At 69.0% G+C, this 99,821-nt stretch carries 91 protein-coding genes, 1 tRNA gene, 4 pseudogenes and 1 riboswitch; of the genes and pseudogenes, 64 read left to right on the top strand and 32 right to left on the bottom strand.

Annotated elements, in window-relative coordinates:
• Positions 1 to 527: 527 nt before the first annotated feature.
• From rpsT to mutM, 3 genes are all read right to left on the bottom strand, one after another.
• Entirely contained in the window at positions 528 to 797 is a 270-nt protein-coding gene (gene rpsT / locus JHW48_RS15620; RefSeq protein WP_119885684.1) for a 30S ribosomal protein S20, read from the bottom strand.
• A 151-nt stretch (positions 798 to 948) separates the two neighbouring features.
• Positions 949 to 1,725, bottom strand: a complete 777-nt coding sequence (locus JHW48_RS15615) for an enoyl-CoA hydratase (RefSeq protein WP_119885683.1) — start codon at positions 1,723 to 1,725, stop codon at positions 949 to 951.
• Positions 1,726 to 1,794: 69 nt separating this feature from the next.
• Positions 1,795 to 2,640: a bifunctional DNA-formamidopyrimidine glycosylase/DNA-(apurinic or apyrimidinic site) lyase gene (gene mutM, locus JHW48_RS15610; RefSeq protein ID WP_119885682.1), complete on the bottom strand. Its 846-nt coding sequence runs from the start codon at positions 2,638 to 2,640 to the stop codon at positions 1,795 to 1,797.
• A gap of 75 nt (positions 2,641 to 2,715) precedes the next feature.
• Between mutM and ubiE the strand changes: the two genes are divergently transcribed.
• Both ubiE and ubiB read left to right on the top strand, forming a co-directional pair.
• Positions 2,716 to 3,462 carry a bifunctional demethylmenaquinone methyltransferase/2-methoxy-6-polyprenyl-1,4-benzoquinol methylase UbiE gene (ubiE, locus tag JHW48_RS15605; RefSeq protein WP_119885692.1) on the top strand — a complete coding sequence of 249 codons (747 nt, stop codon included), beginning with the start codon at positions 2,716 to 2,718 and terminating at the stop codon, positions 3,460 to 3,462.
• Between the two features lie 4 nt (positions 3,463 to 3,466).
• Positions 3,467 to 4,999, top strand: a complete 1,533-nt coding sequence (ubiB, locus tag JHW48_RS15600; RefSeq protein ID WP_119885681.1) for a 2-polyprenylphenol 6-hydroxylase — start codon at positions 3,467 to 3,469, stop codon at positions 4,997 to 4,999.
• Position 5,000: 1 nt separating this feature from the next.
• Here the strand turns inward: ubiB and JHW48_RS15595 are convergent, their stop codons facing one another.
• The 11 genes from JHW48_RS15595 to pqqA all read right to left on the bottom strand — a co-directional run bounded on the left by JHW48_RS15595 (position 5,001) and on the right by pqqA (position 13,372).
• Positions 5,001 to 5,339 (bottom strand): hypothetical protein, encoded by a 339-nt coding sequence (locus JHW48_RS15595; protein ID WP_119885680.1) that lies wholly within the window; start codon positions 5,337 to 5,339, stop codon positions 5,001 to 5,003.
• Positions 5,336 to 5,947: a hypothetical protein gene (locus JHW48_RS15590; RefSeq protein WP_119885679.1), complete on the bottom strand. Its 612-nt coding sequence runs from the start codon at positions 5,945 to 5,947 to the stop codon at positions 5,336 to 5,338. The genes JHW48_RS15595 and JHW48_RS15590 overlap by 4 nt, the downstream gene beginning before the upstream one ends.
• Positions 5,948 to 6,033: 86 nt before the next feature.
• Positions 6,034 to 7,356, bottom strand: coding sequence for an ATP-binding response regulator (locus JHW48_RS15585; RefSeq protein ID WP_240637788.1), 1,323 nt, complete (start codon positions 7,354 to 7,356; stop codon positions 6,034 to 6,036).
• A complete protein-coding gene (locus JHW48_RS15580) occupies positions 7,346 to 8,506 on the bottom strand; it encodes an FIST N-terminal domain-containing protein (RefSeq protein WP_119885677.1) in 1,161 nt (386 codons plus the stop codon). The genes JHW48_RS15585 and JHW48_RS15580 overlap by 11 nt, the downstream gene beginning before the upstream one ends.
• The gene (locus JHW48_RS15575) at positions 8,506 to 9,213 is read right to left on the bottom strand and encodes a response regulator transcription factor (RefSeq protein ID WP_119885676.1); all 708 of its coding nucleotides are present in this window, start codon (positions 9,211 to 9,213) and stop codon (positions 8,506 to 8,508) included. The genes JHW48_RS15580 and JHW48_RS15575 overlap by 1 nt, the downstream gene beginning before the upstream one ends.
• A gap of 113 nt (positions 9,214 to 9,326) precedes the next feature.
• Positions 9,327 to 10,115, bottom strand: a complete 789-nt coding sequence (locus JHW48_RS15570; protein WP_119885675.1) for a quinoprotein dehydrogenase-associated SoxYZ-like carrier — start codon at positions 10,113 to 10,115, stop codon at positions 9,327 to 9,329.
• 3 nt (positions 10,116 to 10,118) lie between these two features.
• Positions 10,119 to 11,255 carry a pyrroloquinoline quinone biosynthesis protein PqqE gene (gene pqqE / locus JHW48_RS15565; RefSeq protein ID WP_119885674.1) on the bottom strand — a complete coding sequence of 379 codons (1,137 nt, stop codon included), beginning with the start codon at positions 11,253 to 11,255 and terminating at the stop codon, positions 10,119 to 10,121.
• Complete coding sequence (gene pqqD, locus JHW48_RS15560) at positions 11,252 to 11,545, bottom strand: pyrroloquinoline quinone biosynthesis peptide chaperone PqqD (protein ID WP_119885673.1); 294 nt, start codon at positions 11,543 to 11,545, stop codon at positions 11,252 to 11,254. Before pqqD ends, pqqE begins: the two co-directional genes overlap by 4 nt.
• On the bottom strand, positions 11,542 to 12,294 hold the full coding sequence (gene pqqC, locus JHW48_RS15555; protein WP_240637787.1) for a pyrroloquinoline-quinone synthase PqqC: 753 nt from the start codon (positions 12,292 to 12,294) through the stop codon (positions 11,542 to 11,544). Before pqqC ends, pqqD begins: the two co-directional genes overlap by 4 nt.
• The gene (gene pqqB, locus JHW48_RS15550) at positions 12,291 to 13,178 is read right to left on the bottom strand and encodes a pyrroloquinoline quinone biosynthesis protein PqqB (RefSeq protein WP_419182397.1); all 888 of its coding nucleotides are present in this window, start codon (positions 13,176 to 13,178) and stop codon (positions 12,291 to 12,293) included. The genes pqqC and pqqB overlap by 4 nt, the downstream gene beginning before the upstream one ends.
• A 101-nt stretch (positions 13,179 to 13,279) precedes the next feature.
• On the bottom strand, positions 13,280 to 13,372 hold the full coding sequence (gene pqqA, locus JHW48_RS15545) for a pyrroloquinoline quinone precursor peptide PqqA (protein WP_111299049.1): 93 nt from the start codon (positions 13,370 to 13,372) through the stop codon (positions 13,280 to 13,282).
• Positions 13,373 to 13,524: 152 nt separating this feature from the next.
• On the opposite strand from pqqA, the gene JHW48_RS15540 reads away from it, so the two are divergent.
• The 22 genes from JHW48_RS15540 (at position 13,525) to JHW48_RS15435 (ending at position 39,431) form a co-directional block, all read left to right on the top strand.
• Positions 13,525 to 14,583 (top strand): quinoprotein relay system zinc metallohydrolase 2, encoded by a 1,059-nt coding sequence (locus JHW48_RS15540; protein WP_119885671.1) that lies wholly within the window; start codon positions 13,525 to 13,527, stop codon positions 14,581 to 14,583.
• Positions 14,584 to 14,669: 86 nt separating this feature from the next.
• On the top strand, positions 14,670 to 16,025 hold the full coding sequence (locus JHW48_RS15535; protein WP_119885670.1) for an ABC transporter substrate-binding protein: 1,356 nt from the start codon (positions 14,670 to 14,672) through the stop codon (positions 16,023 to 16,025).
• A 56-nt stretch (positions 16,026 to 16,081) separates the two neighbouring features.
• Positions 16,082 to 17,077, top strand: a complete 996-nt coding sequence (locus JHW48_RS15530; RefSeq protein WP_119885669.1) for a carbohydrate ABC transporter permease — start codon at positions 16,082 to 16,084, stop codon at positions 17,075 to 17,077.
• Positions 17,077 to 18,210: a carbohydrate ABC transporter permease gene (locus JHW48_RS15525; protein WP_119885668.1), complete on the top strand. Its 1,134-nt coding sequence runs from the start codon at positions 17,077 to 17,079 to the stop codon at positions 18,208 to 18,210. The genes JHW48_RS15530 and JHW48_RS15525 overlap by 1 nt, the downstream gene beginning before the upstream one ends.
• Entirely contained in the window at positions 18,207 to 19,748 is a 1,542-nt protein-coding gene (locus JHW48_RS15520) for an alpha-amylase family glycosyl hydrolase (protein WP_119885667.1), read from the top strand. The genes JHW48_RS15525 and JHW48_RS15520 overlap by 4 nt, the downstream gene beginning before the upstream one ends.
• Before the next feature lie 11 nt (positions 19,749 to 19,759).
• Entirely contained in the window at positions 19,760 to 20,983 is a 1,224-nt protein-coding gene (locus JHW48_RS15515; RefSeq protein ID WP_119885666.1) for an ABC transporter ATP-binding protein, read from the top strand.
• An 85-nt stretch (positions 20,984 to 21,068) separates the two neighbouring features.
• Entirely contained in the window at positions 21,069 to 22,046 is a 978-nt protein-coding gene (locus JHW48_RS15510) for a GAF domain-containing protein (protein WP_205961875.1), read from the top strand.
• Between the two features lie 114 nt (positions 22,047 to 22,160).
• Positions 22,161 to 23,687, top strand: a complete 1,527-nt coding sequence (gene adh, locus JHW48_RS15505; protein ID WP_119885665.1) for an aldehyde dehydrogenase — start codon at positions 22,161 to 22,163, stop codon at positions 23,685 to 23,687.
• A 63-nt stretch (positions 23,688 to 23,750) separates the two neighbouring features.
• A complete protein-coding gene (locus tag JHW48_RS15500; protein ID WP_119885664.1) occupies positions 23,751 to 24,809 on the top strand; it encodes a DNA topoisomerase IB in 1,059 nt (352 codons plus the stop codon).
• Complete coding sequence (locus JHW48_RS15495) at positions 24,806 to 25,135, top strand: DUF779 domain-containing protein (protein ID WP_119885663.1); 330 nt, start codon at positions 24,806 to 24,808, stop codon at positions 25,133 to 25,135. The genes JHW48_RS15500 and JHW48_RS15495 overlap by 4 nt, the downstream gene beginning before the upstream one ends.
• Positions 25,136 to 25,196: 61 nt before the next feature.
• Complete coding sequence (gene argC / locus JHW48_RS15490; protein ID WP_119885662.1) at positions 25,197 to 26,114, top strand: N-acetyl-gamma-glutamyl-phosphate reductase; 918 nt, start codon at positions 25,197 to 25,199, stop codon at positions 26,112 to 26,114.
• A 103-nt stretch (positions 26,115 to 26,217) separates the two neighbouring features.
• Positions 26,218 to 26,799: an ANTAR domain-containing response regulator gene (locus JHW48_RS15485; protein WP_119885661.1), complete on the top strand. Its 582-nt coding sequence runs from the start codon at positions 26,218 to 26,220 to the stop codon at positions 26,797 to 26,799.
• Positions 26,796 to 27,968, top strand: a complete 1,173-nt coding sequence (locus JHW48_RS15480; protein WP_119885660.1) for an ABC transporter substrate-binding protein — start codon at positions 26,796 to 26,798, stop codon at positions 27,966 to 27,968. Before JHW48_RS15485 ends, JHW48_RS15480 begins: the two co-directional genes overlap by 4 nt.
• A 231-nt stretch (positions 27,969 to 28,199) precedes the next feature.
• A complete protein-coding gene (locus tag JHW48_RS15475) occupies positions 28,200 to 29,543 on the top strand; it encodes a CmpA/NrtA family ABC transporter substrate-binding protein (protein ID WP_240637786.1) in 1,344 nt (447 codons plus the stop codon).
• 4 nt (positions 29,544 to 29,547) lie between these two features.
• Positions 29,548 to 30,435, top strand: a complete 888-nt coding sequence (gene ntrB, locus JHW48_RS15470) for a nitrate ABC transporter permease (RefSeq protein WP_119885659.1) — start codon at positions 29,548 to 29,550, stop codon at positions 30,433 to 30,435.
• Positions 30,436 to 30,446: 11 nt separating this feature from the next.
• Positions 30,447 to 31,241, top strand: a complete 795-nt coding sequence (locus tag JHW48_RS15465) for an ABC transporter ATP-binding protein (RefSeq protein WP_119885658.1) — start codon at positions 30,447 to 30,449, stop codon at positions 31,239 to 31,241.
• Positions 31,242 to 31,245: 4 nt separating this feature from the next.
• On the top strand, positions 31,246 to 33,675 hold the full coding sequence (gene nirB, locus JHW48_RS15460) for a nitrite reductase large subunit NirB (protein WP_119885657.1): 2,430 nt from the start codon (positions 31,246 to 31,248) through the stop codon (positions 33,673 to 33,675).
• Positions 33,672 to 34,001 (top strand): nitrite reductase small subunit NirD, encoded by a 330-nt coding sequence (nirD, locus tag JHW48_RS15455; protein ID WP_119885656.1) that lies wholly within the window; start codon positions 33,672 to 33,674, stop codon positions 33,999 to 34,001. The genes nirB and nirD overlap by 4 nt, the downstream gene beginning before the upstream one ends.
• Positions 33,998 to 36,583, top strand: a complete 2,586-nt coding sequence (locus tag JHW48_RS15450) for a nitrate reductase (protein ID WP_272835654.1) — start codon at positions 33,998 to 34,000, stop codon at positions 36,581 to 36,583. The genes nirD and JHW48_RS15450 overlap by 4 nt, the downstream gene beginning before the upstream one ends.
• Positions 36,584 to 36,659: 76 nt before the next feature.
• Positions 36,660 to 37,340 carry a ribulose-phosphate 3-epimerase gene (gene rpe, locus JHW48_RS15445; protein WP_119885999.1) on the top strand — a complete coding sequence of 227 codons (681 nt, stop codon included), beginning with the start codon at positions 36,660 to 36,662 and terminating at the stop codon, positions 37,338 to 37,340.
• 145 nt (positions 37,341 to 37,485) lie between these two features.
• Positions 37,486 to 38,265, top strand: a complete 780-nt coding sequence (locus JHW48_RS15440) for an SDR family oxidoreductase (RefSeq protein WP_119886000.1) — start codon at positions 37,486 to 37,488, stop codon at positions 38,263 to 38,265.
• Positions 38,266 to 38,360: 95 nt separating this feature from the next.
• Positions 38,361 to 39,431, top strand: coding sequence for an ABC transporter ATP-binding protein (locus JHW48_RS15435; RefSeq protein ID WP_119886021.1), 1,071 nt, complete (start codon positions 38,361 to 38,363; stop codon positions 39,429 to 39,431).
• Here JHW48_RS15435 and JHW48_RS15430 read toward each other — a convergent pair whose 3' ends face one another.
• Complete coding sequence (locus JHW48_RS15430) at positions 39,432 to 41,201, bottom strand: glycosyltransferase family protein (protein WP_147388084.1); 1,770 nt, start codon at positions 41,199 to 41,201, stop codon at positions 39,432 to 39,434.
• Positions 41,202 to 41,259: 58 nt separating this feature from the next.
• Positions 41,260 to 41,351, top strand: a riboswitch (glycine riboswitch).
• A gap of 148 nt (positions 41,352 to 41,499) precedes the next feature.
• Here JHW48_RS15430 and gcvT point away from each other — a divergent pair.
• The 23 genes and pseudogenes from gcvT to JHW48_RS15315 all read left to right on the top strand — a co-directional run bounded on the left by gcvT (position 41,500) and on the right by JHW48_RS15315 (position 66,895).
• Positions 41,500 to 42,615, top strand: coding sequence for a glycine cleavage system aminomethyltransferase GcvT (gene gcvT, locus JHW48_RS15425; RefSeq protein ID WP_119886002.1), 1,116 nt, complete (start codon positions 41,500 to 41,502; stop codon positions 42,613 to 42,615).
• 10 nt (positions 42,616 to 42,625) lie between these two features.
• Positions 42,626 to 42,982 carry a glycine cleavage system protein GcvH gene (gene gcvH, locus JHW48_RS15420; protein WP_205961895.1) on the top strand — a complete coding sequence of 119 codons (357 nt, stop codon included), beginning with the start codon at positions 42,626 to 42,628 and terminating at the stop codon, positions 42,980 to 42,982.
• Between the two features lie 135 nt (positions 42,983 to 43,117).
• Entirely contained in the window at positions 43,118 to 45,952 is a 2,835-nt protein-coding gene (gcvP, locus tag JHW48_RS15415; protein ID WP_119886004.1) for an aminomethyl-transferring glycine dehydrogenase, read from the top strand.
• A gap of 58 nt (positions 45,953 to 46,010) precedes the next feature.
• Positions 46,011 to 46,086: transfer RNA gene (locus JHW48_RS15410), tRNA-Ala, on the top strand.
• Between the two features lie 175 nt (positions 46,087 to 46,261).
• Entirely contained in the window at positions 46,262 to 46,558 is a 297-nt protein-coding gene (locus JHW48_RS15405; protein WP_272835653.1) for a hypothetical protein, read from the top strand.
• 26 nt (positions 46,559 to 46,584) lie between these two features.
• Positions 46,585 to 47,811, top strand: a pseudogene (locus tag JHW48_RS15400) (IS3 family transposase).
• Positions 47,812 to 47,986: 175 nt separating this feature from the next.
• Positions 47,987 to 48,098: pseudogene (locus JHW48_RS15395) on the top strand (transposase); the annotation flags it as partial.
• 344 nt (positions 48,099 to 48,442) lie between these two features.
• Positions 48,443 to 48,966: pseudogene (locus JHW48_RS15390) on the top strand (IS5-like element ISPaes2 family transposase); the annotation flags it as partial.
• Positions 48,967 to 49,075: 109 nt separating this feature from the next.
• Complete coding sequence (locus JHW48_RS15385; protein ID WP_119886006.1) at positions 49,076 to 49,822, top strand: FadR/GntR family transcriptional regulator; 747 nt, start codon at positions 49,076 to 49,078, stop codon at positions 49,820 to 49,822.
• Positions 49,812 to 50,819, top strand: a complete 1,008-nt coding sequence (locus JHW48_RS15380; RefSeq protein ID WP_119886007.1) for an ABC transporter ATP-binding protein — start codon at positions 49,812 to 49,814, stop codon at positions 50,817 to 50,819. Before JHW48_RS15385 ends, JHW48_RS15380 begins: the two co-directional genes overlap by 11 nt.
• Positions 50,816 to 51,868, top strand: a complete 1,053-nt coding sequence (locus JHW48_RS15375) for an ABC transporter ATP-binding protein (RefSeq protein WP_119886008.1) — start codon at positions 50,816 to 50,818, stop codon at positions 51,866 to 51,868. The genes JHW48_RS15380 and JHW48_RS15375 overlap by 4 nt, the downstream gene beginning before the upstream one ends.
• A gap of 29 nt (positions 51,869 to 51,897) precedes the next feature.
• Positions 51,898 to 53,403: an ABC transporter substrate-binding protein gene (locus tag JHW48_RS15370; RefSeq protein WP_119886009.1), complete on the top strand. Its 1,506-nt coding sequence runs from the start codon at positions 51,898 to 51,900 to the stop codon at positions 53,401 to 53,403.
• 69 nt (positions 53,404 to 53,472) lie between these two features.
• The gene (locus tag JHW48_RS15365) at positions 53,473 to 54,420 is read left to right on the top strand and encodes an ABC transporter permease (protein WP_119886010.1); all 948 of its coding nucleotides are present in this window, start codon (positions 53,473 to 53,475) and stop codon (positions 54,418 to 54,420) included.
• Positions 54,417 to 55,298, top strand: coding sequence for an ABC transporter permease (locus JHW48_RS15360; RefSeq protein WP_119886011.1), 882 nt, complete (start codon positions 54,417 to 54,419; stop codon positions 55,296 to 55,298). The genes JHW48_RS15365 and JHW48_RS15360 overlap by 4 nt, the downstream gene beginning before the upstream one ends.
• On the top strand, positions 55,298 to 57,043 hold the full coding sequence (locus tag JHW48_RS15355; protein WP_170152276.1) for a gamma-glutamyltransferase family protein: 1,746 nt from the start codon (positions 55,298 to 55,300) through the stop codon (positions 57,041 to 57,043). The genes JHW48_RS15360 and JHW48_RS15355 overlap by 1 nt, the downstream gene beginning before the upstream one ends.
• Positions 57,044 to 57,129: 86 nt before the next feature.
• Positions 57,130 to 57,816, top strand: a complete 687-nt coding sequence (locus JHW48_RS15350; RefSeq protein WP_119886012.1) for a superoxide dismutase — start codon at positions 57,130 to 57,132, stop codon at positions 57,814 to 57,816.
• Between the two features lie 139 nt (positions 57,817 to 57,955).
• Positions 57,956 to 59,464 carry a M81 family metallopeptidase gene (locus tag JHW48_RS15345; RefSeq protein WP_119886013.1) on the top strand — a complete coding sequence of 503 codons (1,509 nt, stop codon included), beginning with the start codon at positions 57,956 to 57,958 and terminating at the stop codon, positions 59,462 to 59,464.
• Between the two features lie 42 nt (positions 59,465 to 59,506).
• Positions 59,507 to 61,072, top strand: a complete 1,566-nt coding sequence (locus JHW48_RS15340; protein ID WP_119886014.1) for an ABC transporter substrate-binding protein — start codon at positions 59,507 to 59,509, stop codon at positions 61,070 to 61,072.
• Positions 61,073 to 61,125: 53 nt separating this feature from the next.
• On the top strand, positions 61,126 to 62,067 hold the full coding sequence (locus JHW48_RS15335) for an ABC transporter permease (protein ID WP_119886015.1): 942 nt from the start codon (positions 61,126 to 61,128) through the stop codon (positions 62,065 to 62,067).
• Complete coding sequence (locus tag JHW48_RS15330) at positions 62,067 to 62,942, top strand: ABC transporter permease (protein WP_119886016.1); 876 nt, start codon at positions 62,067 to 62,069, stop codon at positions 62,940 to 62,942. Before JHW48_RS15335 ends, JHW48_RS15330 begins: the two co-directional genes overlap by 1 nt.
• On the top strand, positions 62,942 to 64,615 hold the full coding sequence (locus JHW48_RS15325; RefSeq protein ID WP_119886017.1) for an ABC transporter ATP-binding protein: 1,674 nt from the start codon (positions 62,942 to 62,944) through the stop codon (positions 64,613 to 64,615). Before JHW48_RS15330 ends, JHW48_RS15325 begins: the two co-directional genes overlap by 1 nt.
• The gene (locus tag JHW48_RS15320; protein ID WP_119886018.1) at positions 64,599 to 65,768 is read left to right on the top strand and encodes a M20 aminoacylase family protein; all 1,170 of its coding nucleotides are present in this window, start codon (positions 64,599 to 64,601) and stop codon (positions 65,766 to 65,768) included. The genes JHW48_RS15325 and JHW48_RS15320 overlap by 17 nt, the downstream gene beginning before the upstream one ends.
• Positions 65,765 to 66,895: a M20/M25/M40 family metallo-hydrolase gene (locus JHW48_RS15315; RefSeq protein WP_119886019.1), complete on the top strand. Its 1,131-nt coding sequence runs from the start codon at positions 65,765 to 65,767 to the stop codon at positions 66,893 to 66,895. Before JHW48_RS15320 ends, JHW48_RS15315 begins: the two co-directional genes overlap by 4 nt.
• A 3-nt stretch (positions 66,896 to 66,898) precedes the next feature.
• On the opposite strand, the gene JHW48_RS15310 is transcribed toward JHW48_RS15315, so the two are convergent.
• A complete protein-coding gene (locus tag JHW48_RS15310; RefSeq protein WP_119886020.1) occupies positions 66,899 to 67,705 on the bottom strand; it encodes an IclR family transcriptional regulator in 807 nt (268 codons plus the stop codon).
• Positions 67,706 to 67,797: 92 nt separating this feature from the next.
• Between JHW48_RS15310 and JHW48_RS15305 the strand changes: the two are divergent.
• The 4 genes and pseudogenes from JHW48_RS15305 to JHW48_RS15290 all read left to right on the top strand — a co-directional run.
• Positions 67,798 to 68,232, top strand: a pseudogene (locus JHW48_RS15305) (amidase family protein); the annotation flags it as partial.
• A 106-nt stretch (positions 68,233 to 68,338) separates the two neighbouring features.
• On the top strand, positions 68,339 to 69,235 hold the full coding sequence (locus JHW48_RS15300; protein WP_336390907.1) for an amidase family protein: 897 nt from the start codon (positions 68,339 to 68,341) through the stop codon (positions 69,233 to 69,235).
• The gene (locus tag JHW48_RS15295; RefSeq protein ID WP_119885966.1) at positions 69,232 to 70,719 is read left to right on the top strand and encodes an aldehyde dehydrogenase family protein; all 1,488 of its coding nucleotides are present in this window, start codon (positions 69,232 to 69,234) and stop codon (positions 70,717 to 70,719) included. Before JHW48_RS15300 ends, JHW48_RS15295 begins: the two co-directional genes overlap by 4 nt.
• A gap of 15 nt (positions 70,720 to 70,734) precedes the next feature.
• Positions 70,735 to 71,679 carry an NAD(P)-dependent oxidoreductase gene (locus JHW48_RS15290; RefSeq protein WP_119885967.1) on the top strand — a complete coding sequence of 315 codons (945 nt, stop codon included), beginning with the start codon at positions 70,735 to 70,737 and terminating at the stop codon, positions 71,677 to 71,679.
• On the opposite strand, the gene JHW48_RS15285 is transcribed toward JHW48_RS15290, so the two are convergent.
• From JHW48_RS15285 to JHW48_RS15265, 5 genes are all read right to left on the bottom strand, one after another.
• On the bottom strand, positions 71,599 to 72,258 hold the full coding sequence (locus tag JHW48_RS15285; RefSeq protein WP_147388083.1) for a rhomboid family intramembrane serine protease: 660 nt from the start codon (positions 72,256 to 72,258) through the stop codon (positions 71,599 to 71,601). The two genes, JHW48_RS15290 and JHW48_RS15285, sit on opposite strands and share 81 nt — an antisense overlap.
• Positions 72,259 to 72,267: 9 nt before the next feature.
• Complete coding sequence (locus JHW48_RS15280) at positions 72,268 to 72,456, bottom strand: Trm112 family protein (RefSeq protein WP_119885969.1); 189 nt, start codon at positions 72,454 to 72,456, stop codon at positions 72,268 to 72,270.
• A complete protein-coding gene (locus tag JHW48_RS15275) occupies positions 72,453 to 73,079 on the bottom strand; it encodes an LON peptidase substrate-binding domain-containing protein (RefSeq protein ID WP_119885970.1) in 627 nt (208 codons plus the stop codon). The genes JHW48_RS15280 and JHW48_RS15275 overlap by 4 nt, the downstream gene beginning before the upstream one ends.
• A gap of 5 nt (positions 73,080 to 73,084) precedes the next feature.
• Complete coding sequence (gene trxA, locus JHW48_RS15270; RefSeq protein WP_119885995.1) at positions 73,085 to 73,993, bottom strand: thioredoxin; 909 nt, start codon at positions 73,991 to 73,993, stop codon at positions 73,085 to 73,087.
• An 81-nt stretch (positions 73,994 to 74,074) separates the two neighbouring features.
• Positions 74,075 to 74,860 (bottom strand): exodeoxyribonuclease III, encoded by a 786-nt coding sequence (locus JHW48_RS15265; RefSeq protein WP_119885971.1) that lies wholly within the window; start codon positions 74,858 to 74,860, stop codon positions 74,075 to 74,077.
• A 127-nt stretch (positions 74,861 to 74,987) separates the two neighbouring features.
• Between JHW48_RS15265 and JHW48_RS15260 the strand changes: the two genes are divergently transcribed.
• Positions 74,988 to 76,304: an MFS transporter gene (locus JHW48_RS15260; protein ID WP_119885972.1), complete on the top strand. Its 1,317-nt coding sequence runs from the start codon at positions 74,988 to 74,990 to the stop codon at positions 76,302 to 76,304.
• Between the two features lie 82 nt (positions 76,305 to 76,386).
• Positions 76,387 to 77,361 (top strand): glutathione S-transferase family protein, encoded by a 975-nt coding sequence (locus JHW48_RS15255; protein WP_119885973.1) that lies wholly within the window; start codon positions 76,387 to 76,389, stop codon positions 77,359 to 77,361.
• A 129-nt stretch (positions 77,362 to 77,490) separates the two neighbouring features.
• Here the strand turns inward: JHW48_RS15255 and JHW48_RS15250 are convergent, their stop codons facing one another.
• Positions 77,491 to 78,177, bottom strand: a complete 687-nt coding sequence (locus tag JHW48_RS15250) for a response regulator transcription factor (RefSeq protein ID WP_119885974.1) — start codon at positions 78,175 to 78,177, stop codon at positions 77,491 to 77,493.
• 136 nt (positions 78,178 to 78,313) lie between these two features.
• Between JHW48_RS15250 and ribA the strand changes: the two genes are divergently transcribed.
• Complete coding sequence (gene ribA, locus JHW48_RS15245) at positions 78,314 to 79,372, top strand: GTP cyclohydrolase II (protein WP_119885975.1); 1,059 nt, start codon at positions 78,314 to 78,316, stop codon at positions 79,370 to 79,372.
• 8 nt (positions 79,373 to 79,380) lie between these two features.
• The gene (locus tag JHW48_RS15240) at positions 79,381 to 79,866 is read left to right on the top strand and encodes a L,D-transpeptidase family protein (RefSeq protein WP_119885976.1); all 486 of its coding nucleotides are present in this window, start codon (positions 79,381 to 79,383) and stop codon (positions 79,864 to 79,866) included.
• Here JHW48_RS15240 and JHW48_RS15235 read toward each other — a convergent pair.
• Positions 79,857 to 80,510: a YggS family pyridoxal phosphate-dependent enzyme gene (locus tag JHW48_RS15235; RefSeq protein WP_119885977.1), complete on the bottom strand. Its 654-nt coding sequence runs from the start codon at positions 80,508 to 80,510 to the stop codon at positions 79,857 to 79,859. The two genes, JHW48_RS15240 and JHW48_RS15235, sit on opposite strands and share 10 nt — an antisense overlap.
• Before the next feature lie 71 nt (positions 80,511 to 80,581).
• Positions 80,582 to 81,553, bottom strand: coding sequence for a porin (locus JHW48_RS15230; protein ID WP_119885978.1), 972 nt, complete (start codon positions 81,551 to 81,553; stop codon positions 80,582 to 80,584).
• 300 nt (positions 81,554 to 81,853) lie between these two features.
• Here JHW48_RS15230 and JHW48_RS15225 point away from each other — a divergent pair, with 300 nt between their 5' ends.
• The 5 genes from JHW48_RS15225 to JHW48_RS15205 all read left to right on the top strand — a co-directional run bounded on the left by JHW48_RS15225 (position 81,854) and on the right by JHW48_RS15205 (position 87,652).
• Positions 81,854 to 82,351: a DUF3576 domain-containing protein gene (locus JHW48_RS15225; protein WP_119885979.1), complete on the top strand. Its 498-nt coding sequence runs from the start codon at positions 81,854 to 81,856 to the stop codon at positions 82,349 to 82,351.
• Positions 82,352 to 82,429: 78 nt separating this feature from the next.
• Positions 82,430 to 84,967: a leucine--tRNA ligase gene (gene leuS / locus JHW48_RS15220; RefSeq protein WP_119885980.1), complete on the top strand. Its 2,538-nt coding sequence runs from the start codon at positions 82,430 to 82,432 to the stop codon at positions 84,965 to 84,967.
• Positions 84,954 to 85,439 (top strand): LPS assembly lipoprotein LptE, encoded by a 486-nt coding sequence (lptE, locus tag JHW48_RS15215; RefSeq protein ID WP_119885981.1) that lies wholly within the window; start codon positions 84,954 to 84,956, stop codon positions 85,437 to 85,439. Before leuS ends, lptE begins: the two co-directional genes overlap by 14 nt.
• 3 nt (positions 85,440 to 85,442) lie before the next feature.
• Positions 85,443 to 86,471 (top strand): DNA polymerase III subunit delta, encoded by a 1,029-nt coding sequence (holA, locus tag JHW48_RS15210; protein ID WP_119885982.1) that lies wholly within the window; start codon positions 85,443 to 85,445, stop codon positions 86,469 to 86,471.
• Positions 86,468 to 87,652: a BaiN/RdsA family NAD(P)/FAD-dependent oxidoreductase gene (locus tag JHW48_RS15205; RefSeq protein WP_272835652.1), complete on the top strand. Its 1,185-nt coding sequence runs from the start codon at positions 86,468 to 86,470 to the stop codon at positions 87,650 to 87,652. The genes holA and JHW48_RS15205 overlap by 4 nt, the downstream gene beginning before the upstream one ends.
• Here JHW48_RS15205 and JHW48_RS15200 read toward each other — a convergent pair.
• The 3 genes from JHW48_RS15200 to JHW48_RS15190 all read right to left on the bottom strand — a co-directional run bounded on the left by JHW48_RS15200 (position 87,649) and on the right by JHW48_RS15190 (position 89,356).
• Positions 87,649 to 88,236 carry a glutathione S-transferase family protein gene (locus JHW48_RS15200; protein ID WP_119885984.1) on the bottom strand — a complete coding sequence of 196 codons (588 nt, stop codon included), beginning with the start codon at positions 88,234 to 88,236 and terminating at the stop codon, positions 87,649 to 87,651. The genes JHW48_RS15205 and JHW48_RS15200 overlap by 4 nt on opposite strands.
• A 50-nt stretch (positions 88,237 to 88,286) precedes the next feature.
• Positions 88,287 to 88,871 (bottom strand): transglycosylase SLT domain-containing protein, encoded by a 585-nt coding sequence (locus tag JHW48_RS15195; protein ID WP_119885985.1) that lies wholly within the window; start codon positions 88,869 to 88,871, stop codon positions 88,287 to 88,289.
• Between the two features lie 116 nt (positions 88,872 to 88,987).
• Entirely contained in the window at positions 88,988 to 89,356 is a 369-nt protein-coding gene (locus tag JHW48_RS15190; RefSeq protein ID WP_119885986.1) for a winged helix-turn-helix domain-containing protein, read from the bottom strand.
• A gap of 130 nt (positions 89,357 to 89,486) precedes the next feature.
• Between JHW48_RS15190 and bktB the strand changes: the two genes are divergently transcribed.
• Positions 89,487 to 90,662, top strand: a complete 1,176-nt coding sequence (gene bktB / locus JHW48_RS15185) for a beta-ketothiolase BktB (RefSeq protein WP_119885987.1) — start codon at positions 89,487 to 89,489, stop codon at positions 90,660 to 90,662.
• A gap of 113 nt (positions 90,663 to 90,775) precedes the next feature.
• Complete coding sequence (locus tag JHW48_RS15180) at positions 90,776 to 92,542, top strand: L-lactate permease (protein WP_240637815.1); 1,767 nt, start codon at positions 90,776 to 90,778, stop codon at positions 92,540 to 92,542.
• Between the two features lie 235 nt (positions 92,543 to 92,777).
• Here JHW48_RS15180 and JHW48_RS15175 read toward each other — a convergent pair whose 3' ends face one another.
• From JHW48_RS15175 to JHW48_RS15155, 5 genes are all read right to left on the bottom strand, one after another.
• The gene (locus JHW48_RS15175) at positions 92,778 to 93,380 is read right to left on the bottom strand and encodes a queuosine precursor transporter (RefSeq protein ID WP_119885988.1); all 603 of its coding nucleotides are present in this window, start codon (positions 93,378 to 93,380) and stop codon (positions 92,778 to 92,780) included.
• Positions 93,381 to 93,478: 98 nt separating this feature from the next.
• Positions 93,479 to 94,396, bottom strand: a complete 918-nt coding sequence (locus tag JHW48_RS15170; RefSeq protein ID WP_240637816.1) for an esterase-like activity of phytase family protein — start codon at positions 94,394 to 94,396, stop codon at positions 93,479 to 93,481.
• Positions 94,369 to 95,229 carry a penicillin-insensitive murein endopeptidase gene (gene mepA, locus JHW48_RS15165; RefSeq protein ID WP_119885989.1) on the bottom strand — a complete coding sequence of 287 codons (861 nt, stop codon included), beginning with the start codon at positions 95,227 to 95,229 and terminating at the stop codon, positions 94,369 to 94,371. The genes JHW48_RS15170 and mepA overlap by 28 nt, the downstream gene beginning before the upstream one ends.
• On the bottom strand, positions 95,226 to 96,623 hold the full coding sequence (locus JHW48_RS15160) for an MFS transporter (protein WP_419182396.1): 1,398 nt from the start codon (positions 96,621 to 96,623) through the stop codon (positions 95,226 to 95,228). The genes mepA and JHW48_RS15160 overlap by 4 nt, the downstream gene beginning before the upstream one ends.
• Before the next feature lie 42 nt (positions 96,624 to 96,665).
• Positions 96,666 to 97,226, bottom strand: a complete 561-nt coding sequence (locus JHW48_RS15155) for an acyl-CoA thioesterase (RefSeq protein ID WP_119885991.1) — start codon at positions 97,224 to 97,226, stop codon at positions 96,666 to 96,668.
• Between the two features lie 145 nt (positions 97,227 to 97,371).
• Here JHW48_RS15155 and JHW48_RS15150 point away from each other — a divergent pair, with 145 nt between their 5' ends.
• Together JHW48_RS15150 and recQ are read left to right on the top strand one after the other, a co-directional pair.
• Positions 97,372 to 97,665, top strand: a complete 294-nt coding sequence (locus tag JHW48_RS15150; RefSeq protein ID WP_119885998.1) for a YggT family protein — start codon at positions 97,372 to 97,374, stop codon at positions 97,663 to 97,665.
• On the top strand, positions 97,665 to 99,716 hold the full coding sequence (gene recQ, locus JHW48_RS15145; protein WP_119885992.1) for a DNA helicase RecQ: 2,052 nt from the start codon (positions 97,665 to 97,667) through the stop codon (positions 99,714 to 99,716). The genes JHW48_RS15150 and recQ overlap by 1 nt, the downstream gene beginning before the upstream one ends.
• Positions 99,717 to 99,821 lie beyond the last annotated feature (105 nt).

Here is a 99,821-nt window from a genome sequence, read left to right as displayed (position 1 = left end):
CGTCCCGTTTCCCGTGCCTGTCCCCGATCCCCGCCGGTTCATCCGGCGGGCCAGCATCACGTCGCCCGCGGGGGGCCATGGGCGGAAAACAGAAGTCCCGGCGCCCGGAAGCCGGGCGCATGGCGGGCGTCAGCCCCGTTTTCCTTTCCAGACACAGATCCGCCGGGCCGGTGGCAGCCGACCGCCTCAGATCCGAGGGCCATGAAGATCGCCTTCGTCGCCCGGCCGTTTTTTGCATCGGGATCCGAAGATCCCCCGCAAGGTCCGGCCCGTCCCCGCAGCGACGTGAATCGCAGGACCGAAATTGCCCCGTGTCGGGGGGCGCTGCAACCGAACTATGCGCTTGACACGAGCTTGGCCCAATCGAATCTGCGAGGCCTTTGACTCCGCAAACAAAAATCTGAACGGCCTGAAAATGAAGGGTTTTTTCGGATGTGGCTTTCCGGCAACGCAAAACGGGCGCAGGGCTTTCGCCCGCACCCGTTGCATGTCGTGCAGCGGCCCGGGGGCCGCGAATGCGTGTGAAATCAGGCCGCCGACAGCGCCTTCACGCGGGCCGCCAGGCGCGAGATCTTGCGCGATGCGGTGTTCTTGTGGACGACGCCCTTGGTCACGCCGCGCATCAGTTCGGGCTGGGCGGTCTTCAGCGCCAGCTGGGCCGCTTCGGCATTGCCCGAGGCGATGGCCTCTTCGACCTTGCGGATATAGGTGCGGATGCGCGAGCGGCGGGCCTTGTTGATGTCGGTGCGGGCCTCGATCTGGCGGGCGCGCTTCTTGGACTGGGGCGTATTGGCCATGGGTGGGATCCTATCGGGTCAGTTGCATTTCGAGAACGTGCAAAAGCCCCATGACGCCGTCCCGATCCGGGACGGACATGATTCTTGCCAAAGCGGGCCCACACGCATGTAAGCCCGGGCCTATAGGCCAAGGCGGGGGAAAAGGAAACCCTTATCTGTCGCGGAACTGCGCTTCGCGCTTTTCCAGAAAGGCGGCCATGCCCTCCTTCTGGTCCTCGGTCGCGAAGAGCGCGTGGAAGGCGCGGCGTTCGAACAGCAGGCCTTCGCGCAGCGTCGTCTCATAGGCGCGGTTCACGGCCTCCTTGACGGTCTTGGTGGCGATCTGGGATTTCTCGGCGATCTTGCGGGCGGCGGCCATCGCCTCGGGGACCAGCTTGGGCGTGGGGACCACGCGGCTGACCAGGCCCGAGCGTTCGGCTTCGGCCGCATCCATGAAGCGGCCGGTCAGGTTCATGTCCATCGCCTTGGACTTGCCGACGAATCGGGTCAGGCGCTGCGTGCCGCCGATGCCGGCGACGACGCCCAGGTTGATCTCGGGCTGGCCGAATTTCGCGTTTTCGGCGCAGATGATGAAATCGCAGACCATGGCCAGTTCGCAGCCGCCGCCCAAGGCGTATCCGCTGACGGCGGCGATGATCGGCTTGCGGATGCGGGTGATCGCCTCGATCTGGGCTCCGAACAGGTCCTCGTCATAGACGTCGACATAGGATTTCGTCGACATTTCCTTGATGTCGGCGCCGGCGGCGAAGGCCTTTTCGCTGCCGGTCAGAACGATGGCGCGGACCTTGTCGTTGCGGTCGGCTTCCGTCAGCGCGGCCGACAGCTCGTCCAGAAGCGTGGCGTTCAGCGCGTTCAGCGCCTCGGGGCGGTTCAGCCGGATCAGGGCGACCTCGTCCTCGATCTCCACGATGATGGTTTCGTAAGCCATAGGCTTGGACCTCGTTGGCAGATTGCGTGGCCCCCGTCCTAGCAGAGGGCCGCGCGGGCGTCCAACGCTTCACCGCTGGCAGGCGGGGCACCAGAAGGTCGACCGTCCCAATTGCACGATCCGCGCGATGGTGCCGCCGCATCCGTCCCGCAGGCAGGGCTGGCCCGCGCGGTCATAGGCGCGGAAGCTGTGCTGGAAATAGCCCAGCTCTCCGCTGGCCTGACGGTGGTCGCGCAGGGACGATCCGCCCGCCGCGATCGCGTCGGTCAGCACGTCGCGGATATGTCCGACCAGCGCCGCGATGCGCGCAAGGCCAATGCGCCCCGCCGCCCGGCGCGGATCGATGCCCGCGCGCCACAGCGATTCGCTGACATAGATGTTGCCCAGACCCGCCACGATGCGCTGATCCAGCAGCGCCTGTTTCACCGGCACGCGCCGCCCGGCGAAGGCCGCGCGCAGGTAATCCGCGTCAAAGCCCGGATCGAAGGGCTCCGGCCCCAGATGGTCCAGCAGCGGATGGGCCGCGCCCTCGCGGATCAGGTCCACCATGCCGAAGCGGCGCGCATCGTTGAAGGTGATGGTCGTGCCCGCATCGGTCGTCAGCACGACATGATCGTGGCGCGCATGAATGCCGGGATCGCGGTGGAACCCGGCCAGGCCCGCGCCCTCGACCAGCATCCGCCCCGACATGCCCAGATGCCACAGCACCGTGCCGCCGCGGTCCAGATCGGCCAGCAGGTATTTCGACCGCCGCCGCAGCGCCGTCACCCGCGCGCCCGTCAGCACCTGCACCAGATCGACGGGCAGCGGCCAGCGCAGGTCGGGGCGGCGCGCCTCGGCCCGGGCGATGCGCGCGCCCTCCAGATGGGGCAGCAGGCCGCGGCGGACGGTCTCGACTTCGGGCAGTTCTGGCAATCCTGTTCCTTTCGTCGCATTGTGCGCGCGGCATGCCGGACCTATCTGGCAATGGAACAGGCAAACGGCAAGCGCATGACGGACAGCAGGACGACCCATTTCGGCTTTCAGACCGTGGACGAGGATCGCAAGGCCGGAATGGTCCACGAGGTCTTTTCCTCGGTCGCGTCGAAATACGACGTGATGAACGATCTGATGAGCGTCGGCATCCACCGCATCTGGAAGACGGCGATGATGGACTGGCTGGCGCCACGCGCGGGCCAGCACCTGCTGGATGTGGCGGGGGGTACGGGCGATGTGGCCTTCCGGTTCCTGGACCGGGCGCCGGATGCGCGCGTCACCGTCTGCGACATGACCGAATCCATGCTGGTCGAGGGGCGCAAGCGCGCCGAGGCCGTGGACCGCGCCGAACGCCTGGCCTGGGTCACGGGCGATGCGATGGCGCTGCCCTTTTCCGACAACAGCTTTGACCGCTACACGATCAGCTTCGGCATCCGCAACGTGACGCGCATCCCCGATGCGCTGGCCGAGGCATGGCGCGTGCTGAAGCCCGGCGGCCGCCTGATGGTGCTGGAATTCAGCCAGATCCCCGTGCCCGCGATGCAATGGGCCTATGACCGCTACAGCTTCAATGTGATCCCGGCCATAGGACAGGCGGTGACGGGCGATCGCGACAGCTATCAGTATCTGGTCGAATCGATCCGCAAGTTTCCCGACCAGGACGCCTTCGCCCAGATGATCCGCGACGCGGGCTTCGACCGGGTGCAATGGCGCAACCTGTCCATGGGCATCGCCGCGCTGCATTCCGGCTGGAAGCTCTAAGCCCATGCGCGGACCCCACAACATCTGGCGCCTGATCCGCACCGGCGCGACCTTCGAACGCACCGGCGCGATGGAGGCCGTGCTGAACGCGGTCGATGCGCCGATGCGCCTGCGGGTGGCGGCGCGGGTGATGGGCTGGCCCTTCCGCTGGCTGGGCTACAAGGGCGATCCGACCCTGCCGCCGATCACCCGCGCCATCACCGCATTGGGGCCCGCCTATATCAAGTTCGGCCAGATCCTGTCGACGCGCGCCGATGTGGTCGGGCCGGAGATGGCGGGCCAGCTGCGCATGCTGCAGGACCGCCTGCCGCCCTTTCCCACCGACATCGCCAAGGCCGCCATCGAGGCCGAGCTGCGCGCCCCGGTGGACGAACTGTTCAGCGAGTTTTCCGAGCCCGTGGCCGCGGCGTCCATCGCCCAGGTCCATCGCGCCCGCGTGCGCGAGACCGGCCGCGAGGTCGCCGTCAAGGTCGTCCGCCCCGGCATCGGCCCGGCCTTTCAGCGCGACATCGACGCCTTCCATTTCGGCGCCCGCTTCATCGAGCTGCTGTCGCCGGGCGCGCGCCGCCTGCGCCCGCGCGACGTGGTGCGCCATTTCGAACAGACCGTCACCGGCGAACAGGACCTGCGGCTGGAGGCCGCCGCCGCATCCGAATTCGCGGAAAACACCGCCGGGGATGCGGGGTTCCAGGTGCCCATGCCGCATTGGGGCCTATCCGCGCGCCGCGTGATGACCGCCGATTGGGCCGAGGGCCTGCCCATGGGCGACCGCGACGCGCTGATCGCGGCGGGCCATGACACACAGGCCCTGGCGCGGCGCGTGATCCAGCTGTTCCTGTCCCATGCGCTGCGCGACGGGTTCTTCCATGCCGACATGCATCACGGCAACCTGAAGGTCGCGCCGAACGGCGACATCATCGCCTATGATTTTGGCATCATGGGCGAGATCGACGATTATACCCGCCGGGTCTATGCCCAGATCCTCTATGGTTTCATCCAGCGCGACTACCGCATGGTGGCGCGGGTGCATTTCGAGGCCGGCTACGTCCCCCGCGACCGCGACGAGGCCGCGTTCGCCCGCGCGCTGCGTGCGGTGGGCGAGCCGATCTTCGGTGCCGACGCGACCCGGATCAGCATGGGCAACCTGCTGTCCTACCTGTTCGAGGTGACCGAGCGGTTCGGCATGCCCACCCGAACCGAGCTGATCCTGCTGCAGCGCACCATGGTCGTGGTCGAGGGCGTGGCCCGGTCCATCGACCCGAACCTGAACATCTGGAACGCGGCCAAGCCCGTTGTGTCGGATTACATCAAGGCCAGCGTCGGGCCCAAGGCCGCGGTCAGCGACCTGACCCAGGTGGTCCAGACCGTCAGCCGCTATGGCCCGCTGCTGCCGCGCATCGTGGAACGCGCGCTGTGGGAACGCGCCCATCCCGACGAGGTGCCCGACCGCCGCCCCGCCAAGCGCCCGGACTGGCAGCTGTGGCTGATGGGGGCATCGACCCTGGCCCTGGGCCTGGGCATCGGTCTGGCGATCTAGGTCAGAAGCACAGGATCTCGGCCTCGGCCTCGGCGCGGCGCAGGTTGGCGACGGTCTCGGTCATCTGGGGCATGCCGCGGAACATGCCGGAGCGTTCGCCGGTGGTCTGGCGCATCCGCAGCACCGTCTCGGCGCTGACATAGTCGCGCCAGGACAGCACATCCGCGATCCGGTCGATGGCGCAGGAACAGCGGTCCAGCATGTCGCGCGTCTGCCCGTTCGTGGCCATGCAGGCAAAGACATATTCCGCCCGCGCATTGGTCGGATAGTCGTTGACCGCCTGCGCCTGCGCCAAAGGCGCGGCCAGCAGCGCTGCGGCCAGCACCGCCCGCCCGATCATTCCATCACCAGCCGGCTGAGATAGCCCGGCCCGCCTTCGGTCCGGGCGGTGAATTCGCGGATCGGATCGGCGGGATCGGCCATCACGAAGGTCAGGGTCAGCGTGTCGAAGCCGTTCATCCGCCCCGCATTCGGATCATCGGCAAAGGGGCGGAAGCGGGCCGTCACCGCGTCATCGGTCCGGTCCAGCTCCCCCCCGCGGAACAGGGCGTCCTTCATGCGGTTGCGGATGTAATGCGGGCTGCCGCCGGACAGGGCGGCCATGTCGCGCGCGGTCTGTTCCAGAAAGAAGGTCAGCACCGGATCCCCGGAGGAGATCGGGAAGGGCCCGATCCGCCGGTCGCGTTCGGGCAGCTTCTGGGTCACCTGCAGGACCGGCTGCTGGTCGGACGGGTCGATCACCTGGTCCAGCAGCACGCGGCCGTCGGCCACGGGGCGAAAGCCCTCGGCCTGGGGGCCCTCGATGGTCATGCGCCATTCCAGCGTGCCGTCCAGCGACCAGGGGCCGCGTTCGGCAAAGACGGCATCCCCCGCCTCGGCGGCCAGGGGCGCGCGGGGCGCCAAGGCGGCAAGCCCCAGGATCAGGGCGATGGCTGCGATGCGGGTCATGGTCGGTCCTCCCAAACGTCCGGGGTCATGTTGACAGCCGGGACCCCGCGCGCAAGCCCCGGCGGGGGGCCTGTCCACCCTAGGTCTTAGGCCAGCAGGCGGGTCAGGATCTCGGCCAGCTCGGGCGGGCGGACCGGCTTTTCCAGCAGATGCACGTCGGCCGCGGCGCAATGGCGCGCGATGGCGGCGTCGCGATGGGCGGTGATCATCAGCGCGGGGATCGGGCGCGGCGAGCGGGCCCGCAGCGCCTCGATCGCGGCAAAGCCGGTATCGCCGTTCTCCAGCTGGTAATCGGCCAGGATCACGTCGGGCGGCTCCTCGCCCATGGTGGCCAAGGCCTCGGCCGTGCCGCCCGCCAGGCGCGGCACCATGCCAAGCCGGTTCTGCAGCATGATCTCGTAGCCGCGGCGCATCTCCAGGTCGTTCTCGACGACCAGGGCGACGCGGCCGCGCAGGGCCGGCAGGGCCGCGGCCGGGGGCCGGGCGCGGCCCTCGGGCAGGGCGCAGACCTGGGGCAGGCCCACGCGGAAGACGGTGCCGCGCATCGCCTCGGATGACAGGGCGATGGGGTGGCCCAGCTTGGCGCAGGCGCGGCGCACGATCGACAGGCCCAGCCCCATGCCCGGGGTCGCCGTGTCATGGGTCAAGCGCTGGAATTCGTCGAAGATGCGGTTGCGGTCCACCGCCGGGATGCCCAGCCCCGTATCCACGACCCACAGCCAGCACAGCCCGTCGCGCCGCCGCGCGCCCACCGCCACGCCGCCGCGATGGGTGTACTTGATCGCGTTCGACACCAGGTTCTGGGCGATGCGGCGCAGAAAGACCGGGTCGCTGTCCACCACCGCCGTGGTCGGCACGAAGGTCAGCCGCAGCCCCTTGGCATGGGCCGAGGGCGCGAATTCCGCGGCCAGCCTGCGAAACAGCTCGCCCAGGGGGACGGGCTGGCGGTTGAACTCGATCCGCTGGCTGTCCAGCCGCGAGATGTCCAGCACCGCATGCATCAGCTGTTCGACCGATTCGAAGGCCCCGCCCAGCCTGTCGGCCAGCTCGCGCTGGTTGGGGTCCAGGTCGGTATCGGCCAGGGCGGACAGGAACAGCCGCGCCGCCGAGAGGGGCTGCAGCAGGTCATGGCTGGCGGCGCGCAGAAAGCGGGTCTTGGACCGGTTCGCCTCCTCGGCCGAGGCGCGGGCGACGGCCAGTTCGCGGTTGCGCTGCGACAGGTCGTCCAGCGCGCGTTCCAGGTCGCGGGTGCGGGCCGCGACCTCCTGTTCCAGGGCGACGGCGGCCTGGAACATCGACCAGGCGGAACCGCGGGATTCCTCCAGCCGGTCGATGCGGTCGATCAGCGCGCCGGTGATGCGGGTCAGCTTGTCGACCTGCCGGGCGGGCGGGTCGTCGTCACGCAGCATGATGCCCCCCCGCCGCGGGGTCCAGGAAGGCCAGCCCCACGAAGGTCTGGTTCACATGCATGCCGCTGTGCTGTTCGCCATAGGTGTTGAACCCCGCGACCGCATGGCGCCGGAACAGGGCCGACATCCGGTCCGACAGGCCGGCACGCTCGACCGCCAGCCGGCGCAGGATGCAGTCGAAGGCCAGCACCATCAGGGGCGGCTGCGGCAGCGCGTCCAGCGCGTCGGCCAGGCCCTGGATCATGTCGTCCGGGCGGCCCAGGGTCAGCACCGTGCCCGTGTCGATCGAGGACATCAGCGCCAGCCCGTCATCGGCGGTCACCGCGCTGATGGCGCGCACGTGATGGCGCCCCCCCATCCGCAGCAGCAGCGGGTGGCGGGCGAATTCCACCGGCGTCAGCGCGTCGCGCGACAGGCCCGTCAGGCGGGCATATTCCTGGGCGGCGGGTTCGGCGTTCAGCTCCAGGATGTGGCGGCGTTCGGGGATGGCGGCGGTGACCACGGCGCGGGTCGCGGTGGGGCTGAAATGCGCGAAGGTCACCTGATGGATCGCCAGGTCCGTGTCCAGCAGCAGCAGGACCGCCGCATCGCCCAGCAGCGCGCCATCCGCCAGCAGGGTCGTGCGTCGGAAATCCAGCCCGTCGCCGGCCGAGCCGCCCAGCACCGGCACCGCGGGCAGCGCCGCGTCCAGCGCCGCGACCAGCATGTCCTCGCGCGCGGAAAGCCCGTCCACCAGCAAGAGGCCGAAGGCCGTGCGCCCAGGCGCGGGGGCGACCTCGCGGCCCAGGCCGCGCAGCCGCCCCATCCAATCCGCGACATGCAGCGCATGCAGGTCCTGCAGCACCATGGACCGTGCCCGGAAATGCCGCGCGGGAAAGCCGATCGCCACGACGCTGTCGCTGGCATAGCCCCGCGGCCCGATCTCGCCCGCCGAGGTGCAGCCGGCGATGATGCAGCCGGGCAAGGCGTCGGACAGGGCCCGGCCGATATCGGCCAGCGCGCGGTCGGACGGGGCGAACAGCAGGACCAGCGCGGGATGGGTGCCGCGCAGGCCGTCCAGCAAGGTCGGGACGGCATCCGTCCCGCCGTGGTCGGCCTGCACAGCGACCGGCCCGGTTGCGCCCTCCTTCGCAGCCGGGTCGGTGTTCATCAACCGGCCTCGAACAGCCGGATCGAATTGGCCAGCAGCACGGCCTGGGTCCGGCGGCGGGCGTTGATCTTGGACATGATGGCGGTGATATGCGTCTTGACCGTCGCCTCGGCGATGGACAGCTCGTAGCTGATCTCCTTGTTCGCCTTGCCTTGGCAGATCAGGCGCAGGATCTTCATCTGCTGGGGCGTCAGGGACGAAAAGCGCCGGGCCAGTTCGGCGCGCGCCTCGTCATCGGCATTGCCCGCATCGGCGCTGTAGCCCTCCGGAGTGACCAGCTCGCCGTCCCACATGCGGCGCAGGCTGTCGACCAGCGCCTCGCGCGACAGGGACTTGCTGATATAGCCCTGGGCCCCCGCCGCCATCGCGGCCGAGATCATCGCCCCTTCCAGATCGGCCGAGATCATCGTGATCGGCACCCCCGGCAGCTGGCGGCGCAGGGTCACGATCCCCTCGGCGCCGCGGGCATCGGGCAGGTTCAGGTCCAGGATCACCGCATCCGGCGCCCCCTGCGCGCGGATCTGGTCCACGGCGCCTGCCAGGCTGCGGGCGGTGCGGACGTTCTTCAGGCCGAAGCTGATCTTCAGCGTCAGCGCCAGCGCGTCGCACATCAGCGGGTGGTCGTCGACGATCAGGATCTCGCGCACCTGGTCGGCATTGGGGCGGGGTGTCGGTGCGGAACGCGCCTGAATGGCGGCGGCTGTCATGGCATTCCTCCCAGAATGGGGGCGGAGCCTCCTCCAAGGCGCGGCCCTGCCATCAGTCTACGATGGTATGCCCATAAAGCAAGCCCCCCGCTGCGACCAAAGTCGCAGGGGGGTCAGCTGGCGCTGGACGCGACCGGATCGAAGGTCTCGGTCCAGACATTGCCGTTCGTATCCTCGACCCGGACATGGATGTCCTGCCCGTCGGGGCGATAGGCGAACCGGAAGACCGGGTCCTCGCTGACCGAGATGCCGGCGGACATGGTGAACAGCACCTCGTCGCCCTGCCGCACGTCCAGCCGGTCGATGAAATGGGCCGGGATGCTCAGCAGCGTCAGTTGATCGCGCTGCAGCCCCGAGAAATTCGGATGGCGGATCATCAGCGTGCCGACATGGCGGCCATCCTCCTGCGCGCTGCGCCAGCGCATCTGGCCCATGGTGGCGCGCACGGCGGCCATGTCCTTGCCCGCCGGGGCCGAACAGCCGCCCGCCGCCTTGACGAATCGCCCGGCCATGACCTGCGCCCCGTCTTGGGTCGTGGCGATGGCGCGCAGGTCGGAATAGCTGTCCACCCGGACCCGGACCTCGAAATCCAGGGGCATCAGCGCCGGACCGAAGGCGTATTCGGCGGCCACGGGGGCGGGGTTCTCATCCACGACCAGGGTCAGGGCGGTCAGGGGCGGCGCATCGGCGGGCTGGGTCAGGTGCACCGGCACCGTGGCCGCGTCATGGGCGCGGGGCGGGGCGTCCAGGTCCAGGACGGCGGCATCCAGCGGCGGCTCCTCATCCACCCCCAGAACCGAGATGCGCAGATCCTCCCATGTGGGGGATGGCTGCAGCGGATTGTCCTGCGCGAAGGCGGGGCCGGCCAGCAGTGCTGCGGCCAGGATCGTCCAGGGCCTCATGATCTATCCTCCCTTGTTCATCCTCCGATAGGCGAGATCGGTGGAATCGGCTGCGGCATCCTCCTCGGCCCGGGCCACGACGTATGCCCGCAGGGGCGATTTGGAACAGACCGGATCGGTGGCCCGCGCATCGCCGGCCAAGGCCATGGCCTGGCAGCGGCAGCCGCCGAAATCCACGGTCCGGCGGTCGCAGCTGGCGCAGGGCTCGGGCATCCAGGCGGTGCCGCGAAAGGCGTTGAAGCTGTCCGAGAGGTGCCAGATATCGGACAGGGACCGGTCCTGCACGTTCTCGAACCGCATCCAGTCGATGGTCTGGGCGGCATGGCAGGGCAGGACGGTGCCGTCCGGCCCGACATTCAGCCCGATCGAGCCCCAGCCCCCCATGCAGGCCTTGGGAAAGGCCGCGTGGTGATCGGCGGGGACATAGTCGATGACCATCCGCCCGCGCAACCGCGCCCGCCCCTCGTTCACGATCTGACGGGCAAGGACCGCCTGTTCGCGCGTGGGCATCAGCGCCTTGCGGTTCAGATCGGCCCAACCGTGGAACTGGACGGTCGCGACCTCGATCCGGCGGGCGCCCAAGGTCTCGGCCAGGTCCAGCATGTCGGGCAGGCGTTCCATGTTCTGGCGATGGACGACCGCGTTGATGGTCAGGGGAAAGCCGATTTCCGTCACCCATTCGGCGAAGGCCATCTTCTTGTCCCAGGAGCCCGGATGGCCGCTGATGCGGTCGGCCATGTCGGGGCGGATGCCCTGCAGCGACAGTTGCACGTGATCGACGCCCGCGCGGTCCAGCTCCTGCAACCGCTCGCGCGTGATGCCGATCCCCGAGGTGATCAGGTTGACATAGAGGCCGGCATCCCGCGCATGGGCCACGATCTGCGCCAGATCGCGCCGTGCGCCGGGTTCCCCGCCCGAGATATGGACCTGCAGCACGCCCAGATCGGCGGCCTGGCGAAAGACGCGGCCCCAGTCATCGGCGCTGATTTCCCTGGCGGCCCGGACCAGGTCGACGGGATTGCTGCAATAGGGGCATGCCAGCGGGCAGCGATGCGTGACCTCGGCCAGCATCGCCATGGGCAGGCCGGGGGTGACGGGGTTGCCGTCCAGGTCGCGGGGCTGGTGCTGCTGGTCCTTCATGCCGGATCCTTGACGAAGACCATGCGGCGTTCGATCAGCCCGGTCAGGAAGTCGCGCACATCGCCCGCGATCTGATCCACCGGCGCGTTGTAGCGCGCGGCCAGGTCGCGCACGATGCGGTCCATGCTGCGGGTGCCGTCCAGCTCGGCCAGGATCGCCTCGCCGATCTGGTCCAGCTGCATGGCGCGTTCGGGGGCCTGCAGCACGCGGATGCCGCGCACCCGGTCGCCCTGCAGCCGCACGCCGCGGGGCAGATAGGGCACGTCATCGGGCTGGATCAGCGGGGTCATGCGCGCATCCCCTCGCCCGGGCGCCAGGCGCCGGGGGGAATGTTACCCTCGACATAGCCGTGCCACAGCGCGTCCAGCTGCGCCCAGAGGACATCGGTCTTGAAGGTCAGCGCCGCCGCCGCCGCATCCTGCTTTTCGCGCGTGTCGGCATGGGTCAACACATAGTCCAGGCCGAAGGCCACATCCTCGGGCGCCTCGGTCAGGCGCTTTTTGAAATAGGACAGGCTGCTGTCATCGGCAAAATCGTAATGGGCCAGCAGGCCCTCGATCCGCTGCGCGTGGATCCTGGGCGCGAACAGCTCGGTCAGGCTGGCGGCCACTGCGTCCAGCAGGGGCATGTCGCGCACGAAGCGGACATAGGCATCGACCGCAAAGCGCGTGGCCGGTATGATGCCCACGCCCGAGGCGACGTAATCGGGCTCCAGCCCCACGGCCTGGGCCAAGGCCAGCCAGCGGCGGATGCCGCCGCCCTCGGCCGTGCCGCCGTCGTGATCCTCGATCCGCTTGCGCCAGGCGCGGCGCAGGTCGGGATCCTCGACCCGGGACATAAAGGCCGCGTCCTTCATCGGGATGCGGGATTGGTACATCCAGCGGTTCACCACCCAGGCCCGGACCTCGTCGGGGGTGCAGTCGCCGCCATGCAGCCGGGCATGGAAGGGGTGGCGGTCGTGATAGCGTTCGGCCCCGATGGCGCGCAGCCGGGCCTCGAAATCCTCGCGCGACTGCGCGGCGTCCTGGATGTCCTTCACAGCGTCACCTCCATGCCGTCCTGCGCGACCTGCCAGCCCGCCGCGACGGCCTGGGCCGTCTGGCTGCTGCGCGGATCGGTCAGCGGGTTCGAATTGTTCATGTGCACGAAGACCCGGCGGCCCAAGCGGATGCCGGCCAGCGTCTCCAGGCTTTCGCGGGCGGGCATGTGGCCCATGCGGCGCCCGGTCTTCTGGCCCAGCTTCATGCGGATCATCTCGTCATCGTCCCAGAGCGTGCCGTCGAAGAACAGCGCATCCGCCCCGTCGATGCGCCGCGCCAGCCAGTCGGGCATCTCGGCGCAGCCGGGGATGTAGAAGGCGCGCCGCCCGCCGGCGGTCAGTTCCACCCCCACGGTCGTCTCGCCCATGAGGCCGGTCTCGACCACCGCGCCCTCCTGATAGAGCGGCACCTTGCCCGGCACCGCGAAGAGCACCGCCCGCAGCCCCGGCAGCAGGTCGAACCCCTGGTCCAGCCGGATCGTCCGGCGCGGCACCAGATCCCCGCGCAGCGCGCCCAGCATCGGGTTCTGGGCCAGCGCGTCATGGATCGCCGCCGTCGCGAACAGATCGAAGGGTTGGCTTTCGCGCAGCGTCAGCAGGCCCGCGACATGGTCGATATCGCCATTGGTCAGCAGCACCGATCGCAGCGGCATGTCGCGCGGGCCGGTCGGGTGCAGGGCGGGGGTCATGGACAGCTGGTGGCGGATGTCGGGGGATGCGTTCAGCACGGCCCAGTCCCGCCCGTCGGCGCTGACCGCGACCGAGCTTTGCGTCAGGGCGGGAATATGCCCGGCGCGGGCGGCGTCGCAATTGGCGCAGCCGCAGTTCCACTGGGGCAGGCCGCCGCCCGCCGCCGCGCCAAGAATGATGATCCGCATCGTCACGTCCCGATTGAGGTCACGGCCCGATCAGGGCGATGGCCCGATTGAAAAGGCCCCGTCCGAACGAATCGGACAGGGCCATTGTTCCTGCCTGACGTTCAGGATCAGAACAGGACGGGCTCGTCCTCGGCGGGGGCGTACATGTTGATTTCCATGCCGCAGGCGATTTCGGTCAGGGTCGGTTTGGTCCAGGCCATGTTATGATCCTCCTACATGCCGGTGCTGCCGCTCAGAGAAGGCGACTGGATTCAAATGTAGATCAGGGGCAGGATGAATCAACCCGACAAAGGTCGTAAAAAGGTCATCAGCCCGTGATCGACGCCCCGATCGACACCCCCGAGACGCGATGATGTATCATCTGGTTTTCCAGGCCTGCCTGGCCGCGGCGCCCGCCCAATGCGGCCAGATCCTGCTGCCCGCCGCCGATTCGCCAGACCGCGCGGAATGCCTGGCCGGGGCGGGGGCGCGGGTCCGCGACTGGCTGGCCGCGCGGCCCGACCTGTCCGGCGGCGATCCCGATTGCCGCGCCAATGCCGACCTGCCCGCCCTCCCGCTGGAGGAGATCGCCCCCGGCATCTGGGTCACCTGGGGCGCCGAGGCGCAGATGGAGGAGGTGGCCGACGGCCATATCGCCAATCTGGGCGTGGTCCTGGGCCGCGACGGGGTGGCGGTGATCGATGCGGGCGTGTCGCGCGCCCAAGGCCAGGCGCTGCATGTGGCCATCCGCCGCATCACCGACCTGCCCGTGGCGCATCTGGTCCTGACCCACATGCATCCCGATCACGCCCTGGGCGCCGAGGTCATGGCCGAGGCCGGGGCCCGGATCCACGCCCATCACGCCCTGCCCGACGCGCTGGCGGCCCGGGCCGAGGGCTATCTGGACGCGCTGGCGCGGCTCTATGATCCGGGGGAATGGATCGGCACGCGGGTGGTGATGCCCGACGCGCTGGTGCGCGACCGGGCGCGGATCGGGCTGGGCGACCGGGACCTGACGCTGCGCGCCTGGCCCACCGCCCATACCGACAACGACCTGACCGTGATGGTCGAGGATGCCCGCGTGTTCTTTGCCGGGGACCTGCTGTTTTCCGGACTGACGCCGGTGGTGGACGGATCGCTGCTGGGCTGGCTGGACTGGCTGAGGGGCGATCCCGCGGCGGGGGCCGCGCTGATCGTGCCGGGGCATGGCCGGGCCGATGCCGACTGGACGCGCCTTTCGGACCCGCAGCGCAGGCTTTTGAAAGCGCTTGCGGAGGCGGCGCGGGATGCGGTGGCCCAAGGCCTGCCCCTGTCGCGTGCCGTGCCCGTCATCGTGGACCGGCTGAACCCCCTCAAGGACGGCTGGCACGCCTTCGGCGAGACCATGGCCCGCAACGCGACCGCCGCCTATACCGAGCTGGAATGGGAATGAGAAGCGTTTGACAGGGCGCCCATCCTGACGGATGGTCGCGTTAACGAAGGGGGCGCAAGGCGGCCCCGGACCAAAGGGAGGACGACGTGAAGACCACTTTCTGCAGCACCCTCGCCATTCTGGCGCTGACCACCGGCATCGCGCATGCGCAGCTGGTCATCGAGCCGGGCAGCGACGACCGCATCAACTGGGCCAGCCTGGACGAATTCGCCGCCGCCCATCCCGACCTGGAAGGTCAGAGCTTCAACATCCTGGGCCCTTGGCTGGGCGGCGACCAGGAACTGTTCCAGTCGGTCATCGCCTATTTCAACGAGGTGACGGGCGCGCGGGCGAACTATTCCGGCTCGGACAGCTTCGAACAGCAGATCGTCATCGACAGCGAGGCCGGATCGCCCCCCGACATGGCCGTGTTCCCCCAGCCCGGCCTGGCATCCGACCTGGCGGCGCGCGGCTTCCTGCGCCCCCTGGGCCAGGAGACCGCCGACTGGCTGGTCGAGAACTATGCCGCCGGCGAAAGCTGGGCCGCGCTCGGCACCTATGCCGACCAGGATGGGACCGAGCAGCTCTTTGCCTTCCCCTACAAGGCGGACGTCAAGTCTCTGGTCTGGTATGTCCCCGAGAATTTCGAGGATGCGGGCTATGACGTCCCCGAGACCTATGAGGATCTCAAGGCGCTGACCGAACAGATCGCCGCCGATGGCGAGACGCCCTGGTGCATCGGCCTGGGATCGGGGGGCGCCACCGGCTGGCCCGCCACCGATTGGGTCGAGGACCTGATGCTGCGCACCGCCACCCCTGAGCAGTACGACGCCTGGACCACCAACGAAATGCCCTTCAACGACCCGGTCGTGGTGAACGCGATCGAGGAATTCGGCTGGTTCGCCAAGAACCCCGATTTCGTCGCGGGCGGCACCGGATCGGTCGCGGCCACCGATTTCCGCGAAAGCCCCGGCGGCCTCTTTGCCAGCCCGCCGGCCTGCTATCTGCACCGTCAGGCCAGCTTCATCACCACCTTCTTCCCCGAAGGCACCGTGGTGGGCGAGGATGCGGATTTCTTCTACATGCCCGCCCCCGCCTCGGGCGATCTGGGCCAGCCCGTGCTGGGCGGCGGCACCATGTTCGCGGTCCTGTCCGACAACCCCGCCGCGATGGCCTTCGTCGAGTTCCTGAAGACCCCCGCCGCGCATGAGGTCTGGATGGCCCAGCAGGGCTTCGTCACGCCCTTCAGCGGTGCCAATCCCGAGGCCTATGACGATCCGACCGTGCGCCGCATGGGCGAGATCCTGCTGGATGCGACGGTCTTCCGCTTCGACGGGTCGGACCTGATGCCCGGCGCGATCGGCGCGGGCGCCTTCTGGACCGGCATGGTCGATTTCGTCGGCGGCGCATCCGCGCAGGACGTGGCCGACCGCATCCAGTCGACCTGGTCGTCACTGGATTGATGACGACGGCGCGGCGGCCCGGTCCGCCGCGCCCACTGCCATAGGGGGGCGAGGGCATGGAGTTGCTGTGGCTGGCGGTCAGCACGATCGCGATCGGCGTTTTCGGATGCGTGGCCTGGTTTTGGGGGTCGAACTGGATCCTGGACCGGATCTTTCCGCCGCGGGGCCCCAATGCGGGCGACAACATCCGCCGCGCGGGCCAGATCCGGCCCTGGCTGTTCCTGGGGCCGGCGATCCTGTTCCTGGGGACCTATCTGGTCTATCCGGTGCTGGACAGCTTCTGGCGGTCGCTGTTCAACGCGAACGGCACCCGCTTAGTGGGCGCGTCGAACTATACCTGGCTGGCCCAGGACGCCAAGTTCCGCGAATCCATGGTCAACAACATGCTGTGGCTGCTGGTCGTGCCGGCTCTGTCTACTCTGTTCGGTCTGCTGGCGGCGCAGCTGACCGACCGGCTGAAATGGGGCAATATCGGCAAGTCGCTGATCTTCATGCCCATGGCCATCAGCTTTGTCGGCGCAGGCGTGATCTGGAAATTCATCTATGAATACCGCGCATCGGGGGAAACCCAGATCGGCCTGTTGAACTGGATCGTCACCACGATGGGCGGCCAGCCGCAGCTGTGGCTGACCCTGCCGGGCTGGAACAACTTCTTTCTGATGATCGTGCTGGTCTGGATCCAGACGGGCTTTGCGATGGTCATCCTGTCCGCCGCCCTGCGCGGCATCCCCGAGGAGACGATCGAGGCCGCGATCCTGGACGGCGCATCGCCGCTGCAGGTCTTCTTCAAGATCAAGGTGCCCCAGATCATGGGCACGATCGCCGTCGTCTGGACCACCATCACCATCGTCGTGCTGAAGGTCTTCGACATCGTCTTTGTCATGACCAACGGGCAATGGGGCACGCAGGTGCTGGCCAACCTGATGTATGACTGGATGTTCCGCGGCACGCCCGATTACGGGCGCGGATCGGCCATCGCCATCGTCCTGATGATCCTGGTCACGCCGATCATGGTCTGGAACATCTACAACGCGCGCAAGGAGGTCCGCTGATGGAGGGCATGGCCGGACAGAAATCCTCGCTGGCCTGGGCGGTCAACATCTCGGCCTTCCTGCTGGTGCTGATCTGGACGATCCCCACCCTGGGGCTGTTCGTGTCGTCCTTCCGCGACCGCGACCAGATCGCGGCATCGGGCTGGTGGCAGTCCTTTTCGGGATCCGAACAGACGGGCTTCGTGCGTTCCGGCACGGCGGCGGACCAGGTGCAGCAGGGCGATCTCTATGTCATCGAGGGCACCGCACTGGAGGGCAGCCAGGCCCTGCGCGCATGGGGCACCGGGCCGCGCAACCCTGCCCAGTATCAGCCGGGCGAGACCGCCGATCTGGGCGACGGCGTCAGTCTGACCGTGGAGGATGACGGCGCCTATCGCCTGACCGCCCCCCAGCCCTTCGAGATGACGCGGGGCGAACGGATCTTCACCACCACCGTCAGCCCGCCCAGCTTCACGACCCAGAACTACAACCGCGTCCTGTCGGCGGGGGGGCTGGGCCGGGCCTTCATGAACACCATGACGGTGACCATCCCCGCGACGGTGATCCCGATCCTGATCGCGGCCTTCGCGGCCTATGCGCTGGCCTGGATGCAGTTTCCGGGCCGCGCGCTGCTGACGGCGGCGGTGGTGGGCTTGCTGGTGGTGCCCTTGCAGGTGGCGCTGATCCCGCTTCTGCGTCTGCATAACGAATTGGGGATCGGCAAGGGCTATCTGGGGATCTGGCTGGCCCATACCGGCTTCGGGCTGCCCTTGGCGATCTATCTGCTGCGCAACTACATGGTCGGCCTGCCGCGCGAGGTGATCGAGAGCGCCCGCGTCGACGGGGCCAGCGAATTCCAGATCTTCCGCCGGATCATCCTGCCCCTGTCCTTTCCGGCGCTGGCCAGCTTCGCGATCTTTCAGTTCCTGTGGGTCTGGAACGACCTGCTGGTGGCGACGGTCTTTCTGGGCAATACCCGCGAACAGCTGGTCATGACCGGCCTGCTGCGCGAGCTGATGGGATCGCGCGGAGGTGAATGGGAGATCCTTGCAACCTCCGCCTTCATCTCGATAGCGGTGCCCTTGCTGGTCTTCTTTGCCATGCAGAAATACCTGGTCCGCGGTTTGCTGGCCGGATCCGTGAAAGGTGGATGAACTTGACTGAACAGACGACGGATTGGTGGAAGGGCGGGATCATCTATCAGATCTATCCGCGCAGCTTTCAGGACACGACCGGCAGCGGCACGGGCGATCTGGCCGGGATCGCGCAGCGCCTGCCCTATGTCGCGTCCCTGGGCGTGGATGCGGTCTGGATCTCGCCCTTCTTCACCTCGCCGATGCGCGATTTCGGCTATGACGTCAGCGATTACTGCGGCATCGACCCGATCTTCGGGACGATGGAGGATTTCGACTGGCTGATCCAGAGCGCGCATGAGCTGGGGCTGAAGGTCATGATCGACCTGGTCATGTCGCATACCTCGGACCAGCATCCCTGGTTCAAGGAAAGCCGCGCCAGCCGCGACAACCCCAAGGCCGACTGGTATGTCTGGGCCGATCCCAAGCCCGACGGGACCGCGCCGAACAACTGGCTGTCGATCTTCGGCGGCAGCGCCTGGCATTGGGACGCCCGGCGCGAACAGTATTACCTGCACAACTTCCTGACCCAGCAGCCGGATCTGAACTTTCACAACCCGGCGGTTCAGGACGCGCTGATCCAGATGGCGCGGTTCTGGCTGGAAAAGGGCGTGGACGGCTTCCGGCTGGACACGATCAACTTCTATTTCCACGACGCCCAGCTGCGCGACAACCCGCCCCTGGCGCCGGAGCTGCGCAAGTCCGACACCGCGCCCGCCGTGAACCCCTACAACCACCAGAGCCACCAGTTCAGCAAATCCCAGCCCGAGAACCTGGCCTTCCTGGAACGCTTCCACCAGGCGCTGGTCCCTTACGGCGCCGCCGTCGTGGGCGAGATCGGCGACAGCGAGCGCGGGCTGGAAATCTTGGAGGAATATACCGGCGTGCCGGGCCGGGTGCAGATGTCCTATGTCTTCGACTTCCTGTCCGGCGACGACCTGCCCGCCGGGCGCATCGTCGAGGTCTTCGACCGCCTGCACGAGATCGCGCCCAATGCCTGGCCCTGCTGGGCGATGTCGAACCATGACGTGGTCCGCCATGTCACCCGCTGGAACCTGCCCGACCAGGCGGCCAAGGCCTATGCGACGGTGCTTCTGTGCCTGCGCGGCTCGGTCTGCCTCTATCAGGGCGAGGAGCTGGGCCTGCCCGAGGCCGAGCTGAAATTCGAGGACCTGCGCGATCCCTATGGGATCGAGTTCTGGCCCGAGTTCAAGGGCCGCGACGGCTGCCGCACGCCGATGGTCTGGGACATGGGGGTGAATGGCGGGTTCTCGACCAGCCCGCCCTGGCTGCCCGTGCCCCATACCCATCTGCAGCGCACCGTGGTGGCCCAGGAGGCCGACGCCCAATCCATGCTGCATCATTACCGGTGGGCGATCGGGCTGCGGCGCAAGCACAGCGCGCTGCGCGGCGGGACCATGACCGACATCAGGGCCGAAGGCCCGGTCCTGTCCTTCCGCCGCCGCGACGACAAGCAAACCCTGCTGATCCGCGCGAACCTGTCCGATGACGAGACGGGCGGGCTGATGCCGTGGCAGGTCCAGATCATCGAAGGCTGAGGGGGGAACGAATGGCCGACCTGAAACTGACCGATGTCGCCAAGTCCTATGGCGACGTGCAGGTGCTGCGCGACATCAACCTGGATATCAGGTCGGGTGAATTCATCGTCTTCGTGGGGCCTTCGGGCTGCGGGAAATCGACCCTGCTGCGGATGATCGCGGGGCTGGAACAGATCACCGGCGGCACGCTGCAGATCGGGGGGCAGGTGATGAACGACATCCCCCCCAGCCAGCGCGGCATCGCGATGGTGTTCCAGTCCTACGCGCTCTACCCGCATATGACGGTGCGCGACAACATGGCCTTCGCGCTGAAGATCGCGGGGCAAAGCAAGGACCAGATCCGCGAGGCGACCGACCGGGCGGGCAAGATGCTGCAGCTGACGCCCTATCTGGACCGCCTGCCCAAGGCGCTGTCGGGCGGCCAGCGCCAGCGCGTGGCCATCGGGCGGGCCATCGTGCGTGATCCGCAGGTCTATCTGTTCGACGAGCCGCTGTCGAACCTGGACGCCGCGCTGCGGGTGGCGACGCGGATCGAGATCGCGCAGCTGAAGGCCTCGATGCCCGACCGCACGATGATCTACGTCACCCATGACCAGACCGAGGCGATGACCTTGGCCGACCGCATCGTGGTGCTGGCCGGCGGCGGCATCGCCCAGGTCGGCGCGCCGCTGGAGCTGTACGAGCGGCCGGTGAACGAGTTCGTGGCGCAGTTCATCGGCAGCCCGGCGATGAACCTGCTGCCCGGCCGCGTCAAGACCACGGGCGCGATGACCACCGTGGCGCTGGATGGCGGGCTGGAGGCGCAGGTCGCCATCCCCACCCGCGCGGGCGACGAGGACATGCCCGTGAACCTGGGCGTGCGCCCCGAGGACATGCGCGAGACCGAGGGCACCCCGGTCTTCGAGGGCACGGTCGATCTGACCGAGGCCTTGGGCGAGGTCACGCTGCTCTATTTCGGGACCAATGCCGAGACGGCGCCGATCACCGCCAAGCTGACCGGCATCCATCCCGACCTGAAGGGCCGCCGGGTGCGGCTGACCGCGGATCCCCATGCGCTGCACCTGTTCCACAAGGGTCAGTCGCTGCTTTATCGCGACGGGGCGGACCGGCTGCCGCCCTATCAGCCCCGGGCCGCCGCGCCCTCGGGCAGCCCCGGCGGCACGCCCGCCGCGCCCGAGGATCGCCCCGACCGGATCGAGGACGGGCTGATCAAGCCGCAGGGCCCCGTCCGCTGAGGCCCGATCACGCCCCTGCGACCAAAGTTGCGCTTCGCGGGGGCCGAAACCTGCTATGATCCCCCCAACCTTGGGAGGGGGGATCATGACCAGCCGACAGAACCACGCCGCCTTGGTCGAGGCGCAGTCGCAATCGCCGCGCGCCACATCGGCCCTGGCCGCGTCCTGGCGCCGGTCGCTGCTGAAGCACGGGCTGGACCCCGCCGACCGCCGCCATCCCGACCGCCTGACCCAGGCCCAGATCGCCGAACGCCAGCAGGCGATGCGCCCCTTTCTGACGGTCGCGGGACCACAGCTGGACCAGCTCTACAACCTCGTCGGGCTGTCGGGCTGCAACGTGCTGCTGACCGATGCGCAGGGGGTGGTGCTGGATCAGCGCGTGTCCGATGGCGATGCCGACCAGTTCCGCGAATGGGGCCTGTGGACCGGCGCCGACTGGTCCGAGGCCGCCCAGGGCACCAACGGCATCGGCACCTGCCTGGCCGAGGGGCGCCAGGTCACCATCCATCGCGACGAACATTTCCGCACGCTGAACACCGCCATGTCCTGCATGGACGCGCCGATCTGGGGGCCGGACGGGCGGCTGCTGGCGGCGCTGGATGTCAGCTCGGCCCGGGCGGACCAGACGGAGCGCTACAACCGGTTGATCTCGGCCCAGGTGGCGCAGACGGCCCGCGCGATCGAGGCGCTGTTCTTCCGCCTGTCCTTTCCCAAGGCGCGGATCGTGGTCGCCTCCAGCGATCCGGGCACGGATCAGGCGATGCTGCTGGCGGTGGATGCCGACGACCTGGCCATCGGCGCGACGCGGGCGGCCCGCCGCGCCCTGGGCCTGGAGCGCGAGGGCGCGCTGCGCCCGCGTCCCGCCGCCGACCTGCTGGGTCGCCCGGAGGGGCCGCAGGGGCTGGAACGGGGCGAACATGCCGCGGTGATGCGGGCCTTGGCGCGGGCCGAGGGCAATGTCTCGGCCGCGGCGCGGGCCTTGGGGATCGGGCGCGCGACCCTTTACCGGCGCATGGCGCGGTTGGGGATCGGCGAAAATGCCGGGCAGGTGTCTCAGGGCTGAGACAGTCGGCCGGGACCGGCACCAAAGGACGGTTGCCCCGAATCGCCCGCCGACGGAACCTGATCCCATACCCGGATGGGGAGAGATCCGGGACCACACCGAGAGGAGGAACCGATGCCGAACGACCAGACGCATGAATTCAAGGGCGTGGGCGTGATGCCCTTTGCCCGCCGCTATGACAACTTCATCGGCGGCGAATGGACCGCGCCCAAATCGGGCAAGTACTTCACCAACACCACCCCCATCACCGGCGCCGAGATCGGCGAGATCGCCCGGTCCAACGCCGATGACATCGAGGCCGCGCTGGACGCCGCCCACAAGGCCAAGGGGGCTTGGGGCCGCACCTCGACCACCGACCGTTCCAACGCGCTGCTGAAGATCGCCGACCGGATGGAGCAGAACCTGGAGCTGCTGGCCACCGCCGAGACCTGGGACAACGGCAAGCCCATCCGCGAGACCATGGCCGCCGACCTGCCGCTGGCCATCGACCATTTCCGCTACTTCGCGGGCGTGCTGCGCGCGCAGGAGGGCGGCATCAGCGAAATCGACAACGACACCATTGCCTATCACTTCCACGAGCCCCTGGGCGTCGTGGGCCAGATCATCCCGTGGAACTTTCCGCTGCTGATGGCCTGCTGGAAGCTGGCGCCCGCCTTGGCCGCCGGCAATTGCGTGGTGCTGAAGCCCGCGGAACAGACCCCCGCCACGATCATGGTCTTTGCCGAGCTGATCGCCGACATCCTGCCGCCGGGCGTGCTGAACATCGTGAACGGCTTCGGCCTGGAGGCGGGCAAGCCGCTGGCGTCGAACCCGCGCATCTCCAAGATCGCCTTCACCGGCGAGACGACCACCGGCCGCCTCATCATGCAATACGCGTCCGAGAACCTGATCCCGGTCACGCTGGAGCTGGGCGGCAAGTCGCCCAACATCTTCATGGAGGATGTCTGCCGCGAGGATGACGACTTCTTCGACAAGGCGATCGAGGGCTTCGTGATGTTCGCGCTGAACCAGGGCGAGGTCTGCACCTGCCCGTCGCGCGCCCTGATCCACGAGAAGATCTATGACCAGTTCATGGAAAAGGCCCTGAAACGCGTCGAGGCCATCGTGCAGGGCGACCCGCGCGACAGCGCCACGATGATCGGCGCGCAGGCCAGCAGCGAGCAGAAGGAGAAGATCCTCAGCTATTTCGACATCGGCCGCAAGGAAGGGGCCGAGGTGCTGACCGGGGGCGAGGCCGCCGATCATGGCGGAGAGCTGTCGGGCGGCTTCTACATCAAGCCGACGGTCTTCAAGGGCCACAACAAGATGCGGGTCTTCCAGGAGGAGATCTTTGGCCCGGTCGTGTCGGTGACCACCTTCAAGGACCATGACGAGGCGCTGTCGATCGCCAATGACACGCTCTATGGTCTGGGCGCGGGGCTGTGGTCGCGCGATGCGAACACCTGCTACCGCTTCGGCCGCGCGATCCAGGCGGGCCGGGTCTGGACCAACTGCTATCACGCCTATCCGGCCCATGCGGCCTTCGGCGGCTACAAGCAGTCGGGCATCGGGCGCGAAAACCACCGCATGATGCTGGACCATTACCAGCAGACCAAGAACATGCTGGTCAGCTACAGCCCCAAGAAGCTGGGCTTCTTCTGATGCCATCGCGGGCGGCCTTCGGGTCGCCCGCAACCCGCCCCGCCCTTGCTGCGTTCCGGGGACATGAACAGCCACAGCCCCATCATCGACCCGCAGGATGCCGCCGAAAGCGCGGGCCTGACCTATGTGAACGACGACATGGCCGGCATCACCCGCCGCCGTGCGGGCAAGGGCTTCAGCTATCGCGACGCGGAGGGCCACACCATCACCGACCGGGCGGAACGCAGGCGGCTGGCCGCGCTGGCCGTGCCCCCCGCCTATGAGGATGTCTGGATCTGCCCCGATCCGCGCGGCCATATCCAGGCCACCGGCCGCGACGCCAAGGGGCGCAAGCAATACCGCTATCACCCCGAGTTCCGCGCGCTGCGCGACAGCGCCAAATACGAACACATGCTGGACTTCGCCCGCGCCCTGCCCGGGATCCGGGCCGCGGTGGATCGCGACATGCGCAAGCGCGGCCTGCCCTTGGACAAGGTCGCGGCCAGCATCGTCCATCTGCTGGAACACAGCATGATCCGGGTGGGCAACGACCGCTACGCGCGCGAGAACAAGTCCCACGGGTTGACCACGCTGCGCGCCCGCCATGTGGACCTGGAGGGCAGCCGCCTGCGGTTCCGCTTCAAGGGCAAGTCGGGCAAGGAATGGGACCTGCGCCTGACCGACCGCCGCATCGCCCGCGTGGTGCGCGCGTTGCAGGACATTCCCGGCCAGCACCTGTTCCAGTATCTGGACGATGACGGCGCCCGCCAGCGCGTCACCTCGGCCGAGGTGAACGACTATTTGCGCCGCGTCTCGGGGCGCGAGGTGACGGCCAAGGATTTCCGCACCTGGACCGGCACCGTCCTTGCGGCCCTGGCCCTGGCCGAATGCGACAAGGCCGACAGCGAGACGGCGGCCAAACGCCAGCTGCGCGAGGTGATCGAGGAGGTCGCGGCGCGCCTTGGCAACACGCCCACGATCTGTCGGCAATGCTATGTCCATCCGCAGGTGATCGAAGCGCATCTGTCGGGCAGCCTGACGCTGGATCTGCGCCAGCGGATCGACGACAATCTGAAGCATGACGACCTGCGACCCGAGGAGAAACAGGTCCTGCGATTCCTGAGGAGGAGGCTGAAGCCATGAGCACCGTCACCGCGACCCCCGAGGCGCTGAAGCTGATCGAGGAGATCACCGCCGATCACGGCCCGGTCCTGTTCCACCAATCGGGGGGCTGTTGCGACGGGTCCTCGCCCATGTGCTATCCGCAGGGCGATTTCCGGGTGGGGGACCGCGACGTGAAACTGGGCGAGATCGGCGGCGCGCCCTTCTACATCTCGGCCAGCCAGGCCGAGGCCTGGGCGCATACCGACCTGATCATCGACGTGGTGGCCGGGCGCGGCGGCATGTTCAGCCTGGATAACGGGCGCGAGAAGCGGTTCCTGACCCGGTCCGAGATCTGCGCGCGCTGACATTGTGACGCGCGGCGTTCCGGGCTAAGGAGGATCCGTCCGAAAACCCGAAGGGGGTCCCATGACCTACAGCGTCTTCATCGATGGCGAAGCCGGCACGACCGGGCTTCAGATCCGCGACCGCCTGGCGGGCCGCGACGACATCCGCCTGGTGCAGCTGGACCCCGCCCGCCGCAAGGACCCCGCCGCGCGGGCCGAATGCTTTGCCCAGGCCGATGTGGCGATCCTGTGCCTGCCCGACGACGCGGCGCGCGAGGCCGTGGCCTTGGCGGCCGACATGGATGTGCGGATCATCGACGCCTCGACGGCGCATCGGATCGATCCGGACTGGGTCTTCGGCTTTCCCGAACTGGCCGCCGAGATGCCCGAACGCATCGCCAGCGCGCGGCGGGTCAGCAATCCGGGCTGCTATTCCACCGGGGCCATCGCGATCATCGCGCCCCTGGTCGCGGCCGGGCTGATCGACGAATCGCAGGCCCTGTCGATCAATGCGGTCAGCGGCTATACCGGCGGCGGCAAGGCCTTGGTCGCGGAATACGAATCCGGCCAAGCGCCGGCGCATTTCATCTATGGCCTGAACCAGCGCCACAAGCACATCCCCGAGATCATGACCCATGGCGGGCTGCTGGTGCAGCCGGTCTTCGCGCCCTCGGTCGGCAATTTCGCGCAAGGCATGGCGGTGCAGCTGCCGCTGCATCTGGATGACGACCGCAGCATGTCAGCGCTGCACCAAGCGCTGGCCGATCACTATGCCGGGGCCCGCCATGTCCAGGTCGCCCCGGCCGAGACCTGGGGCGCGCGGATCGACCCGACCGCGATGAACGGCACCAACGGCCTGCGCATCACCGTGCAGGGCGATGACGAGGCGGGCTGCGCCACCATCGTCGCGGTGCTGGACAATCTGGGCAAGGGCGCATCGGGCGCCGCGGTCCAGAACCTGGACATCATGCTGGGCCTGGACGACAGCCAGTCGCGCTGACGCCCGCGCGCGCCTGCCCGCAAAACGGGCAGGCGCGCCACAGCCCTGCCCGCCGGGGGCCGCGGCCCTTGCCAAGTGCCGCGCGGGCATCGTCACTGGCGGCATGGACAGGCTTTCAATCATCGTCGTCGAACGCGACCGGGACCGTGCGATGCGCATCGTGGACGGGCTGCGCGCCTCGGGCGACCACCAGATCACCGTCATCGCCGAGGAGACGGGCTTGGCCCGCCGCATCGCCGAGGGTCAGCCCGACATAGTCCTGATCGACGTGGCCGACCCGTCCCGCGACGTGCTGGAGGAGCTGGCGCTGGTCTCCGGCCCGCTGGAACGGCCGGTGGCGATCTTCGTGGACCGGTCCGATGCCGGGCTGACCCGTGCCGCGATCGAGGCGGGGGTGTCGGCCTATGTCGTGGATGGCCTCCAACCCGACCGCATCCGCCCGATCCTGGATGCCGCCATCGCCCGGTTCCACATGTTCCGCAAGATGCGCGCCGAACTGGCCGCGACCCGCGCCGCGCTGGAGGAACGCAAGATCATCGACCGCGCCAAGGCCATCCTGATGAAGGCGCGCGGCATCGACGAGGAGGCCGCCTACGCCCTGCTGCGCCGCACCGCGATGGACCAGAAGCGCCGCGTGGCCGACATCGCCCAGCAGCTGGTCATGGCGGCGGGGCTGCTGACATGAGCGATCCGCTGCGCCTCGGCTGGCTGCCCCTGAACGACGCCGCCCCCCTGATCGTCGCGCGCGAGCTGGGATTCGCCGCCGAGGAGGGGCTGGCGCTGGATCTGGTCCGCGTGCGCAGCTGGGCCCAGAGCCGCGACTGCCTAGGCAGCGGCGCCATCGACGCGGCGCATATGCTGGTGCCCATGCCCATCGCCCAGACCCTGTGTCTGGGGCCGGATTACCCGGCCTTCGATCTGCTGATGGTCCTGGCGCAGGGCGGCCAGGCCATCGCCGTGTCCCGCGCACTGGAGGCGCGGCTGCGCGATCTGGGCCACCCGTTCGATTTCCGCGACCCGGTGGCCGCGCGCGACGCGCTGGCCCGCGCCCATCCCGGCGCGCTGCGGGTGGGGGTGCCGTTCCCCTTCTCGACCCAGGCCGAGCTGGTCCATCACTGGCTGGCGGGCACGCCCTTGGCCGCGCGGCTGGCGGTGCGCACCGTGCCGCCCCCGCAGATGGCCGATGCCTTGGCCGCGGACGAGGTCGACGCCTATTGCGTGGGCGATCCCTGGGCCTCGGTCGCGGTCGAACGGGGCGTGGGTGCGCTGCTGCTGGCGGGGCGGTCAATCTGGGCCGCGCCGCCTGAAAAGGGGCTGGTGATGACCCGCGCGCGGGCCCAGGGCGATCCCGACCGCACGGGGCGGCTGATGCGCGCGCTGTGGCGGGCCGGCCGCTGGCTGGACCGGCCCGACAATCGCGGCACCGCGGCCGAGATCCTGGCCCGGCCGGAATACCTGAACCTGGCCCCCGAGCTGTGCGAGCGCGGCCTTCTGGGCCGGCTGCATGTCACCGCCGCGGGCGATCTGCGCGATTTCCCCGACTTCATCCGCTTTCACGACCAAGGCGCGACCTTTCCCTGGCGCAGCATCGCGGCAATGCTGGGCGGGCGGCTGGCCGCGCGCCACGGGCTGGAGACAGGCCCCGCGATGGCGCGTGCGGCGGGCTGTTTCCGCACCGACCTCTATCGTCAGCACCTGCGGGGGACGGGGGCGGACCTGCCCGGCGCCTCCTCCAAGGTCGAGGGGGCGATGGTCGCGCCGACCACGGTGGCCGCCGAACAGGGGCGGATGATTCTGGGCGCGGATGCGTTCTTTGACGGGCATCGATTCGATCCGGCCTTCGCGGACCGCTGAAACGGCGGGCAGTCTGGCGCATCCGGAGGCGTTTCGCCGCGCCGCGGCGGCGCCGATCCCGCCCGCGCTTGACGCGGCCCCGGCCCATGCGGAACCATGAAGTCAAGGCGGATGCAACGGCGCATCCGCACGCCCCGCCGCGAGGACGCGGCACACAATCCGGTCGCGAGGATGCGGCCCCCATCCGGCAATGACGCCATCTGATCGTGCCCCTTTGCAGGGCTGCGGCAGGTGGCCTTTTTCATTCGCGCCATGCCGCGCCAGTCCGAGGACCAGCCCATGACCCTGCCCAACCCCCCCTCCCGCCGCGCCTTCCTGAAAACCGCTGCGGGCACGCTTGCCACCGTCGCCGCCGCCCGCCTTGCCCTGCCGGGCGGGGCCTGGGCCGCGACCCCCGGCACGCCCGAGGTGACGGGCGCCAAGCTGGGTTATATCGCGCTGACCGACAGCGCGCCCTTGGTGATCGCCGCGGAAAAGGGGCTGTTCGCCAAATACGGCATGCCCGACGTGCTGGTGGAAAAGCAGGCAAGCTGGGGCGCCACGCGCGACAACATGGCCTTGGGATCGGGGGGCGGCGGGATCGACGGCGGGCATATCCTGCGGCCCAAGGTGCATCTCTATTCCACCGGCAGCGTGATGCAGGGCGGCCAGGGCCTGCCGATGTACACGCTGTTGAACCTGAACGAGGACGGGCAGGGCCTGTCCGTGCGCCAGGATTATGCCGATAGCGGCGTGGGCCTGGACAGCGCGCCCCTGCGCGAGATCTTCGCCGCCCGCCGCGCCGCGGGGCAGGAGATCCCGGTCGCCATGACCTTTCCCGGCGGCACGCATGATCTGTGGATGCGCTACTGGCTGGCGGCGGGGGGGATCGACCCCACCACCGATGTGGACCTGATCGTGGTCCCGCCCCCGCAGATGGTCGCCAACATGAAGGTCGGCAACATGGAGGCCTTCTGCGTGGGCGAGCCGTGGAACGAACAGCTGGTCAACCAGCGCATCGGCTTCACCGCCGCCACCACGGGCGAATTGTGGTCGCGCCACCCCGAAAAGGTGCTGGGCATGCGCGCCGATTGGGTGGACGCGAACCCCAACGCCACCATCGCCATCATGATGGCCGTGATGGAGGCGCAGATCTGGTGCGACGCCCCCGAAAACAAGCAGGAGATGGCCGAGATCGTCGGCCGCCGCCAATGGTATAACGTCCCCGTGGCCGACATCGTGGGCCGCATCCAGGGACGCATCAATTACGGCCGCGACCGCATCGAGGACCGCCCTGACCTCGCGATGAAGTTCTGGGGCGAGGCGGGCGAGACCTCCTATCCGTGGAAATCGCTGGATGCCTGGTTCATCACCGAGAACAAGCGATGGGGATACCTGCCCGGCGATCTGGACACGGCAGCCCTGGTCGACCGCACCAATCGCAGCGACCTGTGGCTGGCGGCGGCGGCCGGTCTGGGCCTGAACCCCGGCTTCGGCGACAGCCGCGGGGTCGAGACCTTCTTCGACGGCGCGACCTTCGATCCCGCCGATCCGGGCGCCTATCTGGATGCCCAATCCATCAAGGCCATGGTGTGATCCGATGACCGTCACCGCATTGAAGCGCAAGTCCGACCTGACCCCCAAACCCGCAGCCCCCGTCCTGGCGCTGCCCCATCGCGCGCCCGGCCGCTTGGCCCCCTGGCGCAAGCGCGGCGCCGCGCTGGCCGGCGCCGTCCTGCCGCCCTTGGCCGTGCTGGCCCTTCTGCTGACCATCTGGCAGGTCGGCGCATCGGGCGACGCATCCGGCCTGCCCACCCCCGCCCAGGTCTGGGCCGACAGCGCCGAGCTGATCCTGGACCCGTTCTATGTCTATGGCACCCAGGATATCGGGTTGGGATGGCGGGTGCTGACCTCGCTGGAGCGGGTGGCCTATGGCTTCGGCCTGGCCGCCGTGGTGGGGGTGCTGACCGGCGCGGTCATCGGCCAATCGGCGCTGATGATGCGCGGCTTCGATCCGATCTTCCAGATCCTGCGCACGGTGCCGCCGCTGGCCTGGCTGCCCATCAGCCTGGCCGCCTTCATGGACAGCGGGCCGTCGGCGATCTTCGTGATCTTCATCACCGCGATCTGGCCGGTGATCATCAACACCGCCGCGGGCGTGCGCGCCATCCCGCAGGATTACCGCAACGTCGCCGCCGTCCTGCGCCTGAACCAGGTCGAGTTCTTCTGGAAGATCATGGTCCCCGCCGCCGCCCCCTACATCTTTTCGGGGCTGCGCATCGGGGTGGGCCTGTCCTGGCTGGCCATCGTTGCGGCCGAGATGCTGACCGGCGGCGTGGGCATCGGCTTCTTCATCTGGGATGCGTGGAACTCCTCGCGACTCAGCGACATCATCGTGGCCCTCGTCTATATCGGCGGGACGGGCTTCATCCTGGATCGTCTGGTCGGCTGGATCGGACGCGTCGTCTCCCGCGGCACCGCGGCATGAGGGGAACAGCCATGACATATCTGCAGATCGACCATGTCTCGAAGACCTTCGTGAACGGCGCGCGGACCGCCCATGTGCTGTCCGACATCCGGCTCGGGATCGACAAGCGCGAATTCGTCAGCATCATCGGCCATTCCGGCTGCGGGAAATCCACGCTGCTGAACCTGGTCGCGGGGCTGACCGATGTCACCACCGGCGGGATCGTCCTGGACGGGCGCGAGGTGAACGCCCCCGGCCCCGACCGCGCCGTGGTGTTCCAGAACCATTCGCTGCTGCCTTGGCTGACGGTCTATGACAATATCAAGCTGGCCGTGACCAAGGTCTTCGGCCGGACGAAATCGCGGGCCGAACGCCATGACTGGATCATGCGGAACCTGGATCTGGTCCAGATGAGCCACGCCGCCGACAAGCGCCCGGGCGAGATCTCGGGCGGGATGCGCCAGCGCGTGGGCATCGCCCGTGCCTTGGCGATGGAGCCCAAGGTCCTGCTGCTGGACGAACCCTTCGGCGCGCTGGACGCCCTGACCCGCGCGCATCTGCAGGATGCGGTGATGGAGATCCACGCGCGGCTTGGCAACACGATGATCATGATCACCCATGACGTGGACGAGGCCGTGCTGCTGGCCGATCGCATCGTGATGATGACCAACGGCCCCGCAGCCACCATCGGCGAGGTGTTGGACGTGCCGCTGGCGCGTCCTCGCGACCGCATCCGCCTGGCCAGCCAGCCCGATTACGTGCGCACCCGGGAATCGGTGCTGCGCTTCCTCTATGAACGTCACCGCTTCGTCGAAGCGGCGGAGTAGCCCCATGACAAAGAACCTTGTCGTCATCGGTGCGGGCATGGCCTCGGGCCGGATGCTGGAGCATCTGTTCGAGGCCGCCCCCGGCGCCTTCACCGTCACCCTGTTCAACGCCGAACCGCGCGGGAACTACAATCGCCTGATGCTGTCCCCGGTCCTCTCGGGCGAAAAGACCTATGACCAGATCGTCACCCATGACGAGGCCTGGTACGAGGCCCAAGGCATCACCACCCGCTTCGGCGAGGCCGTGACCGCCATCGACCGAGAGGCGCAGATCGTCCACGGCGCGCGCGGGCCGGTGCCCTATGACGCGCTGGTCATCGCCACCGGCTCGGCCCCCTTCATCATCCCGGTCCCCGGCCACAGGCTGCCCGGCGTGGTCGCCTATCGCGACCTGGAGGACACGAACGCGATGATCGACGCCTCGCGCCCCGGCGCGCGCGCGGTCGTCATCGGCGGCGGTCTGCTGGGCCTGGAGGCCGCTGCAGGCATGGCCGCGCGTGGCGCCGAGGTAACTGTGATCCACCTGATGGGCCATCTGATGGAGCGTCAGCTGGACCCCGCCGCAGGCTATCTGCTGCAGAAGGATCTGGAAAAGCGCGGCATCCGCATCCATTGCAAGGGCGCGACCAAGGTGATCCTTGGTCAGGATCGCGTCGAGGCCGTGCTGCTGGAAGACGGCACCGTCTATCCCGCCGATCTGGTCTGCATGGCCGTGGGCATCCGCCCCGAGACGCGCTTGGCCAATGATGCGGGCCTGGAGGTCGCGCGCGGCATCACCGTCGACGACCAGATGCGGACCAGCGATCCGGCGATCTACGCGCTTGGCGAATGCACCGAGCATGACGGCCAGCTCTTCGGGCTCGTCGCGCCGCTCTACGATCAGGCCAAGGTGCTGGCCGCGACGCTGGCCGGCGATCAAGCTGCGTTCCGGCCCGTCCAGACCGCCACGAAACTGAAGGTCACCGGCTGCGATCTGTTCAGCGCGGGTGATTTCGCAGATGCGCCGGGGCGCGAGGATATCGTGTTCCGCGATCCCGGCCGCGGCATCTACAAGCGCCTGATCCTGGAGGGCGAGCGCCTGATCGGCGCCGTGATGTATGGCGATACCGCCGACGGGGCGTGGTTCTTCGACAAGATCCGCACAGGCGCGGACGTGACCGCGGACCGCGACACGCTGATCTTTGGCCCGGCCTTTGCGGGGGGTGCCCCATCGGACCCTCTGGCAGCCGTTGCAGCCTTGCCGCCTGAGGCGGAGATCTGTGGCTGCAACGGCGTCTGCAAGGGACAGATCACCCGCGCCATCGAGGGCGGCGCGACCACGCTGGACGCCGTGCGCGGCCTGACCAAGGCCAGCGCAAGCTGCGGCACATGCACCGGGCTGGTGGAACAGGTCATGGCCCTGACCTTGGGCGATGGGTTTGCCGCCAATGCCAACCCGCCGATGTGCAAATGCACCGATCACACGCACGAGGACGTGCGCCGTCTGATCAAGTCGATGGGCCTCAAGTCCATCCCGGCGGTGATGCAGGAACTGGGCTGGACCACGGTCGGGGGCTGCGCCTCCTGCCGCCCGGCGCTGAACTACTATCTGCTCGCGGACTGGCCGCTGGAGTATCGCGACGACCGGCAGAGCCGCTTCGTGAACGAAAGGAACCACGCCAATATCCAGAAGGACGGCACCTATTCCGTCGTGCCGCGCATGTGGGGTGGCGTCACCACGCCCGACGAATTGCGCGCCATCGCGGATGCCGCCGATCGCTACAACGTACCGATGGTCAAGGTGACGGGCGGCCAGCGCATCGACCTGCTGGGCGTCAGGAAGGAAGACCTGCCCGCCATCTGGTCGGATTTGAATGACGCGGGCATGGTCTCGGGCCACGCCTATGCCAAGGGGCTGCGCACGGTGAAGACCTGCGTGGGCCAGCAGTTCTGCCGCTTCGGCACGCAGGATTCGACGGGGCTTGGCATCCGGCTGGAGAAGCTGCTCTGGGGGTCCTGGACACCGGCCAAGGTCAAGCTGGGCGTCTCGGGCTGCCCGCGCAACTGCGCCGAGGCGACCTGCAAGGATATCGGCATCGTCTGCGTGGACAGCGGCTTTCAGATCAGCGTCGCGGGGGCGGCGGGCATGGACGTGCGCGAGACGGTCCTCCTGCTGACCGTCGCCACCGAGGATGAGGTCTGCGAGGTCACCGCCGCCTTCGTCCAGCTTTACCGCGAGAACGCGCGCTATCTGCACCGCATCTATAAATGGGTGGACAAGGTGGGCCTCGACTGGTGCCGCGAGCAGGTCTCGGACCCGGCGACCCGTGCGGCGCTCCATGACCGCTTCATGCTAAGCCAATCGGTCTTTCAGACCGATCCCTGGGCCGATCACGCCGCCCGCCCGGCGGAATGGTCCCCCATAGCCGACCTGTCCCTGAGGGCCGCCGAATGAGCATGATCGACATCGCCGCACTGGCCGACATCCCGCGCGAGGGCGCCCGCGTCGTCCGCACCCCGCAAGGCTGCGTCGCCATCTTCCGCACCGCGACGGACCAGGTCTTTGCCTTGGACGACCGCTGCCCGCACAAGGGCGGGCCCTTGTCCGAGGGGATCGTGCATGGCACCCAGGTCACCTGCCCGCTGCATAACTGGGTCTTCGACATGGCGACGGGGCAGGCGCAGGGCGCCGACGAAGGCCGGGTCGCGACTCATGCCGTGCAGGTCCGCGACGGCCGCATCCTGCTGGACGCGGCGCGCCTGACGAGCAGGGCGGCATGACGGTCCGCACGACCTGCCCCTATTGCGGGGTCGGCTGCGGGGTGCTGGCCACGCCCGACGGGCAGGGGGGCCTGACCGTCAGGGGCGATCCCGACCATCCGGCGAATCGCGGGCGGCTCTGCGTCAAGGGCGCGGCCTTGGGCGAGACGGTGGCCATCGCGGGCCGCCTGCTGGCCCCGCGCATCGGCGGGCAGGATGCCAGCTGGGACGGCGCGCTGGACCTGATCGCGGCCCGCTTTTCGGAGACGGTCGCCCGGCACGGGCCCGACAGCGTGGCCATGTATGTCTCGGGGCAGTTGCTGACCGAGGATTACTACGCCGCCAACAAGCTGATGAAGGGCTTTATCGGCAGCGCCAATATCGACACGAATTCCCGGCTCTGCATGGCCTCCAGCGTGGCGGGGCATCGCCGCGCCTTCGGGTCGGACACGGTGCCGGGCCTCTATGAGGATCTGGAGCTGGCCGATCTGGTGGTGCTGACCGGGTCGAACCTGGCATGGTGCCACCCGGTCCTGCACCAGCGGCTGATGGCGGCCCGCGCGGCGCGGCCCGACATGCGCATCGTCGTCATCGACCCGCGCCGCACCGCCACCTGCGAGGGGGCGGACCTGCATCTGGCCATAGCCCCCGGCGCGGACGGGCATCTGTTCAACCTGCTGCTGGCGCATCTGCATGACACGGGCCGGACCGGCGGGGCATTCCTGACCCATGTCGCCGGATATGACGACGCGCTGCGCGCCGCGCGCGCCAGCCGCCCGCAGGATACCGGCCTGCCGCCCGAGGCGCTGCGGCGGTTCCTGGACCTCTGGGCCGGGACGGAACGGACCGTCACAGTCTATTCCCAAGGCATCAACCAGTCCGACAGCGGCACGGACAAGGTCAATGCCATCATCAACTGCCATCTGGCGACGGGGCGCATCGGGCGGCCCGGCATGGGGCCCTTCAGCGTCACCGGCCAGCCCAATGCCATGGGCGGGCGCGAGGTCGGGGGCTTGTCCAACACGCTGGCCTGCCATCTGGAGCTGGAGAACCCCGCCCATCGCGCCGCCGTGGGGGCGTTCTGGGCCGCGCCGAACATGGCCCATCGCCCGGGCCTGAAGGCCGTGGATCTGTTCCGCGCGGTCGGGGACGGGCGCATCAAGGCGCTGTGGATCATGCATACAAACCCCGCCGTCACCATGCCCGAGGCCGACCGCGTGGCCCGCGCCATCGCCGCCTGCGACTTCACCGTGGTCAGCGAGGCCTGGCCGGAAACCGACACGGCGCGGCTGGCGGATGTGCTGCTGCCCTCGGCCGCATGGGGGGAGAAGGACGGCGCGGTCACGAATTCCGAACGCATGATCAGCCGCCAGCGCGCGGTGCTGGCTCCGCCGGGGCAGGCGCGACCCGACTGGTGGCAGATCGCCCAGGTGGCGACCCGGATGGGGTTCGCGGGCTTCGACTGGTCGGGGCCGGGGGCGGTCTTTGCCGAACATGCGGCGCTGTCGGGGGTGGCGGGGGATCTGGGCGGGGATTTCGACATCTCGGACCTGGCCGCGGCGGATTACGAGGCCCTGGCCCCGACGACCTGGCCGCAGAACGCGCGGCAGCGGGGCGGGCGGTTCTTTGGCGAGGGGCGGTTCCACACGCCCGACGGCCGGGCGCGGATGATCGCCGTCAGCGTGCGCGCCCCGGACGGTGTGCCCTTCCGGCTGAACACCGGGCGCATCCGCGACCAGTGGCACACGATGACCCGGACCGGCCTGTCGCCGCGCCTGTCGGCGCATCTGGCCGAGCCCTATCTGCAGATCCATCCGGCGGATGCGGCCGATCTGGGGCTGGGCGCGGCGGATCTGGCGCGGGTCCGGGGGCAGGGGGCGCAGGCGGTGCTGCGGGTGATGATCTCGGGCGATGTGCGGCGGGGCCATCCCTTCGCGCCGATCCATTTCACGGGGCTGACGGCGCCATCGGGGCGGATCGGCGCGGTGGTCGGGGGGCTGTGCGACCCGGTCTCGGGGCAGCCGGCGGGGAAATCGGCGCCGGTCGCGGTGACGCGATATGCCGCGGCCTGGCACGGGTTCTTGGTCAGCCGGGTCAGGCCGCGGCCGGACTGCGCCTATTGGGCGCAGGCGCGGCTGGCCGATGGCTGGCAGGTCGAGATGGCGGATGAGGCGGCGATCCCCGACTGGCCCGCCGCGCTGGAGCGGATGCTGGGCCTGGGCCCGCCCACGGCCTGGATGCGCGACCCCGCGCGCGGGACCGAACGGCTGGCCATCATCCGCGACGGCCGGCTGGAGGCGGCGCTGTTCGTGGGGCCGGGGCCCGTGCCCCTGTCGCGGGGGCATCTGGGCGCGTCCCTGGGCCGCGAGGCGCCGGGGGTCCTGTCGGGTCGGGCGCCGCGGGACCGGCCCGATCCGGGGCCGGTGGTCTGCGCCTGCCTGTCCGTGGGCCGCCGCAGCATCGAGGAGGCCGCCGCATCGGGCGCCGACACGGTCGAGCGCATCGCCGCCGCCTTGGGCGCGGGGGGCAATTGCGGGTCCTGCCGCCCCGAGATCGCGTCCCTGCTGGCGGGCATGCGCGACCGCGCGATCGCGGCGCAATAGGGCGCGACAGGCTTGACGCGGCGCGCGTCAGCGGGCACCTCGGCGCGCGAACGCCTGCGCCCGAAGGGAGATGCCGATGGAATTCGACCGCAAGATCAAGATCGCCCCGTCGATCCTGTCCGCCGACTTTGCCGATTTCGGCCGCGAGATCCGCGCGATCGAGGATCAGGGCGCGGATTGGGTCCATGTCGATGTGATGGACGGGCATTTCGTGCCGAACCTGACCTTCGGCCCGCCGGCGGTGAAGGCCTTTCGCCCGCATGTGCGCACGGTCATGGACGTGCATCTGATGATCGCGCCGGTCGATCCCTATATCGAGGCCTATGCCGAGGCGGGGGCCGATGTGATCACCGCCCATGTCGAGGCCGGGCCCCATCCCCACCGCACCCTGCAGGCGATCCGCGCGACGGGTGCCAAGGCCGGGATCGCGCTGAACCCCGGCACCCCGGTCGAGGCGGTCGAATACCTGCTGGACCTGTGCGACATGGTGCTGGTGATGACGGTGAACCCGGGCTTTGGCGGGCAGAAGTTCATCCACAGCCAGATCGACAAGATCGCGCGCCTGCGCGGGATGATCGGCGACCGGCCGATCCATATCCAGGTCGATGGCGGCGTGGACCCGGTCACCGCGCCCTTGGTCGCCAAGGCCGGGGCGGATGTGCTGGTTGCGGGTTCGGCGGTCTTCAAGGGCGGATCCGTCGCGCAGGCGGATGTCTATGGCGCGAACATGGCGGCGATCCGGCAGGCCATCGGCTGAAAGGCCGGTGGGGGGCAGGCGGGCTCGGGGCCATCGAGGCCCCTCGCCCGCCGCGGGGCCTTGCCCCGCCGCACCCGGCCCCCGGCATTTGACAAACCGGCCGCCGCCGCGTCTTCTGCCCTCCGAACGGTCACAGGAGGGTGCGATGGATCTGGGTATCGGCGGCAAGAGGGGGCTGGTCTGCGCGGCCTCGAAGGGGTTGGGGCGCGGCTGCGCCGAGGCCTTGGCGGCGGCGGGCGTCAACCTGGTCATCAACGCCCGCACCGAGGCCGAGATCACCCGCACCGCCCATGAGATCGCCGAGCGCCACGGCGTCGAGGTCACCCCGGTCGCGGCCGACATCACCACCGAGGAGGGCCGCGCCCGCGTGCTGGACGCGGTGGGTCATGCCGACATCCTGGTCACCAATGCGGGCGGCCCGCCGCCGGGCGACTGGCGGGACTGGTCGCGCGAGGATTTCATCCGTGCGATCGACGCCAACATGCTGTCGGCGGTGGCGCTGATGCAGGCCCTGGTGCCGGGGATGATGGACCGGGGCTGGGGGCGGGTGGTGAACATCACCTCGGCCTCGGTGCGTTCGCCGGTCAATGTGCTGGGGCTGTCGAACACGGCGCGGACCGGGCTGACGGGGTTCGTCGCGGGCATGTCGCGGCAGGTGGCGGGCAAGGGCGTCTGCGTGAACAACCTGCTGCCCGGCATCCATGCCACCGACCGCGCCGACAGCCTGGATGGCGGCGTCGCCAAGGCCCAGGGGATCAGCGTCGATCAGGCCCGTGCGCAGCGCCAGGCGACCATCCCCACCGGCACCTATGGCACGGCCGAGGATTTCGGCGCCGCCTGCGCCTTTCTGTGCAGCAGCCAGGCGCGCTTCATCGTCGGGCAGAACCTGATGCTGGACGGCGGCGCGCTGAACACGACGATCTGAGCGGGGGGCGCGGTTGCGGCGGGGGGGCGGCCCTGATAGGCATACCCGACCAAAACCCACCGAGATCGCCCGTGACCCTGACGCCCGCCCCCACGATGCCGCGCCTGGACGTCCAGGGGCTGACGCGCCGCTTCGACGGCCATGCGGTCGTCCGCGATGTCAGCTTCCAGGTCCAGGCGGGGCAGGTCGCCTGCCTGCTGGGGCCGTCGGGCTGCGGCAAATCGACCACCCTGCGCATCGTCGCGGGCGTCGACATCCAGGACAGCGGGCGCATCCTGGTGGACGGCCGGCTGATCTGCGACGGGCGCACGCGGGTGCCGCCCGAACGGCGCGGCATCGGGCTGATGTTCCAGGATTTCGCCCTGTTCCCCCATCTGCCCGTGCGCGAGAACGTGGCCTTCGGCCTGGCGGGCGGCTGGAAGGCCAATCGCGACCGTGTGGCCGAGCTGCTGGACCGGGTGCGAATGACGCGCCATATCGACAGCTATCCGCACGAGCTGTCGGGCGGCGAACAGCAGCGCATCGCCCTGGCCCGCGCCTTGGCGCCGCGGCCGGGCGTGCTGCTGATGGACGAACCCTTCAGCGGCCTGGACGAACGCCTGCGCGACGGCATCCGCGACGAGACCCTGGCCCTGCTGAAGGAGGAGGGCACCGCCGTCCTGCTGGTCACGCATGAGCCGCATGAGGCGATGCGCATGGCCGACCAGATCCTGCTGATGCGGGACGGGCGGATCGTGCAGCAGGGGGCGCCCTACAATCTGTACAACGCGCCGGTGGACCGGCAGGCGGCGGGTTTCTTCAGCGATATCAATGTGCTGACCGGGCGGGTGCAGGGGGCGCTGACGGATACGCCCTTTGGCCAGTTCCTGACCCCCGGCCTGCCCGACGGGGCCGAGGTCGACATCGTCATCCGCCCCCAGCACCTGAAGATCGACTTCGACCGCGCCGGGCAGGGGCCCGCGCCCACGCCCGAAAACGGCACGGCGGCCTTGGCGCGGGTGCGGCGCGCGCGCTATCTGGGCCGGGAATCGCTGGTGGAATTCGCCACGGACGAAGGCGCGATCACGCTGAATGCCACGGTGCCGGGCGTGTTCCTGCCGCCCGAGGGCACGCCGATGTGGCTGATGCTGCGGCGCGACCGGGTGCTGGTCTTTCCGCGCGGCTGATCAATCCTGCCGCGTGGCCCGGCGGTAATCGGCCAGCAGATGCGACAGGTGCAGCCGCCGCCCCGCCGGATCGCCCAGCCCCGCACAGAGCCGACGGCAGCGTTCGGACATCCGCCGGCAGTCATCGGGGTGATCGGCGGCCCAGGCCAGCCGCGCCTCCAGGTCCGATCCGTCCTCCGCCATCGGGATCACATGGGTCCAGGGCTGAAAGAGGCCGGTGACGAAGCTTTCCCACCCGTCCTGCTGGCGGATCACGGTGGCGTGGCCGAAGGCCAGCGGCAGCAGGTCGGCATCGCCCTCGGACCCCGACAGGCACAGATGCAGCCGCCCGGCCCGCGGGGGCGCGCAGGGGACGGGCGCGGTCAGCCCGGCCCCGGCCAGCGCCCGGTCGCGGCGCGGATCGGCCAGCAGCGCCAGGTCCAGCGCCGGATCGGCGGCGCGCTCCGCGAGGAACCGCCAGCGCGGGCCGCGGGTCACCGCCCCACGGGCGGCCGCGTCGCCGGGATCGGCCAGCAGCGCGGTCACGGCGGCCTCGGCCGTCAGGCGGCTGATCGGGTCATGGCCCGACAGGGTGCCGCGCCAGACCACCGCTGCGTCGCGGGCGGCAGGGCTGGGACTGGTGCTGCCGGGAAAGCCGCGATTGCCGATCCGGTGATGCCAGGGCGCGGGCCACAGGAACAGGTTCTGCGCCCCCTTGCGGCGCAGCCCGGCGATCAGCGGAGCATGGGCGGGATCGTCCGGCCCGCTGCCCGCGAAGGTCGCGGGCCGCATGTCCAGCCAATAGAGCCCCTCGCGCGCGATCCCCGCGATGTCATTGGCCACAGCCGCCGGGCGCAGCAGGCCGGGGCGCTGCGAATCCAGGTGAAAGCGCCCGTCCGGCCCGCGCCGCAGCGGCATGACGCGCCCGCCCGCATCGCGCATCACCCCCTCGGTCAGGTCCAGGCACAGGGCCTGGTCATGCGGCGCGCGCGTGGCGGCGCGGCGCAGCAGCAACGCGGGCCGCGCCAGCCGCGCTAAGCGACGGGCCAGCCGGTCGCGGCGCGCGGGGTCCTGATCGGCGCCCGGCAGCGGCGCATCCAGCATCCGCGCCCCCCGGGGCAGGTTCCGCAGCCGCGCCCGGCGCACCCCCGCGCCGGGCAGGTCGGGGATGCGGGGCAGGTCGAACCAAGGCGACAGGGCGCGGCGGTAATCCTCCGGGGTGGCGTGGTCGATGTCGATCTCGAGGAATTCGGGGCGGTCGCCGAAATGGCGGCGCGCGGCGGTCAGATGCGCCTCCCAATCCGCCGCCCACAGATCGGCCAGATCGCCCAGGGCCACGCCCCGGTCCGCCGCCACGCTGCGGGCGTAATCGCCGTCGCGATGCAGATAGCGGCTGGCGATCCAGTCCTCGACCCGGCGGGTGTTCAGCAGGAAGACCGCGCCCGGGTAATGCGCGTCCAGCAGGGCGAAGTCGCGGAAGGCCTCGATCACCGGCATGTTCAGGAAGCGCACCGATTCCATGTCGGTGAAGGCCGTGATCCGGTCGGCCCATCGCGCCAGGGGCTTGGCGCCCGTCAGCCTGGCATAGGCGATGTCGTCGGCCAGCGCGCCCTCCAGCCAATGGGCGGCGGGGATGGCGTTCATGTCGAACAGCCGCGCGATGAAGGTGGTGCCGCATTTGTTGAAGCCGATCTGGAAGAACTTGGCCCTGCATTCCGGCCCCTTGGCCTTCCGGGCGCGACCTTGGGCCGGGGCGGCGGGGCCTGTCAACCGCCGGTCGGGTCGCGGCACTTCAGGCGCCGTTTGCGACAAAGGTCTTGCCTCGGGGGCGGGCTGGCGGTACGCCTGCAGGTGGAATTCGGGAGACGCCGGCGCATCGCGCCGGGGCCGAAGGAGAAGCCGCCCCGGCAAGCTCTCAGGCGAAAGGACCGTTCTCCGCAAGAACTCTGGAGAGTGGCGCGCTGCGCCCGCCGAAGGGATAACGATCTCAGGCGCCCGGGACCGGGCAGGGACAGAGGGGGCATCGACGTGCGGGACATCGGTCCCGTCCAACCGATGCCGGCTGCCCGGCTGACCCGCAGGAGGGCCCATGGCCGACACGACCCGACGGACCGGACTGTATGATCTGCATGTGGAGCTTGGGGGCCGGATGGTGCCCTTTGCCGGATGGGAGATGCCCGTCCAGTTCCCCATGGGCGTCATGACCGAGCATCTGCACACCCGCGCCAAGGCCGGGCTGTTCGACGTCAGCCACATGGGCCAGGTGCTGGTCGCGCCCGAGGGCGGCGACATGGCCCGCGCCGCCGCCGCGCTGGAGACGCTGATCCCCGCCGATGTGGCGGGCCTGGCGCCGGGGCGCCAGCGTTACGGGCTGTTCACCAATGACCAGGGCGGGATCCTCGACGACCTGATGTTCGCCAATCGCGGGGATCATTTCCTGCTGGTGGTGAACGCGGCCTGCGCGGAACAGGACATCGCCCATCTGCAGACCCTGTCGGGCGTCACGGTGACGCCGGTGCGTGATCGCGGGCTGCTGGCGCTGCAGGGGCCGCAGGCGGAGGCGGCGCTGGCGCGGCTGGTGCCGGACGTGGCCGACATGCGCTTCATGGACAGCACGGCGCTGGATTGGGACGGGGCCCAGCTGTGGGTCTCGCGTTCGGGCTATACGGGCGAGGACGGGTTCGAGATCTCGGTCCCCGAGGCGCGGTTGGCGGATTTCGCCCGTGCGCTGCTGGATCAGCCCGAGGTGGCGCCGATCGGTCTGGGCGCGCGCGACAGCCTGCGGCTGGAGGCGGGGATGCCGCTTTACGGCCATGACATGGACGCGGGCGTGACGCCCGCGCAGGCGGCGCTCGGCTGGTCGATCCCCAGGGTCCGCCGCAATGGCGGCGCGCGGGCGGGCGGGTTTCCGGGCGCCGAGGTGATCCTGGCCGAGCTGGCTGCGCCTGCGGTCACGCGCCAGGGCCTGCGCCCCGAGGGCCGCGCGCCGATCCGCGAGGGCGTGGCGCTGTTTTCCGAGGATGGCGCGCCCATCGGCACGGTCAGCTCCGGCGGGTTCGGGCCGTCTGTCGGTGGGCCGGTCGCCATGGCGCGCATTCCTAAAGACATTCCCGAAGGCGCCACGGTTATGGCCGAGCTGCGCGGCAAGCGCCTGCCCCTGACCGTCTGCGCCCTGCCTTTTGTCACCCCCTCCTACAAACGCTGAGGATGTCATGCTGAAATATACCGAAGACCATGAATGGCTGCGCGCCGAGGGCGACGAGATCGTCGTGGGGATCACGAAGCATGCCAGCGAGCAGCTGGGCGACGTGGTCTTTGTCGAGCTGCCCGAGGAGGGCCGCGAGGTCGAGGCCGGCGAGGAGATCGTGGTGATCGAATCGGTCAAGGCGGCGTCCGACATCGTGGCGCCCGTGTCGGGCACGATCACGGCGGTGAACGCGCCCCTGGCCGATGCGCCGGGCGACGTGAACGGCGATCCGATGGCGGCCTGGTTCTTTCGCATCAAGCCTGCGGATGCGGGCGCGATGGACGGGTTCATGGACGAAGATGCCTACAAGGCGCTGATCGGCTGAGGTCGGTTCGGGGGGATGGCCCGGGGGTTTCACCCGTCGGCCAGCGGTTCTTGAACCGATGGCGAACCGCTGACCGACCCCCAAGGGTATTTGGACAACGAAGAAGAGGGGCCCGCGCGCCCCGATGGAGGCGTGATGAGCCGCTGGACCGCGAGTGACTACAACCCCGACGATTTCGCCAATCGCCGTCATATCGGGCCCTCGCCCGCCGAGATGGAGGCGATGCTGAAGGCCGTGGGCGCCGACAGCCTGGATCAGCTGATCGAGCAGACCGTGCCCGCCGCCATCCGCCAGGATGACGTGCTGGACTGGCCCGCCCTGTCCGAGGCCGGGCTGATCGCGCGGATGCGCGAGGTCGCGGCGAAGAACCGGGTGATGACCAGCCTGATCGGGCAGGGCTATTACGGGACTGTCACGCCGCCCGCGATCCAGCGCAACATCCTGGAGAACCCGGCCTGGTACACGGCCTATACCCCCTATCAGCCCGAGATCGCGCAGGGGCGGCTGGAGGCGCTGCTGAACTTCCAGACCATGGTCGCGGATCTGACCGGGCTGCCGGTGGCCAATGCCTCGCTGCTGGACGAGGCGACGGCGGCGGCCGAGGCGATGGCCATGGCCCGGCGGCAGTCGAAGTCCAAGGCGGATGCGTTCTTTGTCGCTCATGACCTGCATCCGCAGACCATCAGCGTGATCGAGACGCGGGCCGCGCCCTTGGGCATCCGCATCGTCAAGGGCTCGGTCGACGATCTGGTGGCCGATCAGGTCTTCGGCGCGATCTTCCAGTATCCCGGCACCTATGGCCATATCCGCGACCTGTCCCCCGAGATCGAGGCGCTGCATGCCACGGGCGCCTTGGCCGTGGTGGCGACGGATCTGCTGGCCCTGTGCCTGCTGCGCGAGCCGGGCGCGATGGGGGCCGATATCGCAGTGGGCTCGGCGCAGCGCTTCGGCGTGCCCATGGGCTATGGCGGGCCGCATGCGGGCTTCATGTCCTGCCGCGATGCGCTGAAGCGCGCCATGCCGGGGCGGATCGTGGGCGTCAGCGTCGATGCGGCGGGCAATCCCGCCCTGCGCTTGGCCTTGCAGACGCGGGAACAGCATATCCGCCGCGAGAAGGCGACCAGCAATGTCTGCACCGCGCAGGCGCTGCTGGCCGTGATGGCGGGGTTCTATGCGGTGTTCCACGGGCCGGTGGGCCTGCGCGCCATCGCGCAGCGGGTGCATCTGCATGCGGTGACGGTGGCCGATGCGCTGCGCGCCGCCGGGGCCGAGGTCGCGCCGGATGCGTTCTTCGACACGATCACCGTCAAGGTGGGGGTGGGCCAGCAGGGGATCATGGCCGCCGCCCGGCACCGGGGCATCAACCTGCGCCGCGTGGGCCGCGACCGCGTCGGCATCAGCGTGGACGAGACGACCGATGCGGGCGTCATCACCCGCCTGCTGGACGCCTTCGGGATCACCGATGCGGCACCGGTTGCGACCGCGCCGTCGATCCCCGAGGCGCTGCTGCGGGAAAGCGACTATCTGACCCATCCGGTCTTTCACATGAACCGGGCGGAATCCGAGATGATGCGCTATATGCGCCGCCTGTCGGACCGGGATCTGGCGCTGGACCGGGCGATGATCCCCCTGGGCTCCTGCACGATGAAGCTGAATGCCGCGGCCGAGATGATGCCCATCACCTGGCCCGAATTCGGCGCGCTGCATCCCTTTGCGCCCCATGACCAGGCAGCGGGCTATCACGAGGCCATCGCGGACCTGACCGAGAAGCTCTGCCGCATCACCGGCTATGACGCCTTCTCGATGCAGCCCAACAGCGGCGCACAGGGGGAATATGCGGGGCTGCTGACCATCGCCGCCTATCACCGCTCGCGCGGGGAGGAACGCGACATCTGCCTGATCCCGGTCAGCGCGCATGGCACCAACCCGGCGACCGCGCAGATGTGCGGGATGCAGGTCGTCGTGGTGAAATCCGCCCCGAACGGCGATATCGACTTGGAGGATTTCGCCGACAAGGCTGCCAAGGCGGGAGACCGGCTTGCGGCGGCGATGATCACCTATCCCTCGACCCATGGCGTCTTCGAGGACACGGTGCGGCAGGTCTGCGACATCACGCATCAGCATGGCGGTCAGGTCTATATCGACGGCGCCAACATGAACGCGCTGGTCGGTCTGGTGAAGCCAGGCGAGATCGGCGGCGATGTCAGCCACCTGAACCTGCACAAGACCTTCGCCATCCCGCATGGCGGCGGCGGTCCCGGCATGGGGCCGATCGGGGTCAAGGCGCATCTGGCGCCCTTCCTGCCCGGCGATCCGCAGACGGGCGAGGGCGCGGTGGCGGCGGCGCCTTATGGCTCGGCCTCGATCCTGCTGATTTCCTGGGCCTATTGCCTGATGATGGGCGGCGAGGGGCTGACCCAGGCCACCCGCGTGGCGATCCTGAACGCGAACTATATCGCCGCACGGCTGGCGGGGGCCTATCCGATCCTGTTCATGGGCAATCGGGGCCGGGTGGCGCATGAATGCATCATCGACACGCGGCCCTTCGCGGCCCATGGCGTGAGTGTGGACGACATCGCCAAGCGGCTGATCGACAACGGCTTTCACGCCCCCACGATGAGCTGGCCGGTCAGCGGCACATTGATGGTCGAGCCCACGGAGAGCGAGACCAAGGCCGAGATCGACCGCTTCATCACCGCCCTGATGGCCATCCGCGACGAGATCACCGAGGTGGCCGAGGGCCGCATCGCCGCCGATCAGAGCCCGCTGCGCCACGCCCCCCACACGGTCGAGGATCTGGTCCGCGATTGGGACCGCCCCTATTCGCGCGAGCAGGGCTGTTTCCCGGCGGGTGCCTTCCGGGTCGACAAGTACTGGCCGCCGGTGGGCCGGGTGGATAACGCCCATGGCGACCGCAACCTGATCTGCACCTGCCCGCCCTTGGAGGATTACGCCACCGCGGCCCAGTGACCCCCGCGTCGCGGCGTCTTGACAAAGACGCCGCGACCGTTAAACCACATGCCCAAGTGGGGTCGTAGCTCAGTTGGTAGAGCGCGTCGTTCGCAATGACGAGGTCAGGGGTTCGATTCCCCTCGGCTCCACCAAATCAAGTGCAGTTTATTGACACTTTTCAATTGGTTAGGTGGGCAAGAAAAGTAGCCGCCCTACGGCCTACCCCACCCCGCAATTGATATTGTGCTGGAAGTTATAGGACGATGGCGCTGCGCCTGAGAGCCTAAACCTCTACCCAACACACTGACAAAAGCCGACAAAAATTGCTTGCGCCGTATCGCCCACGACTGCTGGTCGCCGAGGCGGTTGCTGATCAGTCTGGCGCCGAAAGCAGTCCTCTCGCTTGCTGCCGAACAGCAGCTGGGCGCAACCACTTGGACGATAGCTCCAAGCTTAGCGCTGTGTGCTCGGCAGAACATCCGCCTTGGATATCTTCAGCAGGTCGTCGAAAGCTTCTCTATACGCTTTTCTCATGTCGTGTGCTTCATTGGGAGGGTCGTGATCGAAGTCAGACGCGACAATGCATTTAACCTGCCACGGGATTTTTCCTCCATCTACGATTAGAGTCCGGCCCATGGAGAGGACGGACGATGAAGAAGGCACGACTGACGGAAGAGCAGATTATTGGCATCTTGCAGGAGCATGAGGCGGGGGCAAAGTGTGCTGACCTGTGCCGCAAGCACGGGATGTCGGAGGGCACGTTCTACGCTTGGAAGGCGAAGTATTCCGGGATGACAGTGTCAGAGGCCAAGCGGCTGAAGGCGCTTGAGGAGTGAGCCTGCGAACGCCACCGGTCCGAGAGAGCAGGCGAACAACGCCAAGCTGAAGAAGTTGCTGGCCGAGCAGATGCTCGACATGGCGGCGATGAAGGAACTCTTGTCAAAAAATGGTGACGCCCGCCGTGAAGCGCGAGGCTGTCGCGCATCTGAAGGCCCATCTCGGGCTATCGGAACGGCGGGCGTGCGAGATTGCGGGCGCGGATCGCAAGATGGTGCGCTACCAGTCGCAGCGTGCGCCTGACACGGCCCTGCGCAGTCGGTTGCGTGATCTGGCCATGAGAGTCGACGGTTCGGTTACCGGCGGCTCTTCGTCCTGCTCAGGCGGGAGGGCGAGGCGTCGGGGATCAACCGCATCTACCGGCTCTACCGCGAGGAAGGGTTAACGGTGCGTAAACGCGAAGCGCGCCGCAAGGCCCTTGGCACAAGGGCCCCGATCCTGATCGAGGCACGGGCCAATGCCCGTTGGTCGCTCGATTTCGTTCATGACCAGTTCGCCTGCAGGCGGCGGTTCCGCATCCTGAATGTGGTCGATGATGTCACCCGGGAATGCCTGGCGGCGATCCCGGACACGTCGATCTCGGGCCGCCGCATGGTCCGGGAGCTGGCGGCACTGATCGAACGCCGCGGCAGGCCAGAAATGATCGTTTCAGACAACGGGACCGAACTGACTTCAAACGCGATCTTGAAGTGGTGCGCCGAGCATAAGGTCGAATGGCACTACATCGCGCCGGGCAAACCCATGCGAGACACGGCTTCGTGGAAAGCTTCAACGGCAGGATGCGGGTCGAGTTTCTCAACGAGACCCTGTTTCGCAACCTGGCCCATGCCCGTGATCTGATCGCGGCTTGGGTGACCGACTACAACACCGCGCGGCCCCACTCGGCCCTCGGCTACCAGACCCCCGCAGGCTTTGCCCTGCACCTGACCACCGCAATCGCCCGTCCCGCTGCACGCGATGAGGGTTCCGCGCGCCGGGCGATTGCTCAACCCACGCCGAAAGGCGTAAATCAGCTACCGGCTCCGGTCGCGGCTGGATGAAAGTTCAGTGGCAGGTCAGACCCGCGCTTCACCTACCGCGGCGAGGATGTGGTCCGGATACTGGAACGGGTCTGTGCCCAAGTCGGCTACCCCAGTAAGCTACTCCCCGAGAATCGGACAGTGACGGGAGCTACGATCTGACGTTTGCTGGTCTCCAAGAACGAGGAGATCAGAAATGCGGAAACGCAGAAACCATGACGCGGGCTTTAAGGCGCGTGTTGCGCTGGAAGCATTGAAGGGCGAGCGCACTGTGTCGGAGCTGGCCGCCGAATACGGCGTGCATCCGACGATGATCCATCAGTGGAGCGAGCCATAGTCCGCCATCGGTTCCAGGAGCGGACAGACATGTCTGCGGCGAGCGCGCTGCTCGACGGTGCGGCGGATATCTTCGAGCGGGGAGCCGAAAGCCAGCGGAGGCGGACGAAGAGACGGTTCGGTTGCTGCATGCCAAGATCGGAGAGCTGGCTGTCGCCAACGATTTTTTGTCACGAAAGCTCAAGCCGTGGACCGGCACGTGATGAGGCATTGGAACGCTACTGATCCGAGAGACAACGCCGGACGGGATGATTGAGCGGGGCCATCCGGCGTTGTCGGTCAGTGCGCAGTGCCGCCTGCGGTCGATTTTGCGCTCGGCCTTGCCGCCGAGAGCGCCGAGCACAAGACGATCATGATTGACGCGACCTATCTCACGGCACACCGCACGGCCTCGAGCCTTGGGGTGAAAAAGGGGGGCGCGGGCGCCAGATCGGGCGCACCAAAGGCGGTATGAACACCAAGTTGCACGCTGTCGCCGATGCGAAGGGGCGGCCGATCGGGTTCTTCATGTCGGCCGGCCAGGTTAGCGATTACACCGGCGCGGCGGCGCTGCTGGGCAGCCTGCCGAAGGCTGAGTGGCTTCTGGCCGACAGGGGCTACGACGCTGATTGGTTCAGAGACGCTTTGAAAGACAAGGGGATAAAGGTTTGCATCCCCGGACGGAGGTCCCGCAAGAAGGTCGTCAAATACGACAAGCGGCGTTACAAAAGGCGTAACCGCATCGAAATCATGTTCGGACGTCTGAAGGACTGGAGGCGCGTCGCAACCCGTTATGACCGCTGCCCGGAAACGTTCTTCTCAGCGATCATGCTCGCCGCAACCGTCTTGTTCTGGCTGTGAAACTTAATGAGTCTGGAGCCTAAGGGAAAAGTCACATCGCCGTGGTTTTTCACATGGACGTGTTCAAAAAGGCTTGATCCGGGCGGTGTGTGAACCTTAGGCTGAACCAATGATGAATGGTTCGGACCATCTGACCGGCGACATGCCCGCCCAGCCCGCCGATTTCTCGGCCGTCGCGCTGGAACGGGTGCGGGCGCTGCTGGCCGCGCCGGACATGGAGGCGGGCGCGCAGCTGCCCCCCGAACGCGACCTGGCCGCGCAGCTGGGCGTCGGGCGCCGCGCCGTCCGTCGCGCGCTGGAGGTGCTGGAGGCCGAGGGCCGCGTCTGGCGCCGCCAGGGCGCGGGCACCTTTGCCGGGCCGCCGCCCGGGCCGCGCGCCGCCCATCACCGCCAGCTGCCCGCCACGCCCGCCACCCTGCTGCATGTCATCGAATCGCGCCTGGCGCTGGAGCCGTCGCTGGCGCGCATGGCCGCCGCGCGCGCCACGCCCGAGGTGCTGCGCCGCATCGCCACCTGCATCGACCGGATCGAGACCGCCCCCGATGTCGATGCCGCCGACCTGTGGGACAGCGCCCTGCACCGCGAGATCGCGCAGGCCACGGGCAATCCGCTGCTGCTGGTCCTGTTCGACCGAATCAACGCCTGGCGGCATGACCAAGGCATCCGGCAGCTGCGGATGCGGGCACGGGTGCGCACCGGCACCGGCCATGCCCAGGACGACCATCGCCGCATCCTGGATGCGATGCGCCGGGCCGATGCCCCGGCCGCGGGGGCCGCGATGCGCGACCACCTGACCGAGCTGCACGCGATCTTTCTGCGCTATAGCCAAGAGGAGCTGACCGCCGATGACGGCTGACACCCCCGTTCTGGACCTGCGCGAGCTGTCCATCCGCTTCAAGGGCCAGCCGATCGACCTGATCGACCGGGTCAGCCTGTCGATCCGCCCGGGCCGCACCCTGGCGCTGGTCGGCGAATCGGGCTGCGGGAAATCGGTGACCTCGCTGGCCGCGATGGGGCTGCTGCCGAAGAAGGCCGCCACCGTGACCCATGGCCAGGTGCTGTTCCGGGGTGAGGATCTGGGCGCCAAGACCGTCACCCAGATGGAGGCGCTGCGCGGCAACCGCATGGCGATGATCTTTCAGGAGCCGATGACCAGCCTGAACCCGGTCTTCACCATCGGCGATCAGGTGGCCGAGGCCGTGCGCCGCCATCGCGGCTGTTCCCGCGACGCCGCGCGCGCCCGCGCCTTGGAGATGTTCCGCCTGGTCCGCATGCCCGCGGCCGAAAAGCGCATGGACGATTATCCCCACCAGCTGTCGGGGGGCATGCGTCAGCGGGTGATGATCGCCATGGCGCTGGCCAATGATCCCGAACTGCTGATCGCGGATGAACCCACCACCGCGCTGGACGTGACCATCCAGGCCCAGATCCTGGACCTGATGCGCGAATTGCTGGCGGAAACCGGCGCTGCCATGCTGATGATCACCCATGATCTGGGCGTTGTGGCTGAGATCGCCGACGATGTGGCCGTCATGTATGCGGGCCGCGTGGTGGAAACCGGCCCGGTCGGCGCGATCTTCGGCGATCCCCAGCATCCCTACACGATCGGGCTGATGGGCTCGATGCCGGCGCTGGCGGGGCGCGCGCAGGGGGCCTCGCGGCTGATGACCATTCCGGGATCGGTCCCCGTCCCCGAGGCGATGCCGCCGGGCTGCCGTTTCGCCTCGCGCTGCCCCTTCGCCAGCGGCGAATGCGATGCGGGGCGGCCCGATCTGCGCGCGCTTGGCCCCGGCCATGCCGCCGCCTGCATCAAGGCCCCGCTGGAGGCGCATTTCGCGAAAGGTGCCGCATGAGCGATCCGATCCTGACCACCACCGCGCTGGAAAAGCGATTCACCTCGGGCAAGGGGATCATCGGCAAGCCGACCGTGATCCACGCCGTCAACGGCGTCAGCCTGTCGGTGGAACGCGGCGAAACCTTCGCCATCGTCGGCGAATCGGGCTGCGGGAAATCGACGCTGGCGCGGTTGCTGCTGCGCCTGCTGGAACCGACCGAAGGGACCGTCACCTATGACGGGCAGGACCTGACCGGCCTTTCCGCCGCCCGGATGCGCAAGCTGCGGGCCGAGATGCAGTTCATCTTTCAGGACCCGTTTTCCTCGCTGAACCCGCGCATGACGGTCGAGACCATCGTGGGCGAGCCGCTGCTGGTCCATTCCACCCTGTCGCGCAAGGAACGCCGGGCACGGGTCGCGGATCTGCTGACCAAGGTGGGGCTGCGGCCCGACCATGCCGACCGTTATCCGCATGAATTCTCGGGCGGGCAGCGCCAGCGCATCTGCGTGGCCCGCGCGCTGGCCTCCGGGCCCAAGCTGCTGATCGGGGACGAGCCGGTATCCGCGCTGGACGTGTCGGTGCAGGCCCAGATCGTCAACCTGCTGGAGGATCTGAAGGACGATTTCGGCCTGACGCTGATCATCATCGCGCATGACCTGTCGGTGATCCGCCACATGGCCGACCGCGTGGCCGTCATGTATCTGGGCGAGGTGGTCGAACTGGCCGCGACCGAGGACTTGTATTCGACGCCGCGCCATCCCTATACGCGGGCGCTGCTGTCCGCGATCCCGGTGCCCAGCCCCGGCGGGCGGGGCCAGATCGCGCATCTGGGCGGCGACATCCCCTCGCCCGCCAATCCGCCCCCGGGCTGCAAGTTCCACACCCGTTGCCCCCATGCGACCGAGATCTGCCGCACCACCCGCCCCGTGCTGGAGGAGGGGACGGCGCATCAGACCGCCTGCCATCACTGGCGCGACCTGCCGACCCTGTCGGAACCCGCGCCGACCCCCGAACGCAGCCCTGCCACGGCGGCGCGCTTCGCGCTCTGGCGCGAACATTCCACCTGAACAACCAAGAAACCAACCGGGAGACGATAATGAGAATCAAGACCTTCATGGCGACGCTGCTGACCACGGTGGCATTCGGGGGCATGGCCGCCGCGCAGGATCTGCGGATCGGGCTGAACGAGGATCCCGATTTCCTGGACCCCGCGCAGTCGCGGACCTTCGTGTCCTCGCTGGTCTATGAATCGCTCTGCAACCGGCTGTTCAACACGAATACCGATATGGAGATCATCCCCGAACTGGCCACCGAATGGGACTGGTCGGATGACGGGCTGACGCTGGTGCTGCAACTGCGCGAGGGCGTGGTCCATCACGACGGCACCCCCTTCAACGCCGACAGCGCGCGCCGCGTGCTGGAACGCAACATGACCCTGCCGCAATCCTCGCGCCGGTCGGAACTGACCTCGATCGAGGGCGTCGAGGCCACGGGCGAACACGAGCTGACCATCACGCTGAACGCCCCCGACGTGACCCTGCTGGCGCAGCTGGCCCACCATGCGGGCCGGATGTATTCGCCCGACGCGGCCGAGCCCGCCGCCGAACGCTTTGGCCAGGCGCCGGTCTGCACCGGCCCCTATCAGTTCGCCGAACGGGTCGAGGGCGACCGGATCGTGCTGACCAAGTTCGCCGATCACTGGGAGGCCGACGAATATCAATATGACCGCGTGATCTATCAGCCGATCCCCGACACGACCGTGCGTCTGGCCAATGTCCGTTCGGGCGATCTGGACATCATCGAACGCACCGCGCCGTCAGACGTGCCGCAGATCCAGGGCGACGGCAGCCTGCAGCTGTTCGAGATCGCCAATATCGGCTATCAGGGCATCACCATCAATGTGGGCAACGGCTCGCGCGCGGAAGGGCCTCTGGGATCGGATGCGCGGGTGCGCCAGGCGCTGTCGCTGGCCATCGACCGCGAGGCGCTGAACCAGGTCGTCTTCGAGGGCCAGTATGTGCCAGGCAACCAATGGGCCGCGCCGGGCACCACCTGGTATGACGAGCGCGACCCGCTGCCCGCCCGCGACGTGGATCGCGCCCGCGAACTCTTGGCCGAGGCCGGGGTGGACACGCCCCTGCGCATCGAGATGCAGGTCGGCAACAGCCCCGTCGCCATGCAGCAGGCGCAGGTCGTCCAGGCCATGGCGGCCGAGGCGGGCTTCGACATCAGCCTGCGCGCGACCGAATTCGCCACGCTGCTGTCGGAGAACGCGGCGGGCAATTTCGACATGTCCCAGCAGGGCTGGTCGGGCCGCATCGACCCCGATGCCAACATCCACCCCTTCGTCAGCTGCGAAGGCGGCAATAACGACCAGAAATACTGCAACGAGGAGGTCGACGCCCTGCTGGCCCAGGCCCGCGCCGAACCGGATCCGGAGGCCCGCAAGGCGCTCTATGACCAGACGCGCGAGATCCTGGCCGAGGATCTGCCGATCATCTACCTCTATCACATCAAGTATTTCTTCACGATGCGCCAAGGGATCGAAGGGTTCGAACCCTATGCCGACGGCATCATCCGCCTGCGCGGCGTCAGCGGCTGATCCGTCCCTGAACGCCTGCGCCCGGGGCTCCGTCCGGGCGCAGGCACCCCCTAGCCAAACGAGGCCGCCATGACGCGTTACATCCTGAACCGGGTGCTGGTCGCGATCCCCACGCTGCTCTTGGTCACGATCTTCGTGTTCATGCTGCAAAAGCTGCTGCCCGGCGATCCGATCCTGGTGCTGGCGGGCGAGGATCGCGACCCCGAGACCATCGCCATGCTGCGCGAGCAGTACCGCATGAACGATCCCCTGATCATGCAATATCTCTATTGGCTGGGCGACGTGATGCGCGGCGATCTGGGCACCTCGCTGCGCACCGGCCTGCCGGTGACCGAACTGATCGCGCAGAAGCTGCCGGTGACGATCCAGCTGGCGGTGATGTCGATGATCTTCGCCATGGTGATCGGCATTCCCGCGGGCGTCATGTCGGCGGTGAAGAAGGGCACCTTCTGGGACTATCTGGCCAATATCGTGGCGCTGTCTGGCCTGTCCGTGCCGAATTTCTGGTTGGGGATCATGCTGATCCTGCTGGTCTCGGTCAATCTGGGCTGGCTGCCGGCCTCGGGCTACGAAAGCCCCTGGGTCGATCCGGTGCGCAGCTTCCAGACCATGCTGATGCCGTCGATCGTGCTGGGCACGGCGCTGGCCGCGACGCTGATGCGGCATACGCGATCATCCATGCTGGGCGTGCTGCAGGCCGATTACGTCCGCACCGCCCGCGCCAAGGGTCTGCGCGAAAAGACCGTGATCCGCCGCCATGCCTTCCGCAACGCGCTGCTGCCGGTCATCACGCTCTCGGCGGTGATGTTCGGGGAACTCTTGGCGGGCGCGGTGCTGACCGAGCAGATCTTCACCATCCCGGGTTTCGGCAAGATGGTGGTCGATGCGGTCTTCAACCGCGATTACGCCGTGGTCCAGGGCGTGGTGCTGGTCACCGCGACGGGCTTCATCCTGATCAACCTGTTGGCGGACATCCTCTATGTCCTGCTGAACCCACGCATGAGGGCCGCGATATGAGCGATGCCGTGATCGCCACCCCCGCAGCCCCCGTCGTGGCCCCGCGCCGCCAGAGCCGCGCTTGGGGCAAGCTGAAACGCAACCGCAGCGCCATGGTCGGCGGGATCTTCGTGCTGTTCTTCGTGGCTCTGGCGGTGCTGGCGCCGGTCCTGCCGATCCCGAACCCGGCGGCGACCGATTGGGGCAAGATCCGCCTCGCGCCCAATGCCGAACATTGGCTGGGCACGGACGAGATCGGGCGCGATATCCTGTCGCGGATGATCTGGGGGGCGCGGGCCTCGCTGATGGCGGGCGTCGTGTCGGTCCTGATCGCGCTGGCGGTGGGCGTGCCTTTGGGCGTGCTGGCGGGCTATTTCGGCGGCTGGACGGACCAGATCATCGCGCGGGCGACGGATGCGCTCTTGGCCATGCCCTTCCTGATCCTGGCCATCGCGCTGGCGGCATTCCTGGGCCCAAGCCTGACCAATGCCATGATCGCCATCGGCCTGTCGGCGGTGCCGGTCTTCGTACGCCTGACGCGCGGACAGGTCATGTCCGTCAAGACCGAGGACCATGTCGAGGGCGCCCGCGCCATCGGCCTGGGCCATCTGCGGATCATGACCCGCTATATCCTGCCCAATGTCTTTCCGCCGATCCTTGTGCAGGCCACGCTGACCATCGCCACCGCGATCATCGCCGAGGCCTCGCTGTCCTTCCTGGGCCTGGGCCAGCAGCCGCCCGCGCCCAGCTGGGGGTCGATGCTGGCCACGGCCAAGAACTTTCTGTCGCAGGCACCGTGGATGGCCATCTGGCCGGGGGCCGCGATCTTCCTTGTCGTGATGGGCTTCAACCTGCTGGGCGATGGCCTGCGCGACGCACTCGACCCGAAAGAGACCTGATGACCGGCGCAATCGCATCCACCCATCACCTGGCGACCGAGGCCGGGGCCGACATCCTGCGCGCGGGCGGCAACGCCTTCGACGCCGCCGTGGCCGCGGGGCTGGCCCTTCAGGTGGTGGAACCGCATCTGAACGGCCCCGGCGGCGATCTGCCCGCGATCCTGTGGAAGGACGGGCGGGCGACGGTCCTCTGTGCGCAAGGCCCCGCGCCCGCGGCGGCCACCATCGACCATTACCGGGCCGAGGGGCTGACCCTGATCCCCGGCAACGGCCTGCTGGCGACCGTCATTCCGGGCGCCTTCGACGGCTGGATGCTGATGCTGCGCGATCACGGCACGATGGAGCTGGCGGAGATCATGGCCCCCGCCATCCGTCTGGCCGCCGACGGCCATCCGATCCTGGACCGCGCGGCGGATGCCATCGCGGGTCTGGGCGCGTTCTTCAACGAACACTGGCCGTCATCCGCAGCGGTCTGGATGCCGGGGGGGCGGGCCCCGGCCAAGGGCGGGCTGTTCGCCAACCCCGACCTGGCCGCGACCTGGCGGCGGATCGCCGCGTCGCAGGGCCCCACGCGCGAGGCGCGGATCAACGCGGCGCGCGACGCTTTCTATCGCGGCTTCGTCGCCGAACGCATCGGCGCCTTCATGGCCGAGGCGCCGCTGATGGACGAAAGCGGTCGGCCCCATCGCGGCGTGCTGACCGCCGATGACATGGCGGGATACCGGGCGCATCACGAGGCCCCGGTGACGCTGGAACAGGACGGCTGGACCATCGCCAAGACCGGGCCTTGGGGGCAGGGGCCGGTCCTGCTGCAGGCGCTGGCGATGCTGGCGGGCGACGATCTGGCGGCGATGGACCCAACGGGCCCCGATTTCGCCCATCTGGTGGTCGAGGCGCTGAAGCTCTCCATGGCCGACCGCGAGGCCTATTACGCCGATCCCGACCGCGTCGCCGTGCCGATGGAGGCGCTGCTGTCGCCCGCCTATGCGGCCCTCCGGCGCGCGGCGATCGGGGGCCGCGCCGATCTGACCCTGCGCCCGGGCATCCTGCCGGGCCATGACGCGCAGGTGGCGCAGGTCCGCGCGATGCTGGACCGGCTCAGCCTGCCCGAGGGCGCGGTCTACGAGCCGACCATGGCGCATCTGTCGGATGCGCCGCGCGGCGACACGGTGCATCTGGACGTGATCGACCGGTGGGGGAACATGGTGTCCGCCACGCCTTCGGGCGGCTGGCTGCAAAGCTCGCCCATCGTGCCGGGCCTGGGGTTCTGCCTGAATTCACGGGCGCAGATGTTCTGGCTGGACAGGGATGCGCCCTGCGCGCTGGCGCCGGGCAAGCGGCCGCGCACGACCCTGTCCCCCAGCCTGGCATGGCACAAGGACGGGCGGCGCATCAGCTTCGGCACGCCCGGCGGCGATCAGCAGGATCAGTGGCAGCTGCTGTTCTGGCTGCGCCACGCCCATCAGGGCATGGATCTGCAGCGGGCGATGGACGCGCCGATGTTCCACATCACGCATATGCCGTCCTCGTTCCATCCGCGCACCCGCGCGCCCGGCGGCGTGGTGGCCGAGGAAAGCCTGCCCCCCGCCACCCTGACCGCGCTGGAGGATCGGGGCCACGCCCTGACCCGCGCCCCCGCGGGCAGCCTCGGTCGCCTGACGGCGGCGGCGCGCGGGGCGGAGGGCGCGTTGACGGCCGCGGCCACGACCCGCACCGCGCATGGCCGGGCAATCGTGATCGACTGACGGGGCGGTTTGCCGCCTTTCCGGGCGCGGCGGTGGAACGATGCCGCGCCCGGCCCGTTGGACCCGGCAACCAACGAGGTACCCCGATGCGTAACACGCTTGCCGTTCTCGCCCTCTGCACGATGCCCGCCGCGGCGCTGGCCCAGCAGGAAGGCCCCTTCTCGCTGCCCGAACTGCCCTATGGCTATGACGCGCTGGAACCGGTGATCGATGCCGAGACGATGGAGCTGCATCACAGCCGCCACCACCAGTCCTTCATCGACAACCTGAATTCCGCCGTGGCCGATGGCGACATCGCCGAGGATGCCCAAGTCGAGGACCTGCTGGCCAGCGCCAGCACCCAGACCGACCGCGTCCGCAACAGCGCCGGCGGCCATTGGAACCACACCTTCTTCTGGGAGCTGATGGCCCCCGAGGGCGAGCGCGGCGAGATGTCGTCCGAGCTGTCCGAGGCGATCACCGCCGTCTTCGGATCGGAGGATGACTTCCGCAGCGCCTTCGAACAGGCCGGCGCGGGCCAGTTCGGGTCGGGCTGGGCCTGGCTGATCGTGGATGATGCGGGCCAGCTGCAGGTCACCTCGACCCCGAACCAGGACAATCCGCTGATGGACGTGGCCGAGGTTCAGGGCACGCCGATCCTGGGCAATGACGTGTGGGAACACGCCTATTACCTGACCTACAACAACCGCCGGGGCGATTATCTGGAGACCTGGTGGGATGTCGTGAACTGGGACCAGGTGTCGGAAAACTACGCGGCCGCACTGGCCGAGTGATCGATTGATGATCACGGACGACGCGCGTCCCCCGGGGCGCGCGTCTTTTCATGCGCGGTCCCGATGCCGGACGTTGACAGGGCGAAGACGCGACGCTTAGTCTCGGCATGCAATGCAACCGTATCGGACAGCAATACACATGCCCCGTCCCGCCCGCCGCGTCGCCCTTGCCGGCTTTGTCCATGAAAGCAATTCCTTCGCCCCCAGCCCGGCGGACATTCAGGCATTCCTGCAGGGCGGCGGCTATCTGCCGCTGAGCCGGGGCGCGCAGATCATCGACCGGGCCCGCGACGTGAACCTGCCCGTGGCCGGCGCCTTGGCCGCGGCGCGCGAACGGGGCTGGGACCTGCTGCCGGTGATCTGGGCGGGGGCGGTGCCCTCGGCGCCGGTGACGGCGGACTGCTACCGCGCGATCACGGATGAGCTGGTCGAGGGGCTGGCCGCCTTGGGCCCGCTGGACGGGGTGTTTCTGGACCTGCACGGCGCGATGGTGGCCGAGGGCGCGCCCGATGGGGAGGGCAGGCTGCTGGCCCGGGTGCGCGCGGCGGTGGGGCCCGACGTGCCGGTGGTGGCCGCGCTGGACCTGCACGGCAATATCAGCGCCCAGATGGTCGAGGCCGCCGACCAGATGGAGGGGTTCCGCACCTATCCCCATGTCGACATGGCGCTGACCGGCCGCAGGGCCGCGGCGGCGCTGGACCGGCTGATGGGCGGCGCGCGCCCGGCCAAGGCCTTTCGCCAGCTGGATTTCCTGATCCCCATCGCCTGGCAGGCGACATCGACCGAACCCGCGGCGGGGATCTATGCCCTGCTGGAGGAGGCCGAGGCCCAAGGCGTCGGCGCATCGGTCTTCATGGGCTTTCCGGCGGCGGATGTGGCCGATTGCGGGCCCTCGGTCATCGCCTATGCCGATGATGCGGCAATGGCCGATGCCTGGGCCGACCGGCTGGCCCGGGCCGTCGCCGATGCCGAACCCGCCTTCCGGGGGGAATGCCTGACCCCGGATCAGGGCGTGGCCCGCGCCATGGCCGCGCCGCGCGGGCCGGTGGTGCTGGTGGACACCCAGGACAATCCCGGCGCGGGGGGCGATTCCGACACGACGGGCATGCTGCGCGCGCTGGTCGCGGCGGATGCGCGCGATGCGGCGATCGGGCTGATCGTCGATCCCGCCGCCGCGGCCGAGGCGCATCGCGCGGGGCAGGGGGCGGTGATCGACCTGGCCTTGGGCGGCCGCTCCGGCGTCGCGGGCGACGCGCCCTTCGCCGCATCCTTCACCGTCGAGGCGCTGTCGGACGGGCGCTGCCATGCGACCGGCCCCTATTATGGCGGCGCGCATCTGGATCTGGGGCCCTGCGCCTGTCTGCGGATCGGGGGCGTGCGCATCGCCGTCGCCTCGGAAAAGGCGCAGATGGCCGACCGCCGGATGTTCGGATTCCTGGGCATCGTCCCCGAGGATCAGGCGATCCTGGTCGTCAAGAGCTCGAACCATTTCCGCGCCGATTTCGCGCCCATCGCGGCGGATATCCTGACCTGCGCCGCGCCCGGGCCGATGCCCGTCAGCCCGGCCGGCCTGCCCTTCCGCCATCTTCGCCCCGGCATCCGGCTGGAACCCGGCGGCCCGACCTTCACGCCCCCCGCGCAAGGCTGACGCCAAGATCGCCCCGCGGATCCGTTCAACAGAGAGGACATCATGTTCAACAGACTGACTGCGACGTTCCTTGCCTCGACCATGCTGACCGGCGCGGCCTGGGCCGAGACCACCATCACCGCCGTGATGCATTCGGGCCTGCGCGTGCTGGACCCGATCATCACCACCGCCCATATCAGCCGCAACCACGCCTACATGATCTATGACGTGCTGGTGGCGCAGGACAGCGACTTCCAGCCGCAGCCGCAGATGGCCGACTGGACCACCTCCGACGACGGGCTGATCTGGACCTTCACCCTGCGCGAGGGGCTGGTCTTCCATGACGGCGAACCCGTCACGGCCGCCGATGCGGTCGCGTCCCTGAACCGGTGGGCGCAGCGCGATGCGGGCGGTCAGGTCATCATGGACCGCACCGAGAGCCTGGAGGCCACGGACGACCGCACCATCACCTGGACGCTGAGCGAGCCCTTCGTGCCGATGCTGGACGTGCTGTCCAAGCAATCCGCCATCCCGCCCTTCATCATGCCCGCCCGCGTGGCGGAAACCCCCGCCGACGAGGCGATCACCGAATATGTCGGCTCGGGCCCCTTCACCTTCAACGAGGCCGAATTCCAGCCCGGCCTGAAGGTCGTCTATGAGAAATTCGAGGATTACGTCCCCCGCGACGAGCCCGCCTCCTGGATGGCGGGCGGCAAGGTGGTGAATGTGGACCGCGTCGAATGGGTCAACATGCCCGACGTGCAGACCGCCGTGAACGCGCTGTCCAGCGGCGAGATCGACTATATCGAGGCGATGCAGGTCGACCTGATCCCCCTGCTGGAGGGTGATCCCGACATCGTGGTGGAGACGCGCGAGCCGACCGGCATGCAGACCATGACGCGGATGAACTTCCTGCACCCGCCCTTCGACAACCCCCAGATCCGCCAGGCCGCGCTGAAGGCCGTCACGCAGGAACCGATCCTGGCCGCGATGGTCGGCAATCCCGAATACTATCAGGTCTGCGGCGCGGTGCTGGGCTGCGGCACGCCGCTGGAAAGCGATGGCGGGGCCGAGACCCTGGTCCAGGGCGGCGGCGCGGACGAGGCCCGCGCCCTGCTGGAGGAGGCGGGCTATGACGGCACCCCCGTCGTCATCATGGCACCGACCGATCTGGTCGCCTTGGTGACCCAGCCCGTGGTCGTGTCCCAGATGCTGCGCGAGGCGGGCTTCACCGTCGACATGCAGCCGATGGACTGGCAGACGCTGGTGACGCGCCGCGCGAGCCAAGCGGCCCCTGCGGATGGCGGCTGGAACATCTTCATCACCAACTGGATGGTGCCCGAGATCTCGAACCCGATCTCGAACCCGATGCTCAGCGGGCGGGGCGATGACGCCTGGTTCGGCTGGCCCACCGACGAGGCGATCGAGGCGCTGAAGGAGGACTATATCGACGCCGAGACGCCCGAGGCGCAGGCCGAGGTCGCGGCCCGCATCCAGGATCACGCGCTGGAGAACGGCCTGCTGATCCCTCTGGGCCAATACACCCTGCCGCAGGCCCGCCGCACCACGATCACCGACATGATCGACAGCCCGGTCCCGGTCTTCTGGGGCATCACCAAGTCCGAGTGACGATCAGGGGGCGGCCCCGTGCCGCCCCGCCGACCTGACAGGGGGTTCTTGCGATGCTGGGCTATGTTCTGCGCCGCGTTCTGGCGGTGATTCCGGTCATGCTGCTGGTGGCGGTCTTCGTCTTTCTGCTGCTGCGCCTGACGCCGGGCGATCCGGCGGCGATCATCGCGGGTGACATGGCCACCCCCGCCCAGCTTGAACGCATCCGCGAGGCGATGGGCCTCAACGACCCGATCCACATCCAGTTCATCACCTGGGTGGGTCAGCTGCTGCGCGGCGATCTGGGCGTGTCGCTGATCTCGAACACGCCGGTGGCGGCGATGGTCGCGGACCGGATCGGGCCGACCCTGTCCATCGCGGTGCTGACCATCCTGATGTCGGTGGCGCTGGCCGTGCCGATGGGGGTGCTGGCCGCGTGGAAGCATCGCAGCGCCGCCGATTACGCGGTGATGACGTTTTCGGTGCTGGGCTTTTCGGTGCCGGTCTTCGTGATCGGCTATCTGTTCATCCTGGTCTTCTCGCTGCAGCTGGGCTGGTTCCCGGTCCAGGGCTTCCGGCCCCTGTCCGCGGGGCTGGGGGCGTTTCTGTCCACCGCCTTCCTGCCCGCGCTGACGCTGTCCACGATCTATGTCGCGCTGATCGCGCGGATGACGCGCGCCAACATGCTGGACGTGCTGGGCGAGGATTACATCCGCACCGCCCGCGCCAAGGGCGCCCCGGAACGCCGGGTGCTGTTCCGCCATGCGCTGCGGAATGCCGCCGTGCCGATCCTGACGGTGATCGGCACGGGCTTTGCGCTGCTGATCGGGGGCGTGGTGGTCACGGAAACCGTCTTCAACATCCCCGGCGTGGGCCGCCTTACGGTCGATGCGATCCTGGCGCGGGATTATCCGGTGATCCAGGCGATGATCCTGCTGACCAGTTTCCTCTATGTGCTGGTGAACCTGCTGATCGACCTCAGCTACAGCCTCTTTGACCCAAGGATCCGCTACTGATGGCACAGATCCCGCAACCCACATCCGCGATGCAGCCCGTGCTGCGCGCGCTGCGCCTGCCGCAATTCGGTCTGGGCGCGAAACTGGCGGCGCTGATCCTGGCGGTCATCGTCCTGCTGACGCTGCTGGCGGGCTGGATCGCGCCGCATGATCCGCTGGCCATGAACCCGATGGTCCGCCTGCAGGGCCCACAGCCGGGCCACCCGCTCGGCACCGACAATTTCGGGCGCGACATCTTCAGCCGGGTGCTGATCGGCGGCCAGCTATCGCTGATCATCGGCATCGCCACGGCGGTCGTGGCCGTGGCGCTCGGCCTGGTGATCGGGCTGGTGGCGGGCTTCTTCCGCACCGCGGATGCGATCATCATGCGGGCGATGGATGCGCTGATGGCGATCCCCTCGATCCTGCTGGCCATCGCGCTGGTGGCGCTGAACGGGCCGTCCGTCGGGTCGGTCATCGCCGCCATCACCATCCCCGAGATCCCGCGCGTGGTCCGTCTGGTCCGCGCCGTCATCCTGTCCGCGCGCGAGGAACCCTATGTCGAGGCCGCCATCGCGCTTGGCACGCCGATGCGCAAGATCCTGATCCGGCATCTGGTCCCCAACACGACGGCGCCCCTGATCGTGCAGGGCACCTATATCCTGGCATCCGCCATCCTGACCGAGGCGATCCTGTCCTTTCTGGGCGCGGGCGTCAGCACGGAAACCCCCACCTGGGGCAACATCATGGCCGAGGGGCGGCAGTTCTTCCGCATCAAGCCGGAGCTGATCCTCTATCCCGGCATTGCGCTGTCGCTCTGCATCCTGTCGATCAACCTGCTGGGGGATGCCGCGCGCGACATGCTGGACCCACGGCTGAAGAAGAGGGCGGGCTGATGCGCTTCAAGACCGGCAATTTCGACGCAGCCGAGGTGGTCCTGCAGACCGAGGGCCTGACCGTGACCCTGCCCGATACGCCGGGCGATCCGGCGGTGCTGTCGGGGATCGACGTGACCATCCGCGCGGGCGAGACGGTCTGCCTGGTGGGGGAATCCGGGTCCGGCAAATCCGTGACCTCGCTGGCGATCATGGGGCTCTTGCCGCAGGCCTTGCAGGTCCGGGGCGGCACGATCGCCCTGCAGGGCCGCGACCTGCTGCCCTTGTCGCAGGCCCAGATGCGCGATCTGCGCGCGGCCCGCGTGGCGATGATCTTTCAGGAACCCATGACCGCCCTGAACCCCGTCCTGCGCGTCGGCGATCAGATCATGGAGGTGATGGAGCTGCACACCCGCCATTCCGCCGCCGAACGGCGCCGCCGCGCCATCGCCATCATGGAGCAGGTGCATCTGCCCGATGTCGAGCGCATCTTCCGGTCCTATCCGCATCAGCTGTCGGGCGGCCAGCGCCAGCGGATCATGATCGCCATGGCCTTGGTGCTGGAGCCCGCGCTGCTGATCGCGGACGAACCCACGACCGCGCTGGACGTGACCACGCAGAAGCAGATCCTGTCGCTGATCGACGAATTGCAGCGCGACCATGGCACGGCGGTGCTGTTCATCACCCATGACATGGGCGTGGTCGCCGAGATCGCCGACACGGTCTATGTGATGAAGCAGGGCGCGATCGTCGAACATGGCCCCGTCGAGACCCTGCTGCGCGCCCCCAAGGCCGATTACACGCAAAAGCTGCTGCGCGCCGTGCCCAGCCTTGCGCCGCGTCCCGCGCGGGCGGCGGGGGGCGATCCGGTCCTGCGGGTCGAGCGGTTGAACAAGGTCTATGGCGGCGGCGGCATCCTGCGCAAGCTGCCCCAGGCCCATGCGGCCAAGGATGTGACCTTCGCCCTGGCGCCGGGCCGCACCTTGGGGATCGTGGGCGAAAGCGGGTCGGGAAAATCCACTGTGGCGCGCTGCATCATGCGGCTGATCGAGCCCTCCTCGGGGCGGATCATGCTGGACGATGCCGATATTGCGCCCCTGTCCCGCGCCGCCCTGCGCCCGCATCGCCGCAAATTGCAGGTGGTGTTCCAGGACCCGATGCGGTCCCTGAATCCGCGCTGGACGGTGGGCGAAAGCCTGATCGAGGGGCCGCTGAACTATGGCACACCGCGCCGCGAGGCCATGGCCGAGGCCGCCCGCCTGATGGGCGTCGTGGGCCTGCCCGAGGACGCGCTGCGCCGTTATCCGCATCAGTTTTCCGGCGGGCAGCGCCAGCGCATCGCCATTGCCCGCGCGGTCATGATGCGCCCCGAAGTGTTGGTGGCCGACGAGGCCGTGTCGGCGCTGGACGTGTCGGTGCAGGTGCAGGTGCTGGATCTGCTGGACCAGTTGCAGCGCGATCTGGGCATCGCCATCGTCTTCATCACCCATGATCTGCGCGTCGCCGCCCAGATCTGCGACGAGGTGATCGTCATGCAGCGCGGCGCGGTGGTCGAACACGGGCCTGCGGGCCAGGTGCTGGCCGCCCCCGCCCATCCCTATACCCGTGCCCTGATCGAGGCCGCACCCGGCCGATCCTGGGATTTCCAGAACTTCCGCGAGATGCAAGGACTGCCCCATGCCGAACCTGCCTGAGATCGACGCCACAGCCCCCGACCTGACCGCCATCTTCCGCGACCTGCACGCCCATCCCGAACTGGGATTCGAGGAGACCCGCACCGCCGCCATCGTCGCGGGAAAGCTGCGGGACTGGGGCTTTGACGAGGTGCATGAGGGCGTGGCGAAAACCGGCGTCGTGGGCATCCTGCGCGGGCGGGGCATGGGCAACCGCCGCGTGGGCCTGCGCGCCGATATGGACGCCCTGCCGATCCAAGAGGCGACGGGGCTGGACCATGCCTCGACCACGCCCGGCACCATGCATGCCTGTGGCCATGACGGGCATACGACGATGCTGCTGGGCGCCGCGCAATATCTGGCCGCCAGCCGCAATTTCGACGGCACCGCGGTTTTCATCTTCCAGCCCGCCGAGGAGGGGCTGGGCGGCGCGCGCGGCATGATCGCCGAGGGGCTGTTCGACCGCTTTCCGGTGGACGAGGTCTACGGCCTGCACAACAGCCCGAACGGGCGGCCGGGGACGGCGGCGCTGTGCCGGGGCGCCGCGATGGCGGGGGCGTCCTTCTTCGACATCACCGTGCAGGGCAAGGGCAGCCATGCCGCCATGCCGCATCAGTCGCGCGACGCGCTGGTCATCGCCTCGGCGCTGGTGGGGCAATTGCAGACCATCGTCAGCCGCAACCTGGCGCCCTTGGACACCTGTGTGCTGTCGGTAACCCAGATCCATTCGGGCAGCGCCTATAACGTGGTGCCCCAGACCGCGACGCTGGCCGGCACGATCCGCTATTTCAAGCCCGAGGTGATCGAGATGGCCCAGACCCGCATGCGCGAGATCTGCGCCGGGATGGCCCAGGCCTATGGGGTCGAGATCACGGTCGATCTGCGCAACGTCTTCGACGTGCTGATGAACGATCCCGCCCTGTCGGATGCCTGGATCGAGGCCGCGCGCGACGTGCTGGGCGCGGATGCCGTGCTGGACGGCGACGAACCCGCCACGGGCTCCGAGGATTTCGCCGACATGCTGCAGATCGTGCCCGGCGCTTACGGGCGCGTGGGCCATGCGGGGACCATGCCGCTGCACAATCCGGGCTTCGTGCTGGACGAGGCGGTGCTGCCGGTCGGCGCATCCATCTATGCCCGGCTGATCGAACGCCGCCTGCCGGTGGCGGCATGAGCGCGCTGGACCTGCCCTTCGACACGGACGCGATGCTGGCGGGCCTGCGTCCTTGGGTCGAATGCGAAAGCCCCACCTGGGACGCCGCCGCCGTCAGCCGGATGATGGATCTGGCCGCGCGCGATCTGGCCGAGGCAGGTGCTGCGGTGGAAACCGTGCCGGGGACCAAGGGCTTCGGCACCTCGATCCGCGCCACCTTCCCGCATCCCATTCAGGGCCAGCCGGGGATCCTTGTGTCGGGCCATATGGACACGGTCCATCCCGTGGGCACGCTGGACAAGCTGCCTTTCCGGGTGGCCGACGGCAAGGCCTGGGGGCCGGGCATCATGGACATGAAGGGCGGCAATTACGTCTTTCTGGAGGCGATGCGCCAGATCGCGCGGTCTGGCATGACCACGCCCCTGCCGGTGACCTTCCTCTTCACCCCCGACGAGGAGGTGGGCACCCCCGCCACGCGCGGTCTGATCGAGGATGCCGCACGCGGCCAGCGCGCCGTGCTGGTCCCCGAACCGGCGCTGCCCGATGGGGGCGCGGTGATCGGACGCTATGCCATCGCGCGATTCGATCTGGTGACGCAGGGGCGGCCCAGCCATGCGGGCTGGGCGCTGAAGGACGGACGATCCGCCATCGCCGCCATGGCGCGCCGCATCCTGCAGATCGAGGCGATGACGACCGAGGATTGCACATTCTCGGTGGGCGTCATCCATGCCGGGCAATGGGTGAACTGCGTGGCCTCGGAATGCCGGGCCGAGGTCCTGTCCATGGCCAAGACCCAGGAGGATCTGGACCGCGGCGTCGCCGCCATGCGGGACCTGCAGGGGGTCGAGGGCGGGGTCGAATTTATCGTGACCCGTGGCGTCACCCGCCCGGTCTGGGAACCGCAGCCCGGGACCATGGCGCTGCTGGATCTGGCGCAGGATCTGGCCGGTCGGATCGGGTTCGACCTGACCTCGGACCGGGCCGGGGGCGGGTCGGACGGGAACTTCACCGGCGCGATGGGGGTGCCGACGCTGGACAGCATCGGCGTCCGGGGCCGGGGCCTGCACACGCTGGACGAACATATCGACACCGCCAGCCTGGTCGAACGCGCGCGCCTGGCCGCGGGCCTGCTGACCCGGATCGCCTGAATGTCAGCGGGCGTTCAGCGCGCCCGCAGCGCTCATGGCTAAGGCGGCGAAGCTGCGCGCGAAGCCTTCGGCATCCCATTCGCCAAGCGATCCGGCGATGTGGATGGCGCCCAAGGGCAGGCCCGCCGCATCCAGGACGGCGACGCCCAGGGCGATCTCTCCGGCGACGATCTGCTGTTGGGCCAAGGCATAGCCCTGCTCGCGGGCCAGGTCGACCTCGGCCATGATCGCCTGCGGATCGGTCAGGGTGCGCTGCGAATAGGGCAGCAGCGTGGACCGCGCCAGCAGCGCCTCGGCATCGGGGCGGGGCAGGCGCGACAGCACCGCCCGCCCCCCCGCCGTGCAATAAAGCGGCACGCTGGTCCCGATCAGCGATGCCGAATAGAAGCCGCGCTTGGACTGGAAGCGCAGCGCATAGACCAGCCGCAGATCGTCGCGCAGGCTGAAATCCACCCGCTCGCCCGTTTCGCGGCGCAGCTCCATCAGCACGGGCAGGACGCGGGCGATCTGGGGGTCCAGCCGCTGATAGTCCAGCGCATGATCCAGCAGGCGCAGGCCCGGCAGATAGCCGCGATCCTGCGGGTCGCGGCGCAGATATCCCTGATGGCGCAACGTATGCACGATGCGCTGCACCGCGCTGCGGCCCAGCCCGCTGCGGGACGCGATCTCGCCCAGGGACAGGGGCCCCGAGGCGCCGTGAAAGGCCGACAGGACCTGAAAGCCGCGCGCGATGGCATCGACGAACAGCGCGTCATCGGCGGGCGGGGGCGTGGGAACGGGCGGCAGGACCGGGCGGGAGATGTCGCTCATGCAGGATCGCTTGACGAGGCGCGGGGGCGCGGATTATCGTTATCAATACAAGCATATCGCACAGCGATACGGCATGCAACAGGGGATCGGTCATGGCGGGAACGAATGCGCTGAGCGCGGCGCAGATGGTCGCGGGGTTCGAACGGGGCGATCTGTCCCCGGTCGAGGTGACCCGCGACGTGCTGGACCGGATCGACGCCTGCGAGCCGCGCATCGCCGCCATCTGGCACCAGGACCGCGACGCCGCGATGGCGGCCGCGCGGGCCGCCGAGGCCCGCTGGCACGCGGGCGATCCGATCCGGGTGGGCGGCGTGACGCTGGACGGCGTGCCCGTGACCATCAAGGAAAACATCGCCACGCGCGGCCTGCCCATGCCCCTGGGCTGCGCCGCATCGGACCTGACGCCCCGGACCGAGGACGCCCCCCCCACCGCCCGCCTGCGCGAGGCGGGGGCGGTCTTTGTCGGCCATACCACCATGCCCGATCTGGGGATGCTGTCATCGGGCCTGTCCAGCTTTCACCGCCTGACCCGCAACCCGTGGAACACCGCCATGAACCCCGGCGGGTCCAGCGCGGGGGTCATGGCGGTGTTCCACGGGTTGCGGGGCCGGCGGGGAAAGCTGGACAGGCCCGATCCATCTAGGCACGGATATCGGCGGCTCGATCCGGCTGCCGGCGGCCTGGTGCGGGCTGGTGGGGGTCAAGCCCAGCCTGGGCCGCATCCCCATCGATCCGCCCTTCATGGGCCGGGCGGCGGGGCCGATGACGCGCACCGTCACCGATGCCGCCATGGCCATGGCGGTGCTGGCGCGGCCCGATCCGCGCGACCACATGGACCTGCCCGCGCAGGCGATCGACTGGCTGGACCTGGACCGCGACCTGGCGGGCCTGACCATCGGGCTGCAGATGGATGCGGGCTGCGGGATGCCCGTCGATCCCCAGGTCCGCGACGCCATCGCCCGCGCCGCCGCCGCGATGGAGCGCGCGGGCGCCCGCATCCTGCCCGTCGATCCCTGGCTGACGCCGGACCTGCTGGCCCATGTGGACCGCTTCTGGCAGACCCGGGCCGGGGTCGAGCTGTCCGCCATGCCCCCCGACCGGCGCGCGCGCATCCTGCCGCGCATCCTGGACTGGGCCGATCGCGGCCTGGGCCGCAGCGGCGAGGATGTCTATCGCGATTACGCCGCCACTGTCGAGATCCGCCGCCTGACCGCCGCCGTCACCGCGCGGTTCGACGCGATCCTGTCGCCGGTCTCGCCCAATACCGCCTTTCCGGCGGAATGGGGCTGTCCCTGCGACGACGACGTGTCGCGGACGATGGACCATATCGGCTTCACCATGCCCTTCAACCTGGGCGAACAGCCTGCGGTCTCGGTGCCCTGCGGCTTTGACGATGCGGGCGTGCCCATCGGGCTGCAGATCGCGGGGCGGCGCTTCGACGATCTGGGCGTGCTGCGCGTTGCGCGGGCCTGGGAGCGCATCGCCCCGCCGTCCCGCCCCTGGCCCATGGATGGCGGAGACGCGGCATGACCGACTGGACCGCCCGCGCCGCCGAGTTGTATGACGGCGGCCACCGCCGGATGCTGATCGACGGCGACTGGACCGATGCCCGGTCCGGCGCCGTGATCGAGGCCCGCAACCCCGCCGATGGCCGCCTGCTGGCCACTGTGCCGCGCGCGGACAGCGCGGACATCGACCGCGCCGTGGCCGCCGCCCGCCGCGCCTTCGAGGGGCCGTGGTCGCGCTTTACCCCCTTCGAGCGGCAGGCCCTGCTGCTGCGCATCGCCGACCGGGTCGAGGCCGAATGGCAGGACCTGTGCCTGTCCGACACGCTGGACATGGGCATGCCCATCCAGCGCAGCCTGGCCAACAGCCGCCGGGTGCTGGGGATGCTGCGGTTCTATGCGGGCCAAGCGGTGGCGATCCACGGGCTGACCATCCCCAATTCCTTTCCTGGCGACATCCGGTCCTGGACGGTGCGCGAACCCTTGGGCGTGATCGGCGCGATCATCCCGTGGAACGCCCCCATCGCGGGATCGGTGTGGAAGATCGCCCCCGCTTTGGCAACCGGCTGCACGGTCGTGCTGAAACCGTCCGAGGAGGCCTCGCTGACCGTGCTGATGCTGGCCCGCATCATGCAGGATTGCGGCCTGCCGCCGGGGGTGCTGAACGTGGTGACGGGCCTCGGCCCCGAGGCGGGGGCCGCCTTGGCCGCCCATCCCGACGTGGACCGCGTGGCCTTCACCGGATCGACCGGCACGGGCCGGGCCATCGCGCAGGCGGCGGCGGGCAACCTGCGCCGCGTCTCGCTGGAGCTGGGGGGGAAATCGCCCGTCATCCTCTGCCGCGACGCGGATCTGGACCGGGCCATCCCCATCGCGGCCATGGCGGTCTTTGCCAATTCCGGCCAGATCTGCATCGCGGGCTCGCGCCTTTTCGTCGCGCGCGAGATCCAGGACGAGGTGCTGTCGCGCCTGGCCGATCAAGCCGCCGCCCTGCGCATCGGCCCGGGCCTGGACCCCGCGACCGAGATCGGGCCGCTGATCTCGGCGCGTCAGGCGGACCGGGTGCAAGGCTATCTGGACCGGGGCCTGGCCCAAGGCGCGCGCCTGCTGACCGGCGGCGCCCGCGCCGAGGGGCCGGGGCTTGCGGGCGGGCATTTCTTTCAGCCCACCGTCTTTGCCGATGTGGCCGACGACATGACCATCGCGCGCGAGGAGATCTTTGGCCCGGTCCTGTCCGCCCTGCCCTTCGACGATCTGGACGAGGTCGTGACCCGCGCCAATGCCACCCCCTACGGGCTGGCGGCGGGGGTCTTCACCACGCATCTGGGCACGGCGCACAAGCTGGCGCGGCGGCTGCGGGCGGGGACGGTCTGGGTCAACATGTATCACGCCATCGACCCGGCCGTGCCCTTCGGCGGGGTCAAGGCATCCGGCCATGGCCGCGAGGGCGGGATCGAACATCTGGACGAATTCCTGGACAGCAAGGCCGTCTGGATCAACACGGACTGACAGGTAGGGGGACGCATGGCGCAACTGGGGTTGATCGGGCTGGGCCATATGGGCCATGGCATCGCGCGCAACCTGGCCTTGCGGGGGCACCGGCTGCGCTATCTGGACCATCCCGGCAACCGCCCCGCGGATGAGATCATCTCGCTCGGCGGGCAGGCCTGCGCGACGGCGCGGGACGTGGCGCGGGGGGCGGATGCGGTGATCCTCTGCGTGACCGGATCGCCCCAGGTCGAGGCGGTGCTGACTGGCCCCGAGGGCGTCATCGCGGGGCTGGCGCCGGGCGCGGTGGTCGTCGACTGTTCCACCGCCCTTCCGGATTCCACGCTGCGGATGTGGTCGCTGGTGGCGCGGGCGGGGGCGCGCTATCTAGACGCGCCCATGACCCGCACCGCGCGCGAGGCGCATGAGGGGCGGCTGAACCTGCTGGTCGGGGGGGACGGCGCGGTGCTGGACCGCATGCGCGCCGTGCTGGGCTGTTTCGCCGAAAACATCCGCCATGTCGGCCCCTTGGGGTCGGGGCACCGGATGAAGCTGCTGCACAATTTCGTCTCGGTCGGGTTTCTGTCGCTGCTGTCCGAGGCGGCGGCCCAGGCCACGGATGCGGGCATCGCGCCCGAGACCCTGGTCGAGGTGCTGGCCGCGGGGGGCGGGGCGGGCGTGGCGCTGGACCGGATCACGCCCTTCCTGACCCGCGGCGATCGCGGGGCCATGCCCTTTTCCATCGCCAATGCCGCCAAGGACCTGGATTATCACCTGCAGATGTCGGCCGAGGCCGGGGCCGAGGACCGCATCGCCCAAGGCATCGCCGCCGTGCTGCAGGGCGCGGCCGCGTCGGATGGCGACCGGACCCTGCCGGAACTGGCCCGGATGCTGCGCCGGTCAGACCCGGCGACCGCCCAGCACCAAGGCCAGGACGATGCCGGTCACGGCGCCGCCCAGATGCGCCTCCCACGCGATTGAGGGCATCAGCACGGTCAGCGCCACGTTCAGCCCCAGGATCAGCACGACCGCCCGCACCAAGGGACGGGTCGAACGCTGGCGCCGCCGCAGGGTCAGCCCCGCCTGCACGACCAGCGCGCCCGCCACGCCGAAGACCGCGCCCGATGCGCCGATCATCGGCCCGGCCTGCGGCTGCAGCCAGGCGAAGGCCAGCGCGCCGCCGATCTGGCTGGCGGCATAGACCACCGCGAACCGCCACGGCCCCATCAGCCGCGTCACCTCGCGCCCCACCGCCACCAGCGAGATCATGTTCATCGCCAGATGCAGCGGCCCCCCATGCAGCAGGCCATAGGTCAGAAACATCGCCGCGACCTGCCCCGGATAGATCCCCGCCCCGCCCCAGAACAGCGGCGACCAGAAGGCGCCTAGAAACATCGCGATCTGGCGTGCATCGGCAAAGCCCAGCAGGGGCGCGATCCACAGCGCGGCCTCGACCAGGCAGCAGGCGGCGATGACCGCGACCGCCCAGAAGGGTAGGCGCGGCGGACCGGCCGGGCGGCCGACCCGGGGAAAGGGCACGGGGCGTGGGTCCAAACTCACCGCGCGGGGTCAGTCGGCGCGGATCTGGCGGGCCTCGTCCACCAGCATGATGGGGATGCCCGACCGGATCGGAAAGGCCAGCCCCGCCGCCTCTGAGATCAGCTCGCCCGCCGCCGCGTCATAGCGCAGCGTGGCATGGGTCACGGGGCAGACCAGCGCCTCCAGCATGTGGCGGTCGAATCCGGGCGTGTCGGTCATTGCAGTCGTTCCTCGTTTTCCCCGCCATGCAGGGCGAATTCGATCAGCCCGACCAGCAATTCGCGCCGGTCCGACAGGGTGGGGGATTCCAGCAGCGCCTGCTTGTCGCCCTGGCCGAAGGGCAGCATCATCGACAGCGAATTGATCAGCAATTCGTCCTCGGCCTTGGCGGCGGCGTCCCAATCGGTGGACAGGGCGCGCATCTGCATGAACCGGTCCAACAGGTCGAACAGCCCGCCGCGATCCAGGCCGGGATCGGTCTCGGGGCCGCCGGTGTCGCGGGCGAAGGACGACCAGTCCACCCGCGCCTGCAGATAGGGGGCGAACCCCTCCTGCAGCTCGATCAGGCGGAACCGCGACACCGCCCCGAGCGAGATCATCAGCCGCCCGTCATCGGTTTCCGAAAACGCCACCACCCGGCCCGCGCAGCCGATGGCCGACAGGCCCTCGCCCTCGGGCTGGATCATGCCGATCAGGCGGTGATCGGTCTTCAGCACATCCTCCAGCATCTGCAGATAGCGCGGCTCGAAGATGTGCAGCGGCAGGCGCGCGCGGGGCATCAGCACCGCGTCGGGCAGCGGGAACAGCGGAATGCGGTCGGGCAGGTCGAAACGCAGCGCCATGGCACTCAGGCGAAGATCAGCGAGGACAGCCGCCGCCGCCCCTTCTGATTGATCGGATCGGTGGGCTTGAGGCTGTCGAAGATGGTCAAGAGCTGCGCCTTGGCCGCGCCGTCGTTCCAGTCGCGGTCGCGGCGGAAGCTGTCCAGCAGGATGTCCACGGCCTCCTCGATCCGGCCGGCGGCAGTCAGGGCTTGGGCATAGTCCAGACGGGCCTGCTGATCGGCGGGATCGGCCTGGACCCGGGCGGCCAGGTCGTCCAGGGGGCCGGCGCTTTCAGCCTGCTGGGCCAGCTGCAGCTGGGCGCGCGCGGCCTCGACGGGGCCGCTGCCGGTCAGGGGCTGGGGCACCTGGGTCAGGGTCGATGCGGCGGCGGCGGCATCGCCCGCGGCCAGATGGGCGCGGATCAGCCCGCCCCAGGCCTCCGGGCTGTCGGGCAGCTCGCCGATGATGGCGGTGAAGGTCTCGACCGCGTCGGCGGCCTCGCCATCCTCGATCATCTGCTCGGCCGCGGCCAGCGCATCGGCCAGGCCACCGTCATCGCCGGACATGGCGGCCAGCTTGTCGACGAACTGCTTGATCTGGCTGGCGGGCAGCGCGCCTTGGAAGGCATCGACCGGCTGGCCTTGGAAAAAGGCATAGACGGTGGGGATCGACTGGACCCGCAACTGGCCCGCGATCATCTGGTTTTCGTCCACATTGACCTTGGCCATGCGGACGCGGCCCTTGTGGCGGGCCACCTCGGCCTCCAGCGCGGGGCCGAGCGTCTTGCACGGCCCGCACCAGGGTGCCCAGAAATCGACGATGACCGGGACCTGCATCGAGGCCTCGACCACCTCGGCCATGAAATCCGCCTCGGTCACGTCCTTGATGAAGTCGTCGGTCTTGCCGGGGGCGGGGTTGCCGTCGAAAAGCATGGTCATGGGTCACCGGGTCCGTATTGATCTGTCGGGATTCAATATGGGGCTTTCGCGGGCCGCGCGAAAGGCCCCCCGCTGTCACAGGTCGAAGCTGGCCAGGACCGGGACATGGTCACTGGGCTGGTCCCATCCGCGCAGCGCGCGCAGGATGCGGCTGGAATGGGCCGCGCCCGCGATGTCGCCGCTGGCCCAGATATGGTCCAGCCGCCGCCCCTTGTCCGCCGCGTCCCAGTCCCGCGCGCGATAGGACCACCAGCTGTAGAGCTTGCCTTGGGGGATGTCCTTGCGGGTCACGTCCACCCAGCCCCCGGCCTCCTGCGCGTCGGTCAGGTGCTGGACCTCGATCGGCGTGTGGCTGACGATCTTCAACAGCTGCTTGTGCGACCAGACGTCGTCCTCGCCGGGCGCGATGTTCAGATCGCCCACCAGGATCGCGCGTTCGGGCCGGTCGGCGCGGAAGACGTCGCGCATCTCGGTCAGGAAATCCAGCTTCTGGCCGAATTTCTCGTTCACGGTGCGGTCGGGGACGTCGCCGCCGGCGGGGACATACATGTTGTGGATCACCACGCCATTGGGCAGCCGGGCCGAGACATGGCGCGCATGGCCGAGCCGGGCATAGTCGCGGTCGCCCGCATCCTCCAGCGGCAGGCGCGACAGGATGGCCACGCCGTTATAGCCCTTCTGGCCGCGCGCGACGATATGGCGATAGCCCAGCTCCGCGAAGCGGGTCAGCGGGATCTTGTCCACCGGCGCCTTGCATTCCTGCAGGCACAGGACGTCGGGACCCTCCTCCTCCAGGAACCGCGCGACCAGCCCCTCGCGCAGGCGGACCGAATTGATGTTCCAGGTGGCGATGGTGAACATGGGGCGTCTCCTTTGCGGGCGGAGCCTATCCGCGGGGGCGGGCGGTCACAATGGGCCCCGGGCTTGCGCTATGGGCCGCAGCCGTTATGCAGGAACCCGACAGGCGGCCGGCAGGGGGGGCGGGGGAATGAAGCTGACCATCGACGAGGCCCTGACGCGCGGCGGCACGGGGCGATTCCAGTGGCGCCTGCTGGGGATCTTCGGGATGGTCTGGGCGGCGGATGCCATGCAGGTCATCGCGGTGGGATTCGCCGCGCCCTCGGTCGCGGTGACCTTCGGGCTGGACCGGGTGACGGCGCTGCAGATCGGGACGGTGTTCTTTCTGGGCATGTTCGCGGGGGCGTTCCTCTTCGGGCGGCTGGCCGACCGGATCGGGCGCAAATGGGTGCTGGTGGGGACCGTCGCGATGGATGCGGTCTTTGGCCTGGCATCGGTGCTGGCGGGGGATTTAACCTGGCTGCTGGTGCTGCGCTTTCTGACCGGGGTGGCGGTGGGCGGCACGCTGCCCGTCGACTACGCGATGATGGCGGAATTCCTGCCGCCCCGGAACCGCGGCCGCTGGCTGGTCTGGCTGGAGGGGTTCTGGGCCGTGGGCACCATCGTCGTCGCCCTGACGGCCTGGGCCGCGGCCAGCTGGGGGGCCGATGCGCCGTGGCGCTGGATCTTTCTGGTCGCGGCGCTGCCCGCGCTGATCGGGTTCTTTCTGCGCTTCTGGATCCCGGAAAGCCCGATGTATCTGGTCCGCAAGGGCCGCCAGGCCGAGGCGCGGGCCGTCATCGACCAGGTGCTGCGCGTGAACGGCGCGGACCCCCTGCCGCCCCATGTCCACCTGAAGCCCGCCCCGGTCCCCGAAGGCGCCGCCCGGTCGATCATGGCCGCGCCGCTGCGCCGCCTGACGGTGGGGGTGCTGTCGGTCTGGTTCCTGGTGTCGCTGTCCTATTACGGGGTCTTTGTCTGGGTGCCGGGGCAGCTGGCGACCGAGGGGTTCGGCTTCGTGCGCGGCTATGGCTTTCTGGTCGTGCTGGCCCTGGCCCAGGTCCCTGGCTATGCGCTGGCCGCCTGGGGCGTCGAGGCGGTGGGCCGCAAGCCGACCCTGACCGGGTTCCTGATCCTGTCGGCGGCGGGATGCGGCCTATTCGCGCTGGCCACGGGGCCGGTCATGGTCGCCACAGCCCTGATCGTCATGAGCTTCGCGCTGCTGGGGACTTGGGGGGCGCTCTATGCGCTGACGCCCGAGCTTTATCCCACGCATCTGCGCGGCACCGGCATGGGCACGGCGGGGGCCATGGCGCGCTTGGGCGGCATCCTGGCGCCCAGCCTGCTGGCGGTGGTCTTCATGCAGGGGTTCGGCCTGGCCATCGGCAGCTTCGCGCTGCTGCTGATCCTGGCCGCGCTGGCCCTGACGCTGGTGCGGACCGAGACGCGGGACCGCGCCATCGGCTGACCGCATGTCGCAGGCCGGGCCGGAACAAGCCCGGCCCCCGCCCGTTGCCTCGGCGAAACCCACTCCAAGGAAGGATCAGCCCATGGGCCAACTGGTAGACGGCGTCTGGAAGGACGAATGGTACGACACCGACAGCACCGGCGGTGAATTCAAGCGCGACACGTCCAAGTTCCGGTCCTGGGTGACCGCGGACGGATCGCCCGGCCCCACGGGCGATGGCGGCTTCGCGGCGGAAAGCGGGCGCTATCACCTCTATGTCAGCCATGCCTGCCCTTGGGCGCATCGCACGATGATCTTCCGCGCGCTGAAGGACCTGACCGACCATATCGACGTATCCGTCGTCCATCCCGACATGGAGAGCGAGGGCTGGGAATTCCGCACCGATTTCGACGGCGCCACCGGCGACCGCCAGTTCGGGCTGGACTACCTGCGCGAGGTCTATCTGAAGGCCAAGCCCGACGCGTCGGGCCGGGTGACGGTGCCGGTGCTGTGGGACAGCCGGACGGGGCAGATCGTGTCCAACGAAAGCGCCGACATCATCCGCATGTTCAACAGCGCCTTCGACGGGCTGACCGGCAATGACGACGATTACTATCCGCAGGCGCTGCATGACCGGATCGAGGCGGTCAACGACCGGGTCTATGACACGGTCAACAACGGCGTCTACAAGGCCGGCTTCGCCACCAGCCAGGAGGCCTATGACAAGGCTGTCCATCCGCTGTTCGACAGCCTGGACTGGATCGAGGGGCTGCTGGCCGAGAACCGCTATCTGACCGGCGACCGGATCACCGAGGCGGATTGGCGGCTGTTCACCACGGTGCTGCGGTTCGACCGGGTCTATCACACCCATTTCAAATGCAACCGCAGCCGGATCGTGGATTTTCCGAACCTGTGGGGCTGGGCGCGCGAGCTCTTTCAATGGCCGGGCGTGGCCGAGACCGTGCATCCCGACCATTTCATGCGCCATTATTACCACAGCCATGACATGATCAACCCGAACCGCATCATCCCGATCGGCCCGGATGACGACTGGACCGCGCCGCACGGCCGCGGCTGAGCCGGGCAAAAAAATTGCCCCGGCGCGGGGAATCGCCGGGGCATCAGAGAGGGAGGGGTGTGGCCGCATCCGCCGACCACTGGGCTTCGGGGATCCAACGCCGGGACCCCCTTGCGGTTCCCGCGACGATCAGGCGACCAGACGATAGCCGCCCGATTCGGTCACCAGCAGGCGCGCATTGCTGGGATCGGGCTCGATCTTCTGGCGCAGACGATAGATATGCGTCTCCAGCGTGTGGGTGGTCACCCCGGCATTGTATCCCCAGACCTCGTGCAGCAGCACATCGCGCGCCACCACCCCGTCCTGCGCCCGGTAGAGGAACTTGAGGATGTTCGTCTCCTTCTCGGTCAGGCGGATCTTGCGGTCCTTGCCGTCGATCAGCATCTTCATCGAGGGCTTGAACGTATAGGGCCCAAGCTGGAAGATCGCGTCCTCGGACTGTTCATGCGTGCGCAGCTGGGCGCGCAGCCGGGCCAGCAGGACCGGGAACTTGAACGGCTTGGTAACGTAATCGTTCGCGCCCGCATCCAGGCCCAGGATGGTGTCGGCATCCGTGTCATGGCCGGTCAGCATCACGATGGGGCATTTCACGTTCAGCTTGCGCAGCTTCTTGCACAGCTCGCGCCCATCCGTGTCGGGCAGGCCCACATCCAGCACCACCAGATCGAAGATGGCGTTCTTGGTCGCCTCGACCGCCTCGGCGCCGCTGCCGGCCTCGGTCACGTCGAAATCATCGGTCGCGACCAGCTGTTCGGCCAAGGCCTCGCGCAGGTCTTCCTCGTCATCCACCAACAGGATCTTCTTCAGTCCGGCCATGCTTGCCTCCTTTTCGGCTCTTGCCCAGAGAGGTGGCGGGCGGATCGCCGCCCGTCCAGCGCGATGGCCCGATTCTCACATGGAGTTGTCGGCAGGGCGCGCTATGTTTCAGAATGTTACAGAATGACGTGACCGCATGAGCCTGATCCCCACCCTTGCCGAGACCCTGGCCCGTGCCCGCGCCGACCTGCGCATGGGCCTGCCGGTCGTGATCGACGGCCATCTGGCCGCCGCGGTCGAGACGCTGTCGCCCGAACGGCTGGCCGATCTGGCGGGCCTGGGCGCGCCGGTCCTGGCGCTGACCGACCGGCGGGCGGGGACGCTGAAGGCGCGGGCCTATGACGGCGATCTGGCGCGGATCGCGCTGCCGGGTGATGCGGGCCTGTCCTGGCTGCGGGCGCTGGCCGATCCGGCGGGCGATCTGATGACGCCGCTGAAGGGCCCGCTGACCAGCCTGCGCGACGGTCCGGCCGATGCGCATCGCACCGCGCTGGCCTTGGCGAAATCGGCCCAGCTGCTGCCCGCGATGCTGCTGGTGGCAGGGCCGGTGCCGCCCGGCCTGACGGTGCTGCGGTCCGGCCCGGCCCTGACGCAGCTGCTGGCCGCGCCGCATCTGGCCCCGGTGGCGCGGGCCCGGGTGCCGCTGCTGCCGGCGGAGCGCACGCGGCTGCATGTCTTTCGCCCCGATGACGGCGCCGAGGAGCATTACGCCGTCGAGATCGGCGATCCGCCCCGCGACGCGCCGGTGCTGGCGCGGCTGCATTCGGCCTGTTTCACCGGCGACGTGCTGGGCAGCCTGAAATGCGATTGCGGTCCGCAATTGCAGGCGGCCTTGGGCGCGATGGGGCAGGCGGGGGCGGGGGTGCTGCTCTATCTGAACCAGGAGGGGCGGGGAATCGGGCTGGCCAACAAGATGCGCGCCTATGCGCTGCAGGATCAGGGCTTCGACACGGTCGAGGCCAATCACCGGCTCGGCTTCGAGGATGACGAGCGCGATTTCCGCATCGGCGCCGCGCTGCTGGCGCGGATGGGATTCGCGCGGGTGCGGCTGATGACGAACAACCCGCGCAAGGTGGCCATGCTGACCGCCCAAGGGCTGGAGGTGACCGAGCGCGTCCCCCTGATCATGCCGCCCAACCGCCACAACGCCGCCTATCTGGACGTGAAGGCGCAGAAATCCGGGCATCTGCTGTGAGGGGCGCGATGGTGCTGACGCCGATGGGTCTGCGGTTTTCGGGCCGGGTCATCCCCTGCGCGATCGGCAAGACCGGGGTGACCGCCACCAAGCGCGAGGGCGACGGCGCGACCCCGGCGGGGGTCATGCGGATCACCGGCCTGTGGTATCGCCCCGACCGGCTGGCCCGGCCCGCGCCTTGGGCGCGCGCGATCGGGCCGGGCGATCTGTGGTGCGACGACCCGGGCCATCCGGCCTATAACCGCCACGCCCGCGCGCCCCTGACCGCCAGCCACGAGCGGATGCGGCGGGCGGACCCGCTCTATGACCTGGTGATGACGACGGATTGGAACTGGCCGCGGGCCGTGCCGGGGCGGGGATCGGCGATCTTTCTGCACCAGTGGCGCCGGCCGGGATTCGGGACCGAGGGCTGCATCGCCTTTGCCCGGGCCGACCTGATCCGCCTGGCCCGGCAGGCGCCGCCGGGCACGCGGATCATCGTGCCTCAGCCGTAATCGCGGGCGCCGAAGATCGCCGAGCCCACCCGCACATGGGTCGCGCCATGGGCGATGGCGGTCTCGAAATCGGCGCTCATCCCCATGGACAGGCCGGGCAAGCCGTGATCCGCCGCCAGCCGCGCCAACAGGGCGAAATGCGGGGCGGGGTCGCCATCCTCGGGCGGGATGCACATCAGTCCCTGCGGGCGCAGGCCCAGCTCTGCACAGAGCGTCAGGAAGCCCGGCAGCTCATCCACCAGGATGCCGGCCTTCTGTGGCTCGTCCCCGGTATTGACCTGCACGAAAAGCTGCGGGCTGCGGCCCTGTTCGTCGATCTGCTGGGCCAGCTTGCGCGCCAAGGTGACCCGGTCCAGCGAATGGATCGCGTCGAACAGCGCCACCGCAGCGCGGGCCTTGTTCGATTGCAGCGGCCCGATCATGTGGACCGACACGCCGGGGTGGCGGGCGGTCCATGCGGGCCATTTGGCCTGCGCCTCCTGGACGTAGTTTTCGCCGAACACGGTGTGGCCCGCGGCCAGCACGGCCTCGACCCGGTCGGGGGGCTGCACCTTGCTGACGGCGATCAGGGTCACGGCTCCGGGCTCGCGTCCGGCGGCGGCTTCGGCCGCACGGATGCGGCGGGTGATGTCTTCCAGTCCCATGACCCCACCTGACAAAAAGAAAAGAGCGGGCGCAAGGCCCGCTCTCTCTGGTTCATGACGATCCGGTCGGATCAAAAGTCGAAGCGGACACCGAAGTCGCCGCGGACGTTCTTGTCGTAGCCACGCTCCAGCGAGCCGGCCAGGTAGGCGCCGCCCAGGTCGTAGCGGGCGCCCAGACCGAAGGCGGTGTCGGTGTCGTTGCCGGCCGCATCGTTGTTCGACACATAGGCGCTCAGCGTGGTCAGCGGAGCGACGACATAGTCACCGTACAGCACGAAGGTGTCGCTGCTGTTGTTGTCGATGTAGTTCAGGCCGACGCCGTTTTCGGTGCCTGCCAGGGTGTAGTAGGCGCCCAGGAAGTACTGGTCGTTGCCCGACTCGCCGGCGCCGTCCTTGACCGCGGCGGCCGACAGCGCGATGTCGTTCCAGTTGTAGTCGACCGAAACGCCGATCTCTTCGGTGGTGCCACCGACGGTCTGGTTCGGGTCAACATAGGAGAAGCGGGCCTTCAGCGCGTCGACCGCGTATTCGACCGAGACGCCGAGACGGTTGCGCGACTGGTTGTCGACGATGGTCGAGCAGGGCACTTCCAGCTCGTCGTCGCACTCGGTCAGGAAGGTGTTCGAGCCGTAGGCTTTCGACGAATAGGCGAAGAAGGCGCCCGACGGGTTGCCGAACGAACGGCTGATCAGGCCGACTTCCGACGAGTACAGCAGGCCGGCATTGTCGAAGGCGGTGCCGACGTTGCCGACGGCGACGGTCAGGCCGCTGGCGGTGACATAGATCTGGCCGGGCGACACGGAATCGATGCCGGCATCACCCTGGTCCCACTGGGCGCGGACGCGGGCACCGAAATCGACGCCCTGGTCGGTCGAGGTCGTGGCATGGACGTTCAGGCGGACGCGGGCCGAAACCTGGGCTTCCTGATCGCGGCCTTCGACATAGTCGACTGCGGTGCGGCCATAGCCCGAGATGGTCACGTCGGCAGCGGCCACGCCGGCGGACAGAACCAGCGCGGTCGAGGCGATAAGAGCCTTTTTCATGGTGATGTTCCCTCTTGTCTCTCTGTTGCCCAAGCCGGAGTTCCGTCCTGGGGATGCTATTTGTTTCACCTTTCCGCGATTGTGATGCAACGAATTCAGGACCGTCGGGTTTGCTTGCGGGCTAGCCTGATGCACTTGCGCCACAGTCGCGCAAGGCGGGGTTGCAAGGCCCCCGGAAGCGTCGCGGGTGGCATCCCGCGCGCGGTCGCGCCGGATGGGCGCGGGCCGAGGGAATGCCTTGTTCTGACATGCCGTTCCGGTCTAATGCTGGGGCCGAGACACCGACCTCAGGGGGATGGGATGAGCTTTGCACGCGCCGCGCGCCTGATGATCGCCACGACGCTTTGCGCGGGGCTTGGCATGGGCCTGGCCGCATGCGGCGGCGGGGGCGCGCGCCCGGCCGATACGCTGACCATGGCCGACGGCCCGGACATGCGGCCCGAGGTTCGCGGCACGCGGATCCAGGACGTCTTCCGCCGGTCCGAGAATCCGAACCAGACGGTCGGCGTGAACAAGTATCTGTGGAATGCCAGCCTGGACGTGCTGAACTTTCTGCCGATCCAGACGGTCGATCCCTTCACCGGGGTGATCCAGACCGGATTCGGCACGCCGCCCGGCGGGGGCCGGTCCTATCGCGCCACGATCCAGATCAGCGACCCGGCGCTGGACGCGCGCAGCCTGCGCCTGTCCTTGCAGGGTCCGGGCGGCGCGGCGGTCGAACCCGGCACCGTGCGCGCGGTCGAGGACGCGATCCTGACCCGCGCGCGCCAGCTGCGCATCCGCGACGGCCGCCTGTAGCCTCTGCAAGCGGCGCTGGACCCGGTCCGGCGCGGCATGTAAACCCCCTCGGGCAACGAATGACGCCCGAGGTTCCCCATGCCCTATGATCCCGCGACGAGCGAAGCCCGCTGGCAGAAGGCCTGGGCGGATGCCGGCAGCTTCACCGCCATCCGCGACGAGCGCCCAAAATATTACGTGCTGGAGATGTTCCCCTATCCCTCGGGGCGCATCCATATGGGCCATGTGCGCAACTACACGATGGGCGACGTGGTGGCGCGGTTCAAGCGCGCGCAGGGGTTTTCGGTGCTGCACCCGATGGGCTGGGACGCCTTCGGCATGCCCGCGGAAAATGCCGCGATGGAACAGGGCGGCCATCCGCGCGACTGGACCTATGCCAATATCGCGACCATGCGCGATCAGCTGAAGCCCTTGGGCCTGTCCATCGACTGGAGCCGCGAATTCGCGACCTGCGACGACGCCTATGTGGCGCAGCAGCAGGCGCTGTTCCTGGACATGCTTGAGGCGGGCCTGATCACGCGCAAATCGGCGCAGGTGAACTGGGACCCGGTCGACATGACCGTGCTGGCCAACGAACAAGTGATCGACGGCAAGGGCTGGCGATCCGGCGCCACGGTGGAACGGCGCGAGCTGACGCAGTGGTTCTTCAAGATCAGCGACTACAGCGATGAATTGCTGGAGGCGCTGGACGGCCTCAAGGGCTGGCCCGAGAAGGTGCGCCTGATGCAGGCCAACTGGATCGGCAAGTCGCGGGGCTTGCAGTTCCGCTTCGCCACGGTCGATGCGCCCGCGGGCCATGAGGCGATCGAGGTCTATACGACCCGCCCCGACACGCTGATGGGGGCCAGCTTCGTCGCGCTGTCGCCGGACCATCCGCTGGTCAAGGAGCTGGCGGCCTCGCGCCCCGAGATCGAGGCCTTCCGCGCGGAATGCCGCCGCATCGGCACCACCGAGGAGGCGATCGAGACCGCGCCCAAGCTGGGATTCGATACCGGTCTGACCGTCGCGCATCCGCTGGACGCGGATTGGCACCTGCCCATCTGGATCGCGAATTTCGTGCTGATGGATTACGGCACCGGCGCGATCTTCGGCAGCCCGGCGCATGACGAGCGCGACCACGAATTCGCCGTGAAATACGGGTTGCCCATCCGCGCGACCTTCGGCCAGCCCGGCATGACGCTGGATCAGGCCGATGCGCTGGTGGCCGACGCGCCCTTCGTGCCCGGCAAGACCGAGGCCGTGACCTATGTGCGCGGCTTTGCGGGCGCCGCCGACCAGACCGGAGAGGCCGCGGTGGACGCCGCCATCGCCCATGCGGAACGCGCGGGCTATGGCGAGGGCGTGACCAAGTTCCGCCTGCGCGATTGGGGCATCTCGCGCCAGCGCTATTGGGGCTGTCCGATCCCGGTCGTGCATTGCGACACCTGCGGGACGGTCCCCGAGGCGAAGCAGAACCTGCCCGTGCTGCTGCCGCAGGACGTGAGTTTCGACGTGCCCGGAAACCCGCTGGACCGCCACCCCTCGTGGCGTGGGGTGCCATGCCCCGTCTGTGGCAATGCCGCGCGCCGGGAAACCGACACGATGGACACGTTTGTCGATTCGTCCTGGTATTACGCGCGCTTCACCTCTCCCCATGCGGCGACGCCGACCGAGCGCGCGGATGCGGATTACTGGATGAATGTCGACCAGTATATTGGGGGCATCGAGCATGCGATCCTGCACCTGCTCTATTCGCGCTTCTTCGCCCGGGCGATGGTGAAAACCGGCCACCTGCCCGAGGCCGCGAAGGAGCCCTTTGATGCGCTGTTCACCCAAGGCATGGTCACGCACGAGATCTACAAGACCACCGATGATCGCGGCCGCCCTGTCTATCACCTGCCCGAGGATGTGACCGACGGCAAACTGGCCGACGGCACGGCGGTCGAGGTAATCCCCTCGGCCAAGATGTCGAAATCCAAGAAGAACGTCGTCGACCCGGTGAACATCGTCGAGAGCTTCGGCGCCGATACCGCGCGCTGGTTCATGCTGTCCGACAGCCCCCCCGAGCGCGACGTCGAATGGACCGCCGCCGGGGCCGAGGCCGCCGCCAAGTTCCTGGGCCGCGTGCATCGCCTGGCCGAGGATGCGCCCGAGGGCGGCGACGATCCCGACCTGACCCGCGCGGCGCATCGCGCCATCGCCGATGTGACCCGCGCGATCGAGGGTTTCGCCTTCAACAAGGCCGTCGCCAAGCTCTATGAGCTGGCCAATGCCATCGGCAGATCCAAGGCCGGGGGCGAGGCGCGCTGCGCCGTGCTGCGCATCATGGCCCAGCTGATGGCGCCGATGGTCCCGCATCTGGCCGAGGATGTCTGGGCCGCCTCGGGCGGGCAGGGCATGGTCGTCGATGCCGGCTGGCCCAAGGCCGACCCCGCCCTGCTGGAGGATGACAGCGTCACCCTGCCCATCCAGATCAACGGCAAGCGCCGGGCCGAGATCACCGTGCCCAAGGACATGCCCAAGGACCAGATCGAGGCGCTGGTCCTGTCCGACGACACCGTGCGGCGCTTCCTGGAGGGGGCCGCGCCCAAAAAGCTGATCGTCGTGCCGGGGCGGATCGTCAATGTGGTCGCCTGACCGCCGCGCGGCGATCCTGGGCTTGCTGGCGCTGGCGGGCTGCGGGCTGACGCCGGTCTATGGGCCGGGCGGGGGCGGCGGGCGGCTGTTCGGCCGGGTTCGGCCGCGCGACCCGGACACGCCCCTGGATTTCGTCTTCAACCGCCGCATCGCCGACCGCTTGGGCCCGGAGGATGCGGCGATCTATGACCTGGATTACCAGATCGCCGCCGGGGTCGTGCCCCAGGCCATCACCCCGGACGAGGTCACGACGCGCTATTCCCTGAACGGCACGGCCGATTTCTCGCTGAAGGCGGGGGACGGGACGGTGCTGGTTCAGGGGCGGGTCAGCAGCTTCACCTCCTATTCGACGACGGGGACGACGATCTCGACCTTGGCGGCCGAGGGCGATGCCCGCCAGCGCCTGGCGCTGATGCTGGCCGATCAGGTGGTCACGCGGCTGCTGGCGGCGGCGCCCGGCCTGCCGGGCTGAGCGATGCTGCTGAAGGGCCCCGAGATCGCGCGCTATCTGGCCCGGCCCGACCCGTCGCGGCCCGCCTTGCTGATCCACGGCCAGGACGCGATGCGCGTCGCGCTGAAACGGGCCGAGGCCGTGCGCGCCCTGGTGGGCGAGAAGGCCGACGAGGAGATGCGCCTGACCCGCATGCCCGGCGGCGGGCTGAAGAAGGACCCCGCCCAGCTGATCGACGCGGTGCGCGAGGTGGGGTTCTTTCCCGGCCCCCGCGTCGTGCTGGTCGAGGACACGCCCGACAGCGCCGCCGATGCCGTGCGCGGCGCGCTGGAGGGGTGGCGCCAAGGGGATGCGGTCGTCGTCGTTACCGCGGGCCAGCTTTCCAAGTCATCCGCGCTGCGCAAGCTGTTCGAGACCCATGGCCAGGCCGTCTGCGCCCCCATCTATGACGACCCCCCGGGCGAGGAGGAGATCATCCGCTGGATGGCCGATGCCGGGCTGCATCAGCTGCCCCGCGACGCGCTGCGCGAGATGACGATCCTAGCCCGGGCGCTGGACCCGGGCGATCTGCGCCAGACGATTGAGAAGATCGGCCTCTACAAGCATGGTGATGACAGCCCCCTGACCCCGGAGGAGATCGCGGCCTTGGCCCCCGCCACGATCGAGGCGGATCTGGACGAATTGATCCACACGGTCGCCGAACGCCGCGATGGGGATTTCGGGCCCCTGATGCGGCGGATCGACCAGCAGGGGATGGCGCCGGTGACGCTGTGCATCGCGGCGCTGCGCCATTTCCGGGCGCTGCATCTGGCGGCGGCGGATCCGGCGGGACCGGGCGTGGCCTTGGCCCGGGCGCGGCCCCCCGTCTTCGGCCCGCGCCGCGACCGCATGGCGCGCCAGGCCCAGAGCTGGGGCATGGGCCCCCTGGAGGAGGCGGTGTCGCTGCTGATCTCGACCGACATGGTGCTGCGCAGCGCCAGCCGCGCGCCGCAGATGGCGCTGGTCGAACGCGCGCTGCTGCGGTTGGTGATGAAGCCGCGGGGCCGCAGGTGAGCCTGGCATTGGTCATCGGCGCGGGGCCCGCCGGGCTGATGGCGGCCGAGGCGCTGATGGCCCCGGGGCGCCGGGTGATCCTGGCCGATGCCATGCCCAGCCCCGCGCGCAAGCTGTTGATGGCGGGCAAATCCGGGCTGAACCTGACCAAGGACGAACCTGCGGCGGTCTTTGCCGACCAGATCGCGGGCCGCGCGCCCGATCCGGGCGGATTTCTGCAGGTGGATGGCCGGGATTTCGGCCCCGAATCGGTCCGGGCCTGGGCCGAGGGACTGGGCATCGCGCTGTTCTCGGGGTCCACCGGGCGGGTCTTTCCGGTGGGGATGAAGGCCTCGCCCCTGCTGCGGGCCTGGCTGGCGCGGCTGGAGGCGGGGGGCGTCACCCTGCGGCGCCGCTGGCGCTGGACCGGGCTGGGCGACGGGTTCCGATTCGACACGCCCGAGGGGCCGCGGGACGTCGCCCCGCAGGTCACGGTGCTGGCCTTGGGCGGGGCCAGCTGGCCCAGGCTGGGATCGGATGCGGGCTGGGTGCCGATCCGGGCGGGGGCGGGGGTGGCGATCGCGCCCTTCCGCCCGGCGAATATGGGGCTGCGGGTGGATTGGTCCGACCCGATGCGCCGCTTTCAGGGCCAGGCGGTCAAGGGCACGGCCATCCGCGCGGGCGGCGCGGTCAGCCGCGGCGAATGGGTCGTCACTCGCCACGGCGTCGAGGGCGGCGGGATCTATGCGCTGTCCGCGCAGATCCGCGACGGGGCGGCGGCGGTGATCGACCTGGCGCCGGACCTGACGGCGGAGCGGCTGGCCAGGCGATTCGCCCAAGCCCGCGGGCGGCTGAGCATCGGCAACTGGCTGCGCCGGGTGCTGGGCTGTCCGCTGCGCGTGGCCTTGATGCTGGAATGGGGGCGGCCCCTGCCGCAGGACCCGGCGGGATGGGCGGCGCGGGCCAAGGCGCTGCCACTGCGCCATGCGGGGGTGATGGGGCTGGACCGGGCGATATCCTCGGCCGGGGGGATCCGCGCCGAGGCGCTGACCCCCGACCTGGAGCTGCGCGCCCTGCCCGGCACCTTCGCCGCGGGCGAGATGCTGGACTGGGAGGCGCCGACGGGCGGCTATCTGCTGACCGCCTGCCTGGCGACGGGGCTGCGGGCAGGGCGGGCGGCGGCGGCGCGGATCGCGCCCTAGCGCGCGGCGGCGGCCTTGTAGGCGGGCCGCTGGCGCATCCGGTCCAGATAATCCGACAGCCGGTGTTCGGTGACCGGAAAGCGCGCGACCAGCGCCCAGTCCAGGCAATGCGTCAGGATCACGTCGGCCAGCGTCATGCGCGGCCCCATCAGGAAGGGGCCGTCGCCCATGCGATGGGCCAAGGTCTTCTGGCTGGTCTCGAATTCCCACATCAGGGTGTTCTTGATCGCCGCCAGCCGCATCTGCGGGGGCAGCACGAAGCTGTGGCGCGCCGCCAGCCACAGGGCCGCGTCGAATTCGTCCAGCAGGAACTGGGTCAGGCTGTCCTGGCGCGCCCGGTCCAGCGTGCCCGCCGGATGGGTCAGATCGCCATGGCGATCGGCCAGATAGGTCAGGATGGCGGTCGAATCGGTGATCGGCGTGCCGTCGTCGATCAGCACCGGCACCTTGCCCGCCGGGTTCACCTGGGCCACCCCCTCGCTGCGGGGCAGGGCGGGGATGTGTTCGTAGGGTTGGCCCAGCTCCTCCAGCATCCACAGGACGCGGAAGGCGCGGGATTTTGCGGTGCCGATGACGCGATACATGGATCCCCCCGAAGATGCGGGGACCAGAAGGCCCCAGCAGGGGGCCCGCGTCAAGCGCGGCGGCAGGCGATCAGCTGCTGGCGGTACATCTCGGACCGCTGGCCGACCTGGTTCGCGACGCGCATCAGCCAGGGCTTGCCGCGGAAGCTGCCGCTGCGATAGCCGCCGCGACCCTCGTGATAGGCCAGGTATTGCGATGTCGCATCATGCTTGGACAGGCCCAGCTGCTGCTGGCTGCCATGCATGTACCAGCCCATGAAGTCCGTGGCATCGCGGATGTTGTCGCGCCGGGCGCGACGGTTGCCGGAATTCTGCTGATATTCCTCCCAGGTGCCGTCCAGGGCCTGGGAATAGCCGAAGGCGCTGCTCTGGCGGCCGACGGGGATCACGCCCGCCGCATATTGATGCGGGGTGCGGGCATCGCCGATGAATTTCGATTCCTGATACATCGTCGCCATCTGCACATGGACGGGCACGCCCCATTTGCGTTCGGTCTGGCGCATCGCGCGCAGATAGGCGGGACGTTCGGAGGCGATGGCGCATGCATTGTCCAGCTGGCGCGGAGCGCTGAAATTGCCGCCGCCCCCGCAGGAGGCGACAAGCCCGACGATCGCCAGCTTGAGAAGCCAGTTCATGGAAACCCTCATTCTGCTCGGTCCGGTCTTGGGGCCGGTCTTTCGCAGGGATTGTTACAGGAAATCACGCCCGGGTGAAATCACAAACCCGGAACTGGCCCCGGACCCGGGGAAAATCAGCCGGCCCCTTCCGGGCGCAGCAGCGCGTTCAGCGCCTGCAGATCCGTGGCCCCCGCATCCAGCAGCAGCGATTCCAGCGCCCGGTAATGGGCCAGCACGCGTTCGCCCGTGGGCGTGACCCGCGCGCCCCCGCCGCCCGCCCCGCCGCGCGCGCTGTCGATGACCGGGTCGATGAAGGCGGTGTTCATCTCCTCGACCAGGGTCCAGGCGCGCTTGTAGCTCATCCCCATCTCGCGCGCGGCGGCCGAGATCGATCCCAGCCTGCCGATGCGCGACAGAAGCTCGGCCTTGCCGGGCCCCAGGATCAGGGGGGAATCGTATTCCAGGCGCAGTTTGATGCGCAGCCGGGGGGCGGTCTGGGTCATGGGGGGCGTCTTTCGTTATTCCCGCACAACATAGCGGCTTGGCGCGCGGGCCGCAATTTGCCGCTGCGGCACGGGTTGCGGGATGCGGGCGCGGCCCTAGACTGTCGGCAACGGCAAGAGGAGGCCCACCATGTCCGACATCGTCATCCTGTCCGGCGCCCGCACGGCGATCGGCACCTTCGGCGGCAGCCTGGCCGCCACCCCGCCCATCGCGCTGGCCACGACCGTCACCCGCGCCGCGCTGGAACGGGCGGGCCTGGCGCCCGACCGGGTGGGGCATGTGGTCTTCGGCCATGTCATCAACACCGAGCCGCGCGACATGTATCTGAGCCGCGTGGCGATGCTGGATGCGGGCATCCCAGAGACGACGCCCGCGATGAACGTCAACCGGCTGTGTGGATCGGGGGCGCAGGCGGTGGTCTCGGCCGCGCAGGCGCTGATGCTGGGGGATGCCGATTTCGCCATCGCGGGCGGCGCGGAAAGCATGAGCCGGTCGCCCTATGTCATCCCCTCGGCCCGGTTCGGGGCCAAGATGGGCGATCAGGCGATGCTGGACATGATGACCGGCGCGCTGACCTGTCCGATGGGCACCGGCCATATGGGCGTCACCGCCGAGAACGTGGCCGCCGAACATGGCATCACCCGCGACGCCCAGGACGAATTCGCGCTGGAATCCCAGCGCCGGGCGGCGGCGGCGGTCCAGGCGGGGCATTTCCGCGACCAGATCGTCCCGGTCGAGGTCAAGACCCGCAAGGGCATGGTCGCCTTCGACACGGACGAGCACCTGAAGGAGACCAGCCTGGAGAAGCTGGCCGGCCTGAAGCCCGTCTTCCAGAAGGGCGGCAGCGTCACCGCCGGCAATGCCAGCGGCATCAATGACGGCGCGGCGGCGCTGGTTCTGGCGCGGGCCGATGCGGCAAAGGCCGCGGGCCTGGTGCCGCGGGCGCGGATCCTGGGCTATGCCGTCGCCGGCGTGCGTCCGGAGGTGATGGGCATCGGCCCCGTCCCCGCCGTCCGTGCCCTGATGGAGCGCACGGGCCTTGCCGCGGGCGATTTCGACGTGATCGAATCGAACGAGGCCTTTGCCGCCCAGGCCCTGGCCGTGAACCGCGAACTGGGGCTGGACCCGGCGCGGGTGAACCCCAATGGCGGCGCCATCGCCTTGGGCCATCCGGTCGGGGCGACCGGCGCCATCCTGGTCGTGAAGGTCCTGCACGAGCTGGAGCGCACCGGCGGGCGCACCGGCCTGATCACCATGTGCATCGGCGGCGGTCAGGGCATCGCCATCGCCATCCGCCGCGACTGACGCGGCCCCCTGTCCCGCATCCCTGAAACCGGTCTGTTTTCCAGACCGGTTTTTTCTTGCTTTTCGCCCCTGAATTGGTCCGACTGGTGTGGACAAATCGAGGAGGAGACGAGGTGTCACAGGGAGTGTTTCTTGCCGCCGCGGCCTTGCCGGTCGTGGTGGTGTTTCTGCTGCTGGTCGTCATGCGGCGATCGGCCAAGCTGTCGATGCTGGTGGCCTATCTGGTCACGGTGGGGCTGGCGCTGTTTCTGTGGGGGGCGCCCGCGGCGCGGGTCGCGGGGGCCACGATCAACGGGTTGGTGACGGCGATCACGCTGCTCTATATCGTGTTCGGGGCGATCCTGCTGCTTTACACGGTGCAGGAATCGGGGGCGATCCGGTCGATCCGGCGGGGGTTCATGGACATCTCGCCCGACCGGCGGATCCAGGCGATCATCATCGCCTGGATGTTCGGGTCGATGATCGAGGGCGCGTCGGGATTCGGCACGCCCGCGGCGGTCGCGGCGCCGCTGCTGCTGGCCATCGGCTTTCCGGCCATGGCGGCGGTGATGGTGACGCTGATCATCCAGTCGGTGCCGGTATCCTTCGGCGCGGTGGGCACGCCCATGCTGGTGGGCATCACCACCGGCCTGTCCAACAGCCCCGAGGTCGCCACCGCCATCGCCCCGATGACCGTCGCCGACTATGTCCCCGTGGTCGGTGCGCAGGTCGCGCTGGTCCATGCGGTCGTGGGTGTGGTGATCCCGCTGCTGATGGTGGGCATGCTGACGCGGTTCTTCGGGACCAGCCGCAGCTTTGCCGAAGGGTTCCGCGCGTGGAAATTCGCGGTCTTCGCCGGGCTGGCCTTCACGCTGCCCTATGTGCTGGTCGCGCGGGTGCTGGGCCCGGAATTCCCGTCGCTGCTGGGCGGTCTGATCGGGCTGATGATCGTGGTGCCGGCGGCGCGGGCGGGGTGGTTCCTGCCCTCGGACCGGTTCGACTTTCCGCCCCGCGCCCAATGGGGCGAGGGCTGGCAGGGCAAGCTGGAACCCGAGGAGGCCGATCTGGGTCCGGGGCGGCGCGACATCGGGCTGATGACGGCCTGGATGCCCTATGTGATCGTGGCGGGCCTTCTGGTGCTGACGCGGACCATCCAGCCGCTGAAGGCCTGGCTGACCGGGCCGGACACGACGCTGGTGCTGCGCGACCTGTTCGGGTCGGGCATCAACGCGCAGGCCCAGTTCGCCTATTCGCCGGGGACGGTGATGATCGTCGCCTCGCTGATCTCGGTCGGGCTGTTCCGGATGCGGGGGCGCGATTATGGACGGGCCTGGGCGATCTCGGGGCGCACGATGATGGCGGCGGCGCCCGCGCTGCTGCTGGCGGTGCCGATGGTGCAGGTCTTCATCAATTCCGGATCCGCCCAGATGCCGTCCATGCCCATCACCCTGGCCGAAGGGATGGCGGCCGCGACCGGGGCGACATGGCCGCTCTTTGCGCCGATCGTGGGGGCCTTGGGGGCGTTCATCGCCGGGTCGAACACGGTGTCGAACATGATGTTTGCGCTGTTCCAGTTCTCGACCGCGCAGGGGATCGGGCTGGATCTGGCCGGGATCACCACGGTGGTGGTGCTGCAGGCCGTGGGCGGGGCCGCGGGCAACATGATCTGCGTGCATAACGTCGTGGCCGCATCCGCCGTCGTGGGCCTGACCGACCGCGAGGGCGACATCATCCGCAAGACGCTGATCCCGATGGTCTATTACGTGCTGCAGGCCGGGCTGGTGGGCATGGCGCTGGTCATGGGCGGGATCTGGTGGCTGGCGGCGGCGATCTGGTTGGCGGTGGTGATCGGGTCCATGTGGGCCAATCGCGACCCGCAGGGGGCGGCGCTGCGCGCCTGAAAAAGGAACGGGCCGCCCAGATGAGGCGGCCCGCGAGATCCAAGGAGATGGTCCGGTTAGGGGCGGGTTCGGGCCCGGTCCCAACCAGGGTTTACGACCTTCGGGGCTGCCCTCAGGCCACGGCCCCCCTGACTGTTCCGACACCTCTCTCCACTATCACTCTCGACACTGGACCACCTCCTTTCAAAAGATTGCCGTTATAGGGACAGGCTGACACAGATGCGAAATCTGTCAATCAGCTTTCCGTCCCCGATCGCAACAATTTGCGGACAATGATGCGGAAGGGCACAAGCGCCAGTATCGCCAGGCCCAGCTTGACCAGCCAGTCGGCCAAGGCCAGCGACACCCACAGGGGCGATTGCGGGCCCTGGCCCAGCAGGGGCACGGCCTCGTTCGACCAGCCGGTGTTGATGTCGGCGGGCAGCAGGGCGGAAAAGGCGATGCCGAAGAACAGCGCCGTGTCCAGCGCCGAGCCGATCAGGGTCGAGGCCAGCGGCGCGCGCCACCACTGCCCGTTCCGCAGGCGGTCGAAGACCGCGACATCGACCAGCTGCGCTACCAGGAAGGCCGTTCCCGAGGCCAAAGCGATTCGCAACGTGGTCGCATCCAGCCCCGCGGCGATCAGCGAACAGGCCACCCCGGTCACGAAACCGGCCAGCACCACGCGGCGGGCGGCGGCCGGGCCGTGGACGCGGTTCATCACGTCCGTCACCAGAAAGGCCAGGGGATAGGTGAAGGCGCCCCAGGTCAGCCATGTGGCCACCGTGAACTGCACCAGGATGTTCGAGGCCACCACGATGGCGGCCATGGCAAGGATGCCGGGCAGGAAGCGGGTCATCGCGGGATCCGTTTTGACAAGGTTGCGGAGAAACTCGGCCCCTTTCGTCCGCAGGGCGGCGGGGCAGCCGGGGCCTTACGCCCCCGCGCCCCGGCTTGTCAATTCGCGGCCCTGCGGTCCGTGCCCTCGTGCAGGCGGAACTCGACCAGCTCGGTCCGCTGCAGGAACAGGAAATTGTCGTCCGAGATCAACGTGATGCGCGGCCCCTCGCCGTCATCCCAGACCGAGATCCCCTCCAGGTTGTCATATTGCATCGAGCGGCTTTCCATCAGCACCTCGTCGCGGGCGACCTCGCCCTCGACCAGATCCATGCGGCGCAGGCGCGAGGCGAATCCCAAGGGGCCGCGGAAATCGCGTTCCAGCAGATAGAACATCCCGTCCGGGCCGATATCGGCCCCGACCGGCAGCCAGCGCGGATCGCGGCGGATCAGGGCGTGTTCGCGCCATTCCCCGTCAAAGGCCAGGACGGTGAAGGGCGTGGCCGGCCCGGAGGATTGTTCGGGCACGGCCAGGATGGTGCCGTCATCCCGAATCGCCAGGGATTCCAGCCCCGCATTGGGCCGCATCCCCGGCAGCTTGGGCGGAAAGGGCAGGGGGTCCGCGGCGGCCTCCGGGTGGTCATAGGCCACGACCCGGTGCAGCCCCTCGAAGCTGACCCAGATGCGGCCGTCCGCGCCGATGGCGATCCCCTCGCTGTCGCCGCGATACCCGGCGGGCAGGGGGTTGCCGGACCGGTCGCGCAGATTGGCCCGGCCCTCGATCACCATGTCCCGAACCGCGCCCTGGGCGTCGCGGTCCACGCGGCCCCAGAACAGATGCGCGCGGTCGGTCAGGGCGTGGAAGCGGGTGCCGTCCTCGGTGATCTCGATCCCCGAGAATCCGCCGAAATCGGGGTCGGCGTCGCGCCAGACGAAGGTGCCCATATCCTCCAGCACCGCGCCCGCCGCAGGGGCGGGCGCGGGGGCCAGGGCGGCGCCCAGGACCAGGATCAGGGCGCCGAGGCGACTGTGGCGCATTGGCGGGGCAGATCGCTCATCCGGTAGGTGCGGGGATGGCGGTAATCGGGATCGGGCGGCGTGGGACGGGCCCGGCTGGGGTCGATGCGGATGTTGATCCATTCCTGCGCCTCGGCGCAGCCATCGCCCGCGGGGATCGGGTTCGGCGTCGGGCAGATCGATCCGGCGGGGCAGTTCATGCGGATGTGGAAATGGTGGTCGTGATTGTTGATCGGGCGGATCTTGCGCAGCCAGTCGCGATTGCCGGTCTCGGCCTGGCACATGGCGACCTTGGCCACGGGATCGACGAAGATGCGTTCCACCCGCGGATCGCGGGCGGCGGCGCGCATGATCGCCATATGCGCCCCCGACCAGTGGCTGGACAGCGCCGTGCCGTTGCCCGCCACGACCGAGACCGAGGACAGGTTTTCACGCTGCTGGCGCGACAGCTGCAGCGAGGATGGCGGCAGCATCCAGATATCGGCATCTAGGCCGATCTGGTGGCTGGCATGGCCGGATGTCATCGGCCCGCCGCGCGGCTGGCTGATATCGCCGATATAGAGCCCCTGCCAGCCCGCCTGCTGCGCGGCGCGCGAGAGGCCCTGCAGAAAGTCGATCATCACCGGATGGCCCCAATGGCGGTCGCGCGACAGGCGCATCGACTGCCAGCTGGGGCCGCTTTCGGCCATCTGGACCAGGCCCTGCGCGCAGCCCTGGGAATAGTTGCCGATGGCCACGGCCGCCCCCTGCGAGGGGGTGCGGAAGGCGCCGAACACGTCGCGGGCCAGCGGATCGGCGGCGGCGGGCAGGGCCATGCCCAGCATCAGGGCGGCCGCGGTCAGGATCTGTCTCATGGGGTTTTTCCGTCTCCCTCTCCTTCGGGGTTGACCCACCATAGCAGAGCCAGCGCCAGCAGGAAGATCACGATCAGGGGAAGAAAGCCGATGCGCTGGCTGCCGCTGAGATCGGTGGTCACCGCGATCGCGAAGGGCGCCAGGAAGGCCGTCGCCTTGCCCGACAGCGCATAGAGGCCGAAGCCCTCGGTCGCGCGGGCCTCGGTCGTGTGGCGGACCATCATGGTGCGGCTGGCGGCCTGCAGCGCGCCGCCCGCCCCGCCGATCACCGCCCCGCAGGCAAAGAAGATCAGGTCGGGCAGGCGCAGCCCGCCCAGGACCGGGTCGGGCGTGGCGATGCCGAAGACCGATGTGCGGTCCATCCCCACCAGCAGCATGCAGACCGCCGTCAGCGCCAGGATGCAGGCGGCGATGACCGCGCGCGGCCCGAAGGCGCGGTCCGCGCGCCCGCCCAGCCAGCTGATCCCCGCGGCCGAGATCGCGCTGACGACCCCGAAGACGCCTGCCAGAAAGACCGGCCAGCCCAGCACCGTCCCCGCATAGACCCCCCCGAACCCATAGAGCGCGTTCAGCGCATCGCGCGAGAACATCGATGACAGCAGCCACATCAGCAGGCTGCGCCGGTGCCGCAGGCTGCGGACCAGCGCCCAGAGCTCGGCCAGGCCTTGGCGCACGCGGATGGGCCGGCCCGTGCCGCGCGGCTCGCGCACCCAGAGGAAGAAGGGGATCATGAAGACTACATACCAGATCGCCGTGAAGGGGCCGACGAAGCGGGTCCCCTCGCGCGTCTCGGGGTCCAGGCCCAGGATCGGCGGGATGCCCGCCAAGGTGCGCCCGGTGGGGGTCTCCGCGAACAGCAGCAGCATCAGCGCCAGCGAGACCACGCCGCCCAGATAGCCGAAGGCGAAGCCCGAGCCGGAGATGCGCCCGATCTCGGCCCGCGGCGCCAGGCTTGGCAGCATGGCATTGGTGAAGATCGTCGCGAATTCGACCCCGATCAGGCCGATGCCGAACAGGACCACCGCCTGGACCAGCGCGGGCTGGTCCGGCATCAGGAACCACAGCCCCGCCGACCCCGCCACATAGAGGAGGGAGAAGAGCCAGACCCAAGGCATCCGCCGCCCCGAGGTATCGGCCACCGCCCCCAGGATCGGCGCCAGCCCCGCGATGATCGCGCCGCTGATCGCCAGCCCGTAACCCCAGAGCGCCTGCGCCTGCGCGCCCGCCTGCGCGGCGTCCGCGCCCTGCAGGATGAAATGGCGCTGCGCGACCTCGGCGAAATAGATCGAGAAGACGAAGGTCAAAAGCAGCGTGTGATAGGGCTGGCTGGCCCAGTCAAAGAACCACCAGCCCCAGATCCGCTTGCGGTCGATGCCCATTGCCGTCCCCCCCATTCCCGTCCCCCGTGGTGTTTGCGCCATAAGGGCCGGGCGGAGTCAGGCTGGCAAGTGAAGTTTCGCCTCCGGCGGGATGACGGGGGGCCAGGGGCGGGCGGCGTCGGCCTCGATCCAGGCGGCGATCCAATCGGGCAAAGGCGGGCTGTCGGGGCCGTGGCCCATCGCCTCCATGACCTGTCCGGGCGGCACGATGCCTTGGGCCGAGGTGACGGCGGACCGGATCATCACCTGGTTGCAGCATTCCGCGCCCTTCCACATGGATTGCTCCATATAGACGAAGCGGTGATCCCAGCCCACCATGCGCGAGATCATCGTGAAGCGGTCGAAGGCCCGGATGCGCTTGCGATAGCGGGTTGAATTGCCCGCCACGGTGATCCCCCAGCCCCGCTCGCGCAGGATCGGGACCAGCTCGGTGCGGCTGGCCAGCGGGATGCGGCCCAGATCGAACAGGGTCAGGGTGCGGCCGTTGTTCAGCTCCCACCAGGGGTCGATGTCCCACGGCCAGCAGCGATGGGTCGAGACATGCGCCTCCAGCGGCCCGAGCCGCGGGGCTTTACGGAATTTCAACATCTCCTTGGCAAAACGGATCAGCGGATACATGGGGGGGCCTTTCGCAATGTCGCGCCATGGGTGACCGCCGATCACGGGGGCGTCAACCGGAACGCGGCGGCAGGGCCCCGGATCGGGTTGCGCCGGGCTGGCCGCGCGGTCATACAGGATGCGCGCCAAAGACGGGGAAATGCGGATGGTCACGCTCTATCAAGCCTTGCAGCTGATCCTTCAGATCATGTGGTTCATCATGATCGTCCACATCATCATGTCCTGGCTGATCAATTTCCAGGTGCTGAACCTGCGCCAGCCGCTGGTAGCCCAGATCTGGGACGGGCTGAACCGGTTGCTGGAGCCGATCTATCAGCCGATCCGCAACATCCTGCCCAATACCGGCGGGCTGGATCTGGCGCCGCTGGTGGTCTTTGTCATCATCATCATCGCCCGCAGCGCGCTGGCGAACAATGCAGGCTTCTTCTACGGCACTTGATGGCGCGTGACCTGACAACCGGCGACCTGCTGCGTCAGGTCTGGGGCTTCGACGGGTTCCGTCCGGGCCAGGAAGAGGTCGTGGATGCGGTGGCCCAAGGCCGCGACGTGCTGGCGATCATGCCGACCGGCGGGGGCAAGTCGCTGTGCTTCCAGCTGCCCGCGCTGATGCGCGACGGCGTGACGGTTGTCATATCCCCGCTGATCGCGCTGATGCGCGACCAGGTGCGCGCGCTGCGCGAGGCGGGGGTCGAGGCGGGCGCCCTGACCAGCGGCAATACCGAGGCCGAGACGGAGGCGGTCTTTGCCGCCATCGCGGACGGGCGGATGAAGGTGCTGTATATGGCGCCGGAACGGCTGGCCTCGGGCGGGACGGTGACCCTGCTGCGGCGGGCGGGTGTGACGGCGATTGCGGTGGACGAGGCGCATTGCGTCAGCCAGTGGGGCCATGATTTCCGCCCCGATTACCTGCGGATCGGCGATCTGAAGCGGACGCTTGGCGTGCCCTTGGCGGCCTTCACCGCCACCGCCGATGTCGAGACGCGGGCCGAGATCGTCACGCGGCTGTTCGACGGTCAGCCGCCGGTGACCTTCCTGCGCGGCTTCGACCGGCCCAATATCCGCCTGGCCTTCCAGCCCAAGAACAGCCCCCGGACACAGGTCCTGACCTATGCGGCGGCGCGGCGCGGGCAATCGGGCATCGTCTATTGCGGGGCGCGGGCGCGGACCGAGACCTTGGCGCAGGCGCTGCGCGAGGCAGGCCATCCCGCCATCGCCTATCACGCGGGGCTGGAGGCCGAGGCCCGGCGCGAGGCCGAGGCGCGGTTCCAGACCGAGGACGGGCTGATCGTCGTGGCGACCGTCGCCTTCGGCATGGGCATCGACAAGCCCGACATCCGGTGGGTGCTGCATGCCGACCTGCCGAAATCCATCGAGGGATATTATCAGGAGATCGGGCGTGCGGGCCGTGACGGCGATCCGGCGGATACGCTGACGTTGTATGGTCCCGACGACATCCGCCTGCGCCGCACCCAGATCGACGAGGGCCTGGGCGACGTGGCCCGCAAGGCCGGAGATCACGCGCGGCTGAACGCGCTGCTGGGTCTGGCCGAGGCGACGGGTTGTCGGCGGCGCCGCCTGCTGGCCTATTTCGGCGAGGAGATGGCCGAGGATTGCGGCAATTGCGACCTGTGCCAGACGCCGCCCAAGCTGTTCGACGGGACGCTGGCGGTCAGGAAGGCGCTGTCGGCCATGGTGCGGACCGGCGAATGGTTCGGCGCGGGCCATCTGATCGACATCCTGACCGGCACCACCACCGACAAGGTGCGCGAGCGTGGCCATGACCAGCTGCCGACCTTCGGCGTCGGGCGCGAACACGGGCGCGGGCAGTGGCAGGCGATCTTCCGGCAGATGATGGGGCTGGACCTCTGCCGCCCCGACCCGGAACGCCACGGCGCCCTGCATCTGACCGAGACCGCCCATCCCATCCTGCGCGGCGAGGAACCCGTGACCCTGCGCGAGGACACGACCAAGGGCGCCAAGCCCGCCAATGTCCTGCGCACCCAGGTGTCGGAGGAGGACGAGCCGCTGCTGTCGGCGCTGAAGGCCCGGCGGCGTGCCTTGGCCGAGGCGGCGCGCGTGCCCGCCTATGTGATCTTTCCCGACCGCACCCTGATCGAGATGGCCGAGAAGCGCCCGCAGGACATGGACCAGATGGCCCGGATCGGCGGCGTCGGCGCCAAGAAGCTGGACAGTTTCGGTGCGGCCTTCCTGGAGGTGATCGCGGGCGCGCAGCCTGAGATGCACCCGGCGCGGCGGGCCTTGGCGGGCCGGCCGGCGGGCGCGCTTTTCGACGATCTGATGCAGATCCAGCTGGACCTGCAGCGCGGCGCGGATGGCACGGAAAAGCCGCTGTCGTGTTCGACCGCCCAGATCCGCCGCATCGCCGAGGCGCGCCCCGCCGGGATGGATGCGCTGGCCCGGCATCTGGACCAGCCGCGGCTGGACCGCTTCGGCGCGGCCTTTTTGGACCGGATCGCGCAGGCGGACTGACCGCCCCCTCAACCGAACGTGATGCACCATTCGCGCAACTCCATGCGTGGATCATGCGATAACCGGTGCATGCGGCCCCATCCGCGCGCCCGCTCGATCGGAGGA

Source organism: Paracoccus aestuarii, assembly GCF_028553885.1.
GTDB classification, from domain to species: Bacteria; Pseudomonadota; Alphaproteobacteria; order Rhodobacterales; family Rhodobacteraceae; genus Paracoccus; species Paracoccus aestuarii.
This window is presented reverse-complemented; position numbering and strand designations above follow the sequence as displayed.

Coding starts and splice junctions, on each gene's coding strand:
- ubiE (WP_119885692.1), top strand. CDS start 2,716: ATGACGGACAGCAGGACGACCCATTTCGGCTTTCAGACCGTGGACGAG.
- bktB (WP_119885987.1), top strand. CDS start 89,487: ATGTCCGACATCGTCATCCTGTCCGGCGCCCGCACGGCGATCGGCACC.
- JHW48_RS15525 (WP_119885668.1), top strand. CDS start 17,077: ATGGAGGGCATGGCCGGACAGAAATCCTCGCTGGCCTGGGCGGTCAAC.
- holA (WP_119885982.1), top strand. CDS start 85,443: ATGCTGCTGAAGGGCCCCGAGATCGCGCGCTATCTGGCCCGGCCCGAC.
- pqqE (WP_119885674.1), bottom strand. CDS start 11,255: ATGAAGGACCAGCAGCACCAGCCCCGCGACCTGGACGGCAACCCCGTC.
- JHW48_RS15160 (WP_419182396.1), bottom strand. CDS start 96,623: ATGGGGGGGACGGCAATGGGCATCGACCGCAAGCGGATCTGGGGCTGG.
- JHW48_RS15465 (WP_119885658.1), top strand. CDS start 30,447: ATGACATATCTGCAGATCGACCATGTCTCGAAGACCTTCGTGAACGGC.
- gcvT (WP_119886002.1), top strand. CDS start 41,500: ATGGCCGACACGACCCGACGGACCGGACTGTATGATCTGCATGTGGAG.
- JHW48_RS15235 (WP_119885977.1), bottom strand. CDS start 80,510: ATGGGACTGGAAGACATCACCCGCCGCATCCGTGCGGCCGAAGCCGCC.
- JHW48_RS15510 (WP_205961875.1), top strand. CDS start 21,069: ATGACCAGCCGACAGAACCACGCCGCCTTGGTCGAGGCGCAGTCGCAA.
- JHW48_RS15385 (WP_119886006.1), top strand. CDS start 49,076: ATGATGAATGGTTCGGACCATCTGACCGGCGACATGCCCGCCCAGCCC.
- JHW48_RS15575 (WP_119885676.1), bottom strand. CDS start 9,213: ATGACAGCCGCCGCCATTCAGGCGCGTTCCGCACCGACACCCCGCCCC.
- JHW48_RS15310 (WP_119886020.1), bottom strand. CDS start 67,705: ATGAGCGACATCTCCCGCCCGGTCCTGCCGCCCGTTCCCACGCCCCCG.
- JHW48_RS15360 (WP_119886011.1), top strand. CDS start 54,417: ATGAGCGATGCCGTGATCGCCACCCCCGCAGCCCCCGTCGTGGCCCCG.
- JHW48_RS15320 (WP_119886018.1), top strand. CDS start 64,599: ATGCCGAACCTGCCTGAGATCGACGCCACAGCCCCCGACCTGACCGCC.
- JHW48_RS15225 (WP_119885979.1), top strand. CDS start 81,854: ATGAGCTTTGCACGCGCCGCGCGCCTGATGATCGCCACGACGCTTTGC.
- JHW48_RS15480 (WP_119885660.1), top strand. CDS start 26,796: ATGAGCGATCCGCTGCGCCTCGGCTGGCTGCCCCTGAACGACGCCGCC.
- JHW48_RS15380 (WP_119886007.1), top strand. CDS start 49,812: ATGACGGCTGACACCCCCGTTCTGGACCTGCGCGAGCTGTCCATCCGC.
- JHW48_RS15200 (WP_119885984.1), bottom strand. CDS start 88,236: ATGTATCGCGTCATCGGCACCGCAAAATCCCGCGCCTTCCGCGTCCTG.
- recQ (WP_119885992.1), top strand. CDS start 97,665: ATGGCGCGTGACCTGACAACCGGCGACCTGCTGCGTCAGGTCTGGGGC.
- JHW48_RS15520 (WP_119885667.1), top strand. CDS start 18,207: ATGAACTTGACTGAACAGACGACGGATTGGTGGAAGGGCGGGATCATC.
- JHW48_RS15500 (WP_119885664.1), top strand. CDS start 23,751: ATGAACAGCCACAGCCCCATCATCGACCCGCAGGATGCCGCCGAAAGC.
- adh (WP_119885665.1), top strand. CDS start 22,161: ATGCCGAACGACCAGACGCATGAATTCAAGGGCGTGGGCGTGATGCCC.
- JHW48_RS15370 (WP_119886009.1), top strand. CDS start 51,898: ATGAGAATCAAGACCTTCATGGCGACGCTGCTGACCACGGTGGCATTC.
- JHW48_RS15595 (WP_119885680.1), bottom strand. CDS start 5,339: ATGATCGGGCGGGCGGTGCTGGCCGCAGCGCTGCTGGCCGCGCCTTTG.
- JHW48_RS15230 (WP_119885978.1), bottom strand. CDS start 81,553: ATGAAAAAGGCTCTTATCGCCTCGACCGCGCTGGTTCTGTCCGCCGGC.
- JHW48_RS15435 (WP_119886021.1), top strand. CDS start 38,361: ATGCCGCGCCTGGACGTCCAGGGGCTGACGCGCCGCTTCGACGGCCAT.
- JHW48_RS15585 (WP_240637788.1), bottom strand. CDS start 7,356: ATGCTGCGTGACGACGACCCGCCCGCCCGGCAGGTCGACAAGCTGACC.
- gcvP (WP_119886004.1), top strand. CDS start 43,118: ATGAGCCGCTGGACCGCGAGTGACTACAACCCCGACGATTTCGCCAAT.
- JHW48_RS15290 (WP_119885967.1), top strand. CDS start 70,735: ATGGCGCAACTGGGGTTGATCGGGCTGGGCCATATGGGCCATGGCATC.
- JHW48_RS15175 (WP_119885988.1), bottom strand. CDS start 93,380: ATGACCCGCTTCCTGCCCGGCATCCTTGCCATGGCCGCCATCGTGGTG.
- JHW48_RS15150 (WP_119885998.1), top strand. CDS start 97,372: ATGGTCACGCTCTATCAAGCCTTGCAGCTGATCCTTCAGATCATGTGG.
- JHW48_RS15580 (WP_119885677.1), bottom strand. CDS start 8,506: ATGAACACCGACCCGGCTGCGAAGGAGGGCGCAACCGGGCCGGTCGCT.
- JHW48_RS15265 (WP_119885971.1), bottom strand. CDS start 74,860: ATGTTCACCATCGCCACCTGGAACATCAATTCGGTCCGCCTGCGCGAG.
- JHW48_RS15350 (WP_119886012.1), top strand. CDS start 57,130: ATGCGTAACACGCTTGCCGTTCTCGCCCTCTGCACGATGCCCGCCGCG.
- JHW48_RS15365 (WP_119886010.1), top strand. CDS start 53,473: ATGACGCGTTACATCCTGAACCGGGTGCTGGTCGCGATCCCCACGCTG.
- pqqA (WP_111299049.1), bottom strand. CDS start 13,372: ATGGCCTGGACCAAACCGACCCTGACCGAAATCGCCTGCGGCATGGAA.
- lptE (WP_119885981.1), top strand. CDS start 84,954: ATGTGGTCGCCTGACCGCCGCGCGGCGATCCTGGGCTTGCTGGCGCTG.
- JHW48_RS15515 (WP_119885666.1), top strand. CDS start 19,760: ATGGCCGACCTGAAACTGACCGATGTCGCCAAGTCCTATGGCGACGTG.
- JHW48_RS15495 (WP_119885663.1), top strand. CDS start 24,806: ATGAGCACCGTCACCGCGACCCCCGAGGCGCTGAAGCTGATCGAGGAG.
- JHW48_RS15255 (WP_119885973.1), top strand. CDS start 76,387: ATGGGCCAACTGGTAGACGGCGTCTGGAAGGACGAATGGTACGACACC.
- JHW48_RS15195 (WP_119885985.1), bottom strand. CDS start 88,871: ATGAACTGGCTTCTCAAGCTGGCGATCGTCGGGCTTGTCGCCTCCTGC.
- JHW48_RS15355 (WP_170152276.1), top strand. CDS start 55,298: ATGACCGGCGCAATCGCATCCACCCATCACCTGGCGACCGAGGCCGGG.
- JHW48_RS15315 (WP_119886019.1), top strand. CDS start 65,765: ATGAGCGCGCTGGACCTGCCCTTCGACACGGACGCGATGCTGGCGGGC.
- JHW48_RS15250 (WP_119885974.1), bottom strand. CDS start 78,177: ATGGCCGGACTGAAGAAGATCCTGTTGGTGGATGACGAGGAAGACCTG.
- JHW48_RS15170 (WP_240637816.1), bottom strand. CDS start 94,396: ATGCGCCACAGTCGCCTCGGCGCCCTGATCCTGGTCCTGGGCGCCGCC.
- JHW48_RS15590 (WP_119885679.1), bottom strand. CDS start 5,947: ATGACCCGCATCGCAGCCATCGCCCTGATCCTGGGGCTTGCCGCCTTG.
- JHW48_RS15340 (WP_119886014.1), top strand. CDS start 59,507: ATGTTCAACAGACTGACTGCGACGTTCCTTGCCTCGACCATGCTGACC.
- argC (WP_119885662.1), top strand. CDS start 25,197: ATGACCTACAGCGTCTTCATCGATGGCGAAGCCGGCACGACCGGGCTT.
- JHW48_RS15335 (WP_119886015.1), top strand. CDS start 61,126: ATGCTGGGCTATGTTCTGCGCCGCGTTCTGGCGGTGATTCCGGTCATG.
- JHW48_RS15240 (WP_119885976.1), top strand. CDS start 79,381: ATGGTGCTGACGCCGATGGGTCTGCGGTTTTCGGGCCGGGTCATCCCC.
- rpsT (WP_119885684.1), bottom strand. CDS start 797: ATGGCCAATACGCCCCAGTCCAAGAAGCGCGCCCGCCAGATCGAGGCC.
- JHW48_RS15450 (WP_272835654.1), top strand. CDS start 33,998: ATGACGGTCCGCACGACCTGCCCCTATTGCGGGGTCGGCTGCGGGGTG.
- JHW48_RS15325 (WP_119886017.1), top strand. CDS start 62,942: ATGCGCTTCAAGACCGGCAATTTCGACGCAGCCGAGGTGGTCCTGCAG.
- rpe (WP_119885999.1), top strand. CDS start 36,660: ATGGAATTCGACCGCAAGATCAAGATCGCCCCGTCGATCCTGTCCGCC.
- ribA (WP_119885975.1), top strand. CDS start 78,314: ATGAGCCTGATCCCCACCCTTGCCGAGACCCTGGCCCGTGCCCGCGCC.
- ubiB (WP_119885681.1), top strand. CDS start 3,467: ATGCGCGGACCCCACAACATCTGGCGCCTGATCCGCACCGGCGCGACC.
- JHW48_RS15540 (WP_119885671.1), top strand. CDS start 13,525: ATGTATCATCTGGTTTTCCAGGCCTGCCTGGCCGCGGCGCCCGCCCAA.
- nirB (WP_119885657.1), top strand. CDS start 31,246: ATGACAAAGAACCTTGTCGTCATCGGTGCGGGCATGGCCTCGGGCCGG.
- trxA (WP_119885995.1), bottom strand. CDS start 73,993: ATGCTTTTCGACGGCAACCCCGCCCCCGGCAAGACCGACGACTTCATC.
- mepA (WP_119885989.1), bottom strand. CDS start 95,229: ATGAGACAGATCCTGACCGCGGCCGCCCTGATGCTGGGCATGGCCCTG.
- JHW48_RS15345 (WP_119886013.1), top strand. CDS start 57,956: ATGCCCCGTCCCGCCCGCCGCGTCGCCCTTGCCGGCTTTGTCCATGAA.
- JHW48_RS15295 (WP_119885966.1), top strand. CDS start 69,232: ATGACCGACTGGACCGCCCGCGCCGCCGAGTTGTATGACGGCGGCCAC.
- JHW48_RS15570 (WP_119885675.1), bottom strand. CDS start 10,115: ATGAGGCCCTGGACGATCCTGGCCGCAGCACTGCTGGCCGGCCCCGCC.
- JHW48_RS15375 (WP_119886008.1), top strand. CDS start 50,816: ATGAGCGATCCGATCCTGACCACCACCGCGCTGGAAAAGCGATTCACC.
- JHW48_RS15530 (WP_119885669.1), top strand. CDS start 16,082: ATGGAGTTGCTGTGGCTGGCGGTCAGCACGATCGCGATCGGCGTTTTC.
- JHW48_RS15275 (WP_119885970.1), bottom strand. CDS start 73,079: ATGGCGCTGCGTTTCGACCTGCCCGACCGCATTCCGCTGTTCCCGCTG.
- JHW48_RS15330 (WP_119886016.1), top strand. CDS start 62,067: ATGGCACAGATCCCGCAACCCACATCCGCGATGCAGCCCGTGCTGCGC.
- JHW48_RS15485 (WP_119885661.1), top strand. CDS start 26,218: ATGGACAGGCTTTCAATCATCGTCGTCGAACGCGACCGGGACCGTGCG.
- JHW48_RS15615 (WP_119885683.1), bottom strand. CDS start 1,725: ATGGCTTACGAAACCATCATCGTGGAGATCGAGGACGAGGTCGCCCTG.
- pqqD (WP_119885673.1), bottom strand. CDS start 11,545: ATGACCCCGCTGATCCAGCCCGATGACGTGCCCTATCTGCCCCGCGGC.
- JHW48_RS15280 (WP_119885969.1), bottom strand. CDS start 72,456: ATGACCGACACGCCCGGATTCGACCGCCACATGCTGGAGGCGCTGGTC.
- JHW48_RS15190 (WP_119885986.1), bottom strand. CDS start 89,356: ATGACCCAGACCGCCCCCCGGCTGCGCATCAAACTGCGCCTGGAATAC.
- JHW48_RS15155 (WP_119885991.1), bottom strand. CDS start 97,226: ATGTATCCGCTGATCCGTTTTGCCAAGGAGATGTTGAAATTCCGTAAA.
- ntrB (WP_119885659.1), top strand. CDS start 29,548: ATGACCGTCACCGCATTGAAGCGCAAGTCCGACCTGACCCCCAAACCC.
- JHW48_RS15440 (WP_119886000.1), top strand. CDS start 37,486: ATGGATCTGGGTATCGGCGGCAAGAGGGGGCTGGTCTGCGCGGCCTCG.
- nirD (WP_119885656.1), top strand. CDS start 33,672: ATGAGCATGATCGACATCGCCGCACTGGCCGACATCCCGCGCGAGGGC.
- JHW48_RS15260 (WP_119885972.1), top strand. CDS start 74,988: ATGAAGCTGACCATCGACGAGGCCCTGACGCGCGGCGGCACGGGGCGA.
- leuS (WP_119885980.1), top strand. CDS start 82,430: ATGCCCTATGATCCCGCGACGAGCGAAGCCCGCTGGCAGAAGGCCTGG.